Annotated in this window: 84 protein-coding genes, 4 tRNA genes and 4 pseudogenes (2 of these 92 cut by a window edge); 38 read left to right on the forward strand and 54 right to left on the reverse strand. The window is 58.2% G+C overall.

Going from position 1 to position 115,343, the window contains the following annotated elements; all coding sequences use genetic code 11:
- The 3 genes from BGLCM_RS00225 to BGLCM_RS00235 form a co-directional block, all read right to left on the reverse strand.
- Window positions 1-569, reverse strand: the 5' end (the start) of a protein-coding gene (locus BGLCM_RS00225; protein ID WP_044084331.1) for an amino acid permease. The gene continues 919 nt to the left of window position 1, outside the view; only the first 569 of its 1,488 coding nucleotides appear in the window; its start codon is at window positions 567-569; its stop codon lies off the left edge, out of view.
- 244 nt (window positions 570-813) lie between these two features.
- Complete coding sequence (locus BGLCM_RS00230; RefSeq protein ID WP_006295514.1) at window positions 814-3,756, reverse strand: FtsX-like permease family protein; 2,943 nt, start codon at window positions 3,754-3,756, stop codon at window positions 814-816.
- A 109-nt stretch (window positions 3,757-3,865) separates the two neighbouring features.
- Window positions 3,866-4,567: an ABC transporter ATP-binding protein gene (locus BGLCM_RS00235; RefSeq protein WP_006295516.1), complete on the reverse strand. Its 702-nt coding sequence runs from the start codon at window positions 4,565-4,567 to the stop codon at window positions 3,866-3,868.
- Between the two features lie 1,018 nt (window positions 4,568-5,585).
- Here BGLCM_RS00235 and BGLCM_RS00240 point away from each other — a divergent pair.
- Entirely contained in the window at window positions 5,586-7,043 is a 1,458-nt protein-coding gene (locus BGLCM_RS00240) for an amino acid permease (protein WP_044084384.1), read from the forward strand.
- A 120-nt stretch (window positions 7,044-7,163) separates the two neighbouring features.
- Here BGLCM_RS00240 and BGLCM_RS00245 read toward each other — a convergent pair whose 3' ends face one another.
- Entirely contained in the window at window positions 7,164-8,006 is an 843-nt protein-coding gene (locus tag BGLCM_RS00245; RefSeq protein WP_160268322.1) for a glycerophosphodiester phosphodiesterase, read from the reverse strand.
- A 523-nt stretch (window positions 8,007-8,529) separates the two neighbouring features.
- Between BGLCM_RS00245 and BGLCM_RS00250 the strand changes: the two genes are divergently transcribed.
- The gene (locus BGLCM_RS00250) at window positions 8,530-9,381 is read left to right on the forward strand and encodes a hypothetical protein (protein ID WP_044084332.1); all 852 of its coding nucleotides are present in this window, start codon (window positions 8,530-8,532) and stop codon (window positions 9,379-9,381) included.
- A gap of 65 nt (window positions 9,382-9,446) precedes the next feature.
- Here BGLCM_RS00250 and BGLCM_RS00255 read toward each other — a convergent pair whose 3' ends face one another.
- The 8 genes from BGLCM_RS00255 to BGLCM_RS00290 form a co-directional block, all read right to left on the reverse strand.
- On the reverse strand, window positions 9,447-10,991 hold the full coding sequence (locus BGLCM_RS00255) for an MFS transporter (RefSeq protein ID WP_238548598.1): 1,545 nt from the start codon (window positions 10,989-10,991) through the stop codon (window positions 9,447-9,449).
- Window positions 10,957-11,286: a hypothetical protein gene (locus BGLCM_RS08585; protein ID WP_052380763.1), complete on the reverse strand. Its 330-nt coding sequence runs from the start codon at window positions 11,284-11,286 to the stop codon at window positions 10,957-10,959. Before BGLCM_RS08585 ends, BGLCM_RS00255 begins: the two co-directional genes overlap by 35 nt.
- Window positions 11,287-11,605: 319 nt before the next feature.
- Window positions 11,606-12,661 (reverse strand): ketol-acid reductoisomerase, encoded by a 1,056-nt coding sequence (ilvC, locus tag BGLCM_RS00265; RefSeq protein WP_006295529.1) that lies wholly within the window; start codon window positions 12,659-12,661, stop codon window positions 11,606-11,608.
- Between the two features lie 665 nt (window positions 12,662-13,326).
- The gene (locus BGLCM_RS00270) at window positions 13,327-14,607 is read right to left on the reverse strand and encodes an ABC transporter substrate-binding protein (RefSeq protein ID WP_148401428.1); all 1,281 of its coding nucleotides are present in this window, start codon (window positions 14,605-14,607) and stop codon (window positions 13,327-13,329) included.
- 325 nt (window positions 14,608-14,932) lie between these two features.
- Window positions 14,933-15,721: an ABC transporter ATP-binding protein gene (locus tag BGLCM_RS00275; protein WP_238548604.1), complete on the reverse strand. Its 789-nt coding sequence runs from the start codon at window positions 15,719-15,721 to the stop codon at window positions 14,933-14,935.
- 56 nt (window positions 15,722-15,777) lie between these two features.
- Window positions 15,778-16,815, reverse strand: a complete 1,038-nt coding sequence (locus BGLCM_RS00280) for an ABC transporter ATP-binding protein (RefSeq protein ID WP_006295533.1) — start codon at window positions 16,813-16,815, stop codon at window positions 15,778-15,780.
- Entirely contained in the window at window positions 16,808-17,791 is a 984-nt protein-coding gene (locus BGLCM_RS00285; protein ID WP_006295534.1) for a branched-chain amino acid ABC transporter permease, read from the reverse strand. Before BGLCM_RS00285 ends, BGLCM_RS00280 begins: the two co-directional genes overlap by 8 nt.
- A 1-nt stretch (window position 17,792) precedes the next feature.
- Entirely contained in the window at window positions 17,793-19,184 is a 1,392-nt protein-coding gene (locus BGLCM_RS00290) for a branched-chain amino acid ABC transporter permease (RefSeq protein ID WP_044084334.1), read from the reverse strand.
- 368 nt (window positions 19,185-19,552) lie between these two features.
- On the opposite strand from BGLCM_RS00290, the pseudogene BGLCM_RS08150 reads away from it, so the two are divergent.
- Window positions 19,553-19,783 (forward strand): annotated as a pseudogene (locus BGLCM_RS08150) (addiction module antidote protein); the annotation flags it as partial.
- Window positions 19,784-19,875: 92 nt separating this feature from the next.
- Here the strand turns inward: BGLCM_RS08150 and BGLCM_RS00300 are convergent.
- The 3 genes from BGLCM_RS00300 to BGLCM_RS00310 are packed head-to-tail and all read right to left on the reverse strand — an operon-like array spanning window position 19,876 to window position 23,034.
- The gene (locus tag BGLCM_RS00300) at window positions 19,876-20,247 is read right to left on the reverse strand and encodes a fluoride efflux transporter FluC (RefSeq protein WP_006295538.1); all 372 of its coding nucleotides are present in this window, start codon (window positions 20,245-20,247) and stop codon (window positions 19,876-19,878) included.
- Entirely contained in the window at window positions 20,247-21,731 is a 1,485-nt protein-coding gene (locus tag BGLCM_RS07875; protein WP_006295539.1) for a fluoride efflux transporter FluC, read from the reverse strand. The genes BGLCM_RS00300 and BGLCM_RS07875 overlap by 1 nt, the downstream gene beginning before the upstream one ends.
- A 16-nt stretch (window positions 21,732-21,747) precedes the next feature.
- On the reverse strand, window positions 21,748-23,034 hold the full coding sequence (locus BGLCM_RS00310; protein WP_006295540.1) for an adenylosuccinate synthase: 1,287 nt from the start codon (window positions 23,032-23,034) through the stop codon (window positions 21,748-21,750).
- A gap of 845 nt (window positions 23,035-23,879) precedes the next feature.
- Here BGLCM_RS00310 and BGLCM_RS00315 point away from each other — a divergent pair.
- Window positions 23,880-24,443 (forward strand): hypothetical protein, encoded by a 564-nt coding sequence (locus tag BGLCM_RS00315; protein WP_044084335.1) that lies wholly within the window; start codon window positions 23,880-23,882, stop codon window positions 24,441-24,443.
- On the opposite strand, the gene fbaA is transcribed toward BGLCM_RS00315, so the two are convergent.
- Window positions 24,414-25,478 carry a class II fructose-bisphosphate aldolase gene (gene fbaA / locus BGLCM_RS00320; protein ID WP_006295543.1) on the reverse strand — a complete coding sequence of 355 codons (1,065 nt, stop codon included), beginning with the start codon at window positions 25,476-25,478 and terminating at the stop codon, window positions 24,414-24,416. The two genes, BGLCM_RS00315 and fbaA, sit on opposite strands and share 30 nt — an antisense overlap.
- Before the next feature lie 188 nt (window positions 25,479-25,666).
- On the opposite strand from fbaA, the gene BGLCM_RS00325 reads away from it, so the two are divergent.
- Window positions 25,667-26,884, forward strand: coding sequence for a polysaccharide deacetylase family protein (locus BGLCM_RS00325; protein WP_044084336.1), 1,218 nt, complete (start codon window positions 25,667-25,669; stop codon window positions 26,882-26,884).
- Between the two features lie 392 nt (window positions 26,885-27,276).
- Here the strand turns inward: BGLCM_RS00325 and BGLCM_RS00330 are convergent, their stop codons facing one another.
- A complete protein-coding gene (locus BGLCM_RS00330; protein ID WP_006295545.1) occupies window positions 27,277-28,185 on the reverse strand; it encodes an aldo/keto reductase in 909 nt (302 codons plus the stop codon).
- Window positions 28,186-28,627: 442 nt separating this feature from the next.
- Window positions 28,628-28,993, reverse strand: a complete 366-nt coding sequence (locus tag BGLCM_RS00335; RefSeq protein ID WP_081450415.1) for a LysR substrate-binding domain-containing protein — start codon at window positions 28,991-28,993, stop codon at window positions 28,628-28,630.
- 62 nt (window positions 28,994-29,055) lie between these two features.
- On the opposite strand from BGLCM_RS00335, the gene BGLCM_RS08165 reads away from it, so the two are divergent.
- Window positions 29,056-29,283, forward strand: coding sequence for a hypothetical protein (locus BGLCM_RS08165; RefSeq protein WP_006295549.1), 228 nt, complete (start codon window positions 29,056-29,058; stop codon window positions 29,281-29,283).
- Between the two features lie 20 nt (window positions 29,284-29,303).
- Here the strand turns inward: BGLCM_RS08165 and BGLCM_RS00345 are convergent, their stop codons facing one another.
- From BGLCM_RS00345 to BGLCM_RS00375, 7 genes are all read right to left on the reverse strand, one after another.
- A complete protein-coding gene (locus BGLCM_RS00345; protein ID WP_006295550.1) occupies window positions 29,304-30,149 on the reverse strand; it encodes an SOS response-associated peptidase family protein in 846 nt (281 codons plus the stop codon).
- 63 nt (window positions 30,150-30,212) lie between these two features.
- A complete protein-coding gene (locus BGLCM_RS00350; protein WP_006295551.1) occupies window positions 30,213-31,859 on the reverse strand; it encodes an NAD-dependent malic enzyme in 1,647 nt (548 codons plus the stop codon).
- A 510-nt stretch (window positions 31,860-32,369) separates the two neighbouring features.
- Window positions 32,370-32,443 (reverse strand) — tRNA-Gly (locus BGLCM_RS00355).
- Window positions 32,444-32,500: 57 nt separating this feature from the next.
- Window positions 32,501-33,919, reverse strand: coding sequence for a serine hydrolase (locus BGLCM_RS00360; RefSeq protein ID WP_006295553.1), 1,419 nt, complete (start codon window positions 33,917-33,919; stop codon window positions 32,501-32,503).
- A 224-nt stretch (window positions 33,920-34,143) separates the two neighbouring features.
- Window positions 34,144-35,688, reverse strand: coding sequence for an FAD-dependent oxidoreductase (locus BGLCM_RS00365; protein WP_006295554.1), 1,545 nt, complete (start codon window positions 35,686-35,688; stop codon window positions 34,144-34,146).
- Window positions 35,689-35,819: 131 nt separating this feature from the next.
- Complete coding sequence (locus BGLCM_RS00370; protein ID WP_006295555.1) at window positions 35,820-38,036, reverse strand: heavy metal translocating P-type ATPase; 2,217 nt, start codon at window positions 38,034-38,036, stop codon at window positions 35,820-35,822.
- A gap of 632 nt (window positions 38,037-38,668) precedes the next feature.
- The gene (locus BGLCM_RS00375; RefSeq protein WP_006295556.1) at window positions 38,669-40,441 is read right to left on the reverse strand and encodes a S1C family serine protease; all 1,773 of its coding nucleotides are present in this window, start codon (window positions 40,439-40,441) and stop codon (window positions 38,669-38,671) included.
- 221 nt (window positions 40,442-40,662) lie between these two features.
- On the opposite strand from BGLCM_RS00375, the gene tgt reads away from it, so the two are divergent.
- The 3 genes from tgt to BGLCM_RS08370 all read left to right on the forward strand — a co-directional run bounded on the left by tgt (window position 40,663) and on the right by BGLCM_RS08370 (window position 42,559).
- The gene (gene tgt / locus BGLCM_RS00380; RefSeq protein WP_006295557.1) at window positions 40,663-41,964 is read left to right on the forward strand and encodes a tRNA guanosine(34) transglycosylase Tgt; all 1,302 of its coding nucleotides are present in this window, start codon (window positions 40,663-40,665) and stop codon (window positions 41,962-41,964) included.
- A gap of 230 nt (window positions 41,965-42,194) precedes the next feature.
- Window positions 42,195-42,280 (forward strand) — tRNA-Leu (locus tag BGLCM_RS00385).
- 15 nt (window positions 42,281-42,295) lie between these two features.
- A complete protein-coding gene (locus BGLCM_RS08370; protein ID WP_148401413.1) occupies window positions 42,296-42,559 on the forward strand; it encodes a hypothetical protein in 264 nt (87 codons plus the stop codon).
- Between the two features lie 262 nt (window positions 42,560-42,821).
- On the opposite strand, the gene BGLCM_RS00390 is transcribed toward BGLCM_RS08370, so the two are convergent.
- The 5 genes from BGLCM_RS00390 to BGLCM_RS00410 form a co-directional block, all read right to left on the reverse strand.
- Complete coding sequence (locus BGLCM_RS00390) at window positions 42,822-43,247, reverse strand: hypothetical protein (RefSeq protein ID WP_006295559.1); 426 nt, start codon at window positions 43,245-43,247, stop codon at window positions 42,822-42,824.
- Between the two features lie 4 nt (window positions 43,248-43,251).
- Window positions 43,252-44,460 (reverse strand): DMT family transporter, encoded by a 1,209-nt coding sequence (locus BGLCM_RS00395; protein ID WP_238548600.1) that lies wholly within the window; start codon window positions 44,458-44,460, stop codon window positions 43,252-43,254.
- Window positions 44,461-44,604: 144 nt separating this feature from the next.
- Window positions 44,605-45,966 (reverse strand): hypothetical protein, encoded by a 1,362-nt coding sequence (locus tag BGLCM_RS00400; protein ID WP_006295561.1) that lies wholly within the window; start codon window positions 45,964-45,966, stop codon window positions 44,605-44,607.
- 88 nt (window positions 45,967-46,054) lie between these two features.
- On the reverse strand, window positions 46,055-47,128 hold the full coding sequence (locus tag BGLCM_RS00405) for an alpha/beta fold hydrolase (RefSeq protein ID WP_006295562.1): 1,074 nt from the start codon (window positions 47,126-47,128) through the stop codon (window positions 46,055-46,057).
- 23 nt (window positions 47,129-47,151) lie between these two features.
- Window positions 47,152-49,653: a prolyl oligopeptidase family serine peptidase gene (locus tag BGLCM_RS00410; protein ID WP_006295563.1), complete on the reverse strand. Its 2,502-nt coding sequence runs from the start codon at window positions 49,651-49,653 to the stop codon at window positions 47,152-47,154.
- Window positions 49,654-49,797: 144 nt separating this feature from the next.
- On the opposite strand from BGLCM_RS00410, the gene BGLCM_RS00415 reads away from it, so the two are divergent.
- The 7 genes and pseudogenes from BGLCM_RS00415 to pknB all read left to right on the forward strand — a co-directional run bounded on the left by BGLCM_RS00415 (window position 49,798) and on the right by pknB (window position 60,339).
- On the forward strand, window positions 49,798-50,499 hold the full coding sequence (locus BGLCM_RS00415) for an FhaA domain-containing protein (protein ID WP_044084338.1): 702 nt from the start codon (window positions 49,798-49,800) through the stop codon (window positions 50,497-50,499).
- 951 nt (window positions 50,500-51,450) lie between these two features.
- Window positions 51,451-51,846, forward strand: a pseudogene (locus tag BGLCM_RS08590) (FHA domain-containing protein FhaB/FipA); the annotation flags it as partial.
- 551 nt (window positions 51,847-52,397) lie between these two features.
- Window positions 52,398-53,969 (forward strand): annotated as a pseudogene (locus BGLCM_RS00430) (PP2C family protein-serine/threonine phosphatase); the annotation flags it as partial.
- 218 nt (window positions 53,970-54,187) lie between these two features.
- A complete protein-coding gene (locus BGLCM_RS00435; protein ID WP_044084339.1) occupies window positions 54,188-55,723 on the forward strand; it encodes an FtsW/RodA/SpoVE family cell cycle protein in 1,536 nt (511 codons plus the stop codon).
- Window positions 55,720-57,186: a peptidoglycan D,D-transpeptidase FtsI family protein gene (locus tag BGLCM_RS00440; protein ID WP_006295568.1), complete on the forward strand. Its 1,467-nt coding sequence runs from the start codon at window positions 55,720-55,722 to the stop codon at window positions 57,184-57,186. Before BGLCM_RS00435 ends, BGLCM_RS00440 begins: the two co-directional genes overlap by 4 nt.
- The gene (locus BGLCM_RS00445) at window positions 57,183-58,256 is read left to right on the forward strand and encodes a serine/threonine-protein kinase (protein WP_006295569.1); all 1,074 of its coding nucleotides are present in this window, start codon (window positions 57,183-57,185) and stop codon (window positions 58,254-58,256) included. Before BGLCM_RS00440 ends, BGLCM_RS00445 begins: the two co-directional genes overlap by 4 nt.
- On the forward strand, window positions 58,249-60,339 hold the full coding sequence (pknB, locus tag BGLCM_RS00450; RefSeq protein WP_006295570.1) for a Stk1 family PASTA domain-containing Ser/Thr kinase: 2,091 nt from the start codon (window positions 58,249-58,251) through the stop codon (window positions 60,337-60,339). Before BGLCM_RS00445 ends, pknB begins: the two co-directional genes overlap by 8 nt.
- Window positions 60,340-60,889: 550 nt before the next feature.
- On the opposite strand, the gene BGLCM_RS00455 is transcribed toward pknB, so the two are convergent.
- The 3 genes from BGLCM_RS00455 to BGLCM_RS00465 all read right to left on the reverse strand — a co-directional run bounded on the left by BGLCM_RS00455 (window position 60,890) and on the right by BGLCM_RS00465 (window position 63,825).
- Complete coding sequence (locus BGLCM_RS00455; protein ID WP_006295572.1) at window positions 60,890-61,585, reverse strand: anthranilate synthase component II; 696 nt, start codon at window positions 61,583-61,585, stop codon at window positions 60,890-60,892.
- Between the two features lie 320 nt (window positions 61,586-61,905).
- Entirely contained in the window at window positions 61,906-63,012 is a 1,107-nt protein-coding gene (locus tag BGLCM_RS00460) for a class E sortase (RefSeq protein ID WP_044084340.1), read from the reverse strand.
- Between the two features lie 27 nt (window positions 63,013-63,039).
- Window positions 63,040-63,825, reverse strand: a complete 786-nt coding sequence (locus BGLCM_RS00465; RefSeq protein WP_006295575.1) for a DUF881 domain-containing protein — start codon at window positions 63,823-63,825, stop codon at window positions 63,040-63,042.
- A gap of 347 nt (window positions 63,826-64,172) precedes the next feature.
- On the opposite strand from BGLCM_RS00465, the gene crgA reads away from it, so the two are divergent.
- The 5 genes from crgA (at window position 64,173) to BGLCM_RS00490 (ending at window position 67,720) form a co-directional block, all read left to right on the forward strand.
- Window positions 64,173-64,616, forward strand: coding sequence for a cell division protein CrgA (gene crgA, locus BGLCM_RS00470; RefSeq protein WP_420796139.1), 444 nt, complete (start codon window positions 64,173-64,175; stop codon window positions 64,614-64,616).
- 60 nt (window positions 64,617-64,676) lie between these two features.
- Complete coding sequence (locus BGLCM_RS00475) at window positions 64,677-66,026, forward strand: THUMP-like domain-containing protein (protein ID WP_006295577.1); 1,350 nt, start codon at window positions 64,677-64,679, stop codon at window positions 66,024-66,026.
- A gap of 389 nt (window positions 66,027-66,415) precedes the next feature.
- Window positions 66,416-66,688 carry a hypothetical protein gene (locus BGLCM_RS00480; RefSeq protein WP_006295578.1) on the forward strand — a complete coding sequence of 91 codons (273 nt, stop codon included), beginning with the start codon at window positions 66,416-66,418 and terminating at the stop codon, window positions 66,686-66,688.
- Window positions 66,685-67,089 (forward strand): PIN domain-containing protein, encoded by a 405-nt coding sequence (locus BGLCM_RS00485; protein WP_006295579.1) that lies wholly within the window; start codon window positions 66,685-66,687, stop codon window positions 67,087-67,089. The genes BGLCM_RS00480 and BGLCM_RS00485 overlap by 4 nt, the downstream gene beginning before the upstream one ends.
- Before the next feature lie 292 nt (window positions 67,090-67,381).
- A complete protein-coding gene (locus tag BGLCM_RS00490; protein ID WP_148401415.1) occupies window positions 67,382-67,720 on the forward strand; it encodes a hypothetical protein in 339 nt (112 codons plus the stop codon).
- A 588-nt stretch (window positions 67,721-68,308) separates the two neighbouring features.
- Here the strand turns inward: BGLCM_RS00490 and BGLCM_RS00495 are convergent.
- Complete coding sequence (locus BGLCM_RS00495; protein WP_044084341.1) at window positions 68,309-68,527, reverse strand: hypothetical protein; 219 nt, start codon at window positions 68,525-68,527, stop codon at window positions 68,309-68,311.
- A 236-nt stretch (window positions 68,528-68,763) separates the two neighbouring features.
- Between BGLCM_RS00495 and BGLCM_RS00500 the strand changes: the two genes are divergently transcribed.
- Window positions 68,764-69,507, forward strand: a complete 744-nt coding sequence (locus BGLCM_RS00500; RefSeq protein ID WP_052295137.1) for a rhomboid family intramembrane serine protease — start codon at window positions 68,764-68,766, stop codon at window positions 69,505-69,507.
- A 241-nt stretch (window positions 69,508-69,748) separates the two neighbouring features.
- Here the strand turns inward: BGLCM_RS00500 and BGLCM_RS00505 are convergent, their stop codons facing one another.
- Both BGLCM_RS00505 and BGLCM_RS00510 read right to left on the reverse strand, forming a co-directional pair.
- Window positions 69,749-72,205: a glycogen/starch/alpha-glucan phosphorylase gene (locus BGLCM_RS00505; RefSeq protein ID WP_006295585.1), complete on the reverse strand. Its 2,457-nt coding sequence runs from the start codon at window positions 72,203-72,205 to the stop codon at window positions 69,749-69,751.
- 624 nt (window positions 72,206-72,829) lie between these two features.
- Entirely contained in the window at window positions 72,830-74,254 is a 1,425-nt protein-coding gene (locus BGLCM_RS00510; RefSeq protein WP_044084407.1) for an RNA-guided endonuclease InsQ/TnpB family protein, read from the reverse strand.
- 121 nt (window positions 74,255-74,375) lie between these two features.
- On the opposite strand from BGLCM_RS00510, the gene BGLCM_RS00515 reads away from it, so the two are divergent.
- Complete coding sequence (locus tag BGLCM_RS00515; protein ID WP_006295588.1) at window positions 74,376-74,786, forward strand: sterol carrier family protein; 411 nt, start codon at window positions 74,376-74,378, stop codon at window positions 74,784-74,786.
- 223 nt (window positions 74,787-75,009) lie between these two features.
- Here the strand turns inward: BGLCM_RS00515 and BGLCM_RS00520 are convergent, their stop codons facing one another.
- Window positions 75,010-75,396 (reverse strand): DUF3073 domain-containing protein, encoded by a 387-nt coding sequence (locus BGLCM_RS00520; protein WP_006295590.1) that lies wholly within the window; start codon window positions 75,394-75,396, stop codon window positions 75,010-75,012.
- 167 nt (window positions 75,397-75,563) lie between these two features.
- On the opposite strand from BGLCM_RS00520, the gene BGLCM_RS08375 reads away from it, so the two are divergent.
- Complete coding sequence (locus tag BGLCM_RS08375) at window positions 75,564-75,857, forward strand: helix-turn-helix domain-containing protein (RefSeq protein ID WP_044084343.1); 294 nt, start codon at window positions 75,564-75,566, stop codon at window positions 75,855-75,857.
- Between the two features lie 382 nt (window positions 75,858-76,239).
- Window positions 76,240-77,298 (forward strand): tryptophan--tRNA ligase, encoded by a 1,059-nt coding sequence (gene trpS / locus BGLCM_RS00530; RefSeq protein WP_044084408.1) that lies wholly within the window; start codon window positions 76,240-76,242, stop codon window positions 77,296-77,298.
- A 96-nt stretch (window positions 77,299-77,394) separates the two neighbouring features.
- On the opposite strand, the gene BGLCM_RS00535 is transcribed toward trpS, so the two are convergent.
- Window positions 77,395-79,218, reverse strand: a complete 1,824-nt coding sequence (locus tag BGLCM_RS00535) for a threonine/serine exporter family protein (RefSeq protein WP_006295594.1) — start codon at window positions 79,216-79,218, stop codon at window positions 77,395-77,397.
- 663 nt (window positions 79,219-79,881) lie between these two features.
- On the opposite strand from BGLCM_RS00535, the pseudogene BGLCM_RS00540 reads away from it, so the two are divergent.
- A pseudogene (locus BGLCM_RS00540) lies at window positions 79,882-82,563 on the forward strand (phosphoenolpyruvate carboxylase); the annotation flags it as partial.
- Window positions 82,564-83,259: 696 nt separating this feature from the next.
- On the opposite strand, the gene BGLCM_RS00545 reads toward BGLCM_RS00540, so the two are convergent.
- Complete coding sequence (locus BGLCM_RS00545; protein WP_044084345.1) at window positions 83,260-83,463, reverse strand: hypothetical protein; 204 nt, start codon at window positions 83,461-83,463, stop codon at window positions 83,260-83,262.
- A 13-nt stretch (window positions 83,464-83,476) separates the two neighbouring features.
- Window positions 83,477-83,737 (reverse strand): DUF4143 domain-containing protein, encoded by a 261-nt coding sequence (locus BGLCM_RS08380; protein ID WP_006295602.1) that lies wholly within the window; start codon window positions 83,735-83,737, stop codon window positions 83,477-83,479.
- Window positions 83,738-83,815: 78 nt separating this feature from the next.
- Between BGLCM_RS08380 and BGLCM_RS07885 the strand changes: the two genes are divergently transcribed.
- A complete protein-coding gene (locus BGLCM_RS07885; RefSeq protein WP_006295603.1) occupies window positions 83,816-84,838 on the forward strand; it encodes an alpha/beta fold hydrolase in 1,023 nt (340 codons plus the stop codon).
- A 74-nt stretch (window positions 84,839-84,912) separates the two neighbouring features.
- Here BGLCM_RS07885 and BGLCM_RS08385 read toward each other — a convergent pair whose 3' ends face one another.
- The gene (locus BGLCM_RS08385) at window positions 84,913-85,095 is read right to left on the reverse strand and encodes a hypothetical protein (protein ID WP_148401418.1); all 183 of its coding nucleotides are present in this window, start codon (window positions 85,093-85,095) and stop codon (window positions 84,913-84,915) included.
- A gap of 554 nt (window positions 85,096-85,649) precedes the next feature.
- Here BGLCM_RS08385 and dcm point away from each other — a divergent pair.
- Window positions 85,650-86,957: a DNA (cytosine-5-)-methyltransferase gene (gene dcm, locus BGLCM_RS00555; RefSeq protein ID WP_044084346.1), complete on the forward strand. Its 1,308-nt coding sequence runs from the start codon at window positions 85,650-85,652 to the stop codon at window positions 86,955-86,957.
- A 65-nt stretch (window positions 86,958-87,022) separates the two neighbouring features.
- Here the strand turns inward: dcm and BGLCM_RS00560 are convergent, their stop codons facing one another.
- The gene (locus tag BGLCM_RS00560; RefSeq protein WP_006295606.1) at window positions 87,023-88,261 is read right to left on the reverse strand and encodes an RNA-guided endonuclease InsQ/TnpB family protein; all 1,239 of its coding nucleotides are present in this window, start codon (window positions 88,259-88,261) and stop codon (window positions 87,023-87,025) included.
- A 133-nt stretch (window positions 88,262-88,394) separates the two neighbouring features.
- Entirely contained in the window at window positions 88,395-89,852 is a 1,458-nt protein-coding gene (locus tag BGLCM_RS00565) for a MutH/Sau3AI family endonuclease (RefSeq protein WP_006295607.1), read from the reverse strand.
- A gap of 136 nt (window positions 89,853-89,988) precedes the next feature.
- Here BGLCM_RS00565 and BGLCM_RS00570 point away from each other — a divergent pair, with 136 nt between their 5' ends.
- Complete coding sequence (locus BGLCM_RS00570) at window positions 89,989-90,819, forward strand: HNH endonuclease (protein ID WP_006295608.1); 831 nt, start codon at window positions 89,989-89,991, stop codon at window positions 90,817-90,819.
- A 206-nt stretch (window positions 90,820-91,025) separates the two neighbouring features.
- Here the strand turns inward: BGLCM_RS00570 and BGLCM_RS00575 are convergent, their stop codons facing one another.
- Entirely contained in the window at window positions 91,026-91,430 is a 405-nt protein-coding gene (locus BGLCM_RS00575) for a (deoxy)nucleoside triphosphate pyrophosphohydrolase (RefSeq protein WP_006295609.1), read from the reverse strand.
- Window positions 91,431-91,628: 198 nt separating this feature from the next.
- On the opposite strand from BGLCM_RS00575, the gene BGLCM_RS00580 reads away from it, so the two are divergent.
- The 4 genes from BGLCM_RS00580 (at window position 91,629) to BGLCM_RS00595 (ending at window position 96,042) form a co-directional block, all read left to right on the forward strand.
- Window positions 91,629-91,958, forward strand: coding sequence for a sortase (locus tag BGLCM_RS00580; protein WP_006295610.1), 330 nt, complete (start codon window positions 91,629-91,631; stop codon window positions 91,956-91,958).
- 768 nt (window positions 91,959-92,726) lie between these two features.
- Window positions 92,727-93,524, forward strand: coding sequence for a carbonic anhydrase (locus BGLCM_RS00585; protein ID WP_006295612.1), 798 nt, complete (start codon window positions 92,727-92,729; stop codon window positions 93,522-93,524).
- Window positions 93,525-93,928: 404 nt separating this feature from the next.
- Window positions 93,929-95,290: a hemolysin family protein gene (locus BGLCM_RS00590; RefSeq protein ID WP_006295613.1), complete on the forward strand. Its 1,362-nt coding sequence runs from the start codon at window positions 93,929-93,931 to the stop codon at window positions 95,288-95,290.
- A gap of 269 nt (window positions 95,291-95,559) precedes the next feature.
- The gene (locus tag BGLCM_RS00595; protein WP_044084348.1) at window positions 95,560-96,042 is read left to right on the forward strand and encodes a Dps family protein; all 483 of its coding nucleotides are present in this window, start codon (window positions 95,560-95,562) and stop codon (window positions 96,040-96,042) included.
- A 1,193-nt stretch (window positions 96,043-97,235) separates the two neighbouring features.
- Here the strand turns inward: BGLCM_RS00595 and BGLCM_RS00600 are convergent.
- The gene (locus BGLCM_RS00600; protein ID WP_006295621.1) at window positions 97,236-97,949 is read right to left on the reverse strand and encodes a M48 family metallopeptidase; all 714 of its coding nucleotides are present in this window, start codon (window positions 97,947-97,949) and stop codon (window positions 97,236-97,238) included.
- Between the two features lie 143 nt (window positions 97,950-98,092).
- On the opposite strand from BGLCM_RS00600, the gene BGLCM_RS00605 reads away from it, so the two are divergent.
- Window positions 98,093-98,166, forward strand: a tRNA-Ile gene (locus BGLCM_RS00605).
- Between the two features lie 22 nt (window positions 98,167-98,188).
- Window positions 98,189-98,261, forward strand: a tRNA-Ala gene (locus tag BGLCM_RS00610).
- Window positions 98,262-98,473: 212 nt separating this feature from the next.
- Here BGLCM_RS00610 and BGLCM_RS00615 read toward each other — a convergent pair.
- Both BGLCM_RS00615 and mscL read right to left on the reverse strand, forming a co-directional pair.
- Complete coding sequence (locus tag BGLCM_RS00615; protein WP_052295133.1) at window positions 98,474-99,562, reverse strand: DUF5067 domain-containing protein; 1,089 nt, start codon at window positions 99,560-99,562, stop codon at window positions 98,474-98,476.
- A gap of 336 nt (window positions 99,563-99,898) precedes the next feature.
- A complete protein-coding gene (gene mscL, locus BGLCM_RS00620; protein WP_006295626.1) occupies window positions 99,899-100,387 on the reverse strand; it encodes a large conductance mechanosensitive channel protein MscL in 489 nt (162 codons plus the stop codon).
- Between the two features lie 475 nt (window positions 100,388-100,862).
- On the opposite strand from mscL, the gene BGLCM_RS07890 reads away from it, so the two are divergent.
- From BGLCM_RS07890 to trhA, 3 genes are all read left to right on the forward strand, one after another.
- Window positions 100,863-102,419, forward strand: coding sequence for an MFS transporter (locus tag BGLCM_RS07890; RefSeq protein WP_160268329.1), 1,557 nt, complete (start codon window positions 100,863-100,865; stop codon window positions 102,417-102,419).
- Window positions 102,420-102,763: 344 nt separating this feature from the next.
- Window positions 102,764-104,110, forward strand: a complete 1,347-nt coding sequence (gene gdhA / locus BGLCM_RS00635; RefSeq protein WP_006295630.1) for an NADP-specific glutamate dehydrogenase — start codon at window positions 102,764-102,766, stop codon at window positions 104,108-104,110.
- A gap of 381 nt (window positions 104,111-104,491) precedes the next feature.
- A complete protein-coding gene (trhA, locus tag BGLCM_RS00640; protein WP_006295632.1) occupies window positions 104,492-105,271 on the forward strand; it encodes a PAQR family membrane homeostasis protein TrhA in 780 nt (259 codons plus the stop codon).
- Window positions 105,272-105,666: 395 nt separating this feature from the next.
- Here the strand turns inward: trhA and BGLCM_RS00645 are convergent, their stop codons facing one another.
- The 7 genes from BGLCM_RS00645 to dnaN form a co-directional block, all read right to left on the reverse strand.
- Complete coding sequence (locus BGLCM_RS00645; protein ID WP_162013716.1) at window positions 105,667-106,821, reverse strand: VanZ family protein; 1,155 nt, start codon at window positions 106,819-106,821, stop codon at window positions 105,667-105,669.
- 183 nt (window positions 106,822-107,004) lie between these two features.
- Window positions 107,005-107,520 (reverse strand): DUF3566 domain-containing protein, encoded by a 516-nt coding sequence (locus tag BGLCM_RS00650; protein WP_044084349.1) that lies wholly within the window; start codon window positions 107,518-107,520, stop codon window positions 107,005-107,007.
- A gap of 383 nt (window positions 107,521-107,903) precedes the next feature.
- A complete protein-coding gene (gyrA, locus tag BGLCM_RS00655; RefSeq protein ID WP_006295638.1) occupies window positions 107,904-110,657 on the reverse strand; it encodes a DNA gyrase subunit A in 2,754 nt (917 codons plus the stop codon).
- Window positions 110,658-110,802: 145 nt separating this feature from the next.
- Complete coding sequence (gene gyrB, locus BGLCM_RS00660) at window positions 110,803-112,923, reverse strand: DNA topoisomerase (ATP-hydrolyzing) subunit B (RefSeq protein WP_006295639.1); 2,121 nt, start codon at window positions 112,921-112,923, stop codon at window positions 110,803-110,805.
- A 157-nt stretch (window positions 112,924-113,080) separates the two neighbouring features.
- Entirely contained in the window at window positions 113,081-113,578 is a 498-nt protein-coding gene (locus BGLCM_RS00665) for a DciA family protein (protein ID WP_006295640.1), read from the reverse strand.
- Between the two features lie 10 nt (window positions 113,579-113,588).
- Entirely contained in the window at window positions 113,589-114,734 is a 1,146-nt protein-coding gene (gene recF / locus BGLCM_RS00670; protein WP_006295641.1) for a DNA replication/repair protein RecF, read from the reverse strand.
- Window positions 114,734-115,343 carry the 3' portion of a DNA polymerase III subunit beta gene (gene dnaN, locus BGLCM_RS00675; protein ID WP_006295642.1) on the reverse strand. Its footprint extends 515 nt past the window's final position, so the window shows 610 of its 1,125 coding nt (coding positions 516-1,125); its start codon lies off the right edge, out of view; it ends in the stop codon at window positions 114,734-114,736. The genes recF and dnaN overlap by 1 nt, the downstream gene beginning before the upstream one ends.

A 115,343-nucleotide genomic window follows, 5' to 3' on the forward strand; every position in this document is an offset into this window, starting at 1 on the left:
GCCGTGGCGATCATCGCAACGATCAGCGTGATCTTGATCATCGAAAACCAGAACTCGGTCTCCCCGAAGAACTTGACAGCGCACAGGTTCAAGCAGATCAATCCCACAAGGAACACAAGCTCAATCGCCCATTTCCACGCGGCCAAATCGATGCCGAACGTGCCGAAGAACGTAACGAAATAGGCGCCCACGGCAGACAATTCCGTCATGCCGACGAGCAACAACGCAATCCAGTACGACACGAGCGCGAACTTGCCGATGGCCGGCCCGCAGTAACGGTTGATGAAGTTGATGAACGTGTGCTGGTCGGGATCGCTGTACATGAGCTCGCCGATCGCGCGCATCATCAGGAACATGACAAGGCCGACGACAATGTAGACGAGCACAATGCTCGGGCCCGTCAACGCAATCGATTCGCCTGAGCCCAGGAACAAGCCCGTGCCGATCGTGCCGCCAATCGCAATGAACTGCACATGGCGGTTGCTCAAGCCGCGTGCCATTTCGTTGGCCTCATGGGTGTCGGCGCGGTTCACAGCGGACTGTGTGGATGGAGTTGACGAAGCTGACATAAGAGAACTCCCTGCTACATCATGCATGTCATGGCCCGGACCAGGCGCGGGCCGCCCGGATAGCGATGACCCAGATCCCGATGGCGCGGGCGCAGAACCAGGCACAGACTGATCCGTCAAAGATGAAGAAGAACGCATAACGTCCAATACTGTAATTCAGGCGCATCCCTTTTGTGCGCTGGAAGCTTCAGCTACCACCACAGCGGGCTGGCGCCCACAATACCGCTGCGCTTTATTATGCGAGTCATTCCACGGATTTGAGCGATGTGACAGGATCGATGCGGTCGAGCACGGGATTGACGAACAGCTGCACGAGCAATGCGAACGCCATTGTGGCTACCACGGCGAACGCGTAGCTCCATGGCGACACATACACCTCGAAGTAGAGTCCTGGCATGTTCAGCGCGCTTGTCAACAGTCCGCTGATCCACCAGCCCAACGGCAAGCCCAGCACAATGCCCATGACCGTGATGATGCGCATCTCGCGATTGACATAGTGGTGCACTTCGCGGTCATAGAAGCCCAACACTTTGAGCGTGGCCATTTCGCGCAAACGTTCGGAAACATTCGTGTTGGCCAACGTGAACAGCACGACGAGCGCGAGCGCGCCAGCCAACATTGTGATCAGCACAACGATGGCTCCCATCAGGTCGAACCGGAACGTTTTGGCCTGATGCGCCGTGCTCGCCGCCGTGATCACATCATGGTCCTCGTTCAGCTGGTCCACCAAACGCTCGACCTGCTCATCGCTCATGTCCAAATCCGCATAAATCGCATTCCATGTGGGTTCGGCACCATAGAGCGATTCATACAATTGCTGCGTCATGTACACGTCGGCACCAATCAGGTTGTGCACGACCGATTCCACATGCACCTGCTGCGGTTTGGACGAGCCGACTTGCAAATCCACATCGGCACCCGCATGCACACCCAACGTTTGCACACCCGACTGCGTGGCGATCACGCCCGAATCATTGAGCACGGCGGCTTCGCAATGGCCCGAACACCGTTCCGGCCGCAGTGCGAACATCTGATTGAGCTTGGTTTTTTGCGCGTCCGGCACCACAATGACCTGCACTGTGGTGCTGGAACCGTCGTATTCCACTGTGCCCGCATTGACTGAGGCGTCCATTGATGCGGTCGTGTCGCCCGACTTGCGCAAATCGTCAAGTATCTGGCCATTATTGGCCACCACGGTCACGTCATAGTGGTAGGCGCCTTCAAACTGCGCCACGCCCAGACGGTTCACCGTGTCGTTGATCGCAAGGCCGCAAATAATCAGCGCCGTGCATCCGGCCACGCCGCCAAGCGTCATGATCAGGCGTGATTTGAACCGGAAAATGTTGCGCGCCGTCACTTTGCTCAAGAAGCTCATGCGGCTCCAGAGCGGTTTGATGCGCTCGAGCAGAATACGCGATCCAGCTCTGGGTGCTTTGGGCCGCATCAGCACTGCCGGGCTGAGTCCCGTCTCGCGCATGGCTGCCGCCACAGCCGCGGCACCCACGGCCACCACGAACAGCAGCACGCCCAGCGAACCCACAAGCCAGTCGTATTGCAACGTCATGTGCGGAATCGCATACAGGCCATGAATCACGAGCATCAGGAACGCCGGGATGCCAAGGAACCCGATCAGCAATCCGAGACCCCCGCCAATCAGGCACGCCAACACGGCAAACAGCAGATACCGCATCACGAGCATGCGCCCGCTATAGCCGAGCCCCAGATACGTGCCCACGAATCCGCGGTCTTCTTCCACGAGACGGGTCATCGTCGTCAGGCTCATCATCACGGCCACGACCAAAAACACAATCGGGAACGCATTGCCGATTTTCTGCATCGAACTGATATCGGAATCCAGCGACGACACGCCACTCAACGCCGATCGCGTCTGCACATACCAGGTCGCCGGTTTGATTGCGTCAATCTGCCGCTGCTGTTCAGCGGTTTCCTTGGCGAACTGCTCGTCCACCTGTTCGCGCACCTGCTGTTCGATGCGTGTTTTCACGTCGTCCGGCAACGTCACCTGCGCTTGCGCACGCTCAACCGCCTGCCGCAGCGCCGGATTGGCCGCCACGACCGCGTCCATGCGAGCCGCCACGTCTGCCGTCGCGCCCGTCCCAGTTTCCGCAGCCGTGCCACTTCCCGCAGTCCCGCCAGTTTCCGCAGCCGTGCCACTTCCCGCAGTCCCGCTAGTTCCGGCAGTCCCACCGTTCACCAACGCCGACGCCCCCGGCACCCCTGCCTGCACCAGCACCTGCGCTTTGGCCTGTTCCTTGGCTTGTTCCAGCGCTTCGTCAAGCGCCTTAGTCGTCGCCTCATCCACGGCCGTCGCCTTGGCGTCGTCGAGCTCCCGTTGCGCCTGCTCACGCAACGTATCGGCCCGAGCCTGCTCACGCTGGGTTTTGACATCGTCATCAATGCGCTTGCGCACTTGATCCACGGCCTCGTCGTACTCGTCGCTGAACGAATCCATGTATTGCGTGCCGTCCACGCGCAACGACAGCGCCGTGTACGCCGCGCCGCTCAACCCCTCGGGCGGCACATACACGGGCAGCGCCGTGTTCGCTGTGGCACGGAATGAGTTCGACGCGCGGTAGCCGTCCGGATTGGCCAAATCGTCGGCCGGCAGCACGACGCCAACAATCGTCAGCTCATCCGGAATGCCCGTTACTGCCGGATCCTGCGGCACTTTGACGCGCATGCGCTGCCCGAGCTTCAGCCCTGTTTTCTTCAGCAGCGTTTCAGTGACGGCCGCCTCCCCCCACTTGGTCGGCATGCGTCCGCGCTGCAACGACGGCTGGTCAAGGCCGTTCGTGCCAATCATCGTGATGACGGCCGGTTTTGACACATCCCCCGATTCAATCTGCACGGTTTGACTGCGTTCGGCTTGCACGGCCTCCACGCCTTCAACACTGCGCACGGCCGTCACGTCGTCATCGTCCAGTCCGAGCGTAGACGCGATCTGGATGTCGTGCAGCCCTTGAGTTTGGTAATACTTGTTCGCCGCCAGGAACGCGTCCCGGCAGCCCGCATACATGCCCGTCAACACAGTCACGCCGAGCATCGCGATGATCATGATTGACAAGAACGGCTTGACGGCATGCCGCCACGACCGCCATGTGTCCGTCAGGAACGCGGCATTGAGCATGGTGGCATGCTTCCGGCTGTGCTGGCGTGCGTCCATCATCGCCTCCTTTTCGACTTCTGCGGCTCGGAACGGCCCGTCCGGTTATGCGGAAATAACAATTATTAATATTTTTGTGCCCCCTACTGTGGCAAGACAACTCCTCAACTGCTCACCATTCGATCTGGCTGATGGACGTGGGCGAGGGATTGAACTCCTGACTGACCACCTTGCCAGACCGGAACCGCACAATCGAGTCGGCCATCGGAGCCACGGCAGCGTTGTGCGTGATGATGACCACAGTCATGCCCTGCTCGCGGCTGATGCGTTGCAGCAAATCAAGCACCTCCTTGCCCGTCTCATAATCAAGCGCGCCCGTGGGCTCGTCACAGAGCAACAGCTTCGGTTTCTTCGCGACAGCGCGAGCGATCGACACACGCTGCTGCTCACCGCCGGAAAGCTGGGCTGGGAAATTGTTGAGCCGGTCAGCCAAACCAACTTGTTCCAATGTGGAAGCGGCGTCGAAATGGTCGGGGCAAATCTGGGCGGCCAACTCCACATTCTCAAGCGCCGTCAGATTCGGGATCAGGTTGTAAAACTGGAACACGAAACCGATGTCGTTGCGCCGATACGTGATGAGCTCCTTATGGTTCAACGCCGTAATATCGCGCCCTGCTACCAGCACCTTGCCCGAAGAAGCCGTGTCCATACCGCCCAAAATGTTCAGAGCCGTAGTCTTGCCCGCACCCGACTGGCCGAGCACGACGGTCAGACGACCCTCATCGGCAGTAAAACTGGCACCGTCAAGCGCCTTAATCACGCCCTCGCCGGCCGCGTACTCTTTGACCACGTTCTTGAACTCAATGAACGCCATGCCAATCCTCCCCGCACCCTCTGAGCCGACACCCCATCGCGCCGCCCGAACGTACTACCCATCCTAACGAACCAAACCCGGCAACACGAGCCCCCGTCCCGCGCGTCAAGCCGCCTCGCGCTCACCGACCCACACCGAGCTGCCGGCCGCGCCGCAACCAAACCTCACCCCCACCCCAAACCGCATCTCTCCTGACCGGGCTGGTCAGCAAAACTGCAGTTCCAGGCCAAAAATCGCAACTCTCCTAGCCAAGCTGGTCAGGAAAGACGCAAGTTCACCCCAATCCGCACTCCCACCGCACCCAACAGATCCCTGCAAACCCCACCACAAACCCAAACCGTAACTTTCCTGACCAGGCTGGTAAGGAAAACAGCAGTTTCAGCCTCGAAACTGTAACTCTCCTGACCAAGCCGGTCAGCAAAACTGCAGTTCCAGGCCAAAAAACGCCACTCCCCTGACCAAGCTGGTCAGGGGAGACGCAGTTTCAGGACCACAAGCGCCACTTCCCTGACCAGGCTGGTCAGGAAAGACGCAAGTTGGGATCAAGAGACGGGAAAGAAAGAAGAATAGAGGAAGGGGAAAGAGTGGGAGGGAAAGGAAGAAGAGGAAAGAGCGAGTGGTGAGAGAAGAAGAGGGCGAGAAGGAAAGAGAGGAAGGACAGGGAAGGAAGGGGAATAGGAAGAGAGAGAAAGAGAGCAAGAGAAGAAGAGAGAGAAGAGAGCAAGAAAAGAAGAGAGAGAAAGAGAGGGAAGAGAGCGAAGAGAGCGAAGAGAGGGAAGAGAGCGAAGAGAGAGGAAAGAAAGAAGGAACGGGGGCACAAGAGGGTCATCCGGCTCCAGAACAGGGGCCCTCACGTCGCGTCAGTGGCTTTAGAATTGGCGGTGCGCCGGAACTTTGCATCCCCGAGCACGGCGCGGGAAGAGTCACGATGACCCAGAAGAACACGAAGCAGGAGATGACTGGAGATGCAGTCGTCGACAATCCTGCAAACATTGCGCCCGCTGTGGGCGCGGGCCGCATGCAGCCCCCCTCCGAGACGCCCGGACTCAAGAAACAGCTCAAAAACCGCCACATCCAGCTCATCGCTTTGGGTGGAGCGATCGGCACGGGCTTGTTTTACGGGTCGAGCGAATCGATCAGTCTGGCGGGTCCGTCCATCATGCTCGCCTACATCATCGGCGGTCTGGCCATTTTCATGATTGTGCGCGCGCTCGGCGAGATGAGCGTCGAAGATCCGCAGGCCGGCGCGTTCAGCTATTACGCCAGCCGGTACTGGTCGAAGCGCGCGGGTTTCGTCAGCGGTTGGAATTACTGGTTCAACTACATTCTCGTGTCGATGGTCGAGCTTTCCGTCGTCGGTTCGTTCGTCAACTATTGGTTCCCCGGCATCCCCACTTGGGTGTCGGCCGTGTTCTTCCTGATCGTGATCACGGCGCTTAATTTGCTCGGCGTCAGCGAGTTCGGCGAGGCCGAGTTTTGGTTTGCGCTGATCAAGATTATCGCTGTGATCGCCATGATCGTGGGCGGTATCGTCATCATTGTGTGCGCTCTGCCCACTGATTTGGGGGTACGCGCCAGTTTCGCCAACTGGTTTTCCATTGATGGTGGATTTCTGCCTCACGGACTTATGCAACAGACCTCCGATGGTCATTGGACCGGGCTGCTGATGGCTCTTGTCGTGGTGATGTTCTCATTCGGCGGCACCGAATTGATTGGCATTACGGCTGGCGAGACGGCCGAGCCGCGCCGCACAATCCCCAAGGCCACGAATGGCATCATTTGGCGCATTCTCGTGTTCTATGTGGCGGCGTTGGGCGTGATTATGGCTGTGGTGCCATGGAACCGCATTGATGGCACGATGAGTCCGTTTGTGCAAATCTTCGATTCGGTCGGCGTGCGCATTGCGGCAGGATTGCTGAACTTCGTATGTTTGACGGCTGTCATGAGCGTTTACAATTCGGGGCTGTATGCCAATTCGCGCATGCTCTACGCATTGGCGCATCAAGGCAATGCACCACGCTATTTGGGCCGTGTCAACCGCCGTGGCGTGCCCGTGGCCGGCGTGCTGACCTCCGCGGTGATCACAGCGTTCGCCGTGGTCGTGGTGTTTGTATGGCCTGAGTTCGCATTCAACTATCTGATGTCAATCGCCACGATTGCCGCGTTCATCAATTGGACGATGGTGCTGATTACCGAATGGAAGTTCCGCCGCACGGTCGAGGCCGGCAACGGTCCAGGAGCGCTCAAAGGGCTCACCGGTAGGGACGCCGTGCAAGCATTGGCGTTCAAACTGCCTGGCGGCCATGTGTCCTCAGTCGTCGTGATTGCGTTCATGGCGCTCGTGGCCGTGCTGATGGGATTCTCGGCAAGCTACCGCGTGGCGTTGATTGCCGGCGTGATTTGGCTGGCCGTGCTGCTAACGGTCTATGAATGCATGGCGCGCGCCGAGCGCCGCTCTGAAGCGCAACAGCATTGACACCCAAAACAACATCGCAAAGCAACAGAGGGGTCCATCGTTGTAACGATGGACCCCTCTGCGGTGAGTAGTGGGCAATGCGTTTCTTCACATTGTTGGTGACTACTGTTTTGGCTGGGATTACTGCGCCTGCTGTTGGCGATCTGCGGCGGCTTGTTTGGCTTTTTGGGATTGTTTGGTGTTGAAGTTGCGCACCGTGCGCGCCACCGTTGACGAATCGGTGATCACGCCATCCACACCATCGGCCAGATTGCGTTCAATCACCGATGACCGTTCCAACGTCCACGTCCACACTTCCTTGCCTTTATCATGAATCTGGGCGATTGTGGCGGGCTTGGCCATGTGCTTGGCGATGGCCATCGAATCCAAATAATCATCGTTGATATGCGCCGTCAATGTGGATTGGCGTCCTACGAGCAGCTGCTTGTATAGGTTGGGCAAAATGCCGTCAAGACGGCTCAGAATGCCCGGATAGAACGACTGCACTTCCACACGGTTGACCAGCTGCGGGTACCGCGCCAACAGGTTGCGGAACGCAATCGCGCTGGCATCGGATTCTTTGAATTCAATCAGGTAATACAGTTTGGTGCCATATCGGTCGAACAATTCACTCAAGCGATGCAACCGCTCACCGTTCCTCATGCGTACGGAGTCCAATTCCTTGCTCGTCATCTCATCCACACGGCGGTCAATGCCTGCCACGGCATTCAATGTGGCGTCATGGTTGATGTAGTAGACGCCATCCTTGCTCGTACGAATATCCAATTCCACTTGCGGGCAATTATTCTTGATCGCCGCGTCAAACGCTTGGAAGGAGTTCGGTACCACGGATTTGTCGGCCACAAAGCCACGATGGGCGAACATTGGTTTGCGATTCATCTTGTCAAGGGCCACGTTAAGTTGCTTCGAGACCGCATCGGTAACGGCATGCACACTCTGGCGCTTGAGACGTTCTCGCTCCATGAATGCGGTGTCGATCTGACTGGCTTGATTGACTGGTTGGCTCCCTGGTACGGCAAAAGCTATGGGCACAGCCATCGATAGTGTGAGCGCTGCGCCGATGAGAGCCGTTGCCGGACGATGAATCATGAGAGTGTTTCCTTTCCTCTTCTACCATCCGGTCCCTAACTGGACGTTAGCTGCATGGCGACTGCAGTGTTGCTGGTGGCGCAACCCTTGCAATCATTGGCATCTTGAGGAAATAGCCAACCCTCATACCCTCGTTGTTGACGGCTCGATTATGCGATACGCGATGCTGGCATATGCCATCCGGGCGATTCGTCCAAAAACTTCGCATCGTGCACTGCACAATCGCGGCGTCCCTATGTTTGAAAGAAGAGGGAAAGCCGTATCAACCCTACAAATTCTTAAACTGGTGGTGTGGATCTTGGCGTTATCGCGGCAGTAGCGAACTGTTCATCGGGTTGCACGGGCCATGGGCGTAGAATGCATGACGAGCCATGCACACTCAAAGGAGCCGAAGCCAATGACTGCCAGTGACCAATCCATGCCAGCAGCACCCACGACCAACGGCGCACCACAGGTACGCTTATGCGCCCCATTCGGCGATCACATGGTATTGCAGCGTGGCCGTGAAACCATGCTGTGCGGCTTCGTCAATGGCGCGGTTACGGCTGAAACACTCGTGCATGCTGAAGTGCGCAATGCGCAAGGGCGCATTATTGCCAGGCGCTCCACGCCGCTTTCAACACCCCAAGGGGTATCCGCGACTGCACCCGAACAGGGCGAACAACATGCATGGTTCATCACAATGCCGCCTATCACGCGCGACGACCCGTGCACAGTGCAAGTGTGGTGCGATGGCGGCAATGAAACATCTGAGACAATCACGATTGAAGACGTGGTGTTTGGCGAAGTGTGGCTCGTGATCACCGATGGGCTGGAAGGCAGCAGTGACGCGGCGCCACAGGGGGTGCGCGTGCCACAGCCCGCATCATCGGAAATAACACAGACAAGCTGGAGTCAGCCGGCTACGCTGCCGGACGTGGTCGCCGAGTTTGTGGTGGCGCTGCACGAACGCACGGACGTGCCCGTCGGCCTGCTGCCGGCGAGCCGTGAGCAGGCGCTGCAAATGGCGCCATACAGCGTAGCCGGAGTGCTGGTTGCGCAAACCGACGACGATGAAATCGCTGCATGGCGCCAATGGTGGGATGATGCGGCGATGCCGGTGCTCACAGCCGGAGCTGGCACCACGGGCGCCCAACTTGTGGAGCAGGCGATGGCCGAGCCGTTTGTCGAACCCAATCTGCCGATGGATGACGCATGGTATGAGCGCCGCATCCCGGTGAGCGAGCCGGACGCCGAGGATCTGGTCTGAACATGGCCGCCGCTGCAATTTGAGCGCGGCCCAGCCCAGCCCAGTGCGGATTCGTGTAACCCGACTCAGCGCACGCTGCGGATGCGTGTGACGATCCACGACGCGACGAGCACGAGCACAATCGCCACAATGAAAATCCAAGCGAACGCAACGGGTGGCACGTGACTCACGCCGAGCGCATGCTTGGCGATCAGCACAATGAGTGCCGCGAGCAGCGAGCCGAGCACGGTGGATAGCGTGTTCGACATGTTCAGAATGCCCAAATCGCGCCCGGCCGTCTTGGCGTCGGGCAACACGGCCACGTTGAGCGCCTGGTCGATTGCGCAGTACGCGCCGTAGCCGAGGCCTGCGAACGCGGCGAACAGCAGCATGCCGACCACCGAACGGAACACGAGCGGCATCAGCGCGCCGAACGCAAACAAGCAACCGGCCAATGCCACAGGCAGCTTGCGACGTTCAAGACGGTCGGTGATCGGGCCGGCGGCCAGCGACCCCACACCCGACGTAATGAGTGTAATAATGGCCATTACAGCGATAAGCCGTGCGGCGAGGCCGATTGCGTCGGGATGACCCGTGAAAATGTAGTCCTGCGCAATATAAAGCTGGAACGTGATAATCATCCAATAGCCCGTCATCATCAGCGTGCGGCCGAGTAGCGCGCGCATGAAATCGGGCGCATGACGCGGCGGACGGAACAGGTCGGCCAACGCTTTGGCATGGAACTGCTGGTGTACTTCGTTGCGGTTGTTGGGCTCGCGCGGCCAAATCAGCACGACGCCAACGGCCGTGAGCACAAACACACCCACGCCAATACCCCAGCCCAAGCGCACACCGCTCCGGCCGTGCGCGATCAACGCGGCGCCCACAATCGAACCAAGCGTCTGCCCTACTGCGATGCCGGCCCCATAGGCACCGGAAATCGATCCGCGCACTTTGTCGGGAATGCGGTCGGCCAAGGAGGCGACGAACGGCGCCAACATCATGTTGTAACCGAACTGCGCCACGCACCACCACGCAATCACGGCGGCGGGCGTATCGACGTTCTGCAGACAGCCCCACATCGCGATGCTCGTGAGCGCTCCACCGCCCACAATCCAAGGCGTTCGTCTGCCCACTGCAGTGCGCGTGATATCAGACAGCGCACCAAACAGCACATTGGACAGCAACGCAATGATCGCGCCCAAACCGTTCGTCAACCCGACCATTGCGACTTTGCTGCTGGGCGTCAAATACTCAAACATGTACGGCAGCACCACCGTAGACAACGCCACCCATGGCACGGCGCAAATCAGCGCGCATAGGAAGAATCCGATGCCAAACCGGATCAGTTGCGTGCGTGTGGGGCGCTGGCCGTTCGCGGCCGTCAACGGATCGCGCATATCAAGGAATGCGCTGGTTTCGTCGGGCACCGCCGTGTCCACGGCAGCCAACGAAGCCAAACCGCTCGTGACGACGGACGCGGCGCTGCCGGTGCTCATGCGCGCGATCTGCACGGTGGGACTATCGACGGTCGGCTGTGCCGCGCGGCGCTTGACCGTAGGCATGCCGAGACGGCCGATGGCGGCTTTGTCGCGCTCATTGAGCTCCTGGCTCGGGGTCGATGCGGTCATCAATGCCAGGGCGCGTGTAGGCCGCTAGGCCCGGCTGGAAACTCGTGCGCGGCTCAGGTTCCGGCGCTGAAGCTGGTTGCGGGGCCTGTTGCGGGGCCGGTTGCGGGGCCGGTTCAGCGGCCGCGGCTGGCTCAGCAGCCGTGGTTGGCTCGGCGGCCGTGGTTGACTCGGCGGCCGTGGCTGATTGGACGGCGGATTGCGGCGGATCGGTTCGCGTGGAATCCGGCTCGGGCAAGTTCTGTTCCGCAGACTCTGATTGCGGCGAAGATGAAGATGCTTGAGTGTGTTCTGCCATAGTTTCTTATTATCGCAAGCGCAGGATGGTGCCGCCCGGCGCGTGCGGCACCGCCGTTGCAGCCCGCGCGGCACAACGGCAATGCTGCCGACAAACGCTCGGCAACGCTCGTCACCCAACGACTGACAACGCTCGCCGCTCCACCCAGTCTCCTACCCCCATACCAACACAAAAAGCCCCGTGCCCCACTGGTTACCTAGGTAACCAGTGGGCACGGACCTGTAGCAAGTACTACCAAGTACTACCAAATACTCTATCGAGCTCGACAGCTCAGCAGCTCAGCTGCTCAGCAGTGCTCAAGCTGTCAAGCTCAGCAGACTCACTCCTGAACCTGGGCGCGAGCGATCTTGCCCGTGAACGAGTTGGCCTCGTCAGCGTCCTTGGCGGCCTCGTTGTTCCAAGAGAACATGGCGCGCAGCTTCGGGCCCACCTCTTCGATGCGCACGTTCGAGTACTCTTCCTGCAGCTGCTTGAACTTCGGAGCGCCGGCAGCCTGGTCGTCCATGAATTCCTGGGCGAAGGAGCCGTCCTGGATGCGCTGCAGGTGGTACTGCATGCGCTCGCGAGTGTGCTCGTCGATGACGGTGTTGACGTAATCGCCGTACTGAGCGGTGTCGGAGCAGGACCAACGATCCTTGTTCAGGCCGCCTTCGTTCATCAGGTCAACGATCATCTTGAGCTCGTGGCACACCTCGAAGTAGGCGATTTCCGGCTGGTAACCAGCGTCGGTCAGCACCTCGAAGCCCATCTCGACAAGCTTGTTCACGCCGCCGAGCAGCACGTTCTGCTCACCGAACAGATCGGTTTCGGTCTCTTCCTTGAACGTCGTCTTGATGGCGCCTGCACGCAGGGCACCCATGCCCTTGGCATAAGCCAGGGCCAGATCCCAGCCGTCACCGCGAGGATCCTGCTCAACGGCCGTCACGACCGGCACGCCACGGCCAGCGGCGTACTCACGACGCACGATGTGGCCCGGGCCCTTCGGGGCAACCATGAAGACCGGGTGGTCCTCAGTCGGCTTGATGTAGCCGTAGTGAATGTTGAAGCCGTGTGCGAAAGCCAGAGCGGCGCCCGGCTTGATGTTCGGCTCAATGTCGTTCTCCCAGATCGCCTTCTGATGCTGATCAGGAGCCAGAATCATGATGACATCAGCTTCCTTGGCGGCATCGGCAACGCTCTTGACTTCAAGGCCCTGCTCCTTGGCGAATTCAACGGACTTCGAGTTCGGACGCAGGCCGACAACAACGTCGACGCCCGAATCACGCAGGTTCAGCGCGTGGGCGTGGCCCTGCGAGCCGTAACCGATGATGGCGACCTTCTTGCCGTCGAGGACCGAGAGGTCACCGTCGTTTTCGTACCAGATCTGTGCTGCCATGGATGGCACTCCTTCTTACTGTTTCAAAGTGTGGCGCGAAGCCACGGTCATGGTGTGTTTGCTTCAGTCGTGCCTGCAAACGCCCCCAATTTCGATTGCGGGCAACCCGTTTTGGCGGGATGTGCGTGCATCATCAGCGATTCTGTCGTTGAGACTGCGCCCCATGTTACCCAAACGACGAGGGGTCATGGCCTCTCGTCCACCTTTCGGAAACCGGGCAGCAATCATTCACAACTCACGCACATTGCCAAGCCGTTCCAACCCGCTCAATCCATACGATACGTGTATTATTCCAGCGTTTTGCAAGATTCACGAGGCCCACACGGCTGCCTGCCCATTCCGGTCACATGCTGAGATGCCGATATGAGTCGGGGGGATGCTCAGCCTCAGCCTGCCCCCACATTCCTCGCATGTTCCCCGCGCTCGCCCTGGCGCTCCCCGCACTCTCACCTCTCGCCTCTCACCTCGCCCCCTTCTCTCACTGCCCAACTCTCCCCCGTTTCCGCCACAACCACCACCATCAATAAAACGTTCAAAAGGCACCAAAGAAGGCGCCCCGCACATCTGCATGGAGGTTCAGATGCCGTACGGGACGCCTGTATATCTCAGGGGTTCGCTTCATTCTTGCGCACTGCCGGCTTTAGAAACCGGCCGGCCTGGCGTGATTATGACTGCGGCACATCACCCGACTGCATCGACTGGAACACGTTGACGTTGTCCTTGTCGTATTCGTAGATGCCGATGCTCGCGGAGCTCGGGTCGTTGTTCTTGTTGAACGCGCCGATGCCCGTCTTGCCCGAGTACTGGATCTTCTTCTTGTCCTTGATCAGCGCCTTGCAAGCCTTGAAGCTGTCGCACTTCTCGCCGCCGTCGGCGCCGGAGACCGAAGCCAGGTTCTTCTGGATTGTCTCGCCAGACACGTCACCGCCCTGCTCGGCCGCCAAGGCCGCGAGGATCACGGCGTCATAGGTTTCAGCCGCATAGGTCGTGTCCGAAATCTTCACACCGGTACCTTTGAGCGCCTCAAGGAACGCATCATCCACATGCACACCCGGAATTGTGCCCTTTGAACCTTCCAGCAATCCGGGTTCGTAGGTGTTTGAATAATCGACCGTGTTACCATCGACCAGATACAGCTTGTGCGTATCCACGCCTGTCGAAGAAAGCGCCTTGATCAACGGCGTCGCCTGGTCGTACGAGATGACGAGCGTCGCGTCGGCGCCCGAGTTCTTGACTGCCGAGGCAATCGATGCGTAGTTCGTCTCGGCCGGATCAAATGCATCTTTGTCGCCGTACACCACTTCAACGCCTGAATCCTTAAGCTGCTCAAGAATCACGTCACGCATGCCCGTGCCATACTCGTCGTTGAAACAGGCGATGGCCAGCTTCTTGACGCCGTCACCCGCGATGAGGTTGCCCATGACGGCGCCCTGCACGGCATCCGGGGCCACAGTACGGAAGAAATAGGGGTCCATGCCTGAAAGCGTCATCGATGTGGACGCCATCGAAATGACAGGAATCTTTTCCGCCACAATGCTCTTGTAGACGTTCTTGACCACGCCCGACGCGGCCGGTCCAATGACGACCGACGGGTGCTTGGCGAGCACCGACTGCGCGGCCGACGTGTTCTGGTCGGCATGCTCACCATCGGAAGTATCGGCTTCCACTTCCGTCACATCCTTGCCGAGCACGCCACCCGCGGCATTGATGTCTTTGACGGCGAGCTTGATTGCGGCCTCTTCAGGCGGCGCCAGGTAGGAAATCGTGCCCGTGAGCGGCAGCAATGCGCCGATGACCATGCCGCCGTCCGCTGTGGCGCTGGCGCTTGAGGCGCCAGACGTGTCGCTCGACGATCCCGATCCGCAGCCCGACAATGCGAGCATGGCGGCCGCGACCATGGCCGTCACAGCCAGCGCGGCCTTGCGATGCGTCCCCTTCTTGCGCATCGAGTTGCACATCGAACCCGCGCGCTGTGCGCCAAAGCCTTCCATTCGTTCGTTCATTCGATTGTCGTTGGTGTTGTTGCTTGCCATATGAATCACGTTTCCTCCCGTGGGTTGGCGAAGTGCGTAGGTTGTGTGGTTGATTGACGCTCTCTTCGCTCGTATACGTGTCCCCGTCCGCCAGTGCATGGGTCGGTTCTGGGTTGGTGAGCCGCCCACGGGTAACGGTCGGGTGGTGATTCTTTCCCGGCTTTCGGTTCGCCCCGATTTGTTTCAGTTCAAGCGTTCTCTGTGTTGCTTGAACACTCAGTTTGTTGAGACGATAGAATCACTTTCCTTCGTTCTCCACCTCCTCTTCCAGGTTGCCGAGGTACAACTTGATGACCTTCGGATCTTCCATCAGATCGCGGCCGCGGCCCGAGTAGGCGTTGCGACCTTGATCAAGCACATAACCGCGGTCACAGATTTGCAGGCAGCGCCTTGCGTTCTGTTCCACGATGACTACCGACACGCCCGCTTTGTTGACTTGCTTGACACGAATGAATGTTTCGTCTTGCAGCATGGGCGACAGGCCGGCTGAGGGTTCGTCGAGTAGGAGCACGCTGGGTTGCATCATCAACGCGCGTCCCATGGCCACCATCTGCCGTTCACCGCCTGAGAGCTGACCTGCGAGCTGGTTGCGTCGCGTGCCGAGCTTCGGGAAGATTGAGCAGACGTAGTCGAAGCGTTCCGCAAATTTTTTCGGGTTTTGATAAGCGCCCATATGCATGTTTTCGAGGATGGTCAGGCTTGGGAACACGTTTTCGGTTTGCGGCACGAATCCCACGCCGCGCGACACGAGTTTGTCGGCGCGCAGGTTCGTGATGTCCTCGCCGCGCAGCAGCAGGTGGCCTTCATGGATGTGCACGAGTCCGAACAGCGACTTGAGTAGCGTCGACTTGCCCGCGCCGTTTGGCCCGATGATGCCCACAATCTCGCCTTCGTGCAGCGTCAGCGAGGCGCCGTTCAAAATATTGACGCCCGGCAGGTAGCCCGCGAGCAGATCCTGCGCGTCCATCAACGGTTCGCCTTCCGGCTCGCCTACGTGCACCTGGGCTCGCGTCGGTTTCATATTCATTTCTGCGGCGTCTTCCATGGCGGCCTGTGCATCGGATGCCATCGTTGCTGTTGAGCTCATTGCACGTCCTCACTTCCGTCGTCGTCGTTGTCAATCGAATCGATGTCGGCCAAATCGATGTTGGCGTGCGCTCCCAGATAGGCGTCCACCACGGCCGGATCGTCCATCACGGTCTTGGGTTGGCCTTCGGCAACGATTTTGCCTTCAGCCATCACAGTGACCCAGTCGGCGATGTGGCGCACCATGTTGATGTCGTGTTCCACGAACAGCACGGTTGTGCCGTCTTCGCGCAGGCTGATGATGTGGTCGAGCAGCGACTGCTTGAGCGCCGGGTTCACGCCGGCCATGGGTTCGTCGAGCATCACGAGCTTGGGATCGGACATCAGCGCGCGAGCCATTTCGAGCAGTTTGCGCTGACCGCCCGAGAGGCCGCCCGCATAATCGTCTTTTTTCTTGAACAGCAGGAAGCGTTCAAGCAACGCTTCGGCTTTCTCACGGTTTTCTTTTTCGTGCTTCTTCCACGCTCCAGGCCACAGCGCGCGCAGCATGCCTTCGCCCGGTTGCACGGGAGCGCCCAGCAACATGTTGTCGAGCACGGTCAGGCGACTCATGACTTTGGTCAGCTGGAACGTGCGCACCATGCCGCCTTTGGCGACTTTTTCGGGTTGCACGTGGGCCATGTCCTGGCCGTCAAAATGCCAGGTGCCCGTGTTGGGTGTGTCGAAGCCTGTCATCAGGTTGAAGAATGTCGTTTTGCCGGCGCCGTTCGGGCCGATCAGCGCCGTGATGCCGTGACGTTCGATTTCGAAGTGTTCGACGTCCACGGCGGTCATGCCGCCGAATTTGCGCGTCACATTGTCGGCCACAAGGATCGGGTCAGGCTTGTGCACGCCGGCCTTGTTTTCCACATACATCAGGTCCTGGGTCACGCGGTCGCCGTACGCCGTGGAGATCAGCTGTTCGCCTTCAGGAGCTTTCGTGGCCCATTTGGCCAGGTCAAAGAATGCGCCGACCGGCTGGGTGCGCTCCTCGCCCACGTTGATCGGTGTGGGAGCGTTTGGATCAGTGGTTTGGTTCGTATTGGAATCACGCATTGAACGCCAGCTCCTTCTTGTTGCCGAGAATGCCTTGCGGCCTGAAGATCACGAGGCACATGAGCGCGACACCCACGATGACCCATCCGAGCGCCTCGATCTGGTTGGACGACATCACGGTTTCGGGAATGCTCACACGCATCACTTCCTTGACGAGTGTCAGCAGCACCCACAGCACGCAGGAACCGAGAATCGGGCCCATAATCGTGGCCGCGCCGCCGAGCAGCAGAATCGTCCAGGTGTAGAACGTGACCGTGCGGCCCAGTGAGTCAGGCTGTACCGAACGCGGCAGTACGAACACGATGCCGGCGATTGCGCCGAACAGGCCTCCGAGGATCAACGCTTGCATCTTGTACTTCGTGACGTTCTTGCCAAGCGACTTGATCGCGTTTTCGTCTTCACGGATGCCTTTGAGCACGCGGCCCCATGGGGAGTTGAACCAGCGCCAGCACAGCACGGCCGCAATGGCCACGAGGATCCAGGCCACAATGCGCAGCCACCAGGAGTTCGCGATGTTGTTGTTGTACGTCCACAGCAGGAACGTGGTGCTGCCGTCAGGCAATGGGGACAACGCTTCAAACTGTGTCGTAAAGTCTTGCGGGGAGATGCCGGCCGAGCCACCCGTCACATGTGTCATGGCCGTGGAGCGTGCCACAATGCGCACAATCTCGGCGGCCGCCAACGTGACCATGGCCAGGTAGTCGGGACCAAGTTTGAGTGTTGGAATGCCGAGCAGCAATCCGTAAATGGCCGCGAGCACCAGAGCCGTGACAATCGAGATGAACAGGTTGCCGCCCATGGCTTGTGTGATGGCGAAACCGTAGGCGCCGAGCAACATGAAGCCGGCCTGACCCATGTTCATCAAGCCTGTCATGCCGAAGTGGATGTTCAAGCCCATGGCGGCCAGCGCATAGGCTGCCGTGGTCGGCGCCATGAGCTCGCCGAGCACATTTGTGATAATCGTTAAAGCGTTCATATCAGCCAATCCTTTGCTGCTTGCCGAAGATGCCCTGCGGACGGATCAACAGGACGATGATGAGGATTGCCAACGCCGAGGCGTAGCGCATGTCGGATGGGATGAACAGCGAGCTCATGTCCGCCACAATGCCGATGACGAGCGAGCCGACGAGTGCACCGTTGGCTGTGCCAAGGCCGCCCAACGTGACTGCGGCGAACATCAGCATCAGCAGCGTGGCGCCTGTATTCCAGGAGATGCCGTTGAGGTAGATGCCCATGAGCACACCAGACAATGCGGCCAGACCACAGGCCAGCGTCCAGACCACGCGCACCACGCGGTTGACGTTGATGCCTGAAGCTGCAGCGAGTGCTGAATTGTCGGAGACTGCGCGTGTGGCGCGTCCCAAGCGTGTGCGGTAGAGGAAGAAGGTGACGCCGGCGATCACGATGATCGCGATGGCCGCAGCGAGCAGCGATGGCGCATTCGTTGTGATCGGGCCGATTTGAATCGCTTCAGGAATCGACTTGGTGATGCCTTTGATGTCGCCGCCAAAGAAGCACTGGAACAGATACTGCAAGGCCATTGACAGACCGATGGTCACAATCATCTGCTGCAGCGGTCCAATGCGCTTCTTGCGCAGCGGCCCCCAGATCAGCACGTCTTCAATGAAGCCCGTCAATGCGCCGATCACAATCGCGAAAACCGCGGCCAGCCAGATTGGCATGTGCATGACTTGCGCACCCAGGTAAGCCATCAAACCACCGAGTGTGACCTGCTCGCCATGCGAGAAGGAGCTCAGGCCAGTGGTGCCGTAAATGAGGTTCATACCCACCGACATCAGCGCGAGCATCAGGCCGAACAGGATGCCCGAATACAGCTGCTGCCAGAACCGCTTCGTGAAGTTCGATCCGCTCGGACCCGTAGCAGAGTCACTCGACGAGGACGAGCTTGAGGAACCCGACGAGTTGCTCTTGGCGCTTGAACCCGCTGATTTGGATGCTTCATCGAAACGGACGACCGCGCGCTGCTTGCCAAAATCGTTTTTCTTGACTTCAACCGTGGCCGAATCCGTTTTCAGGCCATTGTCTTGCATGGCGGCCTTCGGAATCGTGACCGTATACTTGCCATCCGCGTTGACCGCGAATGCCCAGCTACCGTCTGCCGCCGTGGTTGTCGTGGCTTTCTCCGCGCCAGAAAGCGTGACTTCCACGCCGCCGATCGGCTTTTTGTCGGATGTTTGCAGAATGCCGTTCACACAGCCGACTTCCGCGGTCGGGTTGCATTTGTCCACTGCTTCAGCGGCATGGGCTTGCATCGGACTGAACGCCACGAGGGCAACCAGCGACGCGAGCAACGCAATCATCATCACAATGACGCGTCGCCACCGCCGCACAGGTACAGATGTTCTCATTCACGTTCTCCCTCTCTAGATGGGAATCAACCTAAAGAAGAAATGCGTGAACGCTGTTGCCGAATGATTTCCTGCTCGTTTCCATGATTTCGCAGTAATTTCATGTGGTATGGCCGCCGCCACCCGTTCCACCCCACCCCGCTCAACCCCAGTAATTCCCTAATTTCCAGCGCTTGTTACGGTTTGAAAACACCCCCACCCGCCCTACGCTCACAGAGAAATTTCCCACCCCCAACAATCTCACCATGCGTTCACCCCAAAAAAAATCCGCGCTCCACATACGCAAATCAATCCCCCCACCCCGAAGCCCACCTCACCGCCCCCCCCTGTTGCCAACTTGGCAACAGGGTCATACTGTTGCTGGCAGGTCGAAACAAAACGACCCCGCAACCATGCAGGCGGCCCTCGGCATCGTCGCAAAAACCCGAGGCATGGCACAAATTGCGCAGGAAATCGGCGTTGGACGCGAAAGCCTGTACAAAAGCCTGAGCGAAAAAGGCAATCCTTCGTTCCAGACCATGATGAAAGTCATCCACGCGCTCGGCGGCCGACTGACTATCGTCCCCGCCCATTCCGGCGCATCCGTCAAGTCCGCCTGAACATCAGAGCGTTGGGACACTAGAGAAACGTGCCACACAGGCGTGGGTTGGGACGGTGGCGTGGCATGGACGGAAATGAAAATAGCAGCCGACTACAGTGAGCCGATCCACCAGCCCAGGCACACGCACAGGAACGGCAGCACGAGCGTGAGCAGCATGTACAGCATGCCGACCACGAACCGGCGGCCGCGAATCAGCGCGACCATCTCATTGATGGCCGTCGAAAACGTCGAGAAACCACCCAAAAAGCCCGTGACGAACAGCAGATACGTGCTGTAGTCCACCGTGTTGTAGAAGTACGCGGCCGCCGCGATACCCGCGCACAAGGCTGCGAGAATGTTGATGATGAACGTCGAGAGCGGGAACACGCGCGCCCACCAGCGTTGGATCGACGTGTTCAGCACGAACCGCGCGACGGCTCCGAGGCCGCCGCAACAACAGACAAGTAGAAACTGGCCGAACATCAGTGCACCTCCCCCGTCAACGGGTCGGCGACGAGCGGAATCTCGTCGGTCGTCGGGTCAGGTTCACCGGGAACGGCACCGGTTCCAGCACCGGCAGGCAGCGCGGAAAGCTGTCCTGACGCGTCCGTCACGTCGGTCGCGGGGGCTCCCGGATCGGCGGCCACGGCATGCTGCGCACTCTCGGCCGCCGAGTGCCCGGCCACAGCCGGATCGGCCGGAACTCTCACTCCAATGGCCGGTTTCGGCGCGTTGTCTATATCTATTTCCGTGATTGCTTGCGCGGCACGGCGAGCAGTAAGCCGCAACCCCAGTGCCGAACCCAACCACGCCACAGCCAGGCCGCAGATGAACGTCATCAACGTGTACAGCAGCAAACCGCCAATCGACGAGTTGTGCATGGCTGTGATATCTTCCACCATCATCGCGCTCAATGTGGAAAAACCGCCACACAAGCCCATGCCAACGCCACGGCTGATGAGCTGACGTGAGCGCCGTCGAATCCAGATTGCTTGGGAAATGTAGGAGCTCAACATGGCGAAACCGAACGTGGCGATCATGTTTGCGATGAACGTGGCCGGATGAAACGCTATCAGCAAGCCGCGCGAACTGGCCGGAGCCGGCATCGCAAGCCACAGCAGATAGCGCAATGCCGTGCCGACGAAGCCGCCGAGGAACACGACGAGATACACGGGCAGGTCTGCCAGCGGGTTGAACTTGCCTTGCACACGCTTGAGCGGGGCCAACGGCACTTTGGGAGGCGCGCTGGCAGCAGCGGCTCCGGTCGGATTCGTGCCCGTGATCACAGGCGCGAACACGGCGGTAACGCTGGGCAAACGCGACAGATTGTTCGACGGAGCCAGCGCCGCGAACTCGCGCGCGGGCTGCGCAGACAAGTCGGGGCGGCCGTGCGGGTAGGCGGGAACCGAGGTGACGCCTGCCGGGAACGAGTCGGGTGCGGCGAATATTTGATCGTCTTCTTGGCGGTCTTCTTGGCTGTCTTGAGCGGCGTTGGGGCCTTGCTCCGCGGCACTTGATGCGGGTGAGGCGGACGGTTCTGCGACTGCGGGCGACGCGGGTGATGGCGACGCGGCTGCTGGAAGTGGCGGAATCGATGCGGCCCCAGCGGAAAACGCCGGCATTGAGGAGATGACGGGCATCTCGGTGATGTCGGGAATTTCCTTGCCCGTATTGCGGTCGCGAATCTCGTCGGGCGTGGCGTCGAACGCATCGGCAGGCACGTCTTCGAGGAACTGGTCATGGGCGACGAGTCGTTCCTCAGCCTGCTCACGCGACGCTTCGGTCTGTTCAAGTGAGTTGGACTGCTCACGCAAGTCTTCGGATTCGCGAGATTCGTCGGATTGCGCACTAGCGCGCGCCACCGAACGCCGTTGCGCAGCGTGGCGCACGGCGCTCGGCATGTCGGGCTGGTCGGATTCTTCTTGGTGGTCGGGACCGTCCGGCAGGGAGGGGATATTGTCAGACACGGGTCAACCCACCAATTCAATCCACCAGAGAATTGATCTCAATGATGTGGTCGCGCTCGGGGCCTGTGCCGATTACGGAAATACGGCAATTCGAAAGCTCCTCAAGACGCTTCACATAAGCCTGGCAAGTGGCCGGCAAATCGTTGAAATCATGGATTTGCGAAATATCTTCGCTCCAACCCGGCATCGTCTCATAAATCGGCTTGGCTGCGGCGAAGGCGACCTGGTCGGCCGGCATGTCGTCGTAGCGCACGCCATCCACATCGTAGGCCACGCAAATCGGGATTTGCTCAAGGCCTGTCAACACATCAAGCTTCGTCAGCACAATGTCAGTCAAGCCGTTGACCTGTGTGGCGTAACGGTTGACGACGGCATCGAACCAGCCGCAGCGGCGCGGGCGGCCTGTCGTCACGCCATATTCGTGACCTTGGGCGCGCAGCCAATCGCCTTGCTCATCAAACAGTTCGGTCGGGAACGGACCTTCGCCAACACGCGTGACGTACGCTTTGGCCACGCCGATCACGCGGTTGATCTTGGTCGGGCCCACGCCCGTACCCGTGCAAGCGCCGCCAGCCGTCGGGTTCGACGACGTGACGAACGGATAAGTGCCGTGGTCGATGTCGAGCATCGTGGCCTGCCCGCCTTCGAACAGCACGGTTTTGCCGGCAGTGAGTGCATCGTTCAGAATCAACGACGTGTTGGCCGCGTAGGGACGCAGACGCTCACCGAGTTCAAGCAGCTCATCGACCGTGCGGTCAACGTCGATGGCACGGCGGTTATACAGCTTGACGAGCATCTGGTTCTTCTGATGCAGGCTGTTGGCCACCTTGTCGCGCAGCACGTCCTCATGGAACAGGTCGGAAATACGAATGCCGACGCGGTTGATCTTGTCGGCGTAAGCCGGTCCGATGCCACGGCCTGTTGTGCCGATCTTCTTCTTGCCGGCGAAGCGTTCGGTCACCTTGTCAATCGTGCGATGGTAGGGGGCAATCACATGCGCGGATTCACTGATCAGCAGACGCGAGCAGTCAATGCCACGGCTCTGCAACCCATCAATCTCTTCAAACAGCACGGCCGGGTCAACGACCACGCCATTGCCAATCACAGGGATCGCGCGCGGGCTGATAATGCCGGACGGCAGCAAATGCAATGCATAGGATTCATCGCCGACCACCACAGTATGGCCCGCGTTGTTGCCGCCATTGAAGCGCGCGACATAATCGACCTCCGTGCCGATCAAGTCCGTCGCTTTGCCTTTGCCTTCGTCACCCCACTGTGCGCCAATCAACACGATTCCGGGCATGGTCTCCTCCGCTCCACTCCGCTGTCAGACGTCACAAGCATACGCGCGACCCCCTACGCAATAAAGACCCATATCACATTGGGAGCGGCTGCCCACACTAAACGCCGCCGCGTTGTAGCGACACCGCCTCCGTTGCAAAAACCGCTCCCCACACCCGCCGTCTACCCCAGCGAGACCACTGCAACCGCCCAAACCGCATCTCCCCTGACCAACCCGGTCAGAAAAACCGCACTTCCACTCCCAAAACTGCATCTCTCCTGACCAGGTTGGTACGGAAAGATGCACTTTGGGCCACAAAACTGCAGTTCCCCTGACCAGCCTAGTCAGGAAAGATGCAGTTTCAGCTCCAAACCGTAACTCCCCTGACCAGCCTGGTACGGAAAGACGCAGTTTGAAGGATGAAACCGTAATCCCACTGACCGCGCTGGTCAGGAAAGATGCAGTTTTGCGTCCCAAACCGTAGTTTTCCTGACCAGCCTGGTAAGGAAAGATGCATTTGAGGTACGGAAGTAGCGGTTGGTTGTACCAGCTCGGTCAGGAAAGATGCACTTTGCATAAAAATCCGGCCCGGCACCACCCGGCCAACACGAAAAACCGCATCCCCAACCCGAAAATGCATCTCCCCTGACCAGGCCGGTACAGAAAGACGCAGTTCCCGCCCCGAAAATGTAACTCCCCTGGCCAGGCCGGTACGGAAAGACGCAGTTTGAAGGATGAAACCGTAATCCCGCTGACCACGCTGGTCAGGAAAGACGCACTTTGGGCCCCAAAACCGCATCTCCCCTGACCAGCCTGGTAAGAAAAGACGCATTTTCAGCGCGAAAAGCGCACTTCTCCTTACCAGCTTGGTCAGGAAAACTACATTTTGGGTTCAGAAGTGGAAATTAGGGGGCGCGTCCGAGAGGTTGGGGGCGGCGAGAGAGGTTGGAGAGGTTAACGGGAGAAGGAGAGAAATAGAAGGAGGCAGAGGAGAAGGAGAGGAAAAGAGGGAGAAGAAAAAGGAGGAAAAGAAGAAGGAAAAGAAGGAGAAAGAGAAGAGGAAGAGGAAGAGAAGAGGAAAAGAGGAGAAGGAGAAGAGGAGAGGGAGGAGAAAAAGGAGGAGGAGAAAGAGGAGAAAAAGGAGAAAAAAAGAGAAGAGAAAAAGAGGAGAGGGAGGAGAAGGAGAGGGAGGAGAAGGAGAGGGAGGAGAGGGAGAAGAGGGAGGAGGAGAAGGAGAGGAAAAGAGGGAGGAGAGGGATTTCTCGCCGCAGAGTTTCCCTCGCCTCGCCCGAGCTCCTCGCACTTCAGCGCCGCGCTCGCCCCAGCGGCGGCACTCAGCGCTCCCCGCGCCTCAGCGCAACGCTCACTTCAGTTCCTTCCCTCTCCTCAGCAGCTTCCCTTCACTTCAGGGCTTTGCCGGCGGAGCCTAGCTGTTCGCAGGCTTCGACTACTCGCGCGGCCATCGAATCTTCCGCTTCCTTGCCCCAGGAGCGCGGGTCGTACATTTTCTTGTTGCCTACTTCACCATCGATCTTCAGCACTTCGTCGTAATGGCGGAACATGTGCCCGGCCACGGCGCGCGTGAACGCGTACTGCGTGTCGGTATCGATGTTCATTTTGACCACGCCGTGCGCCACAGCCTGCGCGATCTCTTGTGGAGTCGATCCCGATCCGCCGTGGAACACGAGTTCGAACGGTTTGCCGTCAATCACATCCATGCCGGGTTCGCGCTTAAGTTCACCATCTTGCAGTTCCTGCCACACGGCTTGCTGGATTTCGCCGAGCAGTTCGGGGCGCAGTTTGACGACGCCGGGTTTGTATGCGCCGTGCACGTTGCCGAACGTGAACGCGGCCATGTAGCGTCCGTCCTGACCGAGGCCCAACTCGCGCGCGACCCGGATGCCGTCTTGCGGCGTGGAATAGAGTTTTTCATTGATTTCCGCGCTGTGACCGTCTTCTTCACCACCTACGGCGCCGATTTCGATTTCAAGGATCGTATGCGCCTTGCGTGATTTGTCCAGCAGTTCGCGCGCGATGGCCAGGTTCTCGCTCAACGGCACGGTAGAGCCGTCCCACATGTGCGACTGGAACGCGGGTTCCTGCCCGTGGGCCACTTGCTCGGCTTCCAGGTCAAGCAACGGGCGCACCCATTCGTCGAGATATTGTTTGGCGCAGTGGTCGGTGTGCAGCGCCACTGTGATGTTCGGGTATTTGCGTGCTACTTCGTGGGCGAACGCCGCGAATGCGAGCGAGCCCGTCACGCGGTCCGCCACGCGCTGTCCTGAGAAATAGGCGCTGCCGCCCACAGACACTTGGATGATGCCGTCCGATTCGGCATCGGCGAAGCCCTGCAACGCCGCGTTCAGCGTTTGCGAGCTCGTCACGTTAATAGCAGGGTAGGCATATCCGCCGGCGCGAGCCGCATCGAGCATCGCCGCGTACTGGTCTGGAGTTGCAATAGGCATGCTTCAATTATGCTACTGACGGTGCCACAGAAATACAGATAATCCTTACAGCGTGGCGCAAGTGAGAGATCAAGGCGAGGTTGCGCCCACCCAATTTCCGCCTGCATCCCCGCGAACAATTCCGCGCGCGCAGGCTGCAGTTTAGAATGGGAACGAACGTCACAGCCGGGAGCAAGGAGGGGGTTCGGATGACGCAAGCGGACAGCAATCAGGGCCAGGAACCCGAGGAAATTTCGCTCGAGGGCATCGCCAGGCCGCCAAAAAAGCCGCGCAGTAACGTTGCGTTCGCGCTGATCAGCGTGCTTATTGCCGTCGTCGTGGTGGGTTTGGGTATCGGACTGTGGTGGATGTGGCAGTTTCACTGGCGTTCAATCAACGTTCAGGTAGACGGCACGTCGTACGCAATCAAGGCCGACACTTCCGTCGCGCAGCTGCTGAAAGATCATGATGATTTCCGCAGAACCCCAGGTAACCTTCTTGCCGTCGACGGCAAACTTCTCGAAAAGGCCAAAGGCAACCCTGTAACCGTTTCCGTGGAGGGCAAAGCCGTGGCGCCCCAAGACTGGGACTCCACGCACATGACGGACGGAGACACGATTTCCGTGACGGACGGCACCGATGCCACCGAACCGCATACGGTCGGCACTGAACCGATTCCGTTCGGCACGAACATTGACCTGACGCAAGGGGCGATCCAGCTTGTGGAGCACGAGGGCAAAGATGGCGTGGCGCAAACTTGGACCGGCACAATCTCAAAGAAAACCGTGCGCAAGGAGGAGCTTGAAAAGCCCGTGGATTTGAAAGTCGTGTCGTTCAACGTCAGCCCGGCCGGCAAGAAGATCGTCGCGCTGACGTTTGATGACGGGCCGAGCCCATACACGACGAAAATCCTGAACATTTTGAAAGACAAGCATGTCAAGGCGACGTTCTTTGACGTGGGCGAGGATGCGCTGATTTACCCGCAGATTGAGAAGCAGACGGTGGCCGACGGCAACCAGGTGGCGAGCCATAGCGCGACGCACGCGTATCTGCCCGACCTGGACCGCACGGCGCTGCGCAAGGAACTTGAGACGGGGTTTGCTGACATTGAGAAGGCGTCGGGCGTCAAGACGGATGTGTTGCGCGCGCCTTACGGGTCGTTCGGTATTAAGCAGTGGAAAGAAACGGCCGACATGGTCAAGATGAACGTGCTGTGGAACATTGATACCGAGGATTGGAAGAAACCTGGCGCCGACGCGATCCGTAAAACGGTGCGCAGCAACATGTTCAATGGTGCCGTCGTGCTGATGCACGCGGGCGGTGGCGAGCGCGACCAAACCGTCGAAGCACTGCCGCATATCATTGACGATCTGAAAGCCGACGGCTACACGTTCGTGACGATTGACGAGTACGTCGCGATGCGCTGAGAGCTGGCGCGGCTGTGAGCTGGGAAGGGGCGTAGGCACGAGGGAGCCGAGGGCGTAAGAGGGCCGCGCTCGCAAGCAACCCGCGCTCGCAAGAAAACATCGCCCGCAAGAAACCCAGCCGGTCCCGGCTCGCGCGGACATAAAAAGCATCCCGTGCCAGCGGTGGCACGGGATGCGGTGGTGGTTACTCGGAGTAAGTCTTCAACAACCTCATATCAACTCGTAACCGCAAGTGATGTGAGGGGAAGCGGGATGTGAGTCTCGCTTGCAACGTCATTGAGTGTAGGTCAGGTCATCCCACGCTGCATAGAAGCGGCAAGCAATCCTCACAAATCCCGCAAATCTTGTGTTCGGCCGGAGCCAATCCGTTCACCCCGGTCAGCCCAACCGGCTCAGGCGATCTTCGGAGCTTTCGAATAGCAAGGGAACTGCGCGGACTCGCCGTAATCCTCGATCTTGAGGTGCTTGAGCGTGTCCATGTCCTTCGGATCGATCTCGAAGTGCGTGTTCATGTTGTCTTCAAGGTGCTCCCACGACGTGGCCTTCGGCAGCGCCACGCAGCCGAGCTCGATCGTGTACTTGATGCACAGCGAAGCAACCGAGCAGCCGTACTTGTGGGCGAGCTCCACGAGCACCGGGTTCTGCAGCACCTCGCCGTGGCCCATCGGCGAGTGAGCCTCGGCCTGCATGTCGCTCTGCTTGATGAACTCAAGCAAGTCAAGGTCGGTGTGTCCCGCATGCGTGAGCACCTGATCGACAAACGGCATCTCAACGGCGTGGTCGAGGATGTTCTGCAGGTCAGCCTTGCCGAAGTTGGCCACGCCGATCGCGCGCACCTTGTCCTCGCGGAACGCGTCTTCCAGCGCCTTCCAAACCTCAAGGTTCTCGGCATAGTAGTGGTTGTCGGAGCCGTACTCGTCCCACGGCTGCGGGCAGTGGATCAGCATCAGGTCAAGGTAATCGGTGCCGAGCTTCTGCAGGGACTCATCAATCGAACGACGAGCCTCGTCGTACGTCTTGTATTCAGCGCGGATTTTGGACGTCAGGTAGATGTCCTTGCGGTCCACACCCGACTCGCGGATACCCTCGCCAACGCCTTCCTCATTGTCGTAGGCCTGGGCCGTGTCGATCAGACGGTAGCCCATCTTCAGCGCGTCAACGACCACGCGCTTGACCTTGTCGTTGTCGATCAGCCAGGTGCCCAGGCCCAACTGCGGGATCAGGTTGCCGTTACGCAGCTTGAAAGTTGCCGATACGGCGCTGTTCGCGGCATCGTACTTGTTGACGCGTTCTTCCGTCATGTTCGCTCCTTAGAGTTCAAGGTTGTGCTGTGCGCAGCGCACGTTTGTTGCGCGCGGCAAACGGTTCCACCGATTCGTTTCCGCGCTCCCGACGTGTCCGGTCCCCCGGCCGTCCGACGCGCCTGCACACCATTTCAATACCCTCCATCCAACCGCAAGAGTTGCGTCGGTGATCGCCGATTACCCGCCCAGCGTGAATATTCGCCAGAAATACGCCGTGCGTTGCACAACACCCCGCTCACCTTGGACACCCCACCCTCGTTTGCTGCAATGGAGAACCATGCGAAATCCCTGAAAACTCGCTGATTTTAAGCTTTCTTCAGTGCGTTTCCAGCTCCCCTTCAGCCGCCCCGAACGCCGTCTGTCATTCACCACCCACTGCCCGCGCGAGCAAGTTATTTTTTCTATTTCCGCATCCCTTGCGCATCGCAACTCTGACGCATCATTGCAATGCGTCGGTGTGTTCTGCCAACACCACACGCAATTCATCAAGGAACGCTTGCGCAGCTTGCGACAATGCACGGTTGCTGCGCCATGCGATGCACAGGTTCGTATGCATCGGCGGATCGAGCGGGAGGAACGTCAGTCCGCTGCCGTCGCTCGCATCCACAAGACCGTCCACGCACAAGGCGTATCCGTAGCCTTCCTTGACGAAGCACGACGTGTTGTAGAGCAAATTCATCGTGCCCACAAGATTAGGCAATGCGTGGCATCGGGGTGCGTGTCGAGCCGTCCACCGCAGCGACGCGGCATGACCCATACCCGTATCCACGCAAGATATGCATACCAATATGTGGCGTAACCGCATTTGTAATGCCAATAATGCACTTTTAGGCTGAAATATCAATACAACCACACCAACGCTGTGGCATGAACGGGGTTGACGTCACAGCGTTGAATACGGATGGCGTGGGCGCCAACGCTATGCTCGAATGCGTGGGTTCCAAGCTCAGCACGGAAACAGCATTGCGCGTGGCCGCGCCGGAGGCCACAGTCGGCCGCAACAGCATGGCGACACCGTGCGAGGCAAGCGGCGGCCAGAGGAGCAATCACAGAAATAACAAAAAATCAAGCGCTGGCAATAGCCGTGTCGCGTGACGGGCCTGAATGCGCCACACTCAAGTCAACGGACGCACGGGACTCACGTTGAGCGGCACGCGCGAACGGTCGGCGAGCGCCCGATAATCAGGCCCGAGCCACAGATCCAGCTCGCGCGGGTGCAGCACGAGCGGCATGCGCGCGTGAATCGGCGCCATGATGCCGTTCGCGGCCGTCGTAATCATCGAGAACGCGCCGCCCTTGCGCACGGCTCCCACAAATATGACGTGCATGTGCGGCACCGTAAACACGTACTGCGGCTTGCGTGCGCCGGGTTCGGGAGCGGGACCGTATTCGTAGAACTTACGGCACGCGATGATGCAGCGGTCGTGCTCCATGGACTGCCGCCAGAACGGTTTTTCAGCGCTCTCAATGCGCGTGTTGAACACGGGCTGTTTGAGCCACGGCGCTTCACATCCCCAGCTCAACCGCTCGGCCCGCAAGCTGTGCGGCGGCAGCAGCGGATGTCCAGAATCGAGTGCGTGCGTGGACGCATGCGCAAGGTTACGCTGAGATGGCGCGGTTCCGGGAGCCGGCTGGCCTGGGGACTCAAACGCAAGTTCATCCGCGAACTCGAGCGCGCCGTCGCCCACGGCCGTGTCGAACGTGGGCACGATTACGGGCGTCACTGCCGACGGATAGACGTCCACGGGCTCGCGCGTTTGTGGACGTTCCAGCTGCGGCTGACTCCCGTGCTCTGCCGCCGCAAACAAGTCGAGCTGTGCCGGTTCGGACTCGAACTCAAGTTCAGGTTCGGCCGCCGGCTCAGGAGCGGCTTGAGCAGGATCCGCTTTTTCTATTCCTGTAAGTTGCGCGATGACCGCCTGAACATGCTCGATCGTCAACGCTTCATACCGTGCGCACATGCTCCCATCCTAAGCGTTGTTCCACGTGGAACAACGCTGCATCGCGGACGGCAATACCACTTGCTAATAAGCGGGCCACCACATGGCCTGACGCACTGTCTGATCCCAGTCGTCACTATGCACTGTCGCAACATTGTCAACTTCAGCCTGTCGCGCCACGGCGGCCGCAACAAGCGCGCTCGACGCACGCAAATCGGAGACGGGCGGCAGCAGCGCCGCACCGATCGTCGTGGCATCCGCATGGGAAGCCAACGCCTGAGCGGCGGCCAGCAGCATCATGTCGGTGACCGTGCGCGCGCCCGACACAATAACGCCCAAACCCAAGCCCGGATACAGCAGCGCATTGTTGCCCTGGCCAATCGTGTATGTCACGCCGTTGTAGTCGAACGGGTCCACGGGAATGCCCGTCGCAACAAGCGCGCGGCCGTCAGACCAGCGGATCACGTCTTGCGGCATCGCCTCGATGCGCTCCGTCGGATTGGACAACGGCAGAATAATCGGGCGCTGAACCTGGGCGGCCATCGCCTCAATGACGTCTTGCGTGAACGCACCGTGGTCAGTGGACGTGCCAATCAAAATCGTCGGGGCCACGTGCCGCACAGTTTCAAGCAAACCAATATGACCGGCAGCATCCCGACGCCAATCCGCCGCCGCAACTTGCGAACGCGGGCGCGCGTAGGCGGCCTGATAGTCAGGCAGATCGGGCATGTCATCAGTGACGAGACCGTTGCGGTCGATCAGCCAGATGCGCTCGCGAGCCTCGCTGTCGGTCAAGCCGTCGCGCATCATGGCCGCGTGGATCTGGTCGGCCATACCTGTGCCGGCAGTGCCCGCGCCATACACGAGCAGCCGTTGGTCGGCGAACGTTTGGCCTGTGACCCGCAAACCGGCCATGACGGCGGCAATGACCACAGCGCCCGTGCCTTGCATGTCGTCGTTGAACACACGGTAGGTGTCGCGATATTCGTTGATGATGCGGCGCGCATTCGACGGGCCAAAATCTTCAAAATGCAGCAGCGCGTGCGGATAATGCTGGGCAGCGGAACGCAAGTAAGCCGCGATGAACCGGTCGTATTGCTTGCCGCGCACACGAGCGTGACGGTTGCCCAGGTAAACCGGGTCTTCCAGCAGCGATGTGTTGTCGGTGCCGCAATCCAAGTTGACGGCGATGACGCGGGCGGGGTCCACACCAGCCGCAGCCGTGTAAATGGCCAGTTTGCCAATGCTGATGTCGGTACCGTTGACGCCCCAGTCACCAATGCCGAGAATCGCCTCGGCGTCGGAAGCGACAATCAGGTCTACGTCGTCGGGGCCAAGACCAAGATTGTCGAACGACTCGTCAATGTCTTCGATGCGGTCCACGCTCAAGTACACGGCGCGCGTGCCACGGTAATCAGCCGACCAGTTCTTGATCGCCTCGGCGATTGTGGGATCGTAAACGATGGGCATGAGTTCGGCGAGATGGTCTACGAGCAGGCGATAGTAGAGCACGTCGCTGCGGCGGTGCAGCTGGTCGAGATACAGATAGCGCTCAAGGTTCGACGTGCACGCATGCAGCTGGCTGTAGCAGCGCTGCAGCTGCTGGTCGAGCGTTTCCACAGCGGATGGCAACCGCCCCACCAAGCCCAAATTATGCCGTTCAACCTGCGTGAACGCCGTACTCTTGTTCAGCAATGGATTAGTCAATGATTCAGGCAATGTCATCGTCATCAATAAGCCTCCTGGGGCCGGCACCTCGGATCCGCTACAAACGCGTCCCATCGTAAGCGCCTACCCCCAAAGTGCCACCCCCGATCGCGGCGAACGAACGCAAACGATGAACGCGGCAAACGCGGCAGACGAAACGAACGCGACGAACGCAACTAACGAACACGCGCGGCAGTGGCCGCTCCGAAACCCTTGGCTGCCGACAGCCGCCAGCCCGGCAACAAACCGCACCCCTCCTGACCAAGCTGGTCAGCATAAGTGCAGTTTCCGGGCGCAAAACGCATCTCCCCTGACCAGCCCGGTCAAGAAAAACGCAATTTCAGCCGTAAAGCCGCATCTTTCCTGACCAGCCTGGTCAGAAAACATGCAGTTTGGGAGCCTGGACGCGATTTGCCCCTGCTTGATAGGAAAGACGGGCGGCGTATTCAACACAGTTGCATCAATCAACACAACTTTTTAAAGTTGAATCATTTCAAGAAACGCTGGTTTTGCAACCTTCTTCAGATAAATAAATGGAGCGGATGACGGGAGTCGAACCCGCCTTTAAAGCTTGGGAAGCTTTCGTTCTACCGATGAACTACATCCGCAAGTGGCATGCTGCAATAGCACACAAGGAGTCACTGTAGCACACACGGCGGCAAAACTCACTGTTGGCGCTGCATGCTGTTGTGGTATACGTCGCCGAGCGTGGAGGCGAGGTTGGTCAGCAAATCGTATTCGCCGTAAGCATCGGTCAGCATCGTCAACACATAGGCCGAGGGGCGCTCGGTAATCGCCACGCCACCATATTCGCTGCGCTGGGAGTCGGGCAGCACAATGCCGCCATCATTGAATGCCAAGTAACCGGCTTCTGCAATCCAACCGGCCTTGGACAGCATGGGTGCGGAATCCCCCAAGGCCATATGAATCGTTGAACTTAACGAATCGCGGTAATTGGACGCCAACCAGGCGCGCGCATCAGCCGACGCCTTGACTGGCTGGCTCGACGCAGCATCGACCGTGTCGGTGAACAAATATTGGTAGGCCTTCGTCCACATGATCGCCAAGTCGATGGCCGATAAATCAAGATATTCATGATCAGTAAGGTTGTGTTGCACTCCTGACCCGTCAAGCCATGACGTCATCGGAGTAGTGCCGTAACGCAAATACAGCGCCCCATAAGCGTCATTGTCAGAAACCTGAATGGCTTGCTCAATATCGGAATGCACTGCGCTTGCCACGCCATCGCGCCGCCCAGCCACAGCATCAAGATCTATCGCGCCCGTGGCCGCCAACGACATGACGTACGGACCCTTGATCGACGACGCTGAATACTTGGGCACGCTGCCCGATGAGGTCAGCACAGCTCCCGTATCCAAATCGGCCAACACCATGCCAACGGAATAACCCGCATTCGAGAACGTGGCGAGCGCTTCGTCCACTGCCCGCCGGTCCGCATCGGACAACGTAAAGCCTGCGGTAACCAGTTGTGCGGAGCCATCCGCCGCTTGCATGTCTGCGGTATGCAGATTTTCCAAGGTCACCACAATCGGGTCACGGTGCGGATTAGGTACTGTTGTGCGATTATCAAAATCCGTATTGCTCCCAGCTTCGACCCCCGATGCAGTCGCAACGTTCTGTGTTGCGTCATCGCCAGCCTTCTCGCCAGCAATGGAATCCGAGGGGGAAGCCGAAGCTGTAGGCACATCCGCGGCACCAGCGGCACCAGCAGCATTGGCCGCATTGGCCGCAGCGGAGGTATCTATGGAGCCTGGCAGACCGAGTTCATTGCGGTAAAACACTATGCAGGCCACCAGGTCAAACACGAGCATCAGTACAATCACCACATTAAGTCGACGCCGCAGATGGTCGTAATGGTAATTCATCGCCCGCTCGCCATGGTGGTCATGATGGTCATGGTGACTGTGCTGCTCAACCCGCGAACCGTTATCCCGCGCACCCTCCGGCTGCACTACATGCTGTGCATCGACCTGCTCAATCGGGGGAAATACTAAACGATCATCAACAGATACCTGGCGTTGTGCGGATTCGACATTCTCATCACCATTATCTGTTTGCTGCATTATTCACCCTTTGGACTGCATGGATGCGCATATACCACGATTATGCCCAAACGTCTAAACGAGCCCATAATCCACTATTGCAATATTCCAATATCCAAAACGGCAGATGCGCCCGGCAAGGTTCCCACCTCACCAGGCGCATCCAGCAACAGCACAGCAGCTCAACAGCCCCGCGTCACAGCGTTGGAGCCATTATCCGCATCATCTACATCAGCTGCATCAACTCACTTGCCATGCGCGAGCGCGCGGAACTGCTCCGGCTCAATGACCTTCTTGTGCTCACGGCCTTCCTTGGCGCCTTCGGCACGCTCGAACGCGTCCACGCGCTTCCAACCAGCAAAATCAATCGGGCGCACACCACGTTCGGCCAGCAACCGGTCAATCGACTCGGGATCACGGTCGGCGGCCACGCGGCCACCTTCGGCGCTCTTGGCCAAGTCCTCGAGCATGTTCGTCACAATCAGCAGCGCGTCGGACTTTGTGGAGCCGATCAGGCCCACAGGGCCACGCTTGGCCCAACCCGTGGCATACAGGCGTTCGCGCACGTCACCGCTGGCGGCATCGGTCGTGATGCGGCCATCACCATTGGCGTTGGCCAAATGCGCGCCGCGCTCATCGTAAGCGACGCCAGGTGCCGCTTCCGGCTTGTACCCAATCGCGTGATACACGGCTTGCACGGGGAACTCCTCGAACTCACCCAAACGTGTCATCTTGCCGTCGGCCGACGTCTCGGTGCGCTCCACGCGGATGCCTGTGACCTTGCCGTCTTCACCCAGGATTTCAGTCGGCGCGCTGTTGAAGTGGATGTAGTACTTGCGGTCGGCTGGATTGCCTTCGAAGTCCACATCGCCGTCGTCTTCCATGTCTTCCGCCATCTCGCGGATCGCAAACAGCTCTTCGACCATCTGGCGCGTGAGTTTGTCTTGCTCGGCGACTTCGATCGTGTCGTCATCGAGCTCAAAATCGTCTTCGTCAATGATCAGCTGCACACCAGGCAGCTTCTCCATCTCACGCAGCTCCTGCACCGAGAACTTGGCTTGCGCCACGCCACGGCGGATGAACAAATGCAGTTCCTTGGCCTTGTTGGCCTTGATGCCTTCGTAGACGTTGTCGGGAATGTCGGTCTTGGCGCGCAGGTCATCGGCATTGCGCACAAGTTCACGCGCCACGTCCATGGCCACGTTGCCGCCACCGATCACGGCCACCTGCTCAGCCTCGAGCGGCCATTCGCGAGCGCCCGTCGGGTGCCCGTCATACCAGCCCACGAATTCGGCGGCGCCATATACGCCGTCAAGGTCGGCGCCCGGCAAGCCCAACGGCTTGTCTTTGACGGCGCCCGTCGCGAACAGCACGGCATCGTAGCGCTCCAGCAGGTCCTCAAGCGTCACGTCCTTGCCGAATTCCACGTCGCAGTACAAGTGGATGTTCGGGTTGTCGAGCGTCTTCTCCAGCGCCGACGAGATGAATTTGATCGATGGGTGATCAGGGGCCACGCCGTAACGTACGAGGCCGAACGGCACAGGCAGCCGCTCAAACAAATCGATGCGCGCGGCAGTGCCGAGTCCAAGTTCGTCACCGAGTTTGGACAGCTGACGCAAAAAGATATCGGAGGAATACACACCGGCTGGGCCGGCGCCAATGACGGCGATACGGAGGCCGTCTTGCCCAAGTTCGTTCTGTTCAGTATTTGCAGTATTCGTAGCAGTCACGCCAACATCGTACCGAGATGGCCAAACGAGCGGAAGAGCCGCGGGCTTGCGATGCCACATTGTGGCAAGCCCGCACTCTCCCCGCGCTCTCCCGCAGCCAGCTCCCCTCAGGTAGTCCCACCGGCAACGCACGCCCGCAGTCTGGCCACCGGCAACGCACCCCCGCAGCACTTCCGCAGCCAGCCCCGCTCTTACCTCTTGCGGTCAGCCATCGCCGTCACAGCCCACACAATCGACACCACGTCGATGGCTTCCTGCAAAAACGCGCCAATGACCACGGGAATCAGGTTGAACGCCGCGCAAATCATCGCCACAATCGCCAGTCCCAGGCCCGCGAGCACGGCTTGCAGCATCGTGTTCTTCGTTTGGTGCGCAATGTTGATCGACATCGGCACGGCTTCAATACGGTCGTTCATGATCACCACTTGTGCCGATTCCGAGGCCGCCGTGCTTGTGCCGTCCGTCATGGCCACGCCAATATCGGCCGCGGCCAGCACGGGCGCGTCGTTCACGCCGTCACCGACCATCATCGTCACGGGGCGTCCCGCGTCCTGCTCGAGCAGACGGTTCGTCACACGATCCCACATCGACGGTTTTGTCAAGTGGTCGGCCGCTTCGGCGGTTCGCACGGCCAGCACCTTGTCTTCCGGCAGCAGTTCGTAGCGCACGTCGTCAATGCCCACTTCATGCGCGATCAGCTCGGCGCTGGCTTGCTTGTCGCCGGTCAGCATCGTCAGTTTCGTGATGCCCATCGCCTTGAGCTGCTCCACCGCGCGCTTCGACTCGGGTCGCGGCACGTCGCGCAGCACAATGCGAGCGGCCAGTTTGCCGTCAACCGACACGTACGTGGCCATTTCGTCGGCCGCCAGTTCGCTGCCCCACTGCACGTGCGCGGCCACTTCGGCGTCTTCGTGCGCGGCTTTGAGCGCGGCCTCGTTCGTGTGTTCGTGCGTTTCGCTCGCGTGCGCGGCCTGCGTGCTCGTCACGAACGCGAGCCGCCCCACGCGCACCGTGTGCCCGTCAACCTCGCCCGTCACGCCTTTGCCCGACTCCTCCACGATGTGCCGCACGACCGGGTGGTTCGGGCTCGGCAGCTGCCACGTGCCTTTGGGTTGGACTGTTGATTTCCGTGGCGCCGACTGTGTCGTGCCCGAAGCCCCATCGCCATCCGTTGCTGATGGCAGAATCCCCAAGCGTTCCATCGCCTGCTTGCCGGCTCGCGCAATACCTTTGGCCAAAATATGCACGGAATAGTCTTCGACCACACCGGCCATGATCAGCAACTCGTCTTCGCTCAAGTTCACATCGGGGGCACGATCAATGCGCACCACCTGCGGCTGTTTGACGGTCAACGTGCCCGTCTTGTCGAAGAACACGTGGTTGACGTGACCCAGGTTTTCAAGCACATCCTGCGTTTTAATCAGAATGCCATGCCGCGCCAAACGGCCTGTACCGGCGATGAACGCCACAGGCGCCGCGATCAGCAGCGGGCATGGAGTGGCCAACACGAGCACCTGCGCGAATCGCAAGGGAGTACCCGACACGGCCCACGCGATGCCGGCGATCAGGAATGAAACCACAGTGAACGGCACGGCCAGCATGTCGGCCGTGCGCACGGCAGCCGCACGCGAATCCTGCGCGGACTTGACGAGCTGCAGAATGTGCTGGTATTGCGAATCCTGCGCCACTTTGATCGCGCGCAGCATGATGGCTGAAGCACCGTTGACCGATCCGGAAAGCACGCGAGCGCCCGCAAACACCGTGCGCGGCACGGGTTCGCCATTGATGTTCGACAGATCAAGCGTGGCCGAGCCAGACAACAATTCGCCGTCGACGGGCACCGTTTCGCCAGGCAGCACAATCAGCACATCGCCCACATGCACATCATCCACAGGCACCGTGTCGAAGTGGTGTTGGCCACTGGTTTCCTGGGCGAGTTGTTCATCAACTTTGCGGAAGTCGTCGTCAGTCAGTTCACCATGCGCGCCTTGCACGCCGGGCAACGCGATCACATGGGCTTGTTGCGGAGCCGCGTCAAGCAAGGCGGTCAGCGCGGATTTGGCGCGCGACTGCGCAAACGTCTCAATGGCCTCACCTGAGGCGACCATGAGCACCACAGCCCAGGAAGCCCAGTATTGTTGCACGCACACGGTGGAAATCAACGCGACCACAGCGAGGATATCGACACCCATTTGACCGTGGCGCAAATCGTCAATCATGCCTTGAATCGATTCGATGCACGTCCACAGCACGAGCACAATCACAATCCATTCACCCAAACCGGGATTGAACGATGCGTTGATGGTTCCCCATGGCGTCCAATGAGGCCACAAGGCAAGCGGAATGGCTGCCAACAACACACAGGGCAGCAACGGGATTTCCTCGCACAGGCGCAGTATCTTATGCACTGCATCTCCTTACGTTCGTGGGTCTTCGGGCGCAATCGTGGAGACGTCATTCGAATGCGGCCGACCTGCTGGTGGCAGGCGGGGTCGACCCGCGCAAAGCGGGCATGCGTTCTACTCGACGCGTTCCAGCTGCGTCCTGCTACGCCTTGTTAGCCCATCGACAGCGAATGCCCGGCTTGGCACAGGTCCCGACACACGGCGTAAAAAGAATACAGATGATGTGTTCTTCAGTTATCGTTTGCAGCCAGCCGACCGGCCCTGCCGCAATAGGGATTCAGCATAGCAATACCCGCCACCATCCTGCGCGCACCCTCCACATGCCGCCCATACTAACCAACGCGCGCACTCCAGTCCGCTCCCAAACCCACCCTCACCGCGCTTCTCTCGCATGAACCGACACCGTCCAGGCAGTCCCCTTGCAGCGACCCCTCAAGTAAGTCCGCCACTCACGCGACACGCGCCCACTCATCCCGCGCACCTCCATCCCGGGCAATCTCACCTCCCGACCTCGCCCCCCAAAAAATGCAAAGAAGCCCAACGGCTAAGCCGTCGGGCTTCTGTCATGCGTGGATCACACGCGCCTCATCTGCGTCACAGACAATGCAGTCAACGCAGGCAACGCACGCTGCGGTTTACCACAGACCGAACGGATCGGTGAATCCGTTGCCGGAATCGCGGTCCCCGTTGCGGTTCTGGTCATTCTGGCCGTTCAAATCTTGGCCATCCTGTCCGTTTTGTCCGTTCTGACCGTTCTGGTCCTGGCCATTGTTTTGGTCGCGGTTGCCATTCTGACCGTTCTGGTCATTCTGGTTGTTCGAATCCTGACGGTTCGTGCCGTTCACGTCCTGCTCGGCACGGTCGAACGTCACGTCCACATCGATGGTGTGGCCATCACGCACGAGCGTGATTTTTGCCGTCGAGTTCATCGCTGCGGCGCGCACGAATCCAAGCAACGAGTAGTTGTCGTTGACTGCGTTGCCGTCATAGGCCACAATCGTGTCGCCGGCCTTGATACCAGCCTTGTCGGCCGGTCCGCCCGACACCACGGACTGCACCTGGGCGCCGCCACGCGTCACACCGTCAGCCGTCACTGTGGCGCTCTTGATCGTCACGCCCAGCGCCACATGCTGTGCTTTGCCATCCTTGATGATTTCTTCGCAGATGCGCTTGACAAGGTTCGATGGAATCGCAAAACCGATGCCGATCGATCCGGCCGTACTCTCACTCGAGCTGTTCGACGCGATCGACGAGTTGATGCCGATGACCTGGCCTGCCGCATTGAACGTGGGGCCGCCCGAGTTGCCCGGGTTGATGGCCGCGTCAATCTGCACGGCGTTCGCCACGATCTGCGTGTTGCCGTCAACCACCGACACGGGTCGGTTCAACGCCGAGATAATGCCCGACGTGACCGTGCCGTCGTAACCCAGCGGGTTGCCGATCGCCATCACGTTCTCGCCTGGCGCGAGCTGTGAGGAATCAGCGAACGTGATCGGCTTGAGATCCTTCGGCGGGTTCTGGATTTGCAGCACGGCCAGATCCGTCGTCTTGTCGGTGCCGACCACTTTGGCTTCATAAATGTCGCCATTGTCCAGGTTGATTTGGATGCGTTCGGCTCCCGCCACCACGTGGTTGTTCGTCACCACGTGGCCCTCGGTGTCGAGGATCGCGCCCGACCCCTTGGCCGAGCCGTTGCTCATCTGCGTCTGGATGGCCACCACGGACGGCGACACATTGTTCGACACAGTGATCCAATCGGGAGCGTTGCCGCCCTCCACCTTGGCCGATCCCGATCCGCTCTTGTTGGAGCTCACGGATGTCAGCGAGTTGCCCTGCGGCACGCTGACCCATCCGTTCGTCAGCGCCATGAATCCGATGCCCAGGCACAGCGCCGCCGACACGAGCGCTGCCACGACGGCCACGACAACGTTGCTGGCCGTACGAGGCTGATCCTGCATCGCCGGACCGTTGCCGTTATTGGGGTTATTGGGGTTTGCCGGTCCGAACGGCGAGCCCGGCCCGTTCGGTGGCACAGGTCCGTTCGGCACGCCCGCCATGCCGCCGTACGGGTTGCCTCCCATCGGCGCGGGGCTCGTGGGCTGCAGGTTCTGCTGCGCGAACACGCCCGTCGGCGCCGAATGCGGCACCGGCTGGCTCGTCGGCGCGTACGCCCCGTACTGCGGTGCCTGCTGGAAGATCGGCTGCGTCGGCATCGTTTCGGTCTGCTGTTCCTGCACAGTGGTTTCAATGATTTCTGTGGGTTGCGCCGATACCTCCGTCGACGTCGCCGGGGCGGCCGAGGCCGCCCCATCCGTAGTGGCGCTGGTCGCGGGGTCCGCCTGAGACTGCCCATTGTAAGGGTCGTGCGACTGTGGTGGTGTGGGCACGCCATTCATTTCTTCGGCCATGATCCTGCCTTTCAGTGGTCGATGTGTGTTGCAAGCCATTTCGCCTACGGGTAAAGCTAAACCTCAGTAAAAACAGCCTCTCTGAAGATTTGCTGAGAGTAAATTGCAAACCAATTCGGAATATCTTGGACAAATAGTAAAGATGTGCATAAGTCGGTGAAATATCTAAATGCGCTTATGCAGAAATAACAATCTTCAAGCCCGCGCCTAGAGTAGGGCGCATGACGAATCTTATTGAACATCCGCGCGGAGCTGAGCCCGGCAAACCCGGCGAGCGCTCGGCGTTCCGGTTTGAACAGCGCACGCGACTGTCGGATAGCGCCGACGGACTGGGGCGCGGTGGCGCACGATACGGGCGCACGGGCGTAATCCACACACCCCACGGTGACATCCAGACGCCAGCGTTCGTGCCTGTGGCCACGCAGGCAGCGATGAAGGGCGTGCTGCCGGAAATGATGCGCGCGACGGGAGCGCAGTGCCTGCTGTCGAACGCGTTCCACCTGTATGAGCGCCCCGGACAGGACGTGCTCGACGAGGCCGGAGGACTGTCCAAATTCATGAACTGGGATGGACCAACGTTCACCGACTCGGGCGGATTCCAAGTGCTGTCGCTGGGAGCGGGGTTCAAAAAGACGCTCGCGATGGACGTGACGGGCATGAAGTCGGACGACGTGATTGCGGAAGGCAAGGAGCGCCTGGCGTTCGTGGACGAGGACGGCGTGACGTTCAAGTCGCCGCTCAACGGGTCGAAACATCGGTTCTCAGCGGAAATTTCGATGGGCATCCAGCATCAGATTGGCGCCGATATCATGTTCGCGTTCGACGAGCTGACGACGTTGATGAACACGCGCGGATACCAGGAGAAATCGATCGAACGCACGTTCCGCTGGGCCAAGCGCTGCGTGGCCGAGCACGAGAAGCTGACGCAAGAGCGGCTCGGCAAGCCATACCAAGCGTTGTATGGCGTGGTGCAGGGCGCGAATTACGAGGATTTGCGCCGGCGGGCGGCCAGTCAGATCGCCTCGCTCGATTTTGATGGCGTAGGCATTGGCGGCGCGATTGAGAAGCGCATCATTGGCAACACGTGCGCATGGATCTGCGACGAAATGCCTGAATCGCGCCCGCGCCACGTGCTCGGTATTGCGGCCGTCGACGACATTTTCGCATGCGTCGAGAACGGCGGCGACACGTTCGACTGCGTGGCGCCGGCCCGATGCGGACGTAACGGCGCCATTTACACGCGCCGTGGGCGGTACAACGTCAAGCGCGCCGAATTCAAGCATGATTTCACGCCGCTTGAGGAAGGCTGCGACTGCTATACGTGCCAGCATTATACGAAAGCGTACGTCGACCATTTGCTGCGCGCGCGCGAACTCAACGGGTTCACGTTGGCCACGATCCATAACGAGCGGTTCTTCATCCGCCTGCTTGACGACATCCGCGCTTCGATTGATGGCGGCTACTTCGAAGAGTTCCGCGACGAGACGCTGGCCAAATACTACGAAAACGGTTCCCGCGGCTGAGGTCGGGACGCCGCAGGGCTAGCGAGCAAGCCGAGCTGCTGAGCAGCCGAACAGCTGAAGTCTGAGCGCGCTGCTGGTGTGGCAGGCGGCGCAGCAAGCGGCAAGCGGCGTGGCCAGTTGCCAGTAGCCAGTAGCCAGTAGCCAGACCGGCACACAAGCCGAGCTGCAATCAGCCGCGACACGCCCATATTGCAGCATACAGCTTGAGGGTGTAAGTTAGCTGATTGTCTGCGAGCGTGGCGGAATGGTAGACGCGCTGTCTTCAGGTGGCAGTGAGCGTATGCTCGTGGGGGTTCAAGTCCCCCCGCTCGCACCAGCAAAACCGGATTGGATGTCCAATCCGGTTTTTTGTTTACCCCAACACCCAACGCTCCTGATCCCACTATCGCAACTCTCCCTTCCATCCCCACTCTGCCAGCCCAACTCTTCTCTAGAGGCCGAGAGAAGAGGAAGAGAAGAAAGAAAGAGAGAAGGAGAGAAGGAAAGGGAGGAGGAAAAGAGGAAAGAGAAGATGAATTTAGGAGTGACGGCGTTGAACGGTGGTTCATGCAACGATGTTGGGGCAGACCACTCCCCAGAGGAGAGCAGGGAGTGATCCGTCGCCGAATGCGACTATGTTGCGAGGTCACGAATTGGTCGGAGAATCCCGCGGAAGTCACACGGTTGAAATACCAAAGCCTCGCTCTACGTTCATCATAGGGGCAGCGCGCAAACCCCCGTTAATGCAAACCACATAGCAACGCGTTCTGTCTCACTATGCAATCCATTCCGGTTTGCCCACCCCTGAATATCGCGGCCATTGCAACCAGTTCACAGTCGGCAGAACGGCTGAGCAACGCACGACTCTCAGGATGTCACTACAGTTGCGACCAGTTCACACCCATGGCACTGACGAGCGAGGCGAACATCGCCACCGCCACAGCACCCCATGCCCAACGCGTCACACCATTCTTCTTCTTGCGGTATTCAAGCACAATGTTGATGCAGCCGGCCACGAATGAGATGCAGCACAGAATGAAGCCCGGCAGCGCCCACATTTTGCCGATCGAGTTGAGCACCAAACCAACCACACCAATCACGAGCACAACCAATGTCGACTTGCTGGCCCTCGGGCGCTTGGTCGCTTGAGCTTCGGCCTCACGTTGCTCTTGCTGATACGGCAATTCGCCGCGCGATTCCATTTCGCGCAACTGCTGCGCGTGAGCGCGGCGCTGCTTGTATTCGTTGGGCGTGCTCGCATTGCTCATTCTGCCCGCATTGCCGCGACGGTTCTTGTTGGCCATGGCCTCATCCCTTCTTCCGTTTGCGCTGCTTGCCATCATGCGCATCATCATGTGTATCGGCATTATCGTGACCGCCTGTTTGCATAACAACGACCATAATCAAGATCAGCGCAATGCCAAACAAATCCGTAGGCACGAACACGGTGCCCACCCACAGCACAGTCGAAATAGTAGCCACCACAGGCTCGATCGTAGACAACAACGCTGTGCGCATAGAACCGGCCCGTTCCACACCGCCCATGAACAGCCAGAACGCAAGGAACGTACCGCAGATGGCCGAATATGCAAGCATCCACCAGCCTTTGGCATCCAACTGCGGCATGGCGGCAATCGGATGCGCAAAAGGAATCAGCAGCAGGCCTGAGAGCATGAATGTGATGCCGTTGAACACGGTATTGCCCCAACGGTTAATCAACGAAATCGGAACAATAACCAAGCATGCGGCCGAGAACGCATCGGTCATACCCCATAACAATCCAGGCAACGGCATATGCAAGCTCGTGAAACTGCCGCCCGTGACCAGCAAAAATACACCGGTAAAAGCCAACGCAATGCCAATGATTTCTCGCGCATGCGGCCAACGGCGTCCGTGCACACACACGTATGCCAGCACCATCAGCAAACTGACCTGCTGCAGCACAGTGGCCGTGCCACCATTCGTCCAATGCACGGAAAACAGATAGGCCACTTGTGTCAACGTTACGCATGTCAACGTGGCGATCAGGAAATGCGGGTAATCACGCGGCGTGGTCAATGCACCTTTGAGCTGCTTGGGTTCACGCAACGCCGCCACCACCAGGAACATGGCCCCGGCCAACAGTTCACGCACACAGGCCATCCATAATGGCGTGGCATGGTACGTATCAAGCAGCACTTTGGACACCGTGCCGTTGAGACCCCACAGCGTGCCACCCACCAACGTCATCAGGCAGCCAACAAGTACACGCGACGCCCCAAATCGGCCAAACCGCTCCAGCTTCGGCGTCGCACCGGTACTCACAGCAGGCGTATGCGTCACATTCCCGGACGCCTGTGCGCGCCCGCCTTCAACAGCATCGTGCACGTCTTCCACCACGTTATGCACGCTATCTTCCATGTCTTGTGCAAAATCTTCCACGACTTCGGCCATCGCTTCGCCCGGCGCAACCATCTGGGCTTGCGCTTGGCGCTGCTGTGATGGCAACAATTCCGAAGACTCCGACCAGTTCGACACTTCAACCTCGATTCCGCACTCTCGAGGCCGATTCTATGCCACCGCTCCAACACTCGAATGATCCCCAGACACAACGAATGCCCCCGCACAACAGTACGGGGGCATCTCCGTTGATCTACTTCACTACGGACACTACGGCCGGGATCAGCGCAGGCCGGTGGCGGCTAGGATGAGCAGGAAACGCAGGCGCAGCACGCCAGCGGCGTAGCACAGGTCCGGTGTGGCTTCAAATGTTGTGCCGTCCGTCAACCGCTCAGGAGCCACAGCGCGCTTCATGATGCGTTCCGCGAGTTTGACGAGCCGGTTGAACGTGCTTTCCACGTCCGGCACCAGATCCACGAGTTCGGCGCATGTGGCCGTGGCGCACATCACAGCCGACCCCAGCAACATCAGGTCGCTCTTAAGTCGCGTTACCTGTTCGCGCCCGACTTTGCCGCCAGGGCATTCCTTCATCACAATCACGTCGCGTGCCGTGTCGGCGAACTCGAACAAATGCTTGTAGGCCTTCAGCACGGTTTCGTCACGCTGGTCAGTCTGCTGCAACGTCGGATCGGTCGCCAAATCGGCCAGATAGGCAAACACAGACGGCACTGTATGGTATTCCTGAATGTATCCCAGCGGACTGCGCGTATATGAACGCAACGCCTTGAACGCATCCTTGCTGACCTCTTCGAGCGCGCCGTCGGCCGTATCGGTCGGGAAGTTCAGTTCTTCGGCGCTGACCTTGCGGATTTCGGCAAGATCGCGCGCTTTCATGCGCTGGGAACGCTCGGGCGAATTCTGCACCTTGCTCAGCGTGGTCGCTAGGAACACGTCAGGACTGTTCTTTTGATCGCCGATTTTGTCAAGCAGCGCCGCCACTTTCGAGATTTCATCTTCATTAAACGTGGGACGTCCGGCCGCGGCGGCCGCATCGGCAGCGTCAGCAATCGTCAGGATCACCGCATACACCGACGGCGCCATGAGCTGCGCAGGCTTGCTCAGATCACCCTCAGGGAACGTCTCAAATCCCTGCTGCATTTGGTCAACCAGTTCGGTCAGCACGTGCACGGCCTGCATCACGCGCTCATGGGTCAGCCCGTCAGCCGCCCCGTCAGCAGCCCCGTCATCTGCACCATCCGCCGCAGCACCAGCCGCCTTCCCCTCAGCGTCCGTCTCGGCATCGAGCGCTTCAAACCAATCCGCATACACGCCCGCCGCCACATACAGCGTCGTCGCATACTCCTTGACAACCTTTTCAGCTGGCATCGAATCCTTGCGTTCACGCAAGCGCGCGCACTCGTCCACAACCATCGCGAGCATGTCGTCCACGTGTCCGGCCAGGTTCTCCTTGCCCGCTTCATAACCGACGACGCGCCGCATCACACCCGCGTTGACACGATCAATATCATCTGCTTGCGCGCCGTCCAGCCCGAGCCCTTGCGCCGCGTTGTTATACAGCGTCCACGCGCGCTGCATATCGTCGTCCATGTAGGCTTTCAACGCCTCGATCAGTTCCTCATCCATGATCAGTCCTTTCTTTCATCATTGATGATTTCCGCTTGCCTTCGCTTAAGGCCACTCCACCGCGCATAGCCCCGCGTCACTATTGGCATCATTCAAGCACGCTGACTTTCTCACCACTTTGCAAGAACCGCAGCATTGTCTTCAAATAAGGCGCATACACGGCATTGGGCATCGTAAAAATCGCATGGCATGCATCGAATCGATACATCACAATGTCACCGCCGGCTTGTTTGACGCGTTTGACAAACTCGTCTTCACCTTCGTTATGCACCCACACGTCATCGGACGCCTGGAACAGCAGCACAGGCACCGATATGTGCGCGCACATGCGTTCGCGCAGCACGGCTTTGCACATGCGCAACGCTTGACGCACCCACTCGTTCGAGGCCGCGCTCGGCTGATAATGCGCGTCGCGCACGCGCATGTCCTCACACCATTGCACACGCGCATGGCTTGCTCCGGGGTGGCGCGCCCAATTGATTTGTGACGAATATTCATGCTGCCCTGGAGCCTTGGCCATGCCACGGCCCAAATCGCAATTCAATCCGCACACGGCCGAAGCCAACCAGTTCGGCGCCCCTGTTTTCGGCTTAATCATTGGCGCGGAAAGGATCGCTTTGTCAACCACATACGCATAGCGCTCAAGCATGGCCGCCGTAATGCCGCCACCCATCGAATGCGCAAAAATCGCCAGGTCCTCCCCTTCGGCGTAATGCCTGCCCACGTTGTGGCAGAACTTCGCCAAATCAGCCACCCACCGATGCCAGTCGTCAATCCAGATTGTCGTATCGCCATTCGCGTTGTCATGCGGCGAATAGCCGTGCCCGCGATGCTCCATAATGCACACCGAATAACCAGCCAGCAAAAAATACCACGCCAGTTCATCAAATTTTGCAGCGAACTCCGAAAATCCATGGGCGATCACCATGGCTCCGCGGAACGTGGGGGACGCGCCCGGCACGTCCAATTTGTCAAAGCGATGCCAGTCGTAGCACACGTAATGCAACGGCTGCTTGTTCGCCAACGCACGCAACGGCGCCCCGGAATACGTGTGGTCAGCCGGCTGCATGCCGCCTTCTTCGCGGCACGCGTTGAGCGATGGCAGCACAATCTCATCCATTTGCTCCGCATACCGCGATTCATCAAGCAACGCGATCTCCACTGGCCAGCTCCCTCCCACTCACTTTACGCATTACCGCGCCGTTGCAGAAAATCACGCTGCAACGTCAACAAATTCTGCGCCACATCGGGTTCATTCGTCATATGTGTCACACCCACGAGCGGCAGGAACGTATGCGCTTTGCCGGCTTCCATGAGCGCCTGGCTCAACCGCAAGCTGTTCGCAATCGTCACGTTGTCGTCGGCGAAGCCGTGGATCAGCATGAGCCGTCCTTGCAAGTTCGGCGCGTCGGCAATGATCGAATTGCGCTCATACACGGCCGGGTCAAGTCCCAAGTACCGCTCCGTATAGTGCGTGTCATACAGCGTCCAATCCGTGGGCGGTGCGCCCGCACATGCTGAGATGAACACTTCAGGCGCTTCAAGTACAGCGGCCGCTGAAATGAATCCACCATATGACCATCCGATCATCGATACGTGGCGCAAATCAGGTTCCGGCAACCGCTCGCCGCCTTCACCGCTCTCACCGTCCGCCGCAGCCGCAGCCGCAGCCCCATCCGCATCCGCCAGCGCATCCACCGCGTCCGGCAACGCCTGCACGGCCGCAATCTGGTCATCGAGCGTAACCTGCTTCATCTGTTCATAAATCGCGCGGTCCCAGCGCGGCCCACGTCCCGTCGTGCCGCGCCCGTCAGCCGTGACGACCATGTAACCTTGGTCGGCCCACCACTGCGAATCCCAATAGTAACGCTGCGACAGCGTCACCTCCTGAAATCCCGGCCCCGCGTACGGCTTCATCAGCACCGGCAGCTGCACGGCATCAGCGTACGGGCTCGCCGCACTCGGCAGCACAATCGCCGTGTGCAGCTTGCGTTCGCCAAGCTGCACGAACCTCACGTTCGGCACGAATCCCGGCTGCGCTGCGTGGTCGGCTATGCGGTTTGATTGTGTTGATTCCTGTGATTGCACCGTGTGCACCATTTGCACCGCAGGCGACGCCATCGTGCTACCGCTCAGCACCAAGCCGTTTCCGAGCCGCTGAGCGCTCCACACGCCCGGCTCGAGCGACACGGGCGTAATCGTGCCATCAAAACCAATCGTGACCACGTCATAACTGCGCGCATCATGGTCAGCCGCCTGCGCGCTCCAAGCCGCCGGCACATCAGCGGCAAGCTCCGGCGAGCGCTGCACGACGGCAAGTACATTGTCGTTGCTCACATCAAGCACCGTGCGCACCTGCCAGCCTTGTGGCGTGAATGGCTCCCCGTTTACGGTCAGACGGTTCGTGTCGGCATCCATGTCGTTCAACGCGCACACGAGGCGTCCATCAGGCGTGCGTGTAGGCACACCGTCGATAATGTCAAGCCACTCGTCATTGTGGTGTCGCTCAACAGCCGTGGTGGCGATTGTGGCGAAGTCGAAGTCGGCATCGGCGCTGGCCGAGGAATCATTATGAGTCCAAGTCTGCACGGGCGGAACTTGCACGTCGAGCACCACGTCGTCGTGCTGCAAGCGGTTCTGCACGAGCAACAGCGGACGGTGACCCGCGCTCCAGCTCACGCGCGCCAAATATTCGTAAGCCTGCTCATCCCAGTGCACGCGGCGGGCGCCCAGCATGCGCGGCGAATCTTCATCCAAACGCACGAGCAGCAGCGAAACCTTCGCGTTGTGCGTCAACGCGCGCGGATACCGGCGCACCGCAGGCTCAGCCGACGGATCGGCAGGATTGGCCATGTACCACAACGGCTCACGCGAACTGTCGGCACGTTCCACGAGCAGTGTGCGCGAATCGGGAGCCCACCATAGGCCGGCAAAACGATGCATCTCCTCAGCGGCCGCGAACTCGGCCAAACCAACAGTGACCGTCTCACGGCGCCCGGCCGGAACGGACAACATCGCGGCTGCGTTGACGGACGCTTGCGGCTCGTCCAAAAGCACGACCACAATTGAAGCCCCCGTTGAATACGCAACGCGCGTACCATCCGGACTGATCTGAGGGCTGAGCACAGGTGAAACCGGACCGTCTTGGCCGTCAGCGAACGCGGGCTCCACACGGCGCACGTTCAGCGCGGCCGACACGCAATGACCATCGCTGTTGTCTTGCGATTGCGCAACCTCGTCGGCGAGCGCAAACGCCTCGCCCACGCTCGGCAACTCAGCCGCGAACAGCTGGCCGTCAATCGTGAACACCACGTGCTTGCCAGCCGTGTCAACGCTGTAAGCGACGATGCCGGTGGCGCGCTCGCGGGCGCGTTGGCGGCGGGCGAGCTCCTCGGCGGGCACTTGCTCGTCGGAGTCAACGAGCGTGGCCGGGTCGGCGATCAGCAGTTCCACGGGCTCGTGCGCGCCGGCAACGTCGATGGCGCTGAGCCACAACGATGTGGACGTGTTTTCGGGACCGTCGGAACGCAAGAACAGCATGCGCGAGCCGTCGCCGATCAGGCGGGCGGTGCGCGGGGCGCCACAACGGAAACTCATCGTGCGGGCGTTGAGCGCGGCGAAGTTGTCAATCGCGGCACGTTGGGCCGCAAGATCATCTACATCAACGGAATTCGACTGTGCTGTCATAAGTTTCAAGCTACACCCGGCTGCAGCCGTGAACGGCGGGTGAGGCAGGCATAACGCTCGCGATATGTGGAAATACCGATAGGAAAGGTTGTTCGGTTCGCTCGACCGCGTAGGATGGGTAAGGATATAAGAAAGGGACTACTTATGAGCGTTCTTGACCGTTTTGAAAAAAGCGTGGAAGGCGCGGTGAACGGGGTCTTCGCCAAATTCGGCAGCAAAGACCTGCAGCCCGTGGATTTGTCGAGCGCACTGGAACGTGAGATTGACAAGGAAGCGATGCCCGTGGGCCGCGACCGCACAGTAGCGCCGAATGAATACCGTTTCAAGCTCAGCACGGCTGATTTCGACCGCATCGACCAGTGGGGCTCGGAAGCGTTGGCCAACGAACTGGCAGACAACCTCACGCAGTACGCGAAAAGCCAGCACTATGCGTTCGTCGGCCCTGTCGTCGTGATTTTTGAAGAAGACCTTGATTTGACCAAAGGCAACTTCAAACTCACGTCGGAGTCGGTGCAAGGCAACGCCGTGCCTGTGACGACGGATGCGCAGACGCAGGATTGCCCTATGCTTGAGGTCAACAACAGCCAATATCTGCTGACCAAAGACAAGACAATCATCGGCCGCGGTTCCGGCTGCGACATTGTGATCGACGATCCGGGCATCTCACGCAAGCATCTGGAAATAGACATCACCGACAACGGTGTGATCGCGCGTGATCTGGGGTCCACGAACGGCACGTATGTGGAAGGCCATCAGGTTCCGGCTGCTACGCTGCTTGATGGAAACACGATCACGATTGGTCGCACCTGCATCCTCTACTGGGCGTCCTCCCAGGACCAGGACTAATCGGGCCGGGCTGCTGTTCAAGGGTGCCAAAGCTGACCACGCTGCCACAGTTGTGCAGTGCGTCGCCGAGCGTACGCAGTGACGTGGCGCGGCAGGAGATGCAGCGAGTGATCCAGCATGACGGTCGCGCTGCTCGGCGCACGCCCCCACGCGGCTGATGCGTGGTGCACCACGCATGGCACGAACGGCAACCGGTTCCCAGCCATCCAGGAGTTAAGAACCCCCATGATTACCGAACTCACGTTTGCGGCGCTCAAGTACGGATTTCTGATCCTGCTGTGGGTGTTCGTCTGGCTCGTCGTACGGTCGTTGCGCCGTGACGTCGAGACGTTCAGCCCGCGCAAATCGCGCGCGCATCGACGCAAGGACCGCGCAGCCCGCAAAGCCGCGGCCGGTCCCACGCGCTCGGCGCAGCCTATGCCTGTGGCCCCTGTGGCTGGCGTGGCTGCTGCGGGCGCTGGTGTGGCAGGTGCGGGTGCGGGCGTCGCTGCGGCTGGAGCTGCCGGGGCCGGTGTGGCCGCGAACGTGAATGCTGCACGCAGTGCGTCGAACATGGCGACGGCTGGAGCTGGCGCGGTATCGGCGCAGCGGGCGCGCGCGAGCGAACGGGTTGAAGAGCCCGTGCCGCGTACGTCTGATTTTCCTGCCGCACGCAACGCGGCTGGCGTAGCTGGCGCAGCGGGCGCAGCGGCTGGAGCGGCGAACTATGCCAGCGGTTCGGCGTACACGGGTGACGGTTCAGCTGACCTGGCTAATTTGGCGCTGTCCGTGGAACAAGCCAAAGCCAACGCGGCGATGGCGGGCGTGGACAGCGCAGCGAGCGCAGCCAATGCAGTCAATGCAGCGAGCGCGGGGCGTCATGCCGCTGCGCACCAAGGTGCCCACGCGGCGCAACCTGTGCCGGATGCCCCGGCCACCCCTTCTTCCGCACATTCCGCATATTCCGCACATTCCGCACCGGTTCCAGTCCCTCCGGTCAGCGCGGGAGCTATGGGTGCTGCAGGAGCCGCGGGCGGTTATGCTGCCGACCGCAGCGCACAGCAAGCCGCGTTCCGTCCCACGTTGCTCGTGATCATTGACGGCCCGCTGGCCGGTTCCTCCATCCCGTTGAACGACGCTCCTGTCACGTTGGGACGTGCGGCGTCGAACTCGTTGGTACTTGATGACGAATTCGTGTCTTCCCACCATGCCCGCGTATACCCGGATCCCGAAACGGGCGTCTGGGCCGTGGAAGATTTGCATAGCACGAACGGCACCGTCGTCAATCAGCAGCGCATCACTACACCCACCATCCTTGGCCCACGCGTTCCTGTACGCATCGGCGCCACAACCTTCGAACTGAGGTGAGCATGGCGCAGATTCCACCATTCCCTGATCAATCCGGTTCATCGCGGCAGTCACGCCGCATGCGTCCCGTACCGCAAATACCCAAATCAGCACGCCGTGCCGCCGATGGCGACGCCGGCGCCGAGGCCGTGCGCGCGGGTGCTGCGGCGAATGCTGGGACAAACGCTGCAGCAAACGCCACAGCAGCAAACGCTGCGCAGTCCGAGGAACAGCGCGGCATGCAAGACGTGCAAGACGCCACGCCTACGCAGCCGATTGCACAGCACGAGGCCCACGCACAGTACACCGCTGAAGAGCAGGACGCCGTGCCCACCCAGCCAATCGCTCAGCACGAATCCCAGCCCGAACCCCAGCCCGACACGGCTCTGGCTGATTCCGTACCGGAACCGCCCGAACAGCCACAGTCCCAGGCTCAGGCCCAGCTGCAGCAGACCGCACAGTCCGAATCATCCGAAACATCCGAAACATCCGAACTCACTGCCCAGCCGGCTCCCTCCACCCAGCCAGACCCGTCCACCGAGCCCGACCAGTCCCCATCCTCATCGTTGCACATGTACTCCTCCACCGTGTCCGACGTAGGCACTGTACGGTCCAACAACCAGGATTCCTCATTCGCCGGCGAATATCTTGTGGCGGTCTGCGACGGCATGGGAGGCCATGCCGGCGGCGACACGGCCTCCACGATCGCAGTGCGTTCCTTGGCCCATATCGAGCAAGCGCATGCGGAAGGTGACATCGCGCGCGCCACCCATGTCATGGCGGCGTCAGTGTTGGCGGCCCACGACGCGATTGTCGGCAAGGCCAAACGCGAACGCAAACTTGCGGGCATGGGCACCACTGTCACGGCGATTTCGCTCGTCAGCGACCACTGGATCATCACGCATATCGGCGATTCCCGCGCGTACCTGCTGCGCGGCGGCCGTCTGCTGCGCCTGACGAGCGACCATAGCTACGTGCAGCATCTGATCGACACGAAGCGCATCACTGAAGCGGAAGGCCGCAACCATCCGCAGCGCAACGTCGTGATGCGCGTGCTCGGCGATTTCGACATCGACGCTCATCCAGATGTGGCCATCCGCAAGGCGCAGGCCGGCGACCGCTTGCTGCTGTGCTCCGACGGCCTGTACGGTGTGCTCGGCGACGCGACGCTCAAAGAAACACTCGAACATTTTGCCGATCCGCAAGAATGCGCGCAGCATCTGGTCTCGATGGCCTTGCGCGCGGGTTCGACCGACAATGTGACGGCTGTCATCGCCGATGCCGTGCTGTCACTGCAGGAACCGTCAAACGACCACGAGCCGAGCCATGAGCAGATTCCGCTGGTGGGCGGTGCCGCCAGCGCTGGGCTGCTGGCCATTGCCGACATCCTGAACGCTCCCGTCGCGTCCGCCCCTCCACTTACTGAGGGCAAGTCAAGTCCGGCCCAGCGCGCGGCGGCATTGACGCAAAACGAGGATGACGAGCAGTCTGCGCACGCCGAGCAACAGCGCATCGTGCTGCCGTCTACCGTGCGCGAGAGCAACGACGAGCGTCCCGAACAAGACACGGGTGAGATTCCGGTCGTCACGAAGAGCGATGGCCGCCGCACGGCCGATCCCAACGATCCCGACGTGGCCAAGGCGATCCGCCAAGAGCAGGTTGAGCAGCGTAAGAACGACCGTTCGCGCCGCTCCCGTCACCGTATTATCGCGGCCGTCGTCGCGTTCCTGATTGTGGCCGCTGCCGCGGTGAGCGCATGGTTTGCGTATTCGTGGACGCAACGCCAGTATTATTTGGCCCCGAACAACGGCAAGGTGGCCATCTGGCAGGGCGTGCCGACGAACCTGTTCGGCATCGGCCTGTCCCATCCTGTTGAGACGACGAATCTTGAGGTGGCCCAGCTGCCGAGCGAGTGGCAGGACCGTCTCGACTCTGGCATCACGGTGAACTCCTACAGTGATGCCGTCGAGCACGCTCAGCTGATTGAGAACCAGCTGCACGACTGGCAGGCCCAGCAGAAGAAAGATTCGGCTTCTAAGGGTTCCGGTTCCGCTGATTCGCGCGGTTCTTCCGGCTCGCAAGAGGGCTCCAAAGACAACTCGGGGAACGCTTCCAAAGACGACTCCAAGAGTTCCGATTCGAAAGACCCCTCGGCCGAAGAATCCTCCGCGTCTCCGTCCCCCAGCTCGTCCGGCACCTCGCCCGCCGGCTCCTCAAGTTCCAAGAGCCCGTCGCCCACTCCCGCCGCGTTCAAAGCCGTTGGGTCTTCGATTTTGATTTCCGCGTACCCGCATATCGCCATCGCCCCTTCGCATAGCGCCACCCCGCCCGTATTGGCCTCCACCGCAGGTGGTCGATGCTAATGGGCACCAGACTTCGATACTTGGGGCTGACGGTGCTCGTCATCGTCATCGCCATGCTCGGTTTCTTCCAAATGTTCGAGCGCACGCAAGGCGGCCTCGTGCCGAGTGAGCTGCACCTGTTCATTGCTGGCGCCGTACTGTTTGTGGTCACGTGGGCCGTCATGGCCAAATGGCAACCCAATGCGAACCAGTCGATCATCTGTTGCGCCGAACTGTTGACGGCCGTTGGCATTCTCATGATCGCGCGCATCGACCAGAGCATGGATACGGCCGTGGCCACACGCCAGCTGATCTGGATGTGTGTGGCGCTCGTATGTGCGAACCTGTTTTTCGCGTTCATGCATGATTACCGCGTATTGCGGCGTTTTTCCTACGTGAGCATGGTTGTGGGTTTGGCGTTGCTGCTCTCACCGATGATTCCCGGATTGGGCCGCGAAATTGGCGGCGCACGCATCTGGATCGGTATTGGCAGCTATCAGCTGCAGCCTGGCGAATTCGCCAAGCTGTTCCTCGCGTTCTTCTTCGCGTCATACCTGTTCAACCATCGCGACCAGCTGGCCGTGGGCGGCAAGAAAGTGCTGGGTTTGCAACTGCCGCGCATCAAGGACTTAGGTCCGATTGTGGTTGTCTGGATCGCTTCGATGGGCGTGCTGATCATGCAGCATGATCTGGGCACGTCGCTGATGTTTTTTGCGATGTTTGTGGCCATGCTCTATGTGGCCACAGGACGTGCCAGCTGGCTCGTGATCGGTTTCTTCGCGTTTGCGATCGGATGTGTGGTTGCGGCGCATGTGTTTGCGCACGTCGGTTACCGTGTGGACGCATGGTTGCATCCGTTCGATGCCGAGATTTACAACCGGTATCCGGGTGGTTCCGCACAAATCGTATCGGGCCTGTTTGGTCTGGCGGCAGGCGGTTTGCTTGGCACTGGATTGGGCCAAGGCCACCCGTCCATCACGCCGCTGGCCAATTCCGACTTCATTTTCGCGTCCCTTGGTGAGGAACTCGGCCTCGTGGGCGTGCTGGCCGTACTGCTCGTGTATTTGCTGATTGTGGCGGCGGGACTCATGGCTGCCATGAAAATCAAAGACGGCTTTGGCAAACTGTTGGCAGCCGGATTGGCGTTCTCGATGGCGTTCCAGGTGTTCACCGTGGTTGGCGGTATCACGCTCGTGATTCCGTTGACGGGTTTGACGATGCCCTACATGGCTGCCGGCGGTTCCTCGCTTGTGGCCAACTACATTCTGGCCGCACTGCTCGTAATCATTTCCAACCAGGCCAACACAAAGACCGACACTGATTTGTCGGAAACATTCCGCCTGCAAGCCGTGGCCATGTTGCGCCATCGCAAGCAGCAGAACACACCAGTGGCGCGCCAGCCCATCGCTTCCGCACCCGTGGCGGCGAGCGCGGTGCACACCAGCGACGACAACAGCAATGACGACGAAAAACTCGATGATACAGCTGTTTCCGACGATGACGCCGCTCTCGATGAGCAAGCCACGGCTGTGATCCATACGGGAGGCCAGGCATGAACAAATACCTGCGTCAGATTTTTACGGCCGTTGTGGTGCTGTTCGTGATTCTTGGCATTTCGTCATCGATCATCATGACCGTGCGCTCAAACAATCTTGCGCATGATGCGCGCAATGTGCGCTCGTTGTATGCCTCGTATGGGTCGAATCGTGGTTCGATTTTGGCCGCCGATGGCACGGTCATCGCCAAATCGGATCCCACGAACGACTCGTTCAAGTATCAGCGAATCTATAGCGACGGGTCCATGTATGCGCCGATTACGGGCTATTTCTCGGTGGCGCAGCTTGCCGACCGTGGCATTGAAGCGTCAAGGGACGCGCTGTTGACTGGTGAATCCGATGCTTTGTTCTGGCAACGGTTTGTGACCACGTTCACGGGTGAGGCCAATCAGGGCGCATCCATTGAAACGTCGATTGATCCAGGCATCCAGTCGGTGGCCTACAACATGCTCAAGGACTCCGACGGCGCGGCCGTGGCCATTGAACCGTCCACGGGCCGCATCCTGGCCATGGTCAGCACACCAAGTTACGACCCGAACTCGTTGGCCATGCATAGCACAGGCCAAGCCAGCCAAGCCTATTCGCAGTTGGCCAATGAAGCGGCCAACCCGATGCTCAATCGCACGATCAACGAACTGTATCCGCCAGGATCCACATTCAAGACTGTTGTGGCCGCCACCGCATTGGAAACAGGCGACTACCATCTTGATACGCAAATTCCGGCAGGAGCCAGTTACACGTTGCCCGGCACGGCCACGCAATTGACGAATGCCGTGTGGCAGGCCAACGGCACGGATGGCAAGATTTCATTCGAAGACGCGATGGCGTATTCGTCGAATACGGCATTCGCACAGTTGGGTGTGGCGTTGGGCGACCAGAAAATCAGCGATATGGCGAAAAAGCTCGGCTTTGATGCGCCAATCATGGTCGACGGCACCAATGCGACGGGCTTGCCGATGCGCGCTGTGGCGTCGCAATTCCCAACGAATGCGTCAGCCGACCGTTTGGCGTTAGCGTCGATTGGCCAAGGCGATACGCTCGTCACTCCGTTGCAGGATGCGCTGATTGCCGCCACGATCGCCAACAAAGGCAAAGTCATGCAGCCCACGCTCGTCGATCGTGTGCGCTTAAGTGATTTGTCGGTGCTGCCAGACACAAAGCCGCAAACCATCAATAAAGCGTTCAGCGAAGATACGGCATCAGCATTGACTCAAGCCATGCAGGCTGTGGTGACGAAGGAAAATCCGAATCTTGCTATTCCCGGAGTGAATGTGGCTGCGAAAACGGGCACTGCGCAGATTGGTGAGAACAATAGTGCCATTGATGGCTGGGTCATGGGATTCGCCCCAGCCGAGAATCCGAAAATCGCCGTGGCGGTGGTGGTGCACAACGTGGACCTGATGGGTTCATTTGCTGCAGGCCCGGTGATGAAAGCGATGATTGAGGAGGCATTGAAGCAATGAGACTTGTGGAAGGTCAGCTCATCCATAGACGGTACCGTCTGGATTCGCGTCTTGCCCAAGGCGGCATGGGTGAGGTCTGGAAAGGATACGACATTCAGCTTGGCCGCCCTGTGGCCATCAAGGCGTTGCGTACCGATACAGGCAACCAGGAATCGAAACTGCGTCGTCTGCGTGCTGAAGCGCGCAATTCGGCGAATCTTGCACATCCCAATATCGCGGCGCTGTTTGAGTATTACGAGAAAGACGGCATCGGCTTCCTGATCATGGAGTATGTGCCGAGTGATTCGCTCGCAGACGTCTACCGTCGCATTGGCGGTCCCATGGACCCGTTGGAGTTGTTGCCGATTCTGATCCAGACGGCGCGAGGCCTGTTTGTCGCGCATTCGCGTGGCATCATCCATCGTGATGTCAAGCCGGCCAACATCATGGTCTCCGACAATGGCGAAGTGAAAATCACCGATTTCGGCGTCTCTTATTCCACGAACCAGGAGCAGATCACGCAGGATGGCATGGTCGTGGGCACGGCCCAATACATTTCGCCGGAGCAAGCGCAAGGCCAGCATGCCACACCACAATCCGACATCTATTCGTTGGGCGTCGTCGCCTACGAGGGCCTGTGCGGGCACCGCCCGTTCACAGGCGCCACACCGGTCGACATCGCCGCGGCCCATGTCAACAATCCCGTGCCGCCATTGCCCAACACCGTGGATGTGCAATTGCGTGAATACGTCATGTACATGCTGGCTAAAGACCCGTTGGACCGCCCAGTTGACGCACTGGCGGTGGCCCGCATTCTGTCACGTATTGAACGGCGTTTGCTTGACCAGCAGACTGAAGAAGTAGAAACGCGCATCATGCGCCTGGACGGCCGCATGCCACGGCGAGTGGCAAGCGAACCGCATCATGATTTGTCGAATATTGGCAATGCAGGGTTCCGCATCCCGTTGCTCGGCCAGCTCATCGGCGACCGCTCAGACGCCCCAGGCAACGACAATCTAGACAACAGCCAAGCTCCATCCGAAGGCCACGACCACACCTTCGGAACCGAGGGAAGGAACATGGATGAGTAGCTACATGCCTTCAAGCCTTGACCATGGCCGCTATCAGCTCGGCCAGCTCATTGGCCGCGGTGGTATGGCCGAGGTGTATATCGCCACCGACACGCGCCTGGGTCGCACGGTGGCCATCAAGATCATGCGCGCCGACTTGTCCCATGACGAGATTTTCTTGACGCGGTTCCGCCGCGAAGCCCATTCGGTCGCGCAGATGAACAATCCGAACATTGTCAACATCTATGATTCAGGCGAGGAATCCGTGGCCTTGGAGAACGGCCAGACCGAGCACCTGCCTTATTTGGTCATGGAGTATGTCAAAGGCCAGACGCTGCGCGACATTCTGCGCGTCAACGGTGCGTTGAGCCAGGGTGACGCCGAACATGTGATGCTGGGCGTGCTCTCGGCGCTCGAATACTCGCATCGCATGGGCATCATCCATCGAGACATCAAGCCCGGCAACATCATGATTTCCGAGCAGGGCGTCGTCAAGGTCATGGACTTCGGCATCGCCCGCGCGCTCGACGATTCGGCGACCACGATGACGCAGTCGCAAGGCGTCGTCGGCACAGCCCAGTACCTCTCCCCCGAGCAGGCGCGCGGCGAGAGCGTCGACATGCGTTCCGACCTCTATTCCGCCGGTTGCGTGCTCTATGAAATGCTGACTGGCAAGCCGCCGTTCACTGGCGATTCCGCCGTGGCGATCGCCTACCAGCATGTGTCGGAAGTGGCCACTCCTCCGAGCGTCACCGTACCCGGCCTGCCGAAGATGTGGGATTCGATTGTCGGCAAAGCCATGGCCAAGGACCGTCAGAACCGTTACGCCACGGCCACGGAGTTCAAGAACGACATTTTGCGGTTCATGAACGGCGGCATGCCGATCGCGGCCGCATTCAATCCGCTGACTGATTTGACGAACATGAAAGCCCGTCGTCAGGCCGAGCAGACTGCTGCCACAATGCCGTACGGTTACGGCACAGGCACGCAATCTCCGGCCACGCAGGCGTTCAATCCCGTCACTGGCCAGTTCGAGCCCGTCCCTTCCGCACAGAACACGAGTACGGGCACCGGTACCGCTGTGCAGTCCCGCGCCGCCCAGCGTGCTGCCGCCGCCAAGAAACGCAAGAAACGTAACACTATTATTGCTATTTCCGTGATTGCGGTTATCGCTATTCTTGCCGCCATCGGCTTTGGCGTGTGGAAGAACCAGCACCCCGCTATCGAAATGGTCAAGGTGCCCACGTTCAACACGGCTACCACCGAAGACCGCGCCGTTGAGCAGCTCAAAGCCGCAGGTCTCGTACCGGAAGTACTTGAAGACAACGATTCCACCGAGCCTGCGGGCACATTCACAAAACAAAATCCACAGGGTGGCACGAGTGTGGCCAAGGGTTCGAAGGTGCGCATCTACTTCTCTACGGGCCCGCAATCGATCCGTGTGCCAGACGTGACAAATCTGACGCAGGAGGCTGCACGCACCGAGCTCGAAAATGCAGGCTTCGTCGTCAATCCGAGTGTGCAGATTGAAGACAGTGGCACGATTGAGAAGGACCATGTAACGCGTACCGATCCAGCCGGTGGCACGTCACAGCCCAAGGGCACCTCAATCCAGTTGTACATCTCTTCGGGCACCACGCGCATTCCCGACGGTCTCGTCGGCATGGCCAAAAATGACGCGGTGCGCCAACTGCAGCAAGCCGGTTTGACGGCCACCATCGAGTACGAGACGTCAGACACGGTGGAGAAAGACCATGTCGTGCGCGTCGATCCCGATAGCGGCACCAGCGTCACGCGTGGTTCAGGCGTCACACTCTACATCTCGCAAGGCGTCGAAAAGGTCACAGTGCCTTACCTGGACCTGAGCGGCACCACCACCTTGAGTGATGCACGCGTCGCGTTGCAAGCCGTGGGACTGAACGTGGAAGTCGAGTCAGGACCGAACGACGATGCGGCCATCGTGACAAGCATGAACCCCGCCGCCAACTCCGAGGTAGACAAGGGCTCCACAGTCAAGCTCCAAACCAAGGACGCCCCCAGCCCCAGCCCATCTCCCTCGGACTCCTCATCCCCCACCTCCTCTCCATCCCCCACCCAGCACTAACCGCTGGCTGCACAACAGTGAAAATGCGTCTTTCTTACCACCAAGGCAAAGAAAGACGCATTTTTCGTCGCAACCCACCCCTCCCCTAACCAGCCCAACAAAGAAAAACGCCAGCCCCACCGCAAACCGCATCTCCCCTGACCAGCGTGGTCAGGAAAGGTACAGTTCCTCGTCGCAAACCGCATCTCCCCTGTCCGGCATGGTAAAGAAAGACGCAGTTTGGGAGCAAACCGCACTTCTCCTGACCAACGTGGTCAGAGGAGATGCAGTTTCAGGCCGCAAACCGCACCTTTCCTGACCAAGCTGGTAACGGGAGACTCAGTTTTCCGTCGCAAAGTGCACTTTTTCTGACCAGGCTGGTCAGAGGAGATGCAGTTTCACGCGGCACTACGCACTCTCTCCTGACCAGGCTGGTCAGGAGAGAGGCGTTTTGGGGGCAATAGTAAACAATCCGTAGCGCGGTTGTACCACGGGGTACGTTCGCGCTACGGATTGTCAACGAATTGAGGGCGCCTCGTCAGGAGGCAGGGTAACGGATAGGCACCGGCACTTACGCAATCTTGGGCTGCAGGCCCAGGCTGCGCTCAACGGCATTGGTCTGGCCGCAGACGGCGAGCCAGTTGGCGAGCAGACGGTAGCCGTCTTGGGTCATTACCGACTCAGGGTGGAACTGCACAGCGAACATCGGCAGCGATGTGTGGCGGATGGCTTGCACAATGTGGTCGTCTTTGGTCCACGCGGTCACCTGCAGCGTATCAGGCACAGTCTCAGGTTCCACAGCCAGCGAATGGTATCGCGTGGCAATCATCGGATTGGCCACACCGGCAAAAATCGGATCATCATCCACATGCTCCACCAGGCTCGTCTTGCCATGCATGATTGTTGGCGCATGGCTGACCGTGCAACCAAACACTTCGGCGAGCGCCTGCAGGCCCAGGCACACCCCGAACATTGGCACGCCTTGTGCGGCGCACAATCGGATGATGTCTTCACTGACGCCGGATTCGGCCGGCGCGCCGGGGCCTGGCGAAATCAGCACGCCATCGTAGCCCTGCAGCACTCCAGGGGCGGCGGGGTCGATTGCGTCGTTGCGCACCACAGTCACCGAGGCGCCCAACGTTTTGAGATAGTCCACGATCGTGTATACGAATGAATCGTAGTTGTCGATGACCAGGATATGCGCCGATGGCGTGGATTCCACAATGTGTGTTGGCACGGTGGTTTCTGCGGTCTGGCTGGTGGTCATGGCTACCTCCTTCAAGCGCCTTCAAGTCGGTCTCCCTTAGTGTAGCGAGTAGAGCGCATCCACAACACTATTCGACCACAGTTCCATGCTGCAGCCCGGTGTGATGTTCATCATGCCATTTCGGCAGGCACACTTTCCAGCCATCACATATCCCGCATCTGCTGCCACTACCTGCAATAAAAAAGAAATCGTGTGGCTCCCGTTTTCCGGTGCCACACGATTTCCCGTTCACACTAGCCGCGCGAGCCCCGCGCCAGCCCCACGACAACCCCGTGCGAGCCCCCCCCCCCCGCGCGACTCTCGCACTTCCCGCTAGTTAACTAGCTAACCGTGAAATTCGACATTTCCTTTAGTACGGGGATGTTCGCCGCGGCCCATGGGAATACCCATTGGAACATGGCACCGCAGGTCACGAGCAGCAGGATCAGCAGCAGGGTCCAGCGGATTGCAGCCGGCCCGGGTTGATGACGCAGCAACCATCCGTAGAATTCGAAGGCCGGCTGGGGCTTCTCACCATTGCGGATCGCGCGCAGCGCAGGCCAGCGGAACGCGAAGGCTGCGGCCGCAAAAATAATTACGTAGGCGAGCAATCCGTAGAACACGAACGGCTTGAGCGTGCCCAAGCGCACGAATACGCTCGGGTTTGACACGTCACGATTGATGAATTCCACGCCGCCTGATGCTGTTTTGTGCGTCAACGCTTCTGGCACGCCGTCGGCCACTTTGGCCCAGTACTTGAACGTGCCGAACGCAACCCAGCGGTGCGTTGGCGTCGAGTATTTGGGTTCACAGGTAGTCAGTGTGATCATCGGTTCGGTGGCCGGCTGGGAGGGCTCGATCGGGTTGGGTGCGAGCACACTGCCGTCGGTCGGCAGCACGATGCGGTCCGACGTGTATTCGTACACGTACCAGTAATCAAGCGTTCGGATGATGATTTGGTCACCCGCTTTGAGCTTGTCAATGTCGCCGAGCGGCTGCCCGTATCCATTACGGTGCCCCGCGATTGCGAAATTGCCGACCTGTCCCGGCATCTGCGTGGTCGTGTAGTGGCCCAGTCCCTGCTTGTTCAGCTCGGCCAGCGATGTACCTTCCACAATGTTGCGTTCCCAGGAATCGCCGAACGCTGGGATGTACGCCATGCCGATCAGCTCACCTGCCGTGGCGTCCTCCGGCTGCAGCGGCGCCTCGCCTTCCTGCGGCTGCGCGATTTTCACGTCGCCGTCCGTGGCCGGTAGCGCGAATTTGGCATCCTCGCGCTTCTCGATCTGGCTGTGCGCGGACTCCACTCCCGTCCACCACTCCATCCATCCGATGTACAGTCCGCAGACAGTGGCGAACGTCAGCAGCAGCCCCGCGAGCATCATTAAAATATTGGGTCCGGGGTGCTTGGGTTTCGTAGGCATGTTGCTATGGCGTGGTGCTGTCATATGGTATCTCCGTTATTGCACGCGCGGTCAGTTTGTGCCCGCCGATGCTTCTTCGTTCTGTTTGGCCGGTTCCTTGGGTTGTGGCACGACTGTGGCATATTTGAGCGGTTGCAGCAACGACGGTGTGGCATCGAAGTGCAGGTATTCCTGCTTGACGCTATATCCCAGGCCGAATGCCGACACGTATTCCTTGTAGATGCCAATGGCTTTGGAACGGTCCAATGCCCGCTGCATGGACCTGACAGGGCCAATGGCTGAGATCGTGAAGGGTGGCGAATAACGTTTGCCCTGCATCATAAGCACATTGCCTGAGCAGATGATGGCTGAATTGGCCAATACACGCTGGTCCATGATTTGCATGACTTCTGCGCCACCAGCCCATAATGCGTTAACCACGGCTTCCACGTCTTGTTGATGCACCACGTATTTGTCAATATCGGCGCTTGATCCGTTGGCGCCTACCGAGTTTTTCCACAGCGAAGAATCGTTGAGCGTAACGGTCAGACCATCGCCTTCCACGGCCGGCAACATCGTGCTTGATCCGGCGTCGTCACCTGTGGCGCCTTTGGTGTTGGTGGCCAACGTGTTGAGCGTATCGACTTGGGCGGAAAGCTTGTTGACTTCAGCTTGCAACTCGTTGACTTGGTGCACACGCGATTCGATGAGTTCAGCGGTGTCGTTCGTGGTTACAGCCGTGCGGTTCACGCGCAGGTTCGTCATGATCAGAAAGCCCACGACGGCCACGACCACAAGCACGGCCATACTGCCAACGAACGTCTGATGCGTGCCATGCTTCATCGTGTGCTTGGCCATGCGCAACCCGTCCTTCCGATCAATCGATTATCCCCACGTATCCAACCCGATTGCAAACCTTGTTGTTCCCAAAATAAGCGTTGCGACCCTCAGTTCGCAACCAAAGATACGGGGGTATGGAGCAAATGCGTGGAAATTGCTGAGATTCCGGGTGTGAAACGTGACAGCGTTCTCATGCAACCACTATAGTAAACGGTAGTCGAATGAAGGAGACATCACCCATGGCTGACGAAAAGCTGCACGAGAACGCAGACGCCGCCCCTAAGGACGACACGGTCACGGAAACCACCGTGGAAGACGTGGTCGTCGATGAGAAGACCGAACCGAACACCGCTGCCAAGGAAGTCGTGGTGGATGAGGCTCCCGAAGCTGATTCCAGCGCCACGATTGACGCCGATGTGATTGCCGAATCAGACAAGGTCGCCAAAGAGGTGGATGAAGCCGCTGACGCAGCTGATTCCGCTGATGACGCAGACGGCTTGCCTATGGACAAGGTTGAGGCCGTGCTGAACGCATCACTCGATTCGAATGATGTGACACCGCAGATGGCACGCGTGATGCGCCGCCAGGAAGAAAACAGCCGTCGCGTGGAGGAGAGCATCAAGGGCACGAAGGCGAATCCGAAGTGGCTCGTGCCGGTGTTCTGCGCATTCATGATTGTGGGCCTGATTTGGGCTGTGGTCTATTACATCCAGCCGAACTATCCGATTCCGGGCATTGGCGCTTGGAACCTCGCCATCGCGTTGACGCTGATCATCATAGGCTTCTTGATGACGATGGCTTGGCACTGATCGGCCAGGTACCTATTAGTGGTTGACGCGTTGACCCATACGCATACGCATGCTGGGGCCATGCCGGACGAACTGTCTGGCATGGCCTCAGCCGCTACACGCGAGTTTGTGGACCAGCACCGCGGCGATGATGTGCGCGAGCTCGCATTGCATGCCAAACGCACGGACGACGTGGATATGCCGTTCGCGCTCAACCAGATTGCAGGCTGGCAGACAGCCCGCACCAAATTGCCCGAATGGGCTGCACACCACGAGATCATCTATCCGCCGCATCTGTCGATGGAGCAGTGTTCATCGCAATTCACGGCGCATGTCAAAATGCGGTTGGCGCAACGCGTGCTTCAGGAAGCCGGCATCCAGCCGCAACGGTTTGCGGATTTGACGGGCGGCTTTGGTGTGGACTGCTCGTATTTGGCACGGTTGTTCACCGATGCCGACTATGTGGAACAGCAACCGCATTTGTGCACGATCGCGCAGCATAATTACGCGGCGTTGGCATTGACGCAGGTGCACGTGCATCAGGCGGATGCGCGGAAATATTTGGAATCAATCAACGGTGAGGGAACTGCCAAACCGTATGACCTGATTTATCTGGATCCTGCGCGGCGCGACGGACACGGCGCACGCACGGTGGCCATTGAAGATTGCACACCGAACGTGCTCGAGATGAAAGACGGGCTGCTGCGAGCCGCGCATGCCGTCATGATCAAGCTGTCGCCGATGCTGGACTGGCGCCAGGCCGTCGAACAGTTTGAGGGCAGCGTGAGCCATGTGGTGATTGTCAGCGCGGGTAACGAATGCAAGGAACTGCTGCTCGTGCTGCAGGAGCGGGATGATGCCGCCGATTGCACGATGCTCGCGATCAATGATGATCAACAGCTTGAATATGTGTTGGGCCACGAATCTCAAGCGCGGCTGAACGGCTGGAATGGTGAACCGGGCAACGGTGAATCCTCGGCCGGTTCCGGGCTGCAGTTGACGGTCGAAGCATTGGAAGAGCTGGCTGAGCGCGGTGAACTCTATATGTATGAGCCGAACGCGAGCATCATGAAAGCCGGTGCGTTCGATGTGCTGGAGCAGCTGATGCCCGTCACGCAAGTCGGGCCACACAGCCATCTGTTTGTTGGCACGCAGTTGATTGACCAGTTCCCCGGGCGCAAGTTCCAAGTGACGAGCCTGGGCACAATGAACAAGCAATCACTCAAAACCCAGTTGCAGCGGCTGCGCGAACGGCAGCAGGGCGAGGGGCGCAAAACGTTGCAAGCGAACGTGGCGGTGCGCAACTTCCCGTTGACCGTGCAACAGCTGCGCAAGAAACTCAAGCTGTCCGACGGCGGCAGCGACTACCTGTTCGCCACCACGCTCGGCCGAGACACGCACACGCTGTTCTGGTGTCGCAAAGCTGCATAATCACGCTGTCTTTTTGCAGTTCTACCTGTTACGGAATAAGTGTTCATATGCGCTTGTTCCGAACTCCTTTCTTTCCAAAGGGGTTTCCTGCTTCTACCTGTCCTCTTTCCGCCCGCTCGCGCGGTGCGTACCGGAGTGGATGCGACAGTCCACAGGCGTTACTTCCCGACTAACCATCGGTAGTTCAGTTTTGAGTGTTTCTATTCGACAGGCAGTTTGACGACCGTGTATGCGGTCGCGTCCCGTAGGTTCAGGGCCGCGTTGATGTCGCGGTCGTGGGGGGTACCCGCAGTTCGCGCATGTCCATCCGCGTTCATGGCAGAGAAAATTACTCCTATGTCGTGTAGTACAATATTTGTACATGCGAAATGTACATTTAGGAGAACGCGATGAGCACCATAACCGTAACCCCCACCCGGTTCCGCCAGCACATGCACAGCGCCCTTGAGGAAGTCAAACAGGGAAACGAAGTCATCATCAGCGGAAGAGATGGCATCGATATAACCGTCAACCTCAAGAAAAAACGCGGCAGCAAGCCCGACCTCATGGGAGCGCTAAGGCCACTGCCAGCCGGCCCCAACGCCCGCGCCGTCTTCCCCACAGCCGCCGAAGCGGTAGCGGAACGCTACGCACGGCGGGAACGTGAAGGATGGTCGGAATGAGCAAACGCTACATCGACGCCAACATAGCGCTCCGCTACCTGACCGGGGAACCCCATGACCTTGCTGAACAAGCCAAGGCGGAGCTCGAAGAACCAGCGGTGCTTTCCATGGAAATCCTTAACGAAATCGTCTATGTCCTTGAGAACGCCAAGACCATAGAAGAGGACGGCAGCCAACATCCACGCTACGCTAAGCAGAGCGTCGCGGAACTCCTCATCCGGTTTTCGCAAGTGGTTGACTACGAGCCGTATGATCTCATGCTGTACGCCCTACGCCTACACCGCGAACAACCCAATCTGGATATAGCGGACTGCGAGCTGATAGCCCGCAATCATTTGAAGAACGATGAAGTGGTCACGTTCGACAAGCGGTTGCAGAAAAGGCTGCTGCAAGTAGGATAAGGGGGAATCATAGGCACCATCATCGTCACGCCTACCGAGTTCCGGCGGCACATGCACGCCTATCTCAACGAAGTACGCAACGGCAACGATGTCATCCTCCATTGCCGGAACGGCGTTGAGATGCGGTTTCGCTTGTGCGAAAGAAGAACGAACCGCCTGATAACCCTTGAGGGTTTTCTAGCGGCCTTCAACTTTCCGTTGCCGCTGCCAGTCGGAAACCACGTTCAGTACGTATGCAGCCAGCGCGGAGCCAGCAAACCACCAGAACCCATCTGCGCCTGCGATGGGCGCTGTGGCGAAGAGCGCGCATAGGGCGGCGATGCTCGACGGGTTCGAGGCTGCCGCCGCGAAGGAACATGAAGCGAAGGAGGCGAGGGCCGCCGCTGTGGACGTCGTCGAAGACGATTCCCAAGCCACTCTCCACGATTCCCGCCTAACATGGAAAATCCGGCCGACGGGGAGAGAAGATCGAGAGACCGCATCCTGTTTGAGAGTGAACAGGTCGCCGCTGAAGGCGCTGGAGTCGAATCCGGAGCCCGTAATCCTGCTGCCTTTGGTCGCGCTGACCGTTATCGGCGGGTTTCCGCTCCCCTTATTTAGAGAAAACGGGGATTGGACGGCACGGAATTAAGGGGCGCGGAGTTATCCACAATACACCCCCTTCAATTCAGAGGTTTTGCAGAAAAACCTTCGCGAGTTCTCAAGTTACCCTAAACTTATCCACTACATATAGGGCGATGCCGCGGGGTAACCCCTAGGTTTAGTGGCCGCTTATGCACCGTTTCGCGACGGTGGATAACTGGTTATCCACATAAAGTGCACTAGAAAACCCTAGGAAAACGGGCTTTTGTGGAAAACCATGTGGATAACTTGAGGAGTTATTCACCACTTATCCAGACGTTATCCCCTACTTATCCACATTGTTATGCACAACTGTGGAAAACTACACGCGTGTAATTCCCCCCGTCGCAACTTTTATCCCCATTTCTGCCTAATGTTTTGCATAAAAATGGCACTTATCCGCGTTTATCCACATATGCTTCTGCACTATCCACATCACAACGTTGTGCGCTGCCGCACAACACAGTGCATTTGGCAGCACTCGGCACAAGGTGACCATTCTGTTCAGCAATTCGCAATCGTCGCGCTGCGGTACATATACAAAAATCCCGATCCACCATCGTGAATCGGGATTTCTAGGACTGCTACTGATTGAAAATCAGGCCTTGGCGTCAGCCTTGACGTCGTCCTCGGCGTCCTCGTCCTTATCCTTGGCCAGCGAGAGGTCTACTGGCGAGGAGCTGTTCTCCCAAGGCTCCTCCCACGGATCATAATCCGGGTTCTGCTGCTTGTAGATGTACAGACCGACGACTGCAGCCAGCAGGCCACCGAAGAGCAGCGCGAAGAATTTCCAACCGTTTGAAGACTTCTTCTCCATGACGGCTCCTTTCACATGTTGCGGCCGGTTGCGTCTTAAACCGACTCTGGTACCCATCATAGAACCATATCTGTGAAAACAATGTGCAATTGTGCTCAAGGCAAGCTAAAAACGTTGGAAATAAGCCAAAAACTGCCCATGTTGGGGTGGTCGGGCGCTGAGCTCAAATGGATGGGTGGTTGCTAGGGTGTCTTGGTATGACACAACGTTTCAGCTTGTTCCCCGATTCACCGAAGATGCGCAATGTGTTTTCGGCACGGTCATTGCGTGCGCGATGGCGTTCCGGCATGCCTGTGATTACCGAAATCACGATTGTGCTGTGCGTGGCAATTTGGATTCTCGAAGTCATTTTCCGCCTGGCATGGCCAGCCGGTCTCAATGCGATGTTGGGCTTCGCGATGCTGCAGCCAGCCACGGCCTGCGTGCATCCGTGGACGTTCATCACGGCCATGTTTATCCACAATCCAGGCGCACTGTGGCACATCCTGTTCAACATGTTGACGCTGTGGAGCGTGGGACCGTATCTTGAACGGTTGATGGGCCATTGGCCATACTTGATTTTGTATGTGCTCTCCGGCATTGGCGGCAATGCGGCAATGATGCTCTGGGCAGCCATTGGCGGCGCCAGCAGCGCCGGATGGATTACGGGTGTCTATGGCGCATCAGGCGCGATTTTCGGTCTGTTCGCGGCCATGCTCGTGGTCTACCACAACATGCATGAGGACTTGCGTTCGATGCTCGTGTGGATGATCATCAACTTCCTGATGCCGATTGTGGTGCCGAACGTGGCATGGCAAGCCCATGTGGGCGGTTTTGTGTTTGGCGGTTTGCTCACGATGCTCACGATTTACGGTGTGCGCTCGTTGCGTATGAAGCCCGTCATCGCCAAATTCGCGTTTTATGGCGGCATTCTGCTGGTCATCATCATCGCCATAATCATCTGGTCGAACACGCTCAACCCATACGCGGCATTCCTCTGATCAACAACGATTGGTTGATGCCTTGCAAAGCGCAGCGGGAGTTTGCACTTCTGCTGCGCTTTTTTGATGTCCCCTGGAGAGCCGTGGTGGCGTAGTGTGCTGGGAAAAGACTAGGCAGCAGGCGTGCTAGAGAGGTGGGGATTGGCGACGGTTCGGCGGCTAGTGCCGGTGGCACGGAAATAACAATAAAAAGCCCGCTCCTGACGAGCAGGAGCGGGCAGTGTTACGCAAGATTAGCGGATCACTTGTCGAGCGGACCAGTCATCCAGATGCGCTCAAGGTAGTCCTCGATGGAGCGATCCGAGCTGAAGTAGCCGGAGTTCGCCACGTTGAGGATAGCCTTGCGGTTCCATTCGAGCTGATCGGCGTAGAGCGTGTCGATCTGCGACTGAATGTCGTGGTAAGCCGTGAAGTCGGCCAGCGTCATGAACCAATCCTTCTTGAGCCAGTCGGTGACGAGCGGCTCGTACGTTTCGGCGTCGCCGTCCGAGAACGTGCCGTTGGCAACCATGTCGATGGCGGCCTTCAGACGCGGATCAGCCTCGTAGTACTTCGACGGATCGTAACCGGCGGCGTACAGAGCCTCAACCTCGTCGACGGTCATGCCGAACAGGAAGAAGTTCTCAGCACCGACGCGGGCACGGATCTCGACGTTGGCGCCGTCGAGTGTGCCGACAGTCAGAGCGCCGTTGAGGGCGAACTTCATGTTCGACGTACCCGAAGCTTCCTTGCCAGCCTGCGAGATCTGCTCGTCGAGCTCGGTAGCCGGGATCAGCAGCTGAGCCACGCGGATGTTGTAGTTGTACGGGAAGGCGATCTTGAGCTTGCCCTTGACGTCCGGGTCGTTGTTGATGACCTTGGCGACGTTGTTGATCAGCTGAATCGTCAGCTTGGCCATGTAGTAGCCAGGAGCGGACTTGGCGCCGAAGATGAACGTGCGCGGGGTCAGGTCGTCAGCGTTGACCTTGCCGGACTTGATGTCGGCGTAGGTGGCGATGACCTCGAGGATCTTCAGAGCCTGACGCTTGTACTCGTGCAGACGCTTGATCATCGTGTCGAACATCGTCGAGGCGTCGAGGTCGAAGCCGTACTCGTCCTTGGCGAACTGAGCGAACTTCACCTTGTTGTCATACTTGACCTTGGCGAACTTCTTGACGAACTCGTCGTCCTGAGCCAGCGGCTCGAGGCCCTTGAGCAGCTCCAGGTCGGATAGCCACTTGTCGGTGCCGAGGCCTTCGGTGATCAGCTCGGACAGACCCGGGTTGGCCAGCTTCATGAAGCGGCGAGGGGTCACGCCGTTCGTCACGTTCGTGAACTTGGCGTCGAACAGATCGGAGAAGTCGCGCAGCGTGACGTCCTTGAGCAGCTGCGAGTGCAGCTCGGCAACGCCGTTGACATGCGAACCGGCGTAGGTGGCGAGGTAAGCCATGCGAACCTTCGCGTCGTCCTCGTCGGTGACGATGCGCATGCGCTCGATCTTGTCCTGATCGTCGGTCAGGTCAGCCAGCTCAGCGAGGAACTGGTCGTTGATCTTCTCGATGATCTCCAGGTGACGCGGCAGCAGCTTGCCAATCAGGCTGGCCGGCCAAACCTCGAGGGCTTCCGGCAGCAGCGTGTGGCAGGTGTAGTTGAACGTCTTGGTCGTAACGGTCCAAGCCGTATCCCAGTCGTAGCCGTACTCATCGATGAGGATGCGCATGAGCTCCGGGATGCCGATAACCGGGTGGGTATCGTTGAGCTGGAACGTGATCTTGTCGGCGAACGTGGTCAAATCAGGCTTGTCCTGGCCCGGGTAGAAGACGCGGATGGCGTCGTGCAGCGAAGCGCTCGTGAAGAAGTACTGCTGCTCGAGGCGCAGTTCCTTGCCGACCTGCGTGGAATCTTCCGGATAGAGGATCTTCGAGATGTTCTCGGCCTGGACCTGCGGTTCCACAGCCTTCATGTACTCGGACTTGTTGAACTCGAGCAGATCGAACTCGTCGTAGCTCTTGGCCTGCCACAGGCGCAGCGTGTTCACGCGGCCCGAAGCGTAACCCGGCACCATGTAATCCACCGGGATGGCGCGCACAGCCCAAGCCGGCTTCCACACGCGCTTGCCGTCTTCTTCAACGACTTCGCCACCGAAGTTCACGCGCTGCGAGCGGCCGTAATCGATGTGGCCCCACGGATCTTCATTGGCCAGCCAGTAATCAGGACGCTCGACCTGCTTGCCTTCTTCGTCGAATTCCTGGCGGAAGATGCCGTACTTGTACTGGATGCCGTAGCCGAAGGCCGGCACGCCCAGCGAAGCGAGCGAATCGATGAAGCATGCAGCCAGACGGCCCAGACCACCGTTGCCCAAGCCCGGCTCATATTCGGCGTCGATGACCTTCTGAGCATCGAAACCGAGTTCCTTGACGGCTTCGTTGAACTGCTCGGTCAGACCGGCGTTCAGCAGCGAGTTGCGCAGCTGGCGGCCCATCAGGAACTCAGCGGACAGGTAGCCGACGGCCTTGGTGTTGCCGTTGACCATATCCTGCTGGGTCTTCATCCACGAATCCATGAGATGACGACGCACGGCGGAAGATGCAGCAACATACACATCGGCTGCAGACGCCTGCTCCGGAGTGACACCCTGTTCGTACTTCAGAAGTTCGCGAATCTCATTGGCGAAATCCTTCGACGAAATCGAGGACTTCGGTGCGGTCAATTCGGTCATGAAATAACTCCCTAATTTGGATAGTTGTGTTTGAACGCGCCCATGAAGGAAGCATCTTTGCATTCAGCGCCTAGACTTCGCCGGTATGCATACGTTCTCAGAGGAAATCATAACATAACCGCATTATCGTGGAACTGTCTCGCTCTGATGCGTTGCAAACGTAGTCATTGCAGAGTTCCCTTCGATGCATCAGCGATGCACCCATGCGCGATAGATTGCGATAGATATGGCATTCCTCGAAAAATCGCCGCCTCCATACGTCGGTTCTTTGGGGCTTATCTTGCCGTGCTTTGCTTGAAAAACCGTAAGGGTAGTGAACATTCTCGCGTGGCAAACCCAGCAGTTCAACCGAACAGGCGGAATTGTGCAAAACCGTTGGGGTTCGGGGGTCTCTTGCACCATGCCACCGTGGCAGACCTGCCATGCGCCACACAGCAAAGCCATATTCAATTGTGCACCATGCCCCCTTCTGCTTGCATGAAGCGCCCAAAGTCCGGAAAGGCTCCACAAACCCTTAACACCGATGTAACAAGAACGTGGATGCAACGCGTTCATTATTCGTCAATTCTGTTCCCACATGTGGTTGACGTCCTCTCCCGCCTGTAGAGGCGGGAGATTCCAACACTATGCGTGTTGAGGTTCGCACGGCAGCGTCGCATGCTGTCCACGCAGGGTGTTCAGCATGTCTTGCACGCTTATGCCATGCCAAGCGCCGTCCGTGCTTGCTAGGTGCTGCAATCCGGCTTCCAGTATGTTCAATGCGGCGTTGGTGTCCGCGTTGTCCTCGTGCCCGCAGTTGACGCATTGGAATGCCGCTTGGCTCTCGCGGTTCCTTGGGTCGATGTGCTTGCATTGGAAGCAGGTTTGCGATGTGTAGGCCGGGTTGACCTGCACAAGCGTGCAGGTATCTTCCAGCTTGGTCTTGTATTCAAGCATGGAACGCAACATGCCGAGCGCGTTGTTTCGCATGCTCCGGTTCAGACCGCGTTTGCGGCTCTGCCCGTTGGACAGGTAGTGGCCCGGTGTGTTCGGGTCCGGTTTCGGCGTGGCTTTGCGTGTCATGTTCGCCGTCTGCAATGCTTCCACGCAGACGATTTCGAAGTCCCGCACAAGCCCGGTGGTGTATTTCTGGTAGCAGTCCGTGATGATTCGGTGCTTCTTCGCATACAGGTCCGCGACTTTCGCTCGTTCCCTCGCGTACCGTTGTGAAACGCCGTCCCTCACGTACTGGCGGCGGGTTTTGCCGCTCAGGTTGGCTTTGCGCGCCATGGCGCGTTGGCGGCGTCTTATCTCCCGGTCTATCTTCGCCAACTTCGTTTTGGGCAGGTCGAGGAACATGCCGTTCGATTGGGCGGCGGCGTGCGCCACGCCCACGTCCACACCGACCGCCATGCCGGTCTGCTCGCGTTTGATGGGAAGTGGCGTGTTGGTGAACACCAAGGTTCGTTTCGTCCAGTTCACGCGGATGCCCGTGTACGGGCGGATGGGTTGGCTGACGCGGATGTGGATGCGGATGGTGAACCGGGTGCCGTGGTCGCGGTAATCTTTCGGGTTCTGTCCCTTGATGGTCACTATCCCGTGGTTGCGGTTGACCTGTTGGAAGAGCGCGTTCTGCCCGTTGTTGTACCAGCAGGCGAACGTGTGGTCGTCGTGTTTGCGGCTGAGGAACGAGGGCATGCGCCCCGCCTTGCGGTGGTGTGTGATGTTCGTCTTGCGGCGGGCGATGGCGGCGAACCATTGCGTGTTCTCGATGCGGTCGGGTGATTGGATGACGTAGGTGGGCACGGCGGCTATCCATGGGCATTCGACGCGCATGGTCTTGACGGTGCGCGTGTCCGGGTGCTCGCTCAGCGGCTTCTTTTCTTTGTTCTTGTTGATGATGTACCTGTTGGAACGGTTCGCGTTGAACCTGAACCGCCAAGCGTCGCACAACCATTGCATGACACGATTGCCGTCATTGGAATACATGGGGGAGCCATCGTCGGCCATGCCAAGGTAGATGTGCGCGCCTTGCACATCCACTCGTTCGATGACGGTTTTCTGGCTCATACCCATAATGATACCATATTTCATCTACTATTAATAATAGAGAAGACTGCGCCTTACACCTCCCGCCTACGCTCCGCTAAGAGGCGGGAGCCCTACGGCGCAATCTGGTAGAACAGAAATCATGCCAGTAATCCGAAAACAAGATCTCGGCAAAGGTGAGGATGCGTTCTTTGCGTGGGACGCGGCGGCCAAAGCGCTCGTGCGCGCGGGCGAGGAGCCGACGCAGGTGAGTCCCGAGCTGCCCAGGGCCACAATGGCGATGGCCGTGCGGTTCTCGCTGCACATGCTCGAAACCAAGGCGCCGGGGCCTGGCGTCGAAGTGCGCGTAGCACCGTGGGGAGCCGTGAAAATCCTTGACGGACCGGCCTCCGACCCGCACAATCTCACGCCGCCCGACGTGATCGAGCTCGAGCCGAGCGTGTGGCTGCGGCTCGCGACAGGCGTGACAACGTGGGCCCAGGAACGCGAACTGGGCCGCATTACGGCTGTGGGCGAGCGCGACGATTTGTCGGGACTGCTACCGCTGGGATAGGGCGGCAGACCGCAGTGTCCAAGATGCCTGAAACAGCCGAGATTGCCAACAAAGGCGAGACTGCTGATATGCAATCTCGCCCCTGTTGCAACAACTTTGACGCGAAGTGGAAACCACTCAACATCGAAGAGTTGTGTTTGGACTGTTACTCGGGTTGTCACTCAAGTTGTTACTCGGAGTTGACCCTATTCGCAGAAGCGCTCGTAAGAGTTACGATGCGCACTCACTCATCCTCATGCGTATCGGTCTGCTTGCTGTCGTGCTTGAACGCACCCGGAGCAGGCATGGGAATGGGTTTATGCGGCTTGGAAGTTGGCTTGGGCGCTGCGGCTACAGCAGCCTCAGCGGCCCACTTGGCATATTCATCGAGATCGTCACGCGACATGTCGTCTTCGGTCTCGTCAGTCTCGGAGTACTCGGCCTCATACGCTGCGTATTCGGAGGCGTCGTGCTGATGTTCCTCAATATCAGCAAATGGATCAAAGGAACCCGAACCTGGTTCTTGCGCACCAAGCTCCTTGGCAAGCTCATCGTAATCGGTGTCTGTGGTCAGATACTTGAGCTTCCGAGCGATCTTCTGCTGTTTGGCTTTCTGGCGTCCGCGGCCCATCTGACCCCCTGCTTTGCTTGCACTGGTGTTAAATCACATATAAGAGAGTACCACTGTATGTGAATCGTGGGTTTCCCGTCTCAATGTCAGCGATATTTTGCCGCCCTTTATATGCGATATCCCCTTGTTTTCTGAATATTTTAACCACAATAGAAAAGACCACCACGATGCCTACCATCCCATTCTCCACCATCATCGACAAGGAATGCATCGCCCCCCCCCCCCCCCCCCCGAACGCCGCACGGTTCATGGACGAGGAGGACAAGAAAATGGACGCCGCCGTCCAGCTCATGCTCGCCCGTGAAGAAGCACATCTCAGTCAGGAAGAACTTGCCAAACGCAGCGGCGTCAGCCGTGCGACCGTCAACCGCATAGAACGAGGACGCATCATGCCCTTGCTCAACACTCTTGAAAAGCTCGCCAAAGCAATGGGCAAGACAGTGAAAATCAGTTTGGCCTGACCCAAACGCTGGGAAACGCTGGGAAACACTGGGAAACACAGCACCGTCTCCATATGGAGGTGCGGCTTGGGCTGCGTTGTTCGCACGCGCCATGGCCATCCGGACGTCCGGTTTCGTTGAGGAGGGTTCCTGCTCGGGTTCCACGGGTTTGTCAAGCTTGTCCATTCCCTCCTCACACCCACCGCCCCTCCCCCCGTTGTCTGCTCGGATTTCTACGATAAAACCAATATTTTCCCTTGAAAATCAGCGTTTTGAAGACCTTAAGGACGACCGCATGACCGACACTGCATCAAGCACTGCACCAGAACTCACCCCAGACACCACCCCCGATTCTGCCGCAGATGCCGCAACCGCCAACAACCTCACTGCAGCCGGCAATGAGATGAGCGCAAGTTTCCTCGCCGCCAAGAAGCGTTCGGACGCCACGCTCGCCAAGCTCGAGGCCGACCCCTCCAAGTTCACGATGCTCACGGGAGACCGTCCCACCGGCCGCCTGCACTTGGGTCACTTCTTCGGCTCGATCCGCGAGCGCGTAGCCATGCAGAACCGTGGTGTCAACACGAACATCATCATCGCCGATTATCAGGTCATCACCGACCGCGACACCACGGAGCACATCGAGGAGAACGTGCTCAATTTGGTGCTCGATTACTTGGCCGCCGGCATCGATCCGACGAAGACGATGATCTTCACACATTCCGCTGTTCCGGCTGAGAACCAGCTCATGTTGCCGTTCCTTTCGCTCGTCACCGAAGCCGAACTGCACCGCAATCCCACGGTCAAGTCCGAGATGGAAGCGTCGGGTCACGCCCTGACCGGCCTGCTGCTGACCTACCCCGTTCACCAGGCGTGCGACATCCTGTTCTGCAAGGCCAACGTTGTGCCGATCGGCAAAGACAACCTGCCGCATGTTGAGATCACGCGCACAATCGCGCGTCGTTTCAACGAGCGTTACGCCAAGAAGCACCCGATTTTCCCGGAGCCCGCGGCCATTTTGTCTGAAGCTCCCGAAATTCCGGGTCTTGACGGCCGCAAGATGAGCAAGTCGTACGGCAACTCGATCATGTTGGGCGCCACGGCTGAGGAGACGGCCAAGCTGATCAAGAAGAGCCCCACCGATTCCGAGCGCATGATCACGTTCGACCCCGTCAACCGTCCGCAGGTTTCCGCGCTGTTGACGACGGCTGGTTTGGTCACGGGCCGCGACCCGCGTGAGATTGCTGAGGAAATCGGCAACGGTGGCGCCGGCACGCTCAAGAAGTACGTGACCGAGTCCGTCAACGAGTTCCTCGCCCCGCATCGTGAGCGTCGCGCTGAACTTGCTCAAGACATGGACTCGATTCGAGACATTCTACATGAGGGCAACGCGCGCGCCAACGCGATCGCGAACCAGACGCTCGACGAGGTCCGTGACGCCATGGGCATGCGTTACGACGCCTGAGCCTGTTAATAGTTTCGGGGCTGCGTCACCTTATTTCCGGTGGCACAGCCCCGATTTTTTATTTATTTCCGCCAACCCTCAGTGGCCGTCGCAACGCTAATCGTCATACCGCCACGACTTGTCGGTCAGCACGCGGGCCATCGCCAGTCCAATAGGCAGACACAAAATGACCATGAACGCGCGGAAACCCCAATCTAACGCGAGCATCGTATGGAATTGGCCAAGTTCATACATCGCGCGATACATGTACAACCCCGGTACCATGATCACGATGGACGGCACGGTCAGGCAGATGCGCGGATAACCTAAGTGGGGCGCCAACCAGCCACGTCGTACTGAAGCACGCCAGACTGTGGCGAGCAGGCCGGCCAGCATCGCGAACAGGAACGCACCCACTTCGGGAGCCATTCCGGCATCGACGCATTCGAGTCGCGCCGTGTTGGCCACCATGCCGATCATGGCCGCCACCACACACATGCGTTGCGGTGAATTGAACAACACCGAAAAGCCCCATACGCCAATGAACGAGAACAACGCGCGCAACGCGCAGACCACGACGGCAGGCATCTCCATGCGCGAGAATCCGCCTGGACTCAACTGCACGGCCGAAGCCACCATCCAGCCTGCGAGCGTGGCCATCAGGATGATGCACAACACGTAGGCGACACGTTGCACGCCTGACGGGAAGTCGATTTTCGCCATGTCAAGGCCGCCCGTGATTAATGGGAAACCCGGTATCACGAATAGCATCGCGCCGATGTAGGCGGTATCACTGGCCAAGGCGGCGGGCATAAATATACCAATACATCGCAGCACACCCTCACAGGCGAACGCGGCGACGGCCACCACCACGAACGTGACGAAGAACTGGTTAAGGTGACGGGCGAACAGTTTGCGACGTAACCATTGGCCCAAACCGGCACCCACAAAAGCGCCAATCATGTCATAAAAATTGCCGCCCAACAAAAACACGAACGAAGCACACGCGCACGCCGCGGCAAATCCGGAGAACAGCGGCGAATACAAAGGTTTGCGTCGTTCAATCATGTCAAGTCGGGCGTGTGCCTGACGAACCGTAATCGGCTGCGAACCGCGACGGCCCGAATGCGCGCCGGGCACGTGCGACCCGTTGCGCACGCGGGCCTGACGGGCCTGGCGGTCTTCAACCCCCTCGCGCTCGCGCAACTGCTTGGCATGCCCGCGTTCCGTATCAAAACTCTCATTGGCCCGCTCGAGCGCGTCAAGCACATAATTCCCGACCTGCGTGCCCTGACCAGATTCCTCAGTGGCCGCCGTCGCCTCACCGGAGAGCTGAGATGTTTCACGTGAATCAGATGCGGGAACAGCTGTTTCATGTGAAACAACCGACTCGTTTGACTCCGTTGTGCTGCCGCTCGCCGCGCCCGCGTTCTTCTCTACGTGCACGGTCCAGCCGGCGGCGGCACGACGTTCCTCGAGTTTCTCGGCACGCTCCTCCTCACGCTGCTCCTCTCGCAACTGCTTTGAGAGTTGGGCGGAAAACCGCGAGGCGTTCGCGCGGTCGAGATGGGCCATGAGCCCGTCGGACACTTCCGTTCGCGAGTGGTACATGGCCCCCGAACCGAGGTTCACGCTGAGCCAGTCGGCATAGTGCTCGAGCAGCCAAATGCGCTCGGTATTCACGCCCGTGGACGGCAGGTTCACAACCTCGGTGATACGCGACGAGCCGTCCGTACACGTCGCTTCCAAATCTGTCAAACTCACATCCGACCGCACGTGTACGCCCAGCGGGTAAGCAATACGGTGCATCATCTCGCGCACGCGGAACGAGCCCGTGCCAGCAGACAAGTCCAGCATGCCGACGCGCACAATCACGCTCGCTTTGGCCGCAATACCCGCGTCCATCAGCGGGGTGTCCCAGTCACGCTCAATATCCTCCATATCGAGCGGAATCGAGTGGGAATGGTACTTGTGCACGGCCACGGCACCGCTATGGTCGTGCGCATGCGGCAAGTGGTCCGCAATGTGGAAGTGGTGTTCATGATGCCGCTTGCCGTCTTGCTGTTGCGCGGCGGAAGGGGCGCGTTGGGGTTCAGTATGTTCGTGCTCGATCTTCACGCTTTCATTTCTAATCTGTCGCCGCAACAACAATAATAATGATTCCTGTTGTCGCCTCTGAACCGTGCCGGCCGCCGCAGCTCACCGCCCCACTGCCGAACATCCACCCACGGACCGCAACCGTCTCACATGCTGACCTTTTTAGCGGGCCCATCTCAACATTCGACCCGAAAAACGCAACTTTTCACACGGGGTTCACAATGCCGCGCTTACAATGGCCGAACAACACGCCCTTGGACGTACGGACCGGGCCGTGCTGGGCGGCGGCAGCGCCAACCCAACGCAAGCCTGAATTCCGATACCGCCACGGGGGTGTGCACTGTACTGAACTGGACTAGGGCTGTGGGCTCGCAACGCCAGACCACCACAACCGCGGAGGAGCCGCGGAGGGTCGGGTGACCGAGCAACCCGATGTTCGGAGAAGGAGGTCAAACCAATATGACTCAAGTCGAGTCAACATCATCAGCCGCCGCTCCTGCTGTTGTGGAAGAGCAGGAACTGCCGGTCAAGCTCAAAGCAGACATGGATCTGTGTCTTGGCATTTTGCGTCAGGTACTCAAGGAATTCGACGAAAACCTGCTCACGCAGTTCGACACGGTCCGTCAATACGCAGTGGATGCCAGCGCCGAACGGTTCTCAGGCGTGCTGACAGACACGAATCCCGACCAGGACGACCTGGAAAATGCCGTGCGCACGATCGACAGCATGAATTTGCACGACGCACAGCTGCTGGCCCGCGCATTCGCCACCTACTTCCATCTGGCCAACCTGTGCGAGGAGAACTACCGAGTCTCCGTGTTGCACCAGCGTGAGGCGGAAGTGGACGAGACGGCCGCTGTCGATCCGGTCAACGCGATGACGAAGGCCTACCACCAGCTCATTGGGGAAATGGGACCGGCCAAGGCCAAGGAACTGCTCAACCAGCTCGAGTTCCACCCGGTGTTCACAGCCCACCCGACCGAAGCGCGTCGCAAGGCTGTGGAAGGCAAAATCCGCCGTATCGCCGTGCTGCTCGAAGCCAATGCCCAACTGGGCGGCTCCGATCGCAAGGAAAACATGCGCCGTCTGTACAACGAGATCGACGCGCTGTTCCGCACGTCGCCGATTGCGCTCAAGAAGCCGACGCCGGTTGAGGAAGCCGACACGATCCTCGACATTTTTGACAACACGTTGTTCCACACGATCCCGATGGTCTACCGCCGTTTCGATGACTGGGTGTTGGGTGACCAAGCCGGCCTTGTGGAACCTGAATGCCCAGCGTTCTTCCATCCCGGCTCATGGATAGGTTCCGACCGTGACGGCAACCCGAACGTGACGGCCAAAGTCAGCCGCCAAGTCGCGCGCAAGTTCAGCGACCATGTGATTGCGGCGTTGGAAGAAGCCGCGCGCACGGTTGGCCGCAACATGACGATGGAATCGGAAACCACGCCGCCAAGCGCCGAACTGCGCCAGTTGTGGAACCAGCAGAAGGAAATCAGCGAACGTCTGACAAGCAAGGCCGCGCTGATCTCCACGCAGGAACTGCACCGCGCCGTGCTGCTCGTGATGGCCGACCGCTTGCATTACACAATCAAGCGCGACACCGACCTGATGTATCACACGTGCGAGGACTTCATTGCGGACCTGCGCGTGGTCCAGCGTTCGCTGGCCGAAGCCGGCGACCGTCGAGCCGCCTACGGACCGCTGCAGGACCTGATTTGGCAGGCCGAAACGTTCGGCTTCCACATGGTCGAGATGGAGTTCCGTCAGCATTCCGTCGTGCATGCACGCGCCCTGGCCGACATTCGCGAGCACGGCTTGCATGGCGAGCGTGGCCCGCTGCAGCCGATGACGCACGAAGTGCTCGACACGTTCCGTGCGTTGGGTGCGATCCAGAAGCGCAATGGCGTCAAGGCCGCGCGCCGTTACATCATCTCGTTCACAAAGAGCGCGCAGAACGTGCGCGACGTGTATGAGCTCAACCGCATGTCGTTCGCCAACCCGGCCGACTGCCCGGTCATCGACGTGATTCCGCTGTTCGAGCAGCTGGAAGATCTTGAAAACTCGGTGAACGTGCTCGACGAAATGCTCAAGATCCCCGAGGTGCAGGCGCGACTCAAGCAGACGGGCCGCAAGATGGAAGTCATGCTCGGCTACTCCGATTCGTCGAAGGACGCCGGCCCGACCTCCGCTACGCTGGCCTTGCATGAAGCGCAGCAGCGCATCGCCCAGTGGGCTGAAGACAACGACATTGACCTGACACTGTTCCATGGCCGTGGCGGCGCCGTTGGCCGTGGCGGTGGCCCGGCAAACCGTGCCGTGTTGGCGCAGCCTGCCGGATCGGTCAAGTGCCGTTTCAAGCTCACCGAACAGGGCGAGGTGATCTTCGCACGTTATGGCAACCCCGTGCTGGCCATCCGCCACGTGGAGTCGGTGGCTGCCGCCACGCTGCTGCAGTCCGCACCAAGCGTGGAGAAGCGCAACACCGACATGACCGAGGAGTTCGAAGACTTGGCCAACAAGCTCGACGAAACCTCGCATGCGCGTTACCTCGATTTGCTCGAGACCGACGGCTTCGCACCGTGGTTCTCCACGGTCACACCGCTGACCGAAGTCGGCTTGCTGCCGATCGGCTCGCGCCCGGCCAAGCGTGGCCTGGGAGCCAAGTCGTTGGATGATTTGCGTACGATTCCGTGGATCTTCTCGTGGGCGCAGGCCCGCATCAACCTGGCCGCATGGTACGGCTTGGGCTCGGCGTGCGAAGCCGTGGGCGACCTGGAGCTGCTGCAGCGTGCATACAAGGAATGGCCGTTGTTCTCCACGTTCATCGACAATATCGAGATGTCGCTGACGAAGACCGATGAGCGCATCGCCAAGATGTACCTGGCGTTGGGCGATCGCGACGACCTGCGCGACAAGGTACTCGACGAGATGGAGCTCACACGCAAGTGGGTGCTCAAGATCGTGGGCGACGAATGGCCGTTGCAGCACCGTCATGTGCTGGGCCAGGCAATCCGCATCCGCTCGCCATATGTGGACGCGTTGTCGCTGACCCAGGTGCTGGCGCTGCGTTCGCTGCGTAAGAAGGTCGACAAGGAAGAGCTCTCCGAAAGCCAGCAGGCAGGATTCATCTATCTGATCCTGTGCACGGTTTCGGGTGTCGCCGCCGGCCTGCAGAACACGGGCTGATTTTGGCGGGTTTGCGGGGGTCGCTAAGGCGAACCGTCCGCAGACTCTAGCTGTCGTTGACGAAGGGCGCTGGTAGCCGCGGAATGAATGTTCCGCGTCCGCCAGCGCCCTTCGCCGTCGTGACGGCCGTGCGAAACAGCTGGGGCGGCAGCTGCTCGGGGCGGATTTGGACCCAACCGTAACTTTCCTGACCAGGCTGGTACGGAAAGATGCACTTTCGATGCCCAAACCGTAATCCCCCTGACCAGCCTGGTCAGGAAAGACGCACTTTAAAGACCAAAACCGCCATCCCCCTGACCAGCTTGGTCAGGAAAGACGCACTTCTGACCGGCAAACTGCAATTTCCCTGACCAGCTTGGTCAGGAAAGACGCACTTTAAAGACCAAACCGTAATCCCGCTGACCAGACTGGTCAGAAGAGATGCAGTTCCAGCTCCCAAACCGTAACTTTCCTGACCAGGCTGGTGCGGAAATACGCAGTTTGAAGGATGAAACCGTAATCATGCTGACCACGCTGGTCAGGAAGGACGCACTTCTGACCTGCAAACTGTAGTTTTCCGTACCAGCCTGGTCAGGAAAGATGCAGTTTCATCCCCCAAAAACACCATTTTCCTGACCAGCCTGGTCAGGAAAGACCACACACTGGGCTGAGTAATGACGATAGTTTGGAACTAGACGGGGCTAATCCAGAAATTGCTCAAACGGTCATATCGCGCGACAGGCAGAACATGGCGTACAACGGCACACTGAACACACGATCTTCGAATCCAAAGTTCTTCGCACTCACGCGCACGCCAAACGGCGTCTGCGCTCGCTGCATAAACCGACGCAAACTCGTGGGCCGCACGTTGTCTCCCGATTTGACTTCGATCGGCACCACTTCCTCAAATCCGGATTGCATGAGGAATTCCATTTCATATTGTCCGTCCTGCGATAACCAATAGAAGAAAGATAGGTCTGTTGTTGGCAATCAACGCTTGCATGGCATAGTTTTCCGTCAACGCTCCGCGGAATCGCACCGAAAGCCGGTTACGTCCCTCCGCTGTCAACCATGCGCTGGAATCCAGCCCATATTTATGGAACAGTAGTCCTGTATCTGCAAGATACACTTTGAAAAACGCACCACCATCACGAGCCATCAGCGGTGCGGTTGTGTCGTTGGTTTGTTGGTTCACAAAAGGCCATCTCCACCCACATGATCTTCGATTAGTATCAGTAGCGGAAGCTATAAGCAACGCGAAAGAGGGGTCGACGTGGCTACACAGGCAGGCATCCATGAACGCCGTTTCCTGCGGTTGGGCGGTATTGACCAGTTCACGCAGATTCGCGGGGATTCCACCAGCAATCCTGTGTTGTTGTGGGTGCACGGAGGTCCTGGATTCCCGATGACGTTTATCAGCCGTCACTACCAACGCGAATTGGAACACCACTTCACAATCGCGACCTGGGAACAGCGCGGTTCAGGACGCACACGATTCTGGAACCTCAAACACTATGCCGGCATTGATCAGAACAACATGACCGTTGACGATTTGCTCAACGACATGGATGAGTTCGTTGACTATCTGCGCAACATGTTCCACCAAGACAAAATCGTGATTCTAGGCCAATCCTGGGGCACTGTGCTCGGTTGGGAATACATGCAGCGCCACGCAAACAAAGTGTCCGCCTACATTGGGGTTGGCCAAGTCACCAACTGCTTGCAAGGTGAGATCCTGACCGCCCAGACCATATTGCCGCACGTGACCCCCAAGCAAGCCGAGTTCTTGCAGCAGGCAATCGACCACGCCAAAGATACCACATGTGTGGAGGAGTTGGATCTTGACGAGTTTGAACGCATGGCCCTCATTGCTCGCGAACCGCTCAAAGGCAAGCGCGAGATGGGTGCATTGCGTCAGATGATGCTGGGCCTGACCTCGCCAGATATGGGCCTACAAGACATGCGGTGGATTTTGACAGCCAGCAACACCAAGAAACTGTTCGCCACTCAGCGCAACCTCGTCAATCATCTTTATTACGGGTTCCGTATTGAGGACATTGCGGCACCGGCCAATATCCCGCTGTGCTTTATTCAGGGCGAATGCGACTGGATCACACCCACCGCCCTCGTCAAACCGTTCTACGAAAAGCTCGACCACCCCAACAAGCACTACGTGGAAATCCCCCAGACCGGCCATTCCCCATTCCTCGACGCCCCTCAAGAATTCAGCGAATCAGTCCGCACCTTCCTCACCACCCAAGCCCTCTCAAAGATAGATCCACCATCAAAGTCATAGGCACACCACATATAGCCACTAAGCATGCACCCACTCATGCCACGCTAGCCAAACCAAGCTAAGCTAAGTCTCCATTATTCACTCATATATTGTTTAACCTTATCTATAAAATTAGAAACATTCGTAGAATAATTAGGATAAACAATATCGAGCTGCTCTGAATTACTTACATATACTAAAACAGCATTAACTTGAGGGCTGTCAGCTCTTACTATATCATTTTCTATAGAATCATAAGCTTCTACAGCTTCTTGCATACATTCAGAGGTAAATGATTAACTTTCTAAAGCCCGAGTTTTGCGATTTAATTTCAAGAGGTGAAGATTACAATATCGAGAAGGAGGATTCACCATCCAAACATCATCTTCAGCAGCAGACAAATCATCCAATATAGATTGAGCACAACGACATTTTTGTAAGCAAGAAATCAAATCACATCGCGTTCCACCATATCCAGGCACTTGCGGCGACTGCTCTTCTAGCGCAAACAAACTTGATACTATCTGAAAGAATTCCAGTCGAGAACGATGACGATCATCACCGTGCGCAAGCTTTGCTTCTTGAGGACTTTTATACTCGACACCGTATATTTCACCAGCAGCTTCTACCGCAGTAGACCAGTAATGTAATGCTGCAATCTTGTTCGAAGTTGGACTTCAACCCTCTCGACCACTACCCCGCATAAAACGGATCACCAATCGACTCATTGCGCGCCAAAGGTGCATTGACACGCAGACAGGAATGTGGTCATGTTTTGTGCTAGGATCCGAACTAATGTTCGGATCCTAGATGTTTCTTCTGAAGTAAGCTGATGGGTCCGTACGTTTTTTTTGATGAAAGGACACCAATGGCAACCATTAGGATTGCGGAACTGTTTGCCGGCGTAGGCGGTTTCCGGTTGGGGTTGGACGGATACGATAATCCGGAACACCCTGATTTCCACATGGAGCCAGCAGGCGATTTTCGTACCGTGTGGGCCAATCAATGGGAACCTAATGGCCAAGATTCCAAACAATTCGCGTGGCGTTGCTACGAGGACCGTTTTGGCGCTGGCAGCTGCGTCAATGAAGACATTGCAGTGGTGCTCGACCAAGTGGATGCGGGGGAACGAGAAATCCCTGAGTTCGACATGCTGGTCGGAGGTTTTCCCTGCCAGGATTATTCTGTGGCCAAACCGCTTTCCTTGGCCAAAGGTATTGACGGAAAAAAGGGTGTGCTGTGGTGGAGTATTAACCGCTTGCTTGAAATGAGGCATCCGAAATACGTGCTGCTCGAGAACGTTGACCGTTTGCTCAAATCCCCAAGCGCTCAGCGCGGGCGCGATTTCGCCATTATCCTCTCATGCTTGTATCGCTTGGGTTATTCAGTGGAATGGCGAGTAATCAATGCCGGAGAATATGGCATGCCACAACGCCGCCGCCGTGTGTATATCTATGCGCAACACGATGCGCCGCAATGGGATTTGAAGGAACGATTGTTTGGCACAGGTGTGGAGGCGCGTGCTTTTCCTGCCGAGCTGGACGTTAAACAGCAAGAAGAAACGTTCAACATTTCCGATGACCCTTATGCGATGACGGAAACGTTCGGTAAAGGTTTGGCCGTCTCGCCGTTCCTGAATGCGGGTGTCATGCAGAATGGGATGGTGTTCACAGCCCGCGTCCAGTCCACATACACAGGACCCGGACGCAATCTTGGTGACGTGCTGGTGCCGTTAACGGAAGTTCCTGCACAATTCTTTATCGCTCCGGAAAAAATGGATTCCTGGACTTATCTCAAGGGAGGCAAGCGCGAGGAGCGTACAGCGCGAACAGGATACACCTACTTTTATTCAGAAGGACCGGTAGCATTCCCCGACCCATTGGATAAACCGAGCAGAACTATTTTGACCGGTGAAGGTGGTGCGGGGGCCAGCCGTACCAAACATGTTGTGGAACAAGAGGGACGCTATCGACGTCTTGTTCCAGATGAACTTGACCAGTTGCAGTGCTTCCCGAAGGGTTGGACCGGTGACGGAATGACTGATGGCCATCGCGCTTTTTGCATGGGCAATGCTTTGGTTACCGAGATCCCTCATCGTATCGGCCAGGTCATCGCTCATGATGCAGGGGCAACATTTTGACGTCCTCCCCACTGCTGAAGCCGGGGGATTCCTTTCCTCGCGGAAAGGGTTTTCTGTTTCACCGACTACGCTTCGCACTGCGACAATGCATCGCGGTGTTTGCGTTGGTCTCCGCAGACGTTCACCGCAAGCCCTGCGGCGAGGATGTTTTTGGCTGCGTTCACGTCCCTGTCATGGGTCGTGTGGCACGCGGGGCACGTCCATGCCCTGACGTTCAACGGTTTGCGGCCGGTGTTCTTCCCGCAGGTCGAACAGATTTGGCTGCTGGGGTACCAGCGGTCGATGACCACAAACTGACGCCCGTACCATTCGCACTTGTATGCGAGCATGGTGCGGAACATGCGCCAGCCCGCGTCCGTGATACCGCGGTTGAGGGCGCGTTTGGCGGCCTGCCCGTTGGGAAGGTAAAGGTCTGGATTGGCCGGGTCCGGTTTCGGCTTGCACCTGCGGCTCATGTTTTTCACCGCCAAGTCCTCGATGACGACCGTTTGGTTCTCACGGACGATTCGGGTCGAGAGCTTGTGCAGGAAATCCTTGCGCCGGTCCGCGATACGGGCCTGAATACGGGCCACCTTCAACATGGCCCTGCGGTGATTGTTGCTCCCTTTCCGTTTGCGCGCCAGATCGCGTTGCGCTTTCCTCAACCGTTGCGCGTCCCGTTTGCGGAATCGGGGGTTGGCTGTCTTTTCCCCGTTCGAGGTGATGGCGAAGTCCGCCAACCCCATGTCGATGCCGACCTGCGTACCGGCCTTGGGCAATGGTTTGACGTGTTCCTCGACGAGGATGCTCACATGCCAGCGTCCGGCCGCGTCCAATATGACGGTCACACTCGACGGCTTGGCATTGCGCGGCAGCGTGCGGCTCCACTTGATATTCAAGGGTTCGCCCATCTTGGCGAGCTTGAGGTCGCGGCCGTTCCATGTGAACGCGGTGCGCATGAACGACGCGGAACCGCCATGGGACTTCTTCTTGAATTCCGGGTAGTCGCCACGCTGGTTGAAGAAGTTGGAGAACGCCGCCTGCAAATGTCTTACGGACTGTTGCAATGCAACGGAGGACACGTCGTTGAGGAACGACAGTTCCTCGGTGTTCTTCCATAGGGTCAACTGGCGGCTGGTTTCCGCGAAGCCCATGCGCTCGTGTCGCGTCGTCCATGCTTCGGTGCGTGCAGCCAAAGCCTTGTTGTACACCAGACGGCAGCATCCGATGGTACGCCGAAGCAGGTCCTCCTGCTGGGGCGTTGGATAAAAACGGAACCTGTAGGCCCGCTGGACCACACCATCGGAACTCATGGTTATAATCATGGCACAGTTTTTATAAGACATGCGCGCCTTACATCCCCATGCCTAAAGGCAGGGACTTTACGGCGCAACCCGGTAAAACGCTACTACCACAAGCATGCAGGGTGCGCATCGTTTGCGACCCTGCCTGCATGGTCTAGTTTGCTTGAAGAAGATGCTGTTCAATCTGTTCTTTGACCAGGGGTTTGTGGAACCATAGCGACTGCCGATACATAGGCAGTCCATTGACCACTTCTGGTTTGTCTGTGGAATCTCTTCCTGTTCCACGAACAAAGAGCGCAGATTCGGTTGATTTTGGCCAGTTGGGTGCTTCACGAGGAACTCCGTTTTTATTGAGAATTGGGGCTCCGGACTTATCGGTTTCTGGCACCAACCGCAATTTCCTCGAAATAATCAAATCTCGCATGATGTCCCATACGGATTCCACGAGGCCATTTTTCTCAGCTAAAGGTTCCAACGGAACACGTGCAAATCCAAGGAACACTTCACCGCCGCGCGATATGCCCACTTCTGGCTCTTGGAATACCATGTAGAGCAAATCATTATCTTTGAAAAAATAGTAGAAATCAGATTCTTCATAGACGTCGTTTGATTCCAACTCATTAAAATCGATACTCATAAGCTTGGTATCCTCAGTGGGCATACCTTGAGGATTGAGAGCAACAGTCTTTCCCACAATACCCATTTTTTGGAATAACGCAATATTGTGCATCTTGCGGGAAGTACCACCAAACATACGAACAACGATTTGCTCAGCAAGCTGCTTAGGAACTTTGTCAGGTATTTCCATATCGAAATATGCTGCAATCTGAGCAATGGTCTTCCCCGCGAATTTGTTCGTAAGCTCTTGAAGCTTGTGGTCCAATTCATCAAATGAGCTCAATCGCTCTTCATCAGGAATATGCTCATATACCGTTTTCTTCAAATGCTCGTTGATTATCGAATTCACGAAGGCGCGACGAAAGCGAATGCGCGGAGGGTGTGGCCATTTTGGAGCCGTATCGAGATATGGTGATACTTCTTTAGAAATACCGCTGGATATTTTTTCAAAAGCAGGGCTATCCGGATTCTCTTCATACAAGTCGCGAACAAATTCACGGATTGTGGTCCAATCCCGTTGCAATTGCTCTTTGTCTTCGCCTTCGAATGTTTTGAAAAAGGCCGTATGGACCGGAAAATTGCTGTAATCGCGACCCTTCTTTGGTTTGCCCTCATATACGTAGCAAACAAATAACATATTCTGCACTTTGTGCCAGAATGCCGAGCTTTCAAATTCTTCGTCGATTATTTCATCCGGCTTGAGCGCAGTGATTGACATCGGCTCTTTAGCTTCGAAACTGATACCTTCCTTTTTAGACGCACGAATGCCAGTGGTCTTGAGTTCCACGTCCAAGCCGTCAATATTGAGATCAGGCCGTCGCGCTGAATCCGCAGGATATCCAAGCACGCTTTTTTCAATAACATGCCCCGCCACGCCTTTGTTAGTAGGGGAATCAAGCACATGCTTGGTGTCAAGTTCACCAAGCGTTTTACCTATGCAGGCATTGAGACGCCGGGTGATATCGGTCCGCGTGAAAAAATGTGGTTTGTCCATACAAATCAAGCATAACGACCTCAATACGCGGCACAAATGAAAGCTTCCTTAAATGCGGATATGTGGATAAACGCATACGTATGGCACTCTGTGTGCTATCCTGGCCCCACTTGTTTGACCAATCAAGGAGGGCGATATGGCAACGACTCGCCCTTCTGCATGGACTCTGGAAGAGACCATGCTGGCGTTCGGGGCTTACCTATTGGTGCCACCTAACAAATTTGACAAGCGTGAACCATTGATACAAATGCTTGCTCAACATATTCATCGAACGACAGGTGCCGTTGCGCTCAAGCTTGCCAATTTGCTGGCTAAAGACCCCTTCCGTAATCCCACCGGTTCCCGGGGGATGGCGCATGGTAGCAAGCGTGATGCCGAAGTATGGGAAATGTATCAGGCTAATCCTGACAGTTTTTCTGCAGAATGTATTGCCAAGATTAAAGAGGCGATCGGCAAGAAGGTGGTCGAGAATGCATTGTTTAGTTCTAGCGAGCTGGAACACATTATCGACAAACAACTTGCGTCACAGTCCGATAAAGAGCCATCGGAAGCCCCTGAAGGCGAAAACGGCCTGCACCTGACGACTTATCGCATCAACCAGAACTATTTCCGTAATTCGTTATTGCGCAATTACGGCAATCAATGCTGTATCACAGGAATTGACGAACCTGAATTGCTGATTGCCAGCCATATCAAACCATGGGCTCAGTCTGATGCAACAGAACGAACCGCCACTTCGAACGGCCTGCTGCTGAACGCTTTACATGATCGCGCTTTTGACCAAGGATTATTGACGTTGGATGAAGATTATCGCGTAGTTATCGCCGTAGAGGAAATACCCCACTCCGAAGCCAATGACCGATGGTTCTACGCATTTGAAGGCAAACAAATTAGCATGCCTCGCGTTCCTCCTTCACAAGAATTCTTGCGATATCACAATGACCATGTGTTCCAAGGGGTTGTGTGATCTCGTTCATGACCACTGCAAGCTTCCCAATCGCGGTTAATTAGGCCGGCGGCCATGTCGGACAGCAATTCGCGTTGCGCATCGCGCTCGAGTTGTGGGGTGGGGCCGTTGTATTCCACAGAATCTTTGGGAGCATTATGCCAGTACGAATCCACGGGATTGACCATGGTCAAGCACCATCTTTCTGTATGCAGAAATAACAATAATTAGAATGTCATTGCAGAAATAAGACGCACGGGGTCGGCGTCGACGGGAGCCCAATCCAAAGCAGGCATATCAACGGGCAGAACCCAGCGCATTTGCGCATGCTCAGTCAATACAGGATCACCCGAAAGAAGATGGCACAGAAATACAGTCAAATGAACGTGCCCGAAATCGTAGTCGTATTCGCTCGTGCAGACGCGCTCGCCAACCTGAACGCCACAGCGCAACTCCTCTGCAATCTCGCGACGCAACGCTTGATCAGGAGTTTCACCCTGCTCAATTTTCCCACCCGGAAATTCCCAGAACCCAGCCAACGATTTTCCAGACCTCCGCTGCGCACACAGCACGCGACCATCGCGAACAATCGCAGCACCCGCCACGTCAATAAGCTTCATACCATCTCCCATCCGAGCCGGCAACCAACGCACTGCTCTGAGGCTGGGACCAGGATAAGCGCCACGGGTCTGAAGATCAAACAAACCCGACCCTAACGCGCCAGTTCAATACATTGGCGAGATTGATGCAGCATATATAAATATACGTAAGACGCGCTCGAAAATTCATTAGTTTATACAGAGTTGTCTAAATATGCAACACCGCATCACATGACGGTCCAACTTCTTGCCCTTGCCATTGAGCCAGGCAAAAATCCGGTGACGCTGATTACCTGCACGCCATATGGCGTCAATACGCATCGCCTTCTGGTTCGGGGTCATCGGATTCCCTATTCTCCAATTGAAGACAAAGGCGCTGTGCCCATTTTTGAAGTCCAGATCCCGTTGCAATATCTGATTCCTTGCGTCACACTCATTGCATTGCTTATTGCGTGGAAATTGTATAAGCGCCATCGCGCCAGAGCCGAATCAAGAGCAAAGCATTCATCAACATCCGCCAAGAACAATGTTCAAAATGATGCAGGCAATAACAAGGATTGAGTAATTCAAGAAATCGTTGCATACAATGCAGTTCATTGACGGTTCATTGGCAACTATTGCACAGTGTCATGTTGCATTGCGCAAGATAACAGTTGACGTTGAGACCGCGCAAGATACAACAGGAGGTTGTTCATACTCACACCCTCTTCATCTCGATAAATGGTTGAAGTTGCAATGCTTGTGACGACTCTCTATCGTCTACTCATGTCAGGCGTTGGGACTGCAAAAGTTGCAACATCTGGCATGCCAACAAGGCAGCTAATCGTATAGTTGCGGGGGCTCGCACCGCCATATGAGAGAAGGGCCGCTAGCAGGGGGGAGCGGAAAATCATATGGCGGCCATGCGTTGGGCGCCGTGAGTAGGAACGGCGCCCACCCATTTTTTCAATCCCCCACCCTCAACCGATACACCCTATTGCGGCTACACGCGCAATCTTCCCTACCTCACAAACGCGCAATGTCAATTCGAAAATTGTGATTATTGCATGACAGTCAATACGGCAGATATGACAGTCAATACGGCAGATATGACAGTCACTCATTGCTTTTGACTGTCATATCACAGTCAAATGAGGGTTGTGACTGTCATATGACTGTCATAGATACGTTTTGACTGTCACATGCCTGTCATGTGACTGTGAGGCGACTGTCATGGGGAGCGTTGCGGGAAGCACCGCTCTTGATCCGTCGGCGTAGCGCTGCAGTTCGCAATAGCACATATGCTTGAAGGCATAGTACGCCAACAACTTGGAGCAATGGAGGCCATGCATGGTTGATCAGAAATCAGAAAATAATCCAAATGACGAGCTGAATCTGGACGACGTGCCGATGGACGCGGCTCAGGCGCGTGATGCGACCGAAGCGTTGGCAGCTGAGCAAGAAGCCGGCGAAATCGAGCAGATCGCCGCGGACGATTCCACAGCCAGTGGCGTATGGAACCGACTGTTGGCCGGAAATCGCCGCTTTGCCGAGGGCAAGGCGGAACATCCTCGGCAGGATCCTGTTTCCCGTGAAGCACTCGTCGACGAGCAGCATCCCTCAACAGCGGTGCTGTCGTGCGCAGACTCGCGCGTGGCTCCAGAAATCGTGTTTGACGCAGGTCTCGGAGAGATGTTTGTGACGCGCACGGCTGGCCCGATGATCGACGACGCCGTACTGGCCACACTAGAACTGGCGATCACGCAACTTGGCGTGAAACTGCTTGTGGTGATGGGACATGAAAACTGTGCGGCCATCGCTGAAGCTTGCGAGGAGTTGGACGCGCTCGTCGAGAGCACAGAAAGTGAATCAGGTCAACACGCAGATGCGTTTATGGACGATCTGGACGGCATTATTGCGGCCTCCAAGTCCACAATCCTGCGCGAGGTGGGCATGTCAATCTGGCAGGCGCGCATGGCTGAGCTGACGACGAACGAAGAGTACGAGCAGGTTCATATCGCGCGCCTGATCGAGGAGCTCGTCACACGCTCCGAGGTCATCCGCAAGGCCCTGGCCGACGAGCGTCTGATGATCGTGGGCGCCCGCTACCGCGTGAGTTCCGGTCTCGTAGAAGTGCTGAGCTTCTGAACGCTGAGCCCCTCCCTTGAAAGGGCGCAGGAAGCCGCCACAGACCGCCGTTATCTTACATTTTTCTTACATTGGAAAACAAAAGAAACGGCGGAATCGCAACGTTTTTCAGGAGTTTATCTTACATTTATCTTACATTTATTTTACAGTTTTTCAATGTAAGATAAATGTAAGATAAATGTAAGATAAACTTCCGTAAGCGCGGGATTCCGGCGCGCATGCCCCTCTTTTGCGGGTTGTTTTGCGGATTTCCAACTGGTACAGAACAGCATCGAGGCACCCCTTCTCTTGCACAGCCCACTCACACAGGCCCCGCCCGCGCCTGTTCCGGCCGCGCCCGCACCTCCCGTCAACGCAAGTTTTCGGGCAGCCCCCAATCGAGCCACTATCTTAAGATTTAAGCCATGTCACTAGGCTTGAACATTCTTTTGATTTTTGTATTTCTGCTATTGGGCTCGGTGTTCGCAGGCACAGAGTTGGCATTGGTTTCTCTGCGCGGCTCGCAGATTGACCAGATGGAACAAGAGGATGCTCGAGGCGCACGAGTAGCCAAAATCGCGCGTGATCCAAACACGTTCCTGTCGACCGTGCAGATTGGTGTGACGCTCTGCGGCTTTCTGTCGGCATCGTTCGGCGAATCATCGATTTCGCCGTATGTGGTGCCTGTCGTGGAAGGCTGGGGTGTGCCGGCGTCTGTTGCCGCACCATTGACGACGATTGTGCTGACGCTGATCATTTCGTACTGTTCGATCGTTATCTCCGAGATGGTGCCCAAGCGCATTGCCATGCAGAAGAATGAGCAGATCGCTCGCGCCGTGGTGCCGGCCATTTCCGCATTCGCCAAAATCTGCAAGCCGATCATTTGGCTCATCGGCAAGAACACGAACGGCCTCGTGCGCTTGCTCGGTTTTGATCCGAATGAGACCGAAAGCGAAGTGTCGGACGAAGAGTTGCGCGTGCTCGTGAATTCGAACACGAACCTGACCAAGGATGAGCGCACGATTCTCGATGACGTGTTCGACGCTTCGGAAACCATTGTGGCTGAAGTCATGCGTCCCCGCGCCGATGTCGTGTTCCTCGAAGGCGACATGTCGATTGAGGATGCTGCACAGTTTGTGCGCGAACAGCCGTATTCGCGCTACCCGGTGTCTGGCAAGGATTTTGACGACATTCTTGGTTTTGTGCATGTGCGCGATCTGCTCGATGTGCGCAATCCGAACGCGCACACTGTCGCTGACGTGACGCGCGACGGCATCTCGCTGCCAGGCACGTCGAAGTTGCTGCCGAGCTTGTCATTGCTGCGTAAACGCGGCATTCATCTCGCTGTGGTCATTGATGAATACGGCGGCACCGACGGCATTGTGACGCTTGAAGACCTTATGGAAGAACTCATTGGCGACATCCGCGACGAATATGATTTGCCCGACTCCTCAGCTTCCATTGCCGGAGAGGAACAAGTGTTCGTGGATGGCGTGGCCACAGTCGATGGCGGCATGACCATTGAGGATTTTGATGATTTGACTGGCATCGAGCTTGAAGACGGTCCTTACGAAACCGTGGCCGGTTATTTCCTGGCCCACACGGGCAAAATGGGCGAAGTCGGAGACACGCTCGAACTGCCGCAAGACGGCTGCAGCATGGCGATCACCGAGGTTGACGGACGCCGCATAGAAACGATCGAGGTCCGCAAATCCGCTCCGACTGGAGACGGCGAGCGTCATGGTAACGATGATCACGATGCGCCCGTCAAGGCCAACAAGCGATGAGCTGTTTCGAAACGCACCACAGCACGGGACTACAGCATGGCACTGTAGCTATGTGAGAAATAACAAAAAATAAAAGAGGGCCGACCTGCACCCCATCCAGCAGACCGGCCTTACTGTTTTTTATTCTACTACCGCGAGCGAACCTTCACTCCACACCCAGCGAACCTTGTGCTTGCATGATTAGATTAGTTCATGTATGGAGCCAGCGCGACCAAACCCTCAAACAAGGCCGTGATTGCGGCGCCAAACCTACGAGAAAGGACCACCCCATGTCACTCGAATTCACGATTCCCGGACTTGACGAAACCGCTTCGGAGAAGGCCATCGGCATTCTGCAGGAGCGCCTGAGCCAGGAGCAGGCCGGAGCCCTCGTGCTCAAGCATGCCCACTGGAATGTGGCCGGTCCCAATTTCATTGCCGTTCATGAGATGCTGGACCCGCAGGTCAATGAAGTGCTGGCCATGGCTGACGAGACGGCCGAGCGGATCGCTGCGATGGGGGGGTCGCCGCAGGGTCGACCGGACGATGTGCTGCGTTTCCGCACGTGGCCGAAGTTTGAGGAGACGGGCCGCAAGGATGCGCTCGACTACCTGCGCGCGCTCGACGCCTATTACGACACCTGGATCAAGGCCGACCGCCAGGCTGTGGCCGAGCTCGACGACCTCGACTTCGTCAGCTCCAACATCATGCAGGACCACGTGCAGAAACTCGAGCAGTTCCAGTGGTTCATGCGCTCCCACCTGATCGACTGAGCTGGCGAGCGCGGCGAACGCATTTCAAGAGTTGAGCTTCCCTGCAGTGTGTCCCTGTATCCCGTGAGACGCAGGGACGCACTTGGAGGAGCGGGTGAAGCGGTTAGAGGCTGATACTGTATCCCGTGAGACGCAGGGACGCACTGTATTGTTACGCTCCCTCTTTACTGCTTCATTTACTACTCACTTTCTGTACGGCTCGTTTTCTATTCACTCTCTCTATTTCCCGCCAACCCTCCTCACACCCTTTCCTCTGATATATAGCCGTTTCTTACTGGACCGGTACATCCAAACTCACTCCTGCCCTAAACTGCATCTCCCTTGACCAAGCTGGTCAGCAAAACGTCATTTACGAGTCCAAAAGTGTGCCTCCCCCGACCAAGCTGGTCAGCAAAACTACAGTTCCGAACCTCAAACCGCGTCTCCCCTGACCAGCGTGGTCAGAAGAACCGCACTTTCGCGTCCCAAACCGCATCTTTTCTGACCAGCGTGGTCAGCAAAACGGCATTTTCGGACCCAAAAGTGCATCTCCCCTGACCAAGCCGGTCAGCAAAACCGCACTTCCCACTCAAACTGCGGTCCCACCGCCCACGACAGACCCCACCAAGCCTCACCCCGAACCCAAACCGCGCCTCTCCTGACCAAGCCGGTACGGAAAACTACCGTTCTGAGCCCCAAACCGCGCCTCCCCTGACCAAGCTGGTCAGCAAAACTACCATTCCAGCTCTCAAACCGCGTCTCCCCTGACCAGCATGGTCAGGAGAACTACCGTTTCGGGACCGAAAACGCATCTCTCTTGACCAAGCTGGTCAGCAAAACTACATTTTCGAGCCCGAAAACGCATCTCCGCTGACCAAGCTGGTCAGCAAAACTACATTTTCCCCAATCTGAAGACCCGCTGCACTCGGCAGACACCAGCGAACCTCACTTTAGTCCCAAAACTGCATCTTTCTTTACCAGCTCGGTCAGGAAAAACTACCGTTTCGGGCCCAAAAACGCGTCTCCGCTTACCAAGCTGGTCAGCAAAACTACATTTTTGGATCCAAAAACGCATCTCCGCTGACCAGTCGGGGCAGCAAAACTACATTTCCCGCGCAGCGCCAGCCACTCCCGCCACTCCCGCCACTCCCGCAACGCCGGCCACTCCCGCAACTTCTGCAACTCCCGCCGCACCCGTCGCGTGGCCGCCACGCTCAATCCTGCGGCTGCGGGCCTTCCAGTACGGCGCGTTGGTTGATTTCTCGTCGCAGCTGCTTCCAGTTGGGCAGCGCGGCCGTCATGCGCCGCTGGAATCCCTCGCCATGGCCCGACTCCCACAAGTGCACCATCTCATGTACGAGCACGTATTCGAGAAACTGCGGTTCCATGAGACCGAGCTGCAGATTCAGCCGGATTCGCCCCGTGCGTGGCGTGCACGACCCCCACCGCGACTTCATAATGCGCAGTGTCACGGCCGTCGGCTTGCGCCCCACAATCACGCTCCAGCGCTCGAGCAGCTCGGGCAGCCGCCGCTCAATTTCCGCGCGCGCCTGCTCGATACGCTCATCATTCCATCGAAACATTTTTTGTATTTCCGTGGTGCCCTCTGTGGCGTTCCCATTTCCCTGCCCTCGCAACGTGCGACTGCGCGCTTGCGCCATGGTGTGCTGCGCTTTAATGATCCAGCAATGGCGCTCGCGCACAAAACGTTCGATGTCATTGATCGTCACACGCATGGGAGCTGTGACTTCCACTTGGCCATAAGGAGGCTTGACGCGCAAATACATATTGCGGTTATGCTTGCGCAGCACGCTGACTTGGATGCCGTCAATCACCTTCGTTTCGCGCGAAATGGGTGTATTGGATCGTGCCGCGACGCGTTTGGCGCGACTACCCGCGCGGGCTCTGGGCAAGGAATTGAAAGGCATATCCGTTCATTGTTATCGATGCGCAGACAAGATGCAAACGCCACACGCGGTCAATTTCGACACGCCGAAACTACGCTCGTTTTGCCAAAATCCTCAACCGCTGGTATGGTTTCTTTCTGTTGCGCTTACAGCGCGGCAGAAATGGGCCCGTAGCTCAGGTGGTTAGAGCGCATCCCTGATAAGGATGAGGTCGGAGGTTCAAGTCCTCCCGGGCCCACTTGGCATACTATAAAGCCAACGGGGCTATAGCGCAGCTGGTAGCGCATCTGCTTTGCAAGCAGAGGGTCGCCGGTTCGAACCCGGCTAGCTCCACCCAAACCTCCTCATCTATTGTGGCTTCACCCCAAAAGCCACAAACTCTTTTCGGTTCCACCTGCGGGTGGAACCTTTTTAATATCCAGCCTTTTCAACGCTAATGAGCATATGCGAAGACCCTGTTTTGGACTTGCCAGAACAGGGCCTTCGATGTTGCCGAGTATGCCGATCAGCGCCTTAAACGGTTACTGTGAGCGGCTAGCAGGCAATCATTGCAATTCGAATTTCTGCACAACCTTGTCGGTGCTATGAATGCTGAACCAGTCCTCGCATTCAATGGTCACCGGGGACTTATCGTTCTCGAGCTTGTAGGCGATCGTCACAGTACCCTTCGAATTCGGTTGCAAATCCTTGATCGTGGAACCGGAATCGTAGCCGGAAGGCTGCTCATTATATGCAAACGTCGTGGTTTCCAGTTCGTGACCATCCTGGAAGGCGCTGGCATCGATAGCCGTCATGAACGGAGCGTTTTCATCGGAAGTGTTGGTCCATTCAAACGTCACCATGATGGCTGGATCGCCATCATAATCCTTGAGTCCGCCCTTGACGCCAGCAATCTTGACATAGGCGTCTTCAAGCTGGCCTTCGCCTTGCATGATCGTTGCGCCATCGCTATCGGACTTGTTCTTCGCTTTGTTGTCGAGATCTTTCAAACCTTCTTGAATCTCGCTCATTGTCTTGTCATCAAGAGCGTCGTTCACCGCATTGATCACAACCACATTGACCACAATCGACAAAATCAGCGCCAATCCAGACAGCACGGCGCCAACAATCGCCAACACTTTACCCGTACGCTTGTTCTGCATGGTGACCACAATGCCGATGATCGACAGCACGAGGCCAACAATGCCCATGATTATGCCGATCACATTCAGAATCGGAATCCAGCACACAAACAAGCCGCAAGCGCCCACAATCAGACCCGCGATGGCCAATCCCGACTTCTGAGGCTGCGGTTGCGGCTGTCCCATCGGAGGCATCGGCTGACCTGGCATTGGTTGACCCGGCATCGGCTGACCGTTCATTGGCGGCACAGTAGCGCCCATTGCAGGCTGAGGAGCAACGTAAGCAGGCATCGCGCCCGACGTCGGAGTGTCATACGGTGACGCTGGAGTAGCCGGCGCACCATAGGCCGGAGATTCATACGGCGAAGCCGGTGCAGCAGGTTCCCCGTATGCCGGCGTCTCAGGAGCACCAGCGCCATAGGTTGGAGCTTCATAAGGAGACGGACCCGTTGGCGCCCCATTGGGCTCCATCGGCTCGTTTTGCGGCATCATGCCGTTGTTTGGAGAAGTCATGGTTATTCCTCTTTCTTTATCTCGGTATGACGCATTCCCTGAACCGGCACCACACCATATGTCCGTACGGTCCATCGCCCCGTTTGGGTTTCCTACGCACCCAACCAAAGCCCCCCTGTGTGATTTGCGCGTCATCGTGCACGTCACATCATTACTTCACGTTTATGCGGCACACAGGCATGCATCATGTGTCCTCCCACAGTATAAGAAACAACGCTCAACAATGACAACGGTCTCATTACCGTCTCTTCACGAAAAAGAAGCAGAATATGCAAAAGCCCCGCCGAAGCGGGGCTTCTTACGCAAGTCAGAGGCATGCGGCTGCGTTCGCTGCGTTCACTCAGCTTTCTTGGGGGTCACAGCGGCGGGGGCGTCGGCGGTTGAGGCCGATGCGGCAGCGGCCTCCTGGTTGGCCAGCGAATCGCGGATCTGCTGCAGCAGGATCACGGTCTGCTCCTCAGGGCTCATCTGCGGCTCCTCAGCAGCCACATCTTCACTCTTCTTGACCTTGGCCATGGCCTTCTCGGTCAGGTCACGAAGCTTGTTAATCGGCACCAGAATGCAGAAATACACAGCGATAGCAATCAACAGGAAGTTGATTACAGCCGTCAGCACTTTACCGAACGACAGGATGTTGCCGCGACCCAAATCGATCGCCCACACGTTATCCATGTTCGGCTGGCCGAAAATAGCGGCGACGAGCGGGTTGATGATGCCATCCACGATAGCCGTCACAATGGCTGTGACAGCGCCGCCCATGACAATACCGACGGCCATGTCGACCATGTTGCCACGGGAGATGAACTTCTTGAATCCGTCCAGCATCGTTTTCTCCTTTGTTTATTTCTGTATATGCTGCTTAGGCAACATTCCAGCGTTGGCTGATACGCTGCGTATACGGCGCGTACCGTGGTGCCCGCACTGCCGTGTTTTGTGTGATTGGCGCAAGATCAACGTCAAGCACGCAATCCGGGGGTTCAGGACCGAGCGATGCAACTGGAATGCTGCGATGCGTGCGACACCCATAAATGCCAATCAACGACCAGCTTCGTATGCGTTCACGTTCGCAATACCTTAAGAATAGAGGATTTCAAGGTTCCTCATTTTCAACCACACCCCCGTTCGCCGCACAGGATAGAACTCGCCGCACAAATTCCTCAACAAGATGATTCGTACTGCATAAATACGCGCCGTGGAGTACATGTAGTAAGGAAATTCCACATGCACCCGGCCGGGATCCACCATGGCCATTTTCATGCAGGAGGCAAGGCTTACGCATCCCCATCATCACACGCTTCACGTGCACAGTTCCGATTCCGAGGTACCCGATTCACACCAATCGGGACCACAACGATTCATCCATGCCACCACGCATTCCTGGACGCATCGGGCCACCGATGACCCCAACCGTCCGCGCAAAGAACGGTTGATCACGAGGGACGTGGCCTTGATCATGTTTGCCACGTTCTGCTTCATGTCGGCTTCAATGCTGGGCAACCCGATTGTTGCAGGGTTCGCCGGTTCGTTGGGTGCCAACGGCACGATGATGGGTCTGATTGCGGCCGTGATGAGTGGCGTCGCGCTGTTTTGCCGTCCAGTAGCCGGCAATCTGGCCGATAAAACGAGCAAACGCGTGTTGGCGTTCACGGGTGCCGCATTGTTCCTCGGCGCCGACGTATGGTATGCGCTGTCTTCCACGGAGCTGTCGCTGCTCGGCGCGCGACTGCTTAACGGCGTCGGATTCGCTTGCATTTCCGTATGCATGGCCACATGGTTGAGCATGATGCTGCCACTGTCACGCATGGGTGCGGGTATGGGACTCTATGGCACAGTCAACGCGTTGGCTCAAGCCGTGGGGCCCGGCACGGGCATTCTGATCTCAAAACATTGGGGCTATCGTCCGGCATTCGTGATCGCAGCCGTGCTGTGTGTGCTCATGCTGATCGCAATCATGCTGATTCAAGACGCTGGCGTACCGCTGTCCGTCAAACAAGCGCGCGAGCGCATCGCCACCGACGCCACACGCAAGCAGGCCGCGCATGACGCGATTGACGAGGCCACCGCGGAATTCGCACATTCACTTGACAAACCAGGCTTGCTTCCCGATGCGAGCGCAGCATCACAGCGTCCCGCACAGCCCCAGGATTGCGCCACTTCCGTCGCGTCCGCCGCAGCCTCCCCAGCTTCCTCCTCTACTGCCTCTTCGACTTCCGGCGCCAACCTCACCACCAACAATCCCAACAGCACCGCCACATCCCCCACTTCCCGCGGCCGCTTCTATCAGCTGTTCAACCGCCTGTTTGAAGTCAAAGTGTTGCCGATTGCGGGCATTTTCATGCTGTTTGGCTTGCCGTATTTCGCAAACCAGTCGTTCCTTGTCAACTACTGCAACGCATTGGATTTGCCGGTGCAGCCCAGCTTGTTCTTCGTCGTTTACGCTGTCGCAATTCTGGCGTTGCGTCTGCTGATGCGCAACTGGTTTGACACCAAATCGTTCCTGTTCTTCTTCCTGATTGGCACCGCTGGCACCGTGTTCATGTTGTTGGCGTTAACGTTCATGCGTAACGATTGGCTCATGTTCGCGGCGGCGATCATGATGGCATTCTCCTATGGCATCATGAGTTCGGTCACACAGGCTGAGGCCGTCGTCATTGCGGGCAAGGCGCGTTCCGGCATGGCCAACACGACTTACTATGCGGCGATTGATTTGAGCATGTGCATCGGTCCGCTGCTTGGCGGCGTACTGTTTGGCGCACTGCCCACACGCTGGCTGTATCCGTGCTTCCTCGCTGTCATTCCGCTCATGTGGCTCATCTACTGGTGCTTCCATCGCCGCATGCACGCCGTGCAGCACTGAGTACCGCAACAATGCACCGTTGCACTACCGCACCACGTCTCATGATGCCGCTCAAGTTTGGTTGGGCGGCATCTCACGTTCTGTAGCGATTTTGGTCGCCCGGCATCTCACCAAACGTCGTGCCCGTGAACACAACAACGCACCGCTTCCCATTCTTTCCAACGTATACCCCCATGGCATAAGCACCCATGCGCTACGTTACGCGTGCCTATGGGTGCAGAGCGGCTCTATGTCGCCAAGACGGAAATCATCATTGTTCAAAAATGGGAAACCCCCTATGCGTGACGGCTGTGCGACTTTACAATGGCGGTGTTTGTGCAAATCCCAGACAGAAAGGGGAGCATATGCTCACCGACGAGTATGTGAAGCGCGTCTATGCCCAAGTGGAGCAGCGCGACGGCGACCAGAAGGAGTTCCTGCAGGCGGTCCGCGAGGTTTTCGAAACAATCGAACCCGTGTTCAAGGACCACCCGCAGTATGAGGCGGCGGGCGTGCTCGAGCGTCTCGTGGAACCCGAGCGTGTTGTCAAGTTCCGCGTGCCGTGGGTTGACGACGAAGGCCACGTGCAGGTGAACCGCGGTTACCGTGTGCAGTTCAACTCGGCTATCGGCCCGTACAAGGGCGGCCTGCGTTTCCATCCGACGGTCACCGAAGCCGTGATCAAGTTCCTCGGCTTCGAGCAGATCTTCAAGAATTCCTTGACGGGCCTGCCGATGGGCGGCGGCAAGGGCGGCTCCGATTTCAACCCCAAGGGTCGTTCGGATGCTGAAGTCATGCGTTTCTGCCAGTCGTTCATGACCGAACTGCAGCGTCACATCGGCCAGTTCACCGACGTTCCGGCCGGTGATATCAACGTGGGCGCGCGCGAAATCGGCTTCCTGTTCGGCCAGTACAAGCGCCTGCGCAACGAATTCTCGGGCGTGCTCACAGGCAAGGGACTCGAGTTCGGCGGCTCGCTGACGCGTACGGAAGCCACGGGTTACGGCCTGTGCTACTACACGCAGGAAGCGCTGCGCGTGCTGCGTAACGATTCGTTCGAGGGCAAGACTGTCGTCGTGTCGGGCTCGGGCAACGTCGCGATCTTCGCGATCGAGAAGGCCACGGCCCTGGGCGCCAAGGTCGTCACGGCTTCTGATTCGAACGGCTATGTTTACGATCCGAACGGCATCGACCTTGACGTGCTCAAGGACATCAAGCTCAACAAGCGCGGCCGTATTTCCGAGTACGCCGAGCGTGTTGACGGCGCCACCTATTTCGAGGGCTGCCGCGGCGTGTGGAGCGTCAAGTGCGATATCGCACTGCCGTGCGCCACGCAGAACGAGATTGACGGCACGGAAGCTCAGATGCTCGTCGACAACGGCTGCACTGTGGTCTGCGAAGGCTCGAACATGCCGTCCACGCCGGACGCCATCGAGGTCTACCAGAACAACAACGTGCTCTACGGTCCCGCGAAGGCCGCCAACGCCGGTGGCGTGGCCGTGTCCGGTCTCGAGATGAGCCAGAACTCGTACCGTCTGTCGTGGACGTTCGACGAGGTGGACGCCCGTCTCAAGGGCATCATGGAAGAGATCGTGGCCAACTCGCTCGACGCAGCCAAGAAGTACGGCGACGAGGGTGACCTGATGCAGGGCGCCAACATCGCGGGCTTCATCAAGGTTGCCGACGCGATGGTGGCCCAGGGCATCATCTGAGCAAGCTGAGTCCGAAAACTCAATTTGAGCTTGCTTAATCTGAGTTTGTTCACTAAGCAAGCTCACTGAATGAGCTTATTGAGTAAGCCCACTGAACGTTATGGGCCTGAAGGCGCGGCGTGGTTGGGTTTTCCACCGCGCCACGTCCGTACCGCGCTCGTCACGCTCGTCGTTACTCGAGCTTTTCCGCGGGCACCCAACGCAAGTTGAACCGCCGCACGGCCCTGCCGCCGGCCGCGGCTCAATCTTGCGTTGGGTGCCCGCTTATGTATCCCGTTCGTGCGTCCCGCTTTGTTGACACGCGCAAGTTGCGCCCGCTTGAAATTTTTTTATTTTTCTGATTGCAAATCGTGCGATACCATAACGGCTTAAGCTGGTCCCATGGTTCAGTCACAGAAACGCCCGGTCACCCAGCATGACCGGCATCCCCGCACGATGACCGCGGCCCAGTTGCGGATCCAGCGCAAACGCACGCAAGATATCGCCACGCGACGCACGATGCTGCGCATGCTCAATGAGAAACCCAAACTGCGCGGATGGATCCACGCAGTCATATTCCCACTGTGTGTGGCGGCCTCAATCGTATTGATTTGTCTGGCTCCGGCAGGCGCGATGAAAGTGGCCGTCAGCATTTATGGCGCCACAGCCATGCTGCTATTTGGCGTGAGCGCCACGTTGCATTTGGGTCATGGCCACTTTCCAATCGCCGTTGACAATGTGCTCGTCAAACTTGATTACTCCAATATTTTCCTGATCATTGCGGGTACTAACACGCCATTCCTGTTCGCAATCCAGAACGTGGCTGTGCGTTGGACGTATCTGGGCGTCGTCTGGTTCACGACAGTGGTCGGCACTGTGGCGCATCTGATCTGGACGCATGGCCTGGATTGGCTGTTCACGATCATTTACTGCGTGCTGGGTTTGGCCCCATTCACGATCATCTGGATGTTCTGGCAGTGCCCCTACATTGGCCCTGTACCCACAATCCTGCTGATTTGCGGCGGTGGCTGCTACATTCTTGGCGCCGTATGTTTCGCGTTACGCAAGCCCAATCCGTTCCCGGGCTGGTTTGGCTACCATGAGATCTTCCATCTGGGCACCGTGGCCGGCTACGTATGCCATTTGATTGCAATTTTCATGACGGTACTCTCGATGCGCTGACCATGCGCCAGTAGCATGCCAATAGCATGTCAATAGCGCATCAGCAATGCGCTGAGACTATGCTGCGCTGAGACTATATGAAGATACTGGATCATCGCCCCTGCCGCTGAGCCCCCAATCACTACGGCAGTGGGTGACGATCGATTCGCCCAGCACAGCGCTCTTCACGAACGCTGCCGGACCCTGACAATCCCGATACCATACGAATCCCCTGACACCCCGAACATAATTAACGATGATGCCGAATCAGACACGATACTGCAGCCGGAATCTGCCCCATGTATTCCAGTGAATCATGAAATAATCAGTCAATCTACTGATTCTTGCATGCTGAAAGCGTCGTGTTCAAAAATGGGCAGCCACCAAGTCGGTGGTTGCCCATTATGTATAACGTTTTAGCGTTCAATGACACCCGTATCGGCATGTTCGCGCGCATGTTCGCGCACATCGCCACCGGCAGTATTGCTTACGCTTGCAGCATGATTGTCATGCCGCCCGTCACGTAGTTCCCCGCGAGATCCCCCGCGCGATCTCGCTCGTCCAGTATCAGCAGGGATGTAATCCCACGGCATGTGCCGCGCCACAATCCAGAACACGAGCAGGAACGCCATAATCCAAAACACAAACGTCTTGAACATGATAGCGAGCATGAACATGGCTCCCCGAATCGCGGTGCGCACCAGATAGAACATGACCCGCTTCATGCCATGACGCAGTTTGGTTTCCACGGTCATATGCGTATACATGCCGCCCAACGTGCGGCCGCCATGTCTGGCAGGAATCACCAGTTCAAACACGAGGAACGCCACGGCACCGCACAGCCATACGCCCAGTTGCATCAATCGAATGCCCACACGCTGATGCAACAACATGAATGTGCCATCATTCAGCGGCACCACCATACGCGTAAACAGCCACATCCAGAACATGGCGAGCATCGCATACACGATGCCGGTAATCAGCATGTCAATCACAAAACTCACGGTGCGATGCACCAAACCAGGCTGGCGTACCAAGCCAACCGTCCGATGCGCATGCTGCGGCACAAAATGCGTGTACAACGCACCCAACGCGTAACCAATCACAGCACCCGTCGTGTTCGTCAGCATGTCGTCCACATCAAAATGGCGGTATGCGCAAGGGTAGATGCCCCACAAACCCGTCAACTGCGTGGTCTCTATAAACACCGAACAACCGAACGCGAACAGAATCGAAATCCACCACGGCCATTTGGCCCAGCGCTGCAACATGAATCCCATCGGTATAAAGAACACCACATTGCATGCCAGCTGCAGCACATCAAACAGTCCGCCATGCAGCAGTTGCGGAATGAACAGCCACAAGTTCAGTTGCGGCCCGTAATGGTGCGTAGCGCAGAATCGGGTCGGATTAGCGGGTATCGGGTATTGCGTAAACGCAAACACACCTAACGCGTAGAGCACGGCCACGTAGGCCGTGACCGATGCTCCCCAGCTCAACTCATGGTTGCGATGGTAAATACCGGCCAGAATCGGCAGCGTCAATATCAATGAGATGATTGGCCATGCCAATAGAGCGAGCAAAACGAGCCGCTAAATGTTCCAACGTAAGAAATCACGCCTCTACCCTATCGAATATATGTGGCACGCATGCTGCGCATGCCCACTGGCCGCCCGTTCGTTCGCACAACGCAAAAGCCCGGCCGAAGCCGGGCTCTCAACGAAATGTATCGCTCTAATCTGCGTAATCGTCGCTCAGTCATCACCAAGCGTGACATGCACGCCACCAACGAGCGCACACACCACGTTGTACAGCAGCGCGAAAATCGACACGACAATCGTGATCAGCACCATCTGCACAATCGACCAAATCGTGACGGCACCGAGCACGGTCGGCAGCGACAGCACGTTGGCCAGGTTCAGCCCACCCGCATCAATGCCGGCTGAAGACACCATCTGCGTCACCGAATCGAACACGCCCACAACCTTGAGCAGCATCCACAGCAGCAGCACGGCCACAATCTGGATGATCGCGCCGGCCAGCGAAAGCATGAACGTCACCTTGGCCACCGACCAGGCGTCCACGCGCGTCAGCGACAGGTTCATGCGTCGCGCACGCGGCTTCTTCCGGCGCTGCACAGACCGTACAGGCTGGTTCTCATTGGGACGGTCATGATCCGCGATCAGCGGTTGGTTCGAGGCCGAACGCGCCACGCGGGGACCCTGCTGGTTGGTTGCGCCCGGCGTGCGGCCGCTCAGATTGTCGCTCATGCTGGCTCCTTGAAAAAGACTCTGCATCGAGACTAGCAGTGCGGCTCCCCTATTCAGCAGCGGCAGCGCACTGGCTCGGTCCATGCATCACGTTGCGCAATTGCAGAAGGAATCATTGTTATTCCCGCCATACTTCCATAGCGTTCCACTTGAATCCTCCCCACGCCTAAAGGCGGGGGAGGATTCAACGTCGCGCAGCGCCTTGAGATTGCGATACAGTCCTTTGGTTTGCTGATGCACATCGACATGGATGCACAGTACACATATACGATGCAAGCGCCGAAGGCCACGCAGAACTAATCGTTCTGCGTGGCCTTCGTACGTGGGCGATTTGCTATGCCTCCAAGACGATCAGCAATCGCGCATTGTGGTGGTGTCGATTTTTAGTCGTGAGCGTTTTCTTGCGCCGACTGCTCAGCCGTGAACTCAATCGTTGTGGCATGTTCACCATTTTCGACTGTCACACTTTCGGCAAGTTCCGCCGTTTGTGCCACTTCGGCATTGTCGGGCTGTGCAGCACCTTCCACAGCGCCTTCAGAGGTGCCTTTGGCCTGTTCCTCCAGCTCATCCTCGGTTTCGGCGTTGCGTGCGATCGAGATAATCTCATCACCCTTGTCTGGCTTGGCCAACGTCACGCCTTGCGTGGTGCGGCCAGTGCGGTTGACTTCGTTGACGTTCGAGCGGATGACCTTGCCCGACTTCATGATGGCCAGCACCTGGTCGCTTTCGTCAACCACGAGCGCACCCACGAGTTCGCCGCGTCCTTCAACGAGCTGCAGCGCCTTGACGCCGTAGCCGTTACGGCCCTGCAAACGGTACTCGCTAATGGCCGTGCGCTTGGCGAAGCCTTCATTCGTCACGACGAACAGGTCCTTGTCGGTCTGCCCCCAGACCACGTCCATCGACAGCAGCGAATCGCCCTCACGGAACTTCATGCCCTGCACACCGGCCGTCTGACGTCCCATCGGACGCAGCTGGTCGTTGTCGGCCTTGAACTTCAAGCTCATGCCCTTGCGCGACACAAGCACAATGTCATCGGTGTCGTTGCACAGGTTCGCGCCGATCAGTTCATCGGCATGCTCGCCGTTCTCATCAGTCATCAAACGCACAGCGATCAGGCCGCCTTGACGTGGCGAATCATATTCGCTCAGACGTGTCTTCTTGACCTTGCCCGACTTCGTGGCCAGCACCAGGTATTCGGCCACTTCATAATTCGGGATCGACAGCACGGTCTGGATGTGCTCGTCCGGGGCGAACTGCAGCAAGTTGGCCACATGCTGGCCCTTCGAATCTCGCGACCCTTCGGGCAGCTCATACGCCTTGAGACGGTAGACACGGCCCTTGTCGGTGAAGAACAGCAGCCAGTTGTGCGTGCTCGTCAGGAAGAAGTGGTCAACCACGTCATCCTCACGCAGCTTGGTGCCCTTGATGCCCTTGCCACCACGATGCTGGGCGCGATATTCGTCGGCCTTCGTGCGCTTGATGAAGCCCGCGTGCGTCACCGTGACAACGACGTTCTCCTCGGCGATCAGGTCTTCGACGTTCATCTCACCCGAGTACGGCAGGATGCGCGTGCGACGCTCGTCACCATAGCGCGACACGATTTCGTCAAGTTCGTCGCCGACGATCTGGCGCTGGCGTTCCGGCTTGGCCAGAATGTCTTCATAGTCGGCGATGCGGCGCATGAGCTCGTTGTGCTCGTCCATGATCTTCTGGCGTTCGAGTGCGGCCAGACGGCGCAGCTGCATGGCCAGGATCGCGTCGGCCTGCACTTCGTCCACGTCGAGCAGGTCCATCAGGCCCGTGCGTGCCGTTTCAGCGTCACGCGAGCTGCGGATCAGCGCCACGACCTCGTCGATCATGTCGAGCGCCTTGAGATAACCCTGCAGAATGTGGTCACGTTCCTCGGCTTCACGCTTGAGGTAGGCCGTACGGCGTGCGACCACGTCGATCTGGTGCGCCACCCAGTGGCGGATGAAGGCGTCGAGGCTCAGCGTGCGCGGCACGCCGTCCACGAGCGCGAGCATGTTCGCGCCGAACGTCTGCTGCAGCTGCGAATGCTTGTACAGGTTATTGAGCACGACCTTGGGCACGGCGTCGCGCTTGAGCACGAGCACGAGACGCTGGCCCGTACGGCCTGACGTTTCGTCACGCATGTCGGCGATGCCTTGGATTTTGCCGTCACGCACGCCTTCACGGATCGACACAACAAGGCGGTCAGGATTGACCTGGTACGGCAGCTCGGTCACGACGAGGCACATGCGCCCGTTGATCTCTTCCGTGTTGACAACGGCGCGCATCGTGATCAGGCCACGGCCCGTACGGTAGGCCTGTTCAATGCCCTTGTGGCCCAGAATCGTGGCGCCCGTAGGGAAGTCAGGTCCCTTGATGCGCGCAATCAGCGCTTCAAGCAGCTCTTCTCGCGTCGCATCCGGATGGTCGAGCGCCCAATGCACGCCATCGGCCACCTCACGCAGGTTGTGCGGAGGAATGTTCGTGGCCATGCCGACGGCGATGCCCGACGAACCGTTGACAAGCAGGTTCGGGAAGCGCGCCGGCAGCACGGTCGGTTCCTGCGTTTTGCCATCGTAGTTCGGCACAAAATCAACGGTATCTTTGTCGATATCGCGCACCATTTCCATCGACAGCGGCGCCATACGGCATTCGGTGTAACGCATGGCCGCGGCCGGATCGTCGCCTGGAGAGCCGAAGTTGCCCTGCCCGTCCACGAGCATGTATCGCATCGACCACGACTGCGCCATACGCACGAGCGTGTCGTAGATGGCCGAATCGCCGTGCGGATGATACTTGCCCATCACGTCACCCACGACGCGCGAGCACTTGTTATATCCGCGGTCAGGGCGGTATCCGCCGTCATACATCGCGTAGACGACGCGACGGTGCACGGGTTTCATGCCGTCACGCACGTCAGGCAATGCACGCTCAACGATGACCGACAGCGCATACGAAAGATACGATTCTCGCATTTCGACCTGCAGGTCCACGGGTTGGATGCGCTCCCCCGTCAACAGGCCGTAATCAGTGTTGTCGGCTTCCTGCGGACTCAACGGTTCCATCGATCCGTCCGGCAGGTTCTGCGCGTCGGGCCCGTCATAGTTCTGAGGTTCGTCTGCCACTTGGTTTCCTTCCCATTCCGGCCGGCTTGCCGGGCCGCCTTCATGAATGGTTGTGTGAATTTTTTACGTTTTTTATTACTCCGGCACCCGCCATGGCCGCCGGGACTCTACTGCCCCGGCGCCATACTGTGCGGTCGTGTTGCGATCAGGCGTCGATCCACTTCGCGTTATGCGCGTTGCGCTGGATGAACAGGCGGCGCGGTTCCACTTCATCGCCCATCAGCATCGAGAACGTCTCATCGGCCTGCAATGCGTCTTCAATGTGCACTTGCTTCAGGATGCGGTGCTCGGGATCCATCGTGGTTTCCCACAACTCCTGGTAGCTCATCTCGCCCAGACCCTTGTAACGCTGGATACCTTCGCCTTTGGGCAGCTGGCGGCCTGCGGCGCGGCCTTCAGCAAGCACGCGGTCACGTTCAGCATCGGTGTAGACGAAGTCATGCGGGCCCTTCGTCCACTTGAGTCGATACAGCGGCGGCATGGCCACATACACGTAGCCGGCCGTGATCATCGGGCGCATATAGCGGAAGAACAACGTCAGGTTCAACGTGGCAATGTGCGCGCCGTCCACATCGGCATCGGCCATGATGATGACTTTGTGGTAGCGCACTTTGTCAAGGTTGAAGTCTTCGCCGTAGCCGCCGCCGACAGCCGTGATCAGCGACTCGATCGTGTCGGACTTCATCATGCGGTCCAGGCTGGCGCGCTCGGTGTTCAAAATCTTGCCTCGCAGCGGCAAAATGGCCTGCGTGATTGGGTTGCGGCCCTGAATGGCCGAACCGCCTGCCGAATCACCCTCAACGATGAACAGTTCGCACTCGGCCGGATCGTTCGACTGGCAATCCTTGAGCTTGTCGGGCATGCCGGCCGATTCGAAAATCGACTTGCGACGCGTGTTTTCACGCGCCTTCTTGGCGGCCAGACGTGCACGAGACGCTTCGATGGCCTTCTGGATGATGCTTTTCATCTCGTTGGGATGTGCATCGGCCCAGTCGCTGAGCTTGTCGTTCATCACGCGGATCACAAACGCACGCGCTTCAGAGTTGCCAAGCTTCGTCTTCGTCTGGCCTTCGAACTGCGGGTTCGTGAGCTTGACCGAAATGACCGCTGTCAAACCTTCACGCACGTCATCGCCCGAAAGGTTGTCATCCTTGTCCTTAAGGATGTTCTTCTCACGCGCATACTTGTTGACGAGCGACGTCAACGCCGTGCGGAAGCCCTCTTCGTGCGTGCCGCCTTCAGTCGTTGAAATCGTGTTCGCGAACGTGTGCACAGACTCGGAATACGCCGTCGTCCACTGCATCGCGATTTCAGCCGAAATACCAATGCTGAGGTCCTCAGCCTCGAAATCAATGACATCGGGCTCCACAGGCGTGGACTTGCGCGTCTTGACGAGGAACTCCACGTAATCCTTGATGCCGTTGAGATACTGGTAGGTCACGCTCTGATGTTCAGGCTTGTCTTGCGCCTCATCACCAGCCACTTCGTCACCGGCCAGGTCAGGTTCGCGCATGTCGGTCAGCGAAATCTTGAGTCCCTTGTTCAGGAACGCCATCTGCTGGAAACGGCTGCGCAACGTCTCAAAATCGTAGATTGTCGTCTCAAAAATTTGCGCATCAGGCCAGAACGTGACGGACGTGCCCGTCGATTCATCGTCGCGCATCGGACGGCCCTGCTTGAGCGGCGCCGTAGGATGCTGGTCGATGTAGGTTTGCGTCCACACGTAGCCTTGACGGCGCACTTCAATGTCGACGCGCGTCGACAGCGCGTTGACGACGGAAATGCCCACGCCATGCAGGCCGCCCGACACGGCATAGCCGCCGCCACCGAACTTGCCGCCCGCGTGCAGCTTCGTCATCACGGTTTCCACACCGGACACACCTTCGCCCGGCACCTCATCCACAGGAATGCCTCGACCGTCGTCAACCACACGGATGCCGTTGTCTGGCAGGATCGTCACTTCAATATGCGACGCGTATCCGGCCAAGGCCTCATCCACGGAATTGTCGACAATCTCATACACCAGATGGTGCAGGCCGCGGGGTCCCGTCGAACCGATGTACATGCCCGGGCGGATGCGCACAGCTTCAAGGCCTTCAAGCACGCGCAAATCGCTCGCATCATAATGGTCTGGGGAAAGCGTGTCATCCAGCTGAGCCGACTGGGTTTCCTCACTGACAGCGCCTGGTGCTTCAACAGGTGCTTGAGGTGTGGAATCGGTTAGCTCGTTCGATTCAGGCAACGAATCGGATGCAAGATCTGCCACAGAGAATCCTTCCTGTGATTTAAGTCGCCACGAAGGTTCTCGAAAAGGGTGTATAGCCCTAAAACACGAGAAAATGCCCCTCATAGCGTTTCTCTACTAAGACAGGTAGTCTACTAGTCTCTAGGGACGTACGCTGTTCTTACGAACGCCTGAGATTTCACCGATTTGAGTGTTGTCCGGGGAAGCGTTTGGGATGCGCTTTGCCTTTGCGCGTGCGCTGCTGGTTGCCGGAAATGCGAATATCGGTGATGTCGAGTCCTTGCAGCCGTTGCGGCACAACGCGATACAAATCGGGCATCATGTATTGCAGATGCGTGGCCCAAGCGGGCGATTCGACTCCTATATACAGCACTCCGTCCACGAACCCTTGCACCCACGTATGCTGGGCGATCAGGTCGCCAACCACGCTGGCCCAATCCATGCGCAATTGCGCCGTTTTCATGTACGGCAACCAGCCGTTGCGCTGTGCAATCTGTGCCATCACGCCACCAAACGCATTGGGGTCGCGGCCCGGTTGTCCAAACTCCTCAAACGCACGTTCATTGCGCGCACGGCGGTCAGACAGCATTCCGGCCCGTTTGCTCAACCGCGTGAACACCTGCGCAGGCAGCTTGCGCTGGTCCAGTTTGAGCGTGACTGCAATCGGCTCACTCATAGCAGTCTCCTCATGCCAGCGGGGGTGATTGTGCAGCCAATTGCTGCACATCGACCACGTTGACGGGCACACCGGCCAGCTGGGGAATATCGGATGCGGCTGCCACGGTCATGATGACCTGGTCTTGTTCGGCGGCAAAGGAAAGAATCTGGCCACGTCGCGACTCGTCAAGCTGTGCGAACACATCGTCAAGAATCACGACCGGGTTATACGCATGGTATTCGGCTAGCAAACGGGTCAACGCCATCTTGAGGGCCAGAGAAATAGCCCACATCTCTCCGTTGGACGCGAACTCGTGCGCGTCCATGCCGTTGAGTTGCACGGACAGGTCGTCGCGCTGCGGGCCAATCAAATTGACGCCGCGCGACGTCTCTCCCGCGTACAACCGCTGGAAATGGCGGCTGAGCGCGGCGGCGGGGTCGGCGTCGGTGAGCACCTCGTCAAAGCTCGGTTCGTACGTGAGCCGAGCCTGCTCAGCCGGGCCGGCGAGCTGGGAGTAGACGAGTGAAAACGGCTCAGCCAACCGCTGCACAAGCTGCTGACGGGCGCGAGTCAACGCGACACCTGCACTGATAAACTGGCCCGTCCAAACTTCAAGGCTCGCGAGCGCGGCGTTACGCGAGACCGTGTCGACTGGCTCGCCATGCTGCCCCAGCGACTTGAGCAGTGCGGCCCGCTGGCGCCCCACATGCTGTACGTCTTGCAGCAGCTGCGCGTAGCCGGCAACGAGCTGGGAGCCGGCCTGGTCGAGGAAGCGGCGGCGTGCGGACGGATCGCCGGAAACGAGCCGCTGGTCGTCGGGGCTGAACGTGACGCTCGGCACTTGGCCGACAATGTCGCGCAGATAGAGTGAGGATCCCGAGTTGATGCGCGCCCTGTTCGCGCCTTTCGCACGAATCGTGGCCTCATAGGTGGCCGTGCGGTCCTGATGTTGCACGTTCGCGCGGATTGTGGCCGTTTGTTGGCCGCGTTGCACGAGCGGCAGTGAACTGGATGTGCGATGGGACGAACCTGTGGAGAGCACTTCGATGGCCTCCACAAGGTTCGTTTTGCCCAACCCGTTGTGTCCTTGCAGCATTGTGATGCCGGACGGGAAGTCGAGCACCACTTCGTTCCAGGATCGAAAGTGGTCGAGCGCGAGTCGTGTGATGCGCATCAGCTGTTGTACCGCATTGGCACGAGCAGGTAGCGATAGTTCATGGATTCATCGCTGTCGTGTTCCTGCTGGCCATCGAATTCGACGGGTTTGACGGCCGTGGTCATCTTCATGCGCACATACGGTTCGGTGATTGCGCTGATGCCTTCAATCAGGTAGTTGGGATTGAACGCCACGGTGATGTCTTCGCCGTCCAGGTCGACGTCGAGGATTTCGCGGGCTTGCGATTCGTCGGCGGCGCCGGCTGTCATCGTGACTTCCTCGCCCGTAAAGATCATGCGGATCGGTTCGTTGCGGCCGGCGACGAGCGAGACGCGCTTGATTGCGCTGATCAGCTGCTGGCGTTCCACCACGGCATGGATCGGGTATTCGTCGGCGTAAAGGCGGTCGACTGCAGGGAATTCACCGTCAATCAGCTGCACGGTGGAGATGCGGCCCGCGTTTTGGATGCCGAGCAGCGTCGGGTTGGACGGGTCGAATGAGATGACCACGTTCTGGTGTTCGTCGAGCGAACGCGAGATGTCACGCAAATGGGTGCCGCGGATCAGTGCGGTCGCGTTGATGTCGTTGTCGTCAGGCGTCCAATGGAACAGGGCGCGCGAGAGGCGG

Source organism: Bifidobacterium gallicum DSM 20093 = LMG 11596 (genome assembly GCF_000741205.1).
In the GTDB taxonomy this organism is placed as follows: domain Bacteria; phylum Actinomycetota; class Actinomycetes; order Actinomycetales; family Bifidobacteriaceae; genus Bifidobacterium; species Bifidobacterium gallicum.

What these genes read in the sequence shown, in the direction of transcription:
- BGLCM_RS00330 (WP_006295545.1), bottom strand. Translation starts at nt 28,185, where the DNA reads ATGACGGAAGAACGCGTCAACAAGTACGATGCCGCGAACAGCGCCGTA.
- BGLCM_RS08385 (WP_148401418.1), bottom strand. Translation starts at nt 85,095, where the DNA reads ATGCAAGAAGCTGTAGAAGCTTATGATTCTATAGAAAATGATATAGTA.
- BGLCM_RS00290 (WP_044084334.1), bottom strand. Translation starts at nt 19,184, where the DNA reads ATGAGAACATCTGTACCTGTGCGGCGGTGGCGACGCGTCATTGTGATG.
- BGLCM_RS00510 (WP_044084407.1), bottom strand. Translation starts at nt 74,254, where the DNA reads ATGAGCCAGAAAACCGTCATCGAACGAGTGGATGTGCAAGGCGCGCAC.
- BGLCM_RS00400 (WP_006295561.1), bottom strand. Translation starts at nt 45,966, where the DNA reads ATGGATGAGGAACTGATCGAGGCGTTGAAAGCCTACATGGACGACGAT.
- BGLCM_RS00375 (WP_006295556.1), bottom strand. Translation starts at nt 40,441, where the DNA reads ATGGCCGAAGAAATGAATGGCGTGCCCACACCACCACAGTCGCACGAC.
- BGLCM_RS00360 (WP_006295553.1), bottom strand. Translation starts at nt 33,919, where the DNA reads ATGCAGCAAACAGATAATGGTGATGAGAATGTCGAATCCGCACAACGC.
- BGLCM_RS00230 (WP_006295514.1), bottom strand. Translation starts at nt 3,756, where the DNA reads ATGATGGACGCACGCCAGCACAGCCGGAAGCATGCCACCATGCTCAAT.
- BGLCM_RS00255 (WP_238548598.1), bottom strand. Translation starts at nt 10,991, where the DNA reads ATGACCGCATCGACCCCGAGCCAGGAGCTCAATGAGCGCGACAAAGCC.
- trhA (WP_006295632.1), top strand. Translation starts at nt 104,492, where the DNA reads ATGGTTCAGTCACAGAAACGCCCGGTCACCCAGCATGACCGGCATCCC.
- BGLCM_RS00520 (WP_006295590.1), bottom strand. Translation starts at nt 75,396, where the DNA reads ATGGGCCGCGGACGCCAGAAAGCCAAACAGCAGAAGATCGCTCGGAAG.
- BGLCM_RS00535 (WP_006295594.1), bottom strand. Translation starts at nt 79,218, where the DNA reads ATGGAGGATATTGAGCGTGACTGGGACACCCCGCTGATGGACGCGGGT.
- BGLCM_RS00310 (WP_006295540.1), bottom strand. Translation starts at nt 23,034, where the DNA reads ATGCCCGGAATCGTGTTGATTGGCGCACAGTGGGGTGACGAAGGCAAA.
- BGLCM_RS00270 (WP_148401428.1), bottom strand. Translation starts at nt 14,607, where the DNA reads ATGCGCAAGAAGGGGACGCATCGCAAGGCCGCGCTGGCTGTGACGGCC.
- BGLCM_RS00580 (WP_006295610.1), top strand. Translation starts at nt 91,629, where the DNA reads ATGACGGTCCAACTTCTTGCCCTTGCCATTGAGCCAGGCAAAAATCCG.
- BGLCM_RS00435 (WP_044084339.1), top strand. Translation starts at nt 54,188, where the DNA reads ATGGGCACCAGACTTCGATACTTGGGGCTGACGGTGCTCGTCATCGTC.
- pknB (WP_006295570.1), top strand. Translation starts at nt 58,249, where the DNA reads ATGAGTAGCTACATGCCTTCAAGCCTTGACCATGGCCGCTATCAGCTC.
- BGLCM_RS00390 (WP_006295559.1), bottom strand. Translation starts at nt 43,247, where the DNA reads ATGGCCAACAAGAACCGTCGCGGCAATGCGGGCAGAATGAGCAATGCG.
- BGLCM_RS00280 (WP_006295533.1), bottom strand. Translation starts at nt 16,815, where the DNA reads ATGCGTGATTCCAATACGAACCAAACCACTGATCCAAACGCTCCCACA.
- BGLCM_RS00275 (WP_238548604.1), bottom strand. Translation starts at nt 15,721, where the DNA reads ATGAATATGAAACCGACGCGAGCCCAGGTGCACGTAGGCGAGCCGGAA.
- BGLCM_RS00475 (WP_006295577.1), top strand. Translation starts at nt 64,677, where the DNA reads ATGCCGGACGAACTGTCTGGCATGGCCTCAGCCGCTACACGCGAGTTT.
- BGLCM_RS00365 (WP_006295554.1), bottom strand. Translation starts at nt 35,688, where the DNA reads ATGTGGCATCGCAAGCCCGCGGCTCTTCCGCTCGTTTGGCCATCTCGG.
- BGLCM_RS00325 (WP_044084336.1), top strand. Translation starts at nt 25,667, where the DNA reads ATGACGCAAGCGGACAGCAATCAGGGCCAGGAACCCGAGGAAATTTCG.
- BGLCM_RS00600 (WP_006295621.1), bottom strand. Translation starts at nt 97,949, where the DNA reads ATGCCTTTCAATTCCTTGCCCAGAGCCCGCGCGGGTAGTCGCGCCAAA.
- BGLCM_RS00250 (WP_044084332.1), top strand. Translation starts at nt 8,530, where the DNA reads ATGACTGCCAGTGACCAATCCATGCCAGCAGCACCCACGACCAACGGC.
- gdhA (WP_006295630.1), top strand. Translation starts at nt 102,764, where the DNA reads ATGCTCACCGACGAGTATGTGAAGCGCGTCTATGCCCAAGTGGAGCAG.
- BGLCM_RS00585 (WP_006295612.1), top strand. Translation starts at nt 92,727, where the DNA reads ATGGTTGATCAGAAATCAGAAAATAATCCAAATGACGAGCTGAATCTG.
- mscL (WP_006295626.1), bottom strand. Translation starts at nt 100,387, where the DNA reads ATGCTGGACGGATTCAAGAAGTTCATCTCCCGTGGCAACATGGTCGAC.
- BGLCM_RS00460 (WP_044084340.1), bottom strand. Translation starts at nt 63,012, where the DNA reads ATGACAGCACCACGCCATAGCAACATGCCTACGAAACCCAAGCACCCC.
- BGLCM_RS00575 (WP_006295609.1), bottom strand. Translation starts at nt 91,430, where the DNA reads ATGGGAGATGGTATGAAGCTTATTGACGTGGCGGGTGCTGCGATTGTT.
- BGLCM_RS00455 (WP_006295572.1), bottom strand. Translation starts at nt 61,585, where the DNA reads ATGACCACCAGCCAGACCGCAGAAACCACCGTGCCAACACACATTGTG.
- BGLCM_RS08370 (WP_148401413.1), top strand. Translation starts at nt 42,296, where the DNA reads ATGTCCAATCCGGTTTTTTGTTTACCCCAACACCCAACGCTCCTGATC.
- fbaA (WP_006295543.1), bottom strand. Translation starts at nt 25,478, where the DNA reads ATGCCTATTGCAACTCCAGACCAGTACGCGGCGATGCTCGATGCGGCT.
- BGLCM_RS00445 (WP_006295569.1), top strand. Translation starts at nt 57,183, where the DNA reads ATGAGACTTGTGGAAGGTCAGCTCATCCATAGACGGTACCGTCTGGAT.
- BGLCM_RS00245 (WP_160268322.1), bottom strand. Translation starts at nt 8,006, where the DNA reads ATGGAGCGAGAACGTCTCAAGCGCCAGAGTGTGCATGCCGTTACCGAT.
- BGLCM_RS00595 (WP_044084348.1), top strand. Translation starts at nt 95,560, where the DNA reads ATGTCACTCGAATTCACGATTCCCGGACTTGACGAAACCGCTTCGGAG.
- BGLCM_RS00570 (WP_006295608.1), top strand. Translation starts at nt 89,989, where the DNA reads ATGGCAACGACTCGCCCTTCTGCATGGACTCTGGAAGAGACCATGCTG.
- BGLCM_RS08165 (WP_006295549.1), top strand. Translation starts at nt 29,056, where the DNA reads ATGAACGGGGTTGACGTCACAGCGTTGAATACGGATGGCGTGGGCGCC.
- BGLCM_RS00560 (WP_006295606.1), bottom strand. Translation starts at nt 88,261, where the DNA reads ATGATTATAACCATGAGTTCCGATGGTGTGGTCCAGCGGGCCTACAGG.
- BGLCM_RS00565 (WP_006295607.1), bottom strand. Translation starts at nt 89,852, where the DNA reads ATGGACAAACCACATTTTTTCACGCGGACCGATATCACCCGGCGTCTC.
- BGLCM_RS00515 (WP_006295588.1), top strand. Translation starts at nt 74,376, where the DNA reads ATGCCAGTAATCCGAAAACAAGATCTCGGCAAAGGTGAGGATGCGTTC.
- BGLCM_RS00495 (WP_044084341.1), bottom strand. Translation starts at nt 68,527, where the DNA reads ATGGAGAAGAAGTCTTCAAACGGTTGGAAATTCTTCGCGCTGCTCTTC.
- BGLCM_RS00480 (WP_006295578.1), top strand. Translation starts at nt 66,416, where the DNA reads ATGAGCACCATAACCGTAACCCCCACCCGGTTCCGCCAGCACATGCAC.
- BGLCM_RS00440 (WP_006295568.1), top strand. Translation starts at nt 55,720, where the DNA reads ATGAACAAATACCTGCGTCAGATTTTTACGGCCGTTGTGGTGCTGTTC.
- BGLCM_RS00590 (WP_006295613.1), top strand. Translation starts at nt 93,929, where the DNA reads ATGTCACTAGGCTTGAACATTCTTTTGATTTTTGTATTTCTGCTATTG.
- BGLCM_RS00615 (WP_052295133.1), bottom strand. Translation starts at nt 99,562, where the DNA reads ATGACTTCTCCAAACAACGGCATGATGCCGCAAAACGAGCCGATGGAG.
- BGLCM_RS00335 (WP_081450415.1), bottom strand. Translation starts at nt 28,993, where the DNA reads ATGCGGTTACGCCACATATTGGTATGCATATCTTGCGTGGATACGGGT.
- BGLCM_RS08375 (WP_044084343.1), top strand. Translation starts at nt 75,564, where the DNA reads ATGCCTACCATCCCATTCTCCACCATCATCGACAAGGAATGCATCGCC.
- trpS (WP_044084408.1), top strand. Translation starts at nt 76,240, where the DNA reads ATGAGCGCAAGTTTCCTCGCCGCCAAGAAGCGTTCGGACGCCACGCTC.
- ilvC (WP_006295529.1), bottom strand. Translation starts at nt 12,661, where the DNA reads ATGGCAGCACAGATCTGGTACGAAAACGACGGTGACCTCTCGGTCCTC.
- BGLCM_RS00240 (WP_044084384.1), top strand. Translation starts at nt 5,586, where the DNA reads ATGCAGCCCCCCTCCGAGACGCCCGGACTCAAGAAACAGCTCAAAAAC.
- BGLCM_RS00235 (WP_006295516.1), bottom strand. Translation starts at nt 4,567, where the DNA reads ATGGCGTTCATTGAGTTCAAGAACGTGGTCAAAGAGTACGCGGCCGGC.
- BGLCM_RS00345 (WP_006295550.1), bottom strand. Translation starts at nt 30,149, where the DNA reads ATGTGCGCACGGTATGAAGCGTTGACGATCGAGCATGTTCAGGCGGTC.
- BGLCM_RS00285 (WP_006295534.1), bottom strand. Translation starts at nt 17,791, where the DNA reads ATGAACGCTTTAACGATTATCACAAATGTGCTCGGCGAGCTCATGGCG.
- BGLCM_RS08585 (WP_052380763.1), bottom strand. Translation starts at nt 11,286, where the DNA reads ATGGCAGAACACACTCAAGCATCTTCATCTTCGCCGCAATCAGAGTCT.
- BGLCM_RS00500 (WP_052295137.1), top strand. Translation starts at nt 68,764, where the DNA reads ATGCGCAATGTGTTTTCGGCACGGTCATTGCGTGCGCGATGGCGTTCC.
- BGLCM_RS00350 (WP_006295551.1), bottom strand. Translation starts at nt 31,859, where the DNA reads ATGACGATGACATTGCCTGAATCATTGACTAATCCATTGCTGAACAAG.
- BGLCM_RS00465 (WP_006295575.1), bottom strand. Translation starts at nt 63,825, where the DNA reads ATGGCCAAGCACACGATGAAGCATGGCACGCATCAGACGTTCGTTGGC.
- dcm (WP_044084346.1), top strand. Translation starts at nt 85,650, where the DNA reads ATGGGTCCGTACGTTTTTTTTGATGAAAGGACACCAATGGCAACCATT.
- BGLCM_RS00545 (WP_044084345.1), bottom strand. Translation starts at nt 83,463, where the DNA reads ATGCAATCCGGATTTGAGGAAGTGGTGCCGATCGAAGTCAAATCGGGA.
- BGLCM_RS00505 (WP_006295585.1), bottom strand. Translation starts at nt 72,205, where the DNA reads ATGACCGAATTGACCGCACCGAAGTCCTCGATTTCGTCGAAGGATTTC.
- BGLCM_RS00300 (WP_006295538.1), bottom strand. Translation starts at nt 20,247, where the DNA reads ATGTTCGGCCAGTTTCTACTTGTCTGTTGTTGCGGCGGCCTCGGAGCC.
- BGLCM_RS00415 (WP_044084338.1), top strand. Translation starts at nt 49,798, where the DNA reads ATGAGCGTTCTTGACCGTTTTGAAAAAAGCGTGGAAGGCGCGGTGAAC.
- BGLCM_RS00665 (WP_006295640.1), bottom strand. Translation starts at nt 113,578, where the DNA reads ATGAGTGAGCCGATTGCAGTCACGCTCAAACTGGACCAGCGCAAGCTG.
- recF (WP_006295641.1), bottom strand. Translation starts at nt 114,734, where the DNA reads ATGCGCATCACACGACTCGCGCTCGACCACTTTCGATCCTGGAACGAA.
- tgt (WP_006295557.1), top strand. Translation starts at nt 40,663, where the DNA reads ATGACGAATCTTATTGAACATCCGCGCGGAGCTGAGCCCGGCAAACCC.
- BGLCM_RS00485 (WP_006295579.1), top strand. Translation starts at nt 66,685, where the DNA reads ATGAGCAAACGCTACATCGACGCCAACATAGCGCTCCGCTACCTGACC.
- BGLCM_RS00410 (WP_006295563.1), bottom strand. Translation starts at nt 49,653, where the DNA reads ATGACAGCACAGTCGAATTCCGTTGATGTAGATGATCTTGCGGCCCAA.
- BGLCM_RS00650 (WP_044084349.1), bottom strand. Translation starts at nt 107,520, where the DNA reads ATGAGCGACAATCTGAGCGGCCGCACGCCGGGCGCAACCAACCAGCAG.